This is a genomic window from Halalkalicoccus tibetensis, from assembly GCF_037996645.1.
GTDB lineage: Archaea > Halobacteriota > Halobacteria > Halobacteriales > Halalkalicoccaceae > Halalkalicoccus > Halalkalicoccus tibetensis.
In genome coordinates this window covers 371,561-480,781 of the sequence record NZ_JBBMXV010000001.1, presented here as the reverse complement: position 1 = coordinate 480,781, position 109,221 = coordinate 371,561, and the positions used below count along the sequence as shown (strand labels likewise).

112 protein-coding genes and 1 tRNA gene are annotated in these 109,221 nt (G+C 67.9%); 51 read left to right on the top strand and 62 right to left on the bottom strand.

Annotated features, from left to right (window positions below; genetic code table 11):
* Positions 1-466: 466 nt before the first annotated feature.
* From WOA58_RS02690 to WOA58_RS02670, 5 genes are all read left to right on the top strand, one after another.
* On the top strand, positions 467-2,737 hold the full coding sequence (locus WOA58_RS02690; protein WP_340602618.1) for an amino acid permease: 2,271 nt from the start codon (positions 467-469) through the stop codon (positions 2,735-2,737).
* Between the two features lie 123 nt (positions 2,738-2,860).
* The gene (locus WOA58_RS02685) at positions 2,861-4,552 is read left to right on the top strand and encodes a cation:proton antiporter (RefSeq protein WP_340602617.1); all 1,692 of its coding nucleotides are present in this window, start codon (positions 2,861-2,863) and stop codon (positions 4,550-4,552) included.
* Positions 4,542-6,188 carry a cation:proton antiporter domain-containing protein gene (locus WOA58_RS02680; RefSeq protein WP_340602616.1) on the top strand — a complete coding sequence of 549 codons (1,647 nt, stop codon included), beginning with the start codon at positions 4,542-4,544 and terminating at the stop codon, positions 6,186-6,188. The genes WOA58_RS02685 and WOA58_RS02680 overlap by 11 nt, the downstream gene beginning before the upstream one ends.
* Before the next feature lie 57 nt (positions 6,189-6,245).
* Positions 6,246-6,440, top strand: coding sequence for a hypothetical protein (locus WOA58_RS02675; protein ID WP_340602615.1), 195 nt, complete (start codon positions 6,246-6,248; stop codon positions 6,438-6,440).
* 77 nt (positions 6,441-6,517) lie between these two features.
* Positions 6,518-7,978, top strand: coding sequence for an RtcB family protein (locus WOA58_RS02670; RefSeq protein ID WP_340602614.1), 1,461 nt, complete (start codon positions 6,518-6,520; stop codon positions 7,976-7,978).
* Here the strand turns inward: WOA58_RS02670 and WOA58_RS02665 are convergent.
* Together WOA58_RS02665 and WOA58_RS02660 are read right to left on the bottom strand one after the other, a co-directional pair.
* The gene (locus WOA58_RS02665; RefSeq protein ID WP_340602613.1) at positions 7,975-8,190 is read right to left on the bottom strand and encodes a hypothetical protein; all 216 of its coding nucleotides are present in this window, start codon (positions 8,188-8,190) and stop codon (positions 7,975-7,977) included. The genes WOA58_RS02670 and WOA58_RS02665 overlap by 4 nt on opposite strands.
* Positions 8,191-8,230: 40 nt before the next feature.
* Positions 8,231-8,629 carry a hypothetical protein gene (locus WOA58_RS02660; protein ID WP_340602612.1) on the bottom strand — a complete coding sequence of 133 codons (399 nt, stop codon included), beginning with the start codon at positions 8,627-8,629 and terminating at the stop codon, positions 8,231-8,233.
* 460 nt (positions 8,630-9,089) lie between these two features.
* Between WOA58_RS02660 and WOA58_RS02655 the strand changes: the two genes are divergently transcribed.
* Positions 9,090-9,941 (top strand): translation initiation factor eIF-2B, encoded by an 852-nt coding sequence (locus WOA58_RS02655; protein ID WP_340602611.1) that lies wholly within the window; start codon positions 9,090-9,092, stop codon positions 9,939-9,941.
* Between the two features lie 34 nt (positions 9,942-9,975).
* A complete protein-coding gene (locus WOA58_RS02650; RefSeq protein ID WP_340602610.1) occupies positions 9,976-11,805 on the top strand; it encodes a glycoside hydrolase family 15 protein in 1,830 nt (609 codons plus the stop codon).
* Here WOA58_RS02650 and WOA58_RS02645 read toward each other — a convergent pair.
* Positions 11,786-12,553, bottom strand: a complete 768-nt coding sequence (locus tag WOA58_RS02645; protein WP_340602609.1) for an NAD-dependent epimerase/dehydratase family protein — start codon at positions 12,551-12,553, stop codon at positions 11,786-11,788. The two genes, WOA58_RS02650 and WOA58_RS02645, sit on opposite strands and share 20 nt — an antisense overlap.
* A gap of 87 nt (positions 12,554-12,640) precedes the next feature.
* Between WOA58_RS02645 and WOA58_RS02640 the strand changes: the two genes are divergently transcribed.
* Positions 12,641-13,534 (top strand): alpha/beta fold hydrolase, encoded by an 894-nt coding sequence (locus WOA58_RS02640; RefSeq protein WP_340602608.1) that lies wholly within the window; start codon positions 12,641-12,643, stop codon positions 13,532-13,534.
* On the opposite strand, the gene WOA58_RS02635 is transcribed toward WOA58_RS02640, so the two are convergent.
* Entirely contained in the window at positions 13,521-14,630 is a 1,110-nt protein-coding gene (locus tag WOA58_RS02635; RefSeq protein ID WP_340602607.1) for a Gfo/Idh/MocA family protein, read from the bottom strand. The genes WOA58_RS02640 and WOA58_RS02635 overlap by 14 nt on opposite strands.
* Before the next feature lie 109 nt (positions 14,631-14,739).
* Here WOA58_RS02635 and WOA58_RS02630 point away from each other — a divergent pair, with 109 nt between their 5' ends.
* Positions 14,740-15,885 (top strand): zinc-dependent alcohol dehydrogenase, encoded by a 1,146-nt coding sequence (locus WOA58_RS02630; protein WP_340602606.1) that lies wholly within the window; start codon positions 14,740-14,742, stop codon positions 15,883-15,885.
* Positions 15,886-15,900: 15 nt separating this feature from the next.
* Here WOA58_RS02630 and WOA58_RS02625 read toward each other — a convergent pair whose 3' ends face one another.
* The 13 genes from WOA58_RS02625 to WOA58_RS02565 all read right to left on the bottom strand — a co-directional run bounded on the left by WOA58_RS02625 (position 15,901) and on the right by WOA58_RS02565 (position 28,638).
* On the bottom strand, positions 15,901-16,872 hold the full coding sequence (locus WOA58_RS02625) for a sugar phosphate isomerase/epimerase family protein (protein WP_340602605.1): 972 nt from the start codon (positions 16,870-16,872) through the stop codon (positions 15,901-15,903).
* Positions 16,873-16,910: 38 nt separating this feature from the next.
* Positions 16,911-17,996 carry a Gfo/Idh/MocA family protein gene (locus WOA58_RS02620; protein WP_340602604.1) on the bottom strand — a complete coding sequence of 362 codons (1,086 nt, stop codon included), beginning with the start codon at positions 17,994-17,996 and terminating at the stop codon, positions 16,911-16,913.
* A 127-nt stretch (positions 17,997-18,123) separates the two neighbouring features.
* Positions 18,124-19,320 carry an ABC transporter ATP-binding protein gene (locus WOA58_RS02615; RefSeq protein ID WP_340602603.1) on the bottom strand — a complete coding sequence of 399 codons (1,197 nt, stop codon included), beginning with the start codon at positions 19,318-19,320 and terminating at the stop codon, positions 18,124-18,126.
* 4 nt (positions 19,321-19,324) lie between these two features.
* Positions 19,325-20,278, bottom strand: coding sequence for a carbohydrate ABC transporter permease (locus tag WOA58_RS02610; protein WP_340602602.1), 954 nt, complete (start codon positions 20,276-20,278; stop codon positions 19,325-19,327).
* Positions 20,278-21,279 (bottom strand): carbohydrate ABC transporter permease, encoded by a 1,002-nt coding sequence (locus WOA58_RS02605; RefSeq protein WP_340602601.1) that lies wholly within the window; start codon positions 21,277-21,279, stop codon positions 20,278-20,280. The genes WOA58_RS02610 and WOA58_RS02605 overlap by 1 nt, the downstream gene beginning before the upstream one ends.
* Positions 21,269-22,723, bottom strand: coding sequence for an extracellular solute-binding protein (locus tag WOA58_RS02600; RefSeq protein WP_340602600.1), 1,455 nt, complete (start codon positions 22,721-22,723; stop codon positions 21,269-21,271). The genes WOA58_RS02605 and WOA58_RS02600 overlap by 11 nt, the downstream gene beginning before the upstream one ends.
* Before the next feature lie 82 nt (positions 22,724-22,805).
* Positions 22,806-23,591, bottom strand: a complete 786-nt coding sequence (locus WOA58_RS02595) for a hypothetical protein (RefSeq protein WP_340602599.1) — start codon at positions 23,589-23,591, stop codon at positions 22,806-22,808.
* A gap of 46 nt (positions 23,592-23,637) precedes the next feature.
* Positions 23,638-24,171, bottom strand: a complete 534-nt coding sequence (locus WOA58_RS02590; RefSeq protein WP_340602598.1) for a PH domain-containing protein — start codon at positions 24,169-24,171, stop codon at positions 23,638-23,640.
* Between the two features lie 210 nt (positions 24,172-24,381).
* Positions 24,382-25,359 (bottom strand): aldo/keto reductase, encoded by a 978-nt coding sequence (locus WOA58_RS02585; RefSeq protein WP_390220498.1) that lies wholly within the window; start codon positions 25,357-25,359, stop codon positions 24,382-24,384.
* Positions 25,360-25,427: 68 nt separating this feature from the next.
* Positions 25,428-26,510, bottom strand: a complete 1,083-nt coding sequence (locus WOA58_RS02580) for a hypothetical protein (protein WP_340602596.1) — start codon at positions 26,508-26,510, stop codon at positions 25,428-25,430.
* Positions 26,507-26,713, bottom strand: coding sequence for a DUF4177 domain-containing protein (locus WOA58_RS02575; RefSeq protein ID WP_340602594.1), 207 nt, complete (start codon positions 26,711-26,713; stop codon positions 26,507-26,509). Before WOA58_RS02575 ends, WOA58_RS02580 begins: the two co-directional genes overlap by 4 nt.
* Before the next feature lie 60 nt (positions 26,714-26,773).
* On the bottom strand, positions 26,774-27,826 hold the full coding sequence (trmB, locus tag WOA58_RS02570; RefSeq protein ID WP_340602593.1) for an HTH-type sugar sensing transcriptional regulator TrmB: 1,053 nt from the start codon (positions 27,824-27,826) through the stop codon (positions 26,774-26,776).
* A 68-nt stretch (positions 27,827-27,894) separates the two neighbouring features.
* On the bottom strand, positions 27,895-28,638 hold the full coding sequence (locus WOA58_RS02565) for a proteasome assembly chaperone family protein (RefSeq protein ID WP_340602592.1): 744 nt from the start codon (positions 28,636-28,638) through the stop codon (positions 27,895-27,897).
* Between the two features lie 95 nt (positions 28,639-28,733).
* On the opposite strand from WOA58_RS02565, the gene WOA58_RS02560 reads away from it, so the two are divergent.
* A complete protein-coding gene (locus WOA58_RS02560; RefSeq protein WP_340602590.1) occupies positions 28,734-29,678 on the top strand; it encodes a mechanosensitive ion channel family protein in 945 nt (314 codons plus the stop codon).
* Here WOA58_RS02560 and WOA58_RS02555 read toward each other — a convergent pair.
* From WOA58_RS02555 to WOA58_RS02545, 3 genes are read right to left on the bottom strand one after another with little or no spacing between them, the layout of a single operon-like run.
* Positions 29,662-30,063 carry a universal stress protein gene (locus tag WOA58_RS02555; protein WP_340602588.1) on the bottom strand — a complete coding sequence of 134 codons (402 nt, stop codon included), beginning with the start codon at positions 30,061-30,063 and terminating at the stop codon, positions 29,662-29,664. The two genes, WOA58_RS02560 and WOA58_RS02555, sit on opposite strands and share 17 nt — an antisense overlap.
* 27 nt (positions 30,064-30,090) lie before the next feature.
* Positions 30,091-31,452 carry a bifunctional metallophosphatase/5'-nucleotidase gene (locus tag WOA58_RS02550; protein WP_340602587.1) on the bottom strand — a complete coding sequence of 454 codons (1,362 nt, stop codon included), beginning with the start codon at positions 31,450-31,452 and terminating at the stop codon, positions 30,091-30,093.
* Positions 31,453-31,499: 47 nt separating this feature from the next.
* Positions 31,500-32,579, bottom strand: coding sequence for a polysaccharide deacetylase family protein (locus tag WOA58_RS02545; RefSeq protein WP_340602585.1), 1,080 nt, complete (start codon positions 32,577-32,579; stop codon positions 31,500-31,502).
* A gap of 177 nt (positions 32,580-32,756) precedes the next feature.
* Between WOA58_RS02545 and WOA58_RS02540 the strand changes: the two genes are divergently transcribed.
* From WOA58_RS02540 to WOA58_RS02510, 7 genes are all read left to right on the top strand, one after another.
* Positions 32,757-32,993: a DUF5816 domain-containing protein gene (locus WOA58_RS02540; RefSeq protein WP_340602583.1), complete on the top strand. Its 237-nt coding sequence runs from the start codon at positions 32,757-32,759 to the stop codon at positions 32,991-32,993.
* Between the two features lie 41 nt (positions 32,994-33,034).
* Positions 33,035-33,352, top strand: a complete 318-nt coding sequence (locus tag WOA58_RS02535; RefSeq protein WP_340602581.1) for a DUF7116 family protein — start codon at positions 33,035-33,037, stop codon at positions 33,350-33,352.
* Between the two features lie 50 nt (positions 33,353-33,402).
* Complete coding sequence (locus WOA58_RS02530) at positions 33,403-35,169, top strand: ABC transporter substrate-binding protein (RefSeq protein ID WP_340602580.1); 1,767 nt, start codon at positions 33,403-33,405, stop codon at positions 35,167-35,169.
* A 7-nt stretch (positions 35,170-35,176) separates the two neighbouring features.
* Complete coding sequence (locus tag WOA58_RS02525; protein ID WP_340602579.1) at positions 35,177-36,019, top strand: phosphatase PAP2 family protein; 843 nt, start codon at positions 35,177-35,179, stop codon at positions 36,017-36,019.
* Between the two features lie 244 nt (positions 36,020-36,263).
* The gene (locus WOA58_RS02520) at positions 36,264-36,947 is read left to right on the top strand and encodes a helix-turn-helix domain-containing protein (RefSeq protein ID WP_340602578.1); all 684 of its coding nucleotides are present in this window, start codon (positions 36,264-36,266) and stop codon (positions 36,945-36,947) included.
* A 64-nt stretch (positions 36,948-37,011) separates the two neighbouring features.
* Positions 37,012-37,677, top strand: a complete 666-nt coding sequence (locus WOA58_RS02515) for a helix-turn-helix domain-containing protein (protein ID WP_340602577.1) — start codon at positions 37,012-37,014, stop codon at positions 37,675-37,677.
* A 54-nt stretch (positions 37,678-37,731) separates the two neighbouring features.
* Complete coding sequence (locus WOA58_RS02510) at positions 37,732-37,932, top strand: dodecin (RefSeq protein WP_340603116.1); 201 nt, start codon at positions 37,732-37,734, stop codon at positions 37,930-37,932.
* Positions 37,933-38,242: 310 nt separating this feature from the next.
* Here WOA58_RS02510 and WOA58_RS02505 read toward each other — a convergent pair whose 3' ends face one another.
* The 6 genes from WOA58_RS02505 to WOA58_RS02480 all read right to left on the bottom strand — a co-directional run bounded on the left by WOA58_RS02505 (position 38,243) and on the right by WOA58_RS02480 (position 43,406).
* Positions 38,243-38,605, bottom strand: a complete 363-nt coding sequence (locus tag WOA58_RS02505) for a HesB/IscA family protein (RefSeq protein WP_340602576.1) — start codon at positions 38,603-38,605, stop codon at positions 38,243-38,245.
* 47 nt (positions 38,606-38,652) lie between these two features.
* Positions 38,653-39,030, bottom strand: a complete 378-nt coding sequence (locus WOA58_RS02500) for an SHOCT domain-containing protein (protein ID WP_340602575.1) — start codon at positions 39,028-39,030, stop codon at positions 38,653-38,655.
* A 49-nt stretch (positions 39,031-39,079) separates the two neighbouring features.
* Positions 39,080-40,099 (bottom strand): hypothetical protein, encoded by a 1,020-nt coding sequence (locus tag WOA58_RS02495; protein ID WP_340602573.1) that lies wholly within the window; start codon positions 40,097-40,099, stop codon positions 39,080-39,082.
* Positions 40,100-40,140: 41 nt separating this feature from the next.
* Positions 40,141-41,457, bottom strand: coding sequence for a histidinol dehydrogenase (hisD, locus tag WOA58_RS02490; RefSeq protein ID WP_340602572.1), 1,317 nt, complete (start codon positions 41,455-41,457; stop codon positions 40,141-40,143).
* Positions 41,458-41,499: 42 nt separating this feature from the next.
* Positions 41,500-41,664, bottom strand: a complete 165-nt coding sequence (locus WOA58_RS02485) for a hypothetical protein (protein WP_340602571.1) — start codon at positions 41,662-41,664, stop codon at positions 41,500-41,502.
* A gap of 434 nt (positions 41,665-42,098) precedes the next feature.
* Positions 42,099-43,406 (bottom strand): YncE family protein, encoded by a 1,308-nt coding sequence (locus WOA58_RS02480; protein ID WP_340602570.1) that lies wholly within the window; start codon positions 43,404-43,406, stop codon positions 42,099-42,101.
* A 181-nt stretch (positions 43,407-43,587) separates the two neighbouring features.
* Here WOA58_RS02480 and WOA58_RS02475 point away from each other — a divergent pair, with 181 nt between their 5' ends.
* The gene (locus WOA58_RS02475; protein ID WP_340602569.1) at positions 43,588-44,841 is read left to right on the top strand and encodes a DUF7405 family protein; all 1,254 of its coding nucleotides are present in this window, start codon (positions 43,588-43,590) and stop codon (positions 44,839-44,841) included.
* A gap of 113 nt (positions 44,842-44,954) precedes the next feature.
* On the opposite strand, the gene WOA58_RS02470 is transcribed toward WOA58_RS02475, so the two are convergent.
* A complete protein-coding gene (locus WOA58_RS02470; RefSeq protein ID WP_340602568.1) occupies positions 44,955-46,325 on the bottom strand; it encodes an NAD(P)/FAD-dependent oxidoreductase in 1,371 nt (456 codons plus the stop codon).
* Between the two features lie 158 nt (positions 46,326-46,483).
* Between WOA58_RS02470 and WOA58_RS02465 the strand changes: the two genes are divergently transcribed.
* Positions 46,484-47,437, top strand: coding sequence for a D-2-hydroxyacid dehydrogenase (locus WOA58_RS02465; protein WP_340602567.1), 954 nt, complete (start codon positions 46,484-46,486; stop codon positions 47,435-47,437).
* Between the two features lie 22 nt (positions 47,438-47,459).
* Here the strand turns inward: WOA58_RS02465 and WOA58_RS02460 are convergent, their stop codons facing one another.
* Positions 47,460-47,675, bottom strand: a complete 216-nt coding sequence (locus WOA58_RS02460) for a hypothetical protein (protein ID WP_340602566.1) — start codon at positions 47,673-47,675, stop codon at positions 47,460-47,462.
* A 134-nt stretch (positions 47,676-47,809) separates the two neighbouring features.
* Positions 47,810-48,628 carry a polyprenyl synthetase family protein gene (locus WOA58_RS02455; RefSeq protein WP_340602565.1) on the bottom strand — a complete coding sequence of 273 codons (819 nt, stop codon included), beginning with the start codon at positions 48,626-48,628 and terminating at the stop codon, positions 47,810-47,812.
* A 155-nt stretch (positions 48,629-48,783) separates the two neighbouring features.
* Between WOA58_RS02455 and WOA58_RS02450 the strand changes: the two genes are divergently transcribed.
* From WOA58_RS02450 to htpX, 4 genes are all read left to right on the top strand, one after another.
* A complete protein-coding gene (locus tag WOA58_RS02450; RefSeq protein WP_340602564.1) occupies positions 48,784-49,386 on the top strand; it encodes a TetR/AcrR family transcriptional regulator in 603 nt (200 codons plus the stop codon).
* 88 nt (positions 49,387-49,474) lie between these two features.
* Complete coding sequence (locus WOA58_RS02445) at positions 49,475-49,798, top strand: DUF7344 domain-containing protein (protein WP_340602562.1); 324 nt, start codon at positions 49,475-49,477, stop codon at positions 49,796-49,798.
* A gap of 15 nt (positions 49,799-49,813) precedes the next feature.
* Positions 49,814-50,215 (top strand): DUF7575 domain-containing protein, encoded by a 402-nt coding sequence (locus WOA58_RS02440; protein ID WP_340602561.1) that lies wholly within the window; start codon positions 49,814-49,816, stop codon positions 50,213-50,215.
* Positions 50,216-51,118 (top strand): zinc metalloprotease HtpX, encoded by a 903-nt coding sequence (gene htpX / locus WOA58_RS02435; RefSeq protein WP_340602560.1) that lies wholly within the window; start codon positions 50,216-50,218, stop codon positions 51,116-51,118.
* A 70-nt stretch (positions 51,119-51,188) separates the two neighbouring features.
* Here the strand turns inward: htpX and asd are convergent, their stop codons facing one another.
* From asd to cofD, 6 genes are all read right to left on the bottom strand, one after another.
* Positions 51,189-52,223, bottom strand: coding sequence for an aspartate-semialdehyde dehydrogenase (asd, locus tag WOA58_RS02430; RefSeq protein ID WP_340602559.1), 1,035 nt, complete (start codon positions 52,221-52,223; stop codon positions 51,189-51,191).
* Positions 52,224-52,375: 152 nt separating this feature from the next.
* Positions 52,376-52,567: a 30S ribosomal protein S17e gene (locus WOA58_RS02425; protein ID WP_340602558.1), complete on the bottom strand. Its 192-nt coding sequence runs from the start codon at positions 52,565-52,567 to the stop codon at positions 52,376-52,378.
* A gap of 24 nt (positions 52,568-52,591) precedes the next feature.
* Positions 52,592-53,206: a DUF447 domain-containing protein gene (locus WOA58_RS02420; protein WP_340602557.1), complete on the bottom strand. Its 615-nt coding sequence runs from the start codon at positions 53,204-53,206 to the stop codon at positions 52,592-52,594.
* A complete protein-coding gene (locus WOA58_RS02415) occupies positions 53,203-54,030 on the bottom strand; it encodes a triphosphoribosyl-dephospho-CoA synthase (RefSeq protein WP_340602556.1) in 828 nt (275 codons plus the stop codon). The genes WOA58_RS02420 and WOA58_RS02415 overlap by 4 nt, the downstream gene beginning before the upstream one ends.
* Positions 54,027-54,764: a tRNA-dihydrouridine synthase gene (locus WOA58_RS02410; protein WP_340602555.1), complete on the bottom strand. Its 738-nt coding sequence runs from the start codon at positions 54,762-54,764 to the stop codon at positions 54,027-54,029. The genes WOA58_RS02415 and WOA58_RS02410 overlap by 4 nt, the downstream gene beginning before the upstream one ends.
* 56 nt (positions 54,765-54,820) lie before the next feature.
* Complete coding sequence (gene cofD / locus WOA58_RS02405) at positions 54,821-55,807, bottom strand: 2-phospho-L-lactate transferase (protein WP_340602554.1); 987 nt, start codon at positions 55,805-55,807, stop codon at positions 54,821-54,823.
* A 100-nt stretch (positions 55,808-55,907) separates the two neighbouring features.
* On the opposite strand from cofD, the gene WOA58_RS02400 reads away from it, so the two are divergent.
* The 7 genes from WOA58_RS02400 to WOA58_RS02370 all read left to right on the top strand — a co-directional run bounded on the left by WOA58_RS02400 (position 55,908) and on the right by WOA58_RS02370 (position 62,319).
* Positions 55,908-56,144, top strand: coding sequence for a hypothetical protein (locus tag WOA58_RS02400; protein ID WP_340602553.1), 237 nt, complete (start codon positions 55,908-55,910; stop codon positions 56,142-56,144).
* 98 nt (positions 56,145-56,242) lie between these two features.
* A complete protein-coding gene (locus WOA58_RS02395; RefSeq protein WP_340602552.1) occupies positions 56,243-57,640 on the top strand; it encodes a short-chain fatty acid transporter in 1,398 nt (465 codons plus the stop codon).
* 58 nt (positions 57,641-57,698) lie between these two features.
* Positions 57,699-58,979: an amidase gene (locus WOA58_RS02390; protein ID WP_340602551.1), complete on the top strand. Its 1,281-nt coding sequence runs from the start codon at positions 57,699-57,701 to the stop codon at positions 58,977-58,979.
* A 39-nt stretch (positions 58,980-59,018) separates the two neighbouring features.
* The gene (locus WOA58_RS02385; protein ID WP_340602550.1) at positions 59,019-60,251 is read left to right on the top strand and encodes an HD domain-containing protein; all 1,233 of its coding nucleotides are present in this window, start codon (positions 59,019-59,021) and stop codon (positions 60,249-60,251) included.
* 186 nt (positions 60,252-60,437) lie between these two features.
* Positions 60,438-60,698 (top strand): hypothetical protein, encoded by a 261-nt coding sequence (locus tag WOA58_RS02380; protein WP_340602549.1) that lies wholly within the window; start codon positions 60,438-60,440, stop codon positions 60,696-60,698.
* 121 nt (positions 60,699-60,819) lie between these two features.
* Positions 60,820-61,848 carry an amidohydrolase family protein gene (locus WOA58_RS02375; protein WP_340602547.1) on the top strand — a complete coding sequence of 343 codons (1,029 nt, stop codon included), beginning with the start codon at positions 60,820-60,822 and terminating at the stop codon, positions 61,846-61,848.
* A 24-nt stretch (positions 61,849-61,872) separates the two neighbouring features.
* On the top strand, positions 61,873-62,319 hold the full coding sequence (locus WOA58_RS02370; RefSeq protein ID WP_340602546.1) for a universal stress protein: 447 nt from the start codon (positions 61,873-61,875) through the stop codon (positions 62,317-62,319).
* Positions 62,320-62,332: 13 nt separating this feature from the next.
* Here WOA58_RS02370 and WOA58_RS02365 read toward each other — a convergent pair whose 3' ends face one another.
* From WOA58_RS02365 to WOA58_RS02340, 6 genes are all read right to left on the bottom strand, one after another.
* Positions 62,333-63,256 (bottom strand): biotin--[acetyl-CoA-carboxylase] ligase, encoded by a 924-nt coding sequence (locus tag WOA58_RS02365; RefSeq protein ID WP_340602545.1) that lies wholly within the window; start codon positions 63,254-63,256, stop codon positions 62,333-62,335.
* Positions 63,257-65,092, bottom strand: a complete 1,836-nt coding sequence (locus WOA58_RS02360) for an acetyl-CoA carboxylase biotin carboxylase subunit (protein WP_340602544.1) — start codon at positions 65,090-65,092, stop codon at positions 63,257-63,259. It abuts the gene before it with no gap.
* Between the two features lie 21 nt (positions 65,093-65,113).
* Entirely contained in the window at positions 65,114-65,395 is a 282-nt protein-coding gene (locus WOA58_RS02355) for an acc operon protein (protein WP_340602543.1), read from the bottom strand.
* Positions 65,392-66,936, bottom strand: a complete 1,545-nt coding sequence (locus tag WOA58_RS02350) for an acyl-CoA carboxylase subunit beta (protein WP_390220496.1) — start codon at positions 66,934-66,936, stop codon at positions 65,392-65,394. The genes WOA58_RS02355 and WOA58_RS02350 overlap by 4 nt, the downstream gene beginning before the upstream one ends.
* Before the next feature lie 76 nt (positions 66,937-67,012).
* Positions 67,013-68,353 carry a sodium-dependent transporter gene (locus WOA58_RS02345; protein ID WP_340602541.1) on the bottom strand — a complete coding sequence of 447 codons (1,341 nt, stop codon included), beginning with the start codon at positions 68,351-68,353 and terminating at the stop codon, positions 67,013-67,015.
* Between the two features lie 159 nt (positions 68,354-68,512).
* Positions 68,513-69,214, bottom strand: coding sequence for an SDR family NAD(P)-dependent oxidoreductase (locus WOA58_RS02340; RefSeq protein WP_340602540.1), 702 nt, complete (start codon positions 69,212-69,214; stop codon positions 68,513-68,515).
* Between the two features lie 148 nt (positions 69,215-69,362).
* Between WOA58_RS02340 and WOA58_RS02335 the strand changes: the two genes are divergently transcribed.
* On the top strand, positions 69,363-70,262 hold the full coding sequence (locus WOA58_RS02335) for a DUF7504 family protein (protein ID WP_340602539.1): 900 nt from the start codon (positions 69,363-69,365) through the stop codon (positions 70,260-70,262).
* A gap of 4 nt (positions 70,263-70,266) precedes the next feature.
* A complete protein-coding gene (locus WOA58_RS02330; protein WP_340602538.1) occupies positions 70,267-70,851 on the top strand; it encodes a HalOD1 output domain-containing protein in 585 nt (194 codons plus the stop codon).
* Positions 70,852-70,854: 3 nt separating this feature from the next.
* Here the strand turns inward: WOA58_RS02330 and WOA58_RS02325 are convergent, their stop codons facing one another.
* From WOA58_RS02325 to WOA58_RS02305, 5 genes are all read right to left on the bottom strand, one after another.
* Complete coding sequence (locus WOA58_RS02325) at positions 70,855-71,808, bottom strand: NADPH:quinone reductase (RefSeq protein WP_340602537.1); 954 nt, start codon at positions 71,806-71,808, stop codon at positions 70,855-70,857.
* Positions 71,809-72,030: 222 nt separating this feature from the next.
* Positions 72,031-72,690, bottom strand: coding sequence for a helix-turn-helix domain-containing protein (locus WOA58_RS02320; protein ID WP_340602535.1), 660 nt, complete (start codon positions 72,688-72,690; stop codon positions 72,031-72,033).
* A 162-nt stretch (positions 72,691-72,852) separates the two neighbouring features.
* Positions 72,853-73,620, bottom strand: coding sequence for an ABC transporter permease (locus WOA58_RS02315; protein ID WP_340602534.1), 768 nt, complete (start codon positions 73,618-73,620; stop codon positions 72,853-72,855).
* Positions 73,617-74,612, bottom strand: coding sequence for an ABC transporter ATP-binding protein (locus WOA58_RS02310; RefSeq protein WP_340602533.1), 996 nt, complete (start codon positions 74,610-74,612; stop codon positions 73,617-73,619). Before WOA58_RS02310 ends, WOA58_RS02315 begins: the two co-directional genes overlap by 4 nt.
* Before the next feature lie 51 nt (positions 74,613-74,663).
* Entirely contained in the window at positions 74,664-76,289 is a 1,626-nt protein-coding gene (locus WOA58_RS02305; RefSeq protein ID WP_340602531.1) for an alkaline phosphatase family protein, read from the bottom strand.
* A 494-nt stretch (positions 76,290-76,783) separates the two neighbouring features.
* On the opposite strand from WOA58_RS02305, the gene sucC reads away from it, so the two are divergent.
* A complete protein-coding gene (sucC, locus tag WOA58_RS02300; RefSeq protein WP_340602530.1) occupies positions 76,784-77,929 on the top strand; it encodes an ADP-forming succinate--CoA ligase subunit beta in 1,146 nt (381 codons plus the stop codon).
* Positions 77,926-78,795, top strand: coding sequence for a succinate--CoA ligase subunit alpha (gene sucD, locus WOA58_RS02295; protein WP_340602529.1), 870 nt, complete (start codon positions 77,926-77,928; stop codon positions 78,793-78,795). The genes sucC and sucD overlap by 4 nt, the downstream gene beginning before the upstream one ends.
* A 7-nt stretch (positions 78,796-78,802) precedes the next feature.
* Here the strand turns inward: sucD and WOA58_RS02290 are convergent, their stop codons facing one another.
* Positions 78,803-79,906: a glutamate-cysteine ligase family protein gene (locus WOA58_RS02290; RefSeq protein WP_390220495.1), complete on the bottom strand. Its 1,104-nt coding sequence runs from the start codon at positions 79,904-79,906 to the stop codon at positions 78,803-78,805.
* Positions 79,907-80,251: 345 nt separating this feature from the next.
* On the opposite strand from WOA58_RS02290, the gene WOA58_RS02285 reads away from it, so the two are divergent.
* The gene (locus tag WOA58_RS02285) at positions 80,252-81,757 is read left to right on the top strand and encodes an amidase (RefSeq protein WP_340602527.1); all 1,506 of its coding nucleotides are present in this window, start codon (positions 80,252-80,254) and stop codon (positions 81,755-81,757) included.
* 6 nt (positions 81,758-81,763) lie between these two features.
* Here the strand turns inward: WOA58_RS02285 and WOA58_RS02280 are convergent, their stop codons facing one another.
* From WOA58_RS02280 to WOA58_RS02270, 3 genes are read right to left on the bottom strand one after another with little or no spacing between them, the layout of a single operon-like run.
* Positions 81,764-82,084 carry a hypothetical protein gene (locus WOA58_RS02280; protein ID WP_340602526.1) on the bottom strand — a complete coding sequence of 107 codons (321 nt, stop codon included), beginning with the start codon at positions 82,082-82,084 and terminating at the stop codon, positions 81,764-81,766.
* 48 nt (positions 82,085-82,132) lie between these two features.
* Positions 82,133-83,296: a threonine synthase gene (gene thrC, locus WOA58_RS02275; RefSeq protein ID WP_340602525.1), complete on the bottom strand. Its 1,164-nt coding sequence runs from the start codon at positions 83,294-83,296 to the stop codon at positions 82,133-82,135.
* Between the two features lie 38 nt (positions 83,297-83,334).
* Positions 83,335-84,096, bottom strand: a complete 762-nt coding sequence (locus tag WOA58_RS02270) for a GNAT family N-acetyltransferase (RefSeq protein WP_340602524.1) — start codon at positions 84,094-84,096, stop codon at positions 83,335-83,337.
* A gap of 97 nt (positions 84,097-84,193) precedes the next feature.
* Here WOA58_RS02270 and WOA58_RS02265 point away from each other — a divergent pair, with 97 nt between their 5' ends.
* Positions 84,194-84,319 carry a hypothetical protein gene (locus WOA58_RS02265; protein WP_340602523.1) on the top strand — a complete coding sequence of 42 codons (126 nt, stop codon included), beginning with the start codon at positions 84,194-84,196 and terminating at the stop codon, positions 84,317-84,319.
* Here WOA58_RS02265 and WOA58_RS02260 read toward each other — a convergent pair.
* Positions 84,316-85,791 (bottom strand): methyl-accepting chemotaxis protein, encoded by a 1,476-nt coding sequence (locus WOA58_RS02260; RefSeq protein WP_340602522.1) that lies wholly within the window; start codon positions 85,789-85,791, stop codon positions 84,316-84,318. The genes WOA58_RS02265 and WOA58_RS02260 overlap by 4 nt on opposite strands.
* A 108-nt stretch (positions 85,792-85,899) precedes the next feature.
* Here WOA58_RS02260 and WOA58_RS02255 point away from each other — a divergent pair, with 108 nt between their 5' ends.
* From WOA58_RS02255 to WOA58_RS02240, 4 genes are all read left to right on the top strand, one after another.
* Entirely contained in the window at positions 85,900-86,352 is a 453-nt protein-coding gene (locus WOA58_RS02255; RefSeq protein WP_340602521.1) for a VOC family protein, read from the top strand.
* An 81-nt stretch (positions 86,353-86,433) separates the two neighbouring features.
* Positions 86,434-87,339, top strand: a complete 906-nt coding sequence (locus WOA58_RS02250) for a DUF4129 domain-containing protein (protein WP_340602520.1) — start codon at positions 86,434-86,436, stop codon at positions 87,337-87,339.
* Positions 87,336-89,261, top strand: coding sequence for a DUF58 domain-containing protein (locus tag WOA58_RS02245; protein WP_340602519.1), 1,926 nt, complete (start codon positions 87,336-87,338; stop codon positions 89,259-89,261). The genes WOA58_RS02250 and WOA58_RS02245 overlap by 4 nt, the downstream gene beginning before the upstream one ends.
* Positions 89,258-89,752, top strand: coding sequence for a DUF7519 family protein (locus WOA58_RS02240; protein WP_340602518.1), 495 nt, complete (start codon positions 89,258-89,260; stop codon positions 89,750-89,752). Before WOA58_RS02245 ends, WOA58_RS02240 begins: the two co-directional genes overlap by 4 nt.
* Here WOA58_RS02240 and WOA58_RS02235 read toward each other — a convergent pair.
* The 3 genes from WOA58_RS02235 to WOA58_RS02225 all read right to left on the bottom strand — a co-directional run bounded on the left by WOA58_RS02235 (position 89,749) and on the right by WOA58_RS02225 (position 91,613).
* Positions 89,749-90,699 (bottom strand): AAA family ATPase, encoded by a 951-nt coding sequence (locus WOA58_RS02235; protein WP_340602517.1) that lies wholly within the window; start codon positions 90,697-90,699, stop codon positions 89,749-89,751. The two genes, WOA58_RS02240 and WOA58_RS02235, sit on opposite strands and share 4 nt — an antisense overlap.
* Positions 90,700-90,813: 114 nt before the next feature.
* Positions 90,814-91,317 carry a hypothetical protein gene (locus tag WOA58_RS02230; protein WP_340602516.1) on the bottom strand — a complete coding sequence of 168 codons (504 nt, stop codon included), beginning with the start codon at positions 91,315-91,317 and terminating at the stop codon, positions 90,814-90,816.
* Positions 91,318-91,538: 221 nt separating this feature from the next.
* Positions 91,539-91,613 (bottom strand) — tRNA-Val (locus WOA58_RS02225).
* Positions 91,614-91,738: 125 nt separating this feature from the next.
* On the opposite strand from WOA58_RS02225, the gene WOA58_RS02220 reads away from it, so the two are divergent.
* On the top strand, positions 91,739-93,448 hold the full coding sequence (locus WOA58_RS02220; protein WP_340602514.1) for an adenine deaminase C-terminal domain-containing protein: 1,710 nt from the start codon (positions 91,739-91,741) through the stop codon (positions 93,446-93,448).
* Between the two features lie 8 nt (positions 93,449-93,456).
* Here WOA58_RS02220 and WOA58_RS02215 read toward each other — a convergent pair whose 3' ends face one another.
* The gene (locus WOA58_RS02215; protein ID WP_340602513.1) at positions 93,457-93,990 is read right to left on the bottom strand and encodes a cob(I)yrinic acid a,c-diamide adenosyltransferase; all 534 of its coding nucleotides are present in this window, start codon (positions 93,988-93,990) and stop codon (positions 93,457-93,459) included.
* Positions 93,991-94,142: 152 nt separating this feature from the next.
* Here WOA58_RS02215 and WOA58_RS02210 point away from each other — a divergent pair, with 152 nt between their 5' ends.
* From WOA58_RS02210 to WOA58_RS02195, 4 genes are all read left to right on the top strand, one after another.
* Positions 94,143-95,357, top strand: a complete 1,215-nt coding sequence (locus WOA58_RS02210) for an MFS transporter (protein ID WP_340602512.1) — start codon at positions 94,143-94,145, stop codon at positions 95,355-95,357.
* 75 nt (positions 95,358-95,432) lie between these two features.
* A complete protein-coding gene (locus WOA58_RS02205) occupies positions 95,433-95,711 on the top strand; it encodes a hypothetical protein (protein ID WP_340602511.1) in 279 nt (92 codons plus the stop codon).
* A 143-nt stretch (positions 95,712-95,854) separates the two neighbouring features.
* Positions 95,855-96,022 (top strand): DUF7838 family putative zinc beta-ribbon protein, encoded by a 168-nt coding sequence (locus tag WOA58_RS02200; RefSeq protein WP_340602510.1) that lies wholly within the window; start codon positions 95,855-95,857, stop codon positions 96,020-96,022.
* A gap of 79 nt (positions 96,023-96,101) precedes the next feature.
* The gene (locus WOA58_RS02195) at positions 96,102-96,536 is read left to right on the top strand and encodes an arsenate-mycothiol transferase ArsC (protein ID WP_340602509.1); all 435 of its coding nucleotides are present in this window, start codon (positions 96,102-96,104) and stop codon (positions 96,534-96,536) included.
* Positions 96,537-96,598: 62 nt separating this feature from the next.
* Here the strand turns inward: WOA58_RS02195 and WOA58_RS02190 are convergent, their stop codons facing one another.
* The 5 genes from WOA58_RS02190 to gcvT form a co-directional block, all read right to left on the bottom strand.
* A complete protein-coding gene (locus tag WOA58_RS02190; RefSeq protein WP_340602508.1) occupies positions 96,599-97,027 on the bottom strand; it encodes a CopG family ribbon-helix-helix protein in 429 nt (142 codons plus the stop codon).
* 64 nt (positions 97,028-97,091) lie between these two features.
* The gene (gene gcvPB, locus WOA58_RS02185; RefSeq protein ID WP_340602507.1) at positions 97,092-98,519 is read right to left on the bottom strand and encodes an aminomethyl-transferring glycine dehydrogenase subunit GcvPB; all 1,428 of its coding nucleotides are present in this window, start codon (positions 98,517-98,519) and stop codon (positions 97,092-97,094) included.
* On the bottom strand, positions 98,516-99,853 hold the full coding sequence (gcvPA, locus tag WOA58_RS02180; protein ID WP_340602506.1) for an aminomethyl-transferring glycine dehydrogenase subunit GcvPA: 1,338 nt from the start codon (positions 99,851-99,853) through the stop codon (positions 98,516-98,518). Before gcvPA ends, gcvPB begins: the two co-directional genes overlap by 4 nt.
* Positions 99,854-99,943: 90 nt before the next feature.
* A complete protein-coding gene (gcvH, locus tag WOA58_RS02175) occupies positions 99,944-100,315 on the bottom strand; it encodes a glycine cleavage system protein GcvH (protein ID WP_340602505.1) in 372 nt (123 codons plus the stop codon).
* Entirely contained in the window at positions 100,312-101,397 is a 1,086-nt protein-coding gene (gene gcvT, locus WOA58_RS02170) for a glycine cleavage system aminomethyltransferase GcvT (protein WP_340602504.1), read from the bottom strand. Before gcvT ends, gcvH begins: the two co-directional genes overlap by 4 nt.
* Before the next feature lie 92 nt (positions 101,398-101,489).
* On the opposite strand from gcvT, the gene WOA58_RS02165 reads away from it, so the two are divergent.
* From WOA58_RS02165 to hmgB, 4 genes are all read left to right on the top strand, one after another.
* Positions 101,490-101,969: an NYN domain-containing protein gene (locus WOA58_RS02165; RefSeq protein WP_340602503.1), complete on the top strand. Its 480-nt coding sequence runs from the start codon at positions 101,490-101,492 to the stop codon at positions 101,967-101,969.
* Between the two features lie 30 nt (positions 101,970-101,999).
* Positions 102,000-102,830, top strand: a complete 831-nt coding sequence (locus WOA58_RS02160; protein WP_340602502.1) for a TatD family hydrolase — start codon at positions 102,000-102,002, stop codon at positions 102,828-102,830.
* A gap of 36 nt (positions 102,831-102,866) precedes the next feature.
* Complete coding sequence (locus WOA58_RS02155; RefSeq protein ID WP_340602501.1) at positions 102,867-103,463, top strand: DUF2150 family protein; 597 nt, start codon at positions 102,867-102,869, stop codon at positions 103,461-103,463.
* 130 nt (positions 103,464-103,593) lie between these two features.
* Positions 103,594-104,991 carry a hydroxymethylglutaryl-CoA synthase gene (hmgB, locus tag WOA58_RS02150; RefSeq protein WP_340602500.1) on the top strand — a complete coding sequence of 466 codons (1,398 nt, stop codon included), beginning with the start codon at positions 103,594-103,596 and terminating at the stop codon, positions 104,989-104,991.
* A gap of 64 nt (positions 104,992-105,055) precedes the next feature.
* On the opposite strand, the gene WOA58_RS02145 is transcribed toward hmgB, so the two are convergent.
* Positions 105,056-106,507, bottom strand: coding sequence for a methyl-accepting chemotaxis protein (locus WOA58_RS02145; protein ID WP_340602499.1), 1,452 nt, complete (start codon positions 106,505-106,507; stop codon positions 105,056-105,058).
* A 445-nt stretch (positions 106,508-106,952) separates the two neighbouring features.
* Between WOA58_RS02145 and WOA58_RS02140 the strand changes: the two genes are divergently transcribed.
* Positions 106,953-107,822: an AAC(3) family N-acetyltransferase gene (locus tag WOA58_RS02140; protein WP_340602498.1), complete on the top strand. Its 870-nt coding sequence runs from the start codon at positions 106,953-106,955 to the stop codon at positions 107,820-107,822.
* On the opposite strand, the gene WOA58_RS02135 is transcribed toward WOA58_RS02140, so the two are convergent.
* Entirely contained in the window at positions 107,819-108,529 is a 711-nt protein-coding gene (locus WOA58_RS02135; RefSeq protein WP_340602497.1) for a helix-turn-helix domain-containing protein, read from the bottom strand. The two genes, WOA58_RS02140 and WOA58_RS02135, sit on opposite strands and share 4 nt — an antisense overlap.
* Positions 108,530-108,650: 121 nt before the next feature.
* Here WOA58_RS02135 and WOA58_RS02130 point away from each other — a divergent pair, with 121 nt between their 5' ends.
* The gene (locus tag WOA58_RS02130) at positions 108,651-109,127 is read left to right on the top strand and encodes a GNAT family N-acetyltransferase (RefSeq protein ID WP_340602496.1); all 477 of its coding nucleotides are present in this window, start codon (positions 108,651-108,653) and stop codon (positions 109,125-109,127) included.
* Positions 109,128-109,221 lie beyond the last annotated feature (94 nt).

The following is a 109,221-nucleotide window of genomic DNA, read 5'->3' as shown; positions in this document are numbered from 1 at the left end:
CCCGGTTCGGCTCTGACTCACTTCATTCTACTGTGACCGGGGCCGGCTCGCAGCCCCGTTCGTATCGGATTCGCTCGTTATGAGTGACCCTATCACGATGGCGGTGTTCTCCGTTCCCGAAACTGCTTGGGGGCACACCCGGTACATCCCCACCCGTAACGGCCCCTATAGAACGGTGTTCTCGATCCCCTAAACCGGAGATATCCCGTAGTGATTGTCCGAGGAGCGTGTTTACCGCGATGGCCGATGGTAGCGCCTTTGTCCTCTGAAACCGTCTGAAACATTTAGACGGCGCTTAGCCCTAAAGAGGGGTCATGGCACTTAGGTGGTCCGAGCTTCCCGGGACGGATCCCGCGGAAGCCGGTCGACGAGCCAGGCACGTCTTCGACGGCTCCGAGCGGGTCGTTCCGGTCGATCGGTCTCGGAACAGGATCCGCCTCGGTTCGAGCCAATCGAGTGGTATCGTATGAGCGGCGGCGATGGGGAGCTCGCGCGCAACCTCGGCTTCCTCGAGGCGATGACGATGGGGGGCGGGACGATGATCGGGGCGGGGATCTTCATCCTGCCGGGGATCGCCGCGGAGGGCGCCGGGCCGGCGAGCTCGCTTTCCTTCGCGATCGCCGGGCTCGTCGCGCTGTTCGCGGCGGTCTCGCTCGCCGAGCTCGCGACGGGGATGCCGATCGCCGGCGGGAGCTACCACTACGTCAACCGCGCGCTGGGCAGTTTCTTCGGCTCGATCGTCGGCTGGGGGATGTGGACGGGCCTGATGTTCGCGAGCGCCTTCTACATGATCGGCTTCGGCCAGTACCTCGTCGAGCCGGTGCCGTTCATCGACGGGCGGTTCCTCGTGATCCTGTTCGGCCTCCTCGGACTGTCGTTCCTGATCGGGGTCAACTACTACGGCACCGAGGAGTCGAGCAGCTTCCAGAACATCATGATCGGCGCCGAGACGGTGGTGATCCTCATCTACCTCGCGGTCGGCGTCTTCTTCGTCGAGCCCGCGAACCTCGATCCATTCGCGCCGACCGGCGTGAGCGGGATCATCGCGACGACGGGGCTCGTCTTCGTCACGTTCCTCGGCTTCGAGATCATCGCCACCGTCGCCGAGGAGGTCAAGAACCCCGGTCGGAACATCCCGCTGACGATGATCCTCTCGGTGGTCTCGGTGACGATCCTCTACATGGTCGTGATGGTGATCAGCACCGGGGTCGTTCCGTTCGACGAGCTGGGCGACTCGCTCGTGCCGGTCTCTGACGTCGCGGAGATCTCGATGGGGCTCGCCGGCGTGGTCGCGATCGTCGCCTCCGCGGTGATCGCGGCGATCTCGAGCTCGAACTCCTCGATCCTCGCGGCCGCACGCGTCGTCTTCGCGATGGGGCGCGACGACCTGATGAGCGACTGGCTCAACGAGACCCACAGCAAGTTCTACACGCCCCACCGGGCGGTGATGGCGACCGGCGGGATCACCGCGCTGCTGGTTCTCGCCGGTCTCTGGGTCGAGGGGATCATCGAGATCCTCGCCGAGGTCGCGAGCTTCAGCTTCCTCGTCGCCTACGCGCTCGTTCACGTCTCGCTCGTCGTGATCCGGCGTGCGGATCCCGACGGCTACGAGCCCGACTTCGAGGTCCCCGGCGCGCTGTATCCGGCAGTGCCGGTACTAGGTGTGATCCTGTCGGTCGTCGTCATCACGCAGATGGAGCCGGTCGTGATCGCCATCGGGCTGGGGATCGTCGCGCTCGGCGCCCTCTGGTACCTGCTGTACGTCCGCAAGCAGGACGTCGACGAGAGCCTCATGGGCGACGCGATCGCCGAGCAGCCGGGCGGTCCCGGCGAGCCGACCGACGGCTACCGGGTCGTCGTCCCGGTCGCGAACCCGGGGACACAGGAGGGGCTGTTGGAGCTCGCCGCCGCGAGCGCCAACACCCACTCCGAGGAGGACGAAACCCCGGAAATCGTCGCGATCAACGTGCTGCAGGTCCCCGACCAGACCTCGCTCGACCAGAAGCTCCAGTTCGAGGAGGAGCGCGTCGAGACACAACGCGAGCTCCTCGAGAGCGCCCGGGAGGCCGCCGAGGGGATGGACGTCAGCCTCAGGACGCGCGCGATCGTGGGCCGTGACGTCGGCCGAACGATCCTCGACGTGACCGAGGAGGAGGGGGCCGATCAGGTCCTCATCGGGTCTCATGGGCCCCAGACCCGGCGCCAGGAGGTCTTCGGCTCGAACCTCGATCCCGTCCTCAAGCACGCGCCCTGTGACGTCTCGATCGTGGAGCTCAAGAACGACGTCATCGGCACGCCGGTGGCGCTCGCGGGCCCCGGCCCGCACGCGCCCGTGGCCGCCCGGCGGGCCGCCGAGTTCGCGATGATCGACGGACGCGTTCCGACGCTGTTGAACGTCCAACAGCCAGAAGCGGAGGGCGACGACGAGCCCGACCCCGTCGACCGGGGTGAGGCGATGATCGAGGGAATCGCCGAGGAGGCGGGACTCGAGCCCGAGGAGTACGAGACGGAGGTGCTCGTCGCCGACGACACCGCCGACGCGATCCTCGAGGCGATCGACGACTACGACACGGTCTGTGCCGGCGTCTCGGAGAAGAAGGCCGTCTCGCGCATCATGTTCGGATCGATCGCGAAACAGGTCGGCGAGCAAGCCAGCGCGAACGTCGCGATGATCCGCGGTCCCTACGAGACCCATCGGGGCGTCCGGGAGGCGGTCGCCGAGCGACTCGCGGACTGACCGACGGGCGCCACGGGGCTCCGCTTCGGCCGGTCCGGCAGCTACAAGCGAAAGAACGAGGGGCCTCAGGGAAGGAGATTTCATAGAGTGATCGATGAACGTCGGATTCTGTAGGGCCGATCGATGAGCCTCGGCGGTATCGCCCTCGCGACCGACTTCGCCGCCGTCATCGTCACGGCAGCGGTCCTCGCGATCCTCGCCCGAAAGACCAAACAGCCGACCATCGTCGCGTACATCCTCACCGGGATCGTCATCGGCCCGGTGATGCTCGACCTCGTCGGCGAGGACGAGCTCATCGAGATCATGGCCGAGCTGGGCCTCGGCTTCCTCCTCTTCCTGCTCGGCATCGAGATGAGCTTCGAGAACATCCGCGACATCCTCAAGCCGACCGCCGCGATCGCGGCCGGACAGGCGGTCCTGCAGGCGGTCCTCTCCTTTTCCGTCGCCCTGCTGATCGGGTTCGACCCGTTCCAGTCGGGGATGATCGCGCTCGCGACCACCTTCGGGGCGACGCCGATCATCGTCAAGATCCTCGGCGACAAGGACGAGCTCAAGACCTTATACGGTCGGGTCGACGTCGGCATCCTGATCGTCCAGGACATCTACCTCGTGATCGCGCTCGCGGTGCTCGGCGTCGGTACGGTCGACGACGTCACCGAGGTCGCCCTGAGCATGGGGCGCGTGCTCGGGCTGATGGCGCTGGTCGGGCTGGCAGCGTACCTCTCCTATCGATATCTGCTGCCGACGCTGCTCCGCGCGAGCGCCCAGAACGAGAGCACCCTCTTCACCGTCGGAATCGCGTGGGCGTTCGTCTTCATCTTCGCGGCCGAGACCCTCGAGCTCTCGGTCGAGGTCGGCGCCTTCCTCGCCGGCCTCGCGCTCGCCCAGCTCCCCTACAGCACGGAGCTCAAGGAACGGATGAGTCTCGTCACCGACTTCTTCATCGTGGTCTTCTTCGCCTCGATCGGCCTGCAGATGACCGCCGATCAGCTGCTCGCCTACTGGCAGGAGGCGCTGATCGCCGCCGCGCTGTTGATCATCGGGAACTTCTTCATCGTCTTCGGGCTCTTCCTGAGCCAGAACTTCGACGTCGAGACCTCCTTCATCGGGACGATCAACATGCTGCAGGTCAGCGAGTTCTCGCTCGTTCTCGGGGCCATCGCCGTTACCCAGGGATTCATCGAGGAGGACCTGCTCGGCTTCTTCAGCCTGATGGCGCTAGTAACGATGCCGCTTTCGACATACGTGATCATCAACAACCACGAGATCTACAGGCGTGCCGAACCGTACCTGGAACGCTTCAAGTCGGACGACCGCATCGAGACGGAGCTCGGCGTCCACGAGGACCACGCGGTGATCATCGGCTACGACCGGCTCGTGGTCGAGTCGCTCGACCCCATCCGTGAGCAGTTCGACGACATCGTCCTCGTCGATCGGTCACCCGAGAACGTCTCCGAGCTTCGGGATAGCGGCTTCGACTACAACTACGGCGACTTCCGCCACGGCGAGATCCGCCAGGAGGCGGACCTCGAGAACGCGTCGTTCGTCATGAGCATGGCGACTCAGACGGAGATCAACCGCCAGCTCCTCGAGCAAGCCCCCGAGGACGCGACGACGTTCGTCGCGGCCGGCCACCCCGAGGACGCGGCGACGCTCTACGACGAGGGTGCCGACTACGTGATCATCCGGCAGGTGCTCGCCGGCGAGGTGCTGGCCGAGCACGTGACCGACTACCTGACCGACCGGGAGGCGTTCGACGCGACGGTCGATCGCACCCGCGAGGGGCTCGAGGGGGGTGAGTCCGATGGTCGTTGAGGTGATCGGCTCGCTGACCGCGATCTTCGTGCTGGCCGCCGTGTTGTTGCTGGCCGCGGGCCGCTACGGGCTGCCGGTGATCCCCTTCTATCTCGTCGCCGGGATCGTCGCCGGCTTCGTGATCGCCGAGGAGCAGCTGCTCGATCTGGCCCAGTGGGGGATCGCCTTCCTCGTGTTCCTCTTCGGCGTCGAGTTCGACACGGCCGACATCAGGGAGCTCGGGGCCGACAGCACGGTCATCGCCATCGTCCAGCTGCTGGTCACCGGCGGGGCGTTCTACCTCGTCGGCCTAGGGTTGGGCCTCGACGGGCTGAACGCGCTGTATCTCGCGATCGCGGCGGCGCTCAGCTCCTCGCTCGTCAGCCTGGGCGAGGCGAACGGGCGACCGGACGTCACCTTCGAGCGCCTGCGCGAGTCGATCCACTTCGTCGAGGACTTGCTCGCGATCGTCGTCGTCCTCTGTCTCAGCGCGTTCGTCTACTCGGCCCAGCCCGCCCTCGAGCAGCTCGCGGTCGGGATCGGTCTGGTGCTCGTGGGGCTGTTCGTCCGGCGCTACCTCTTCGATCGGATCGCGTCGCTCGCCGACGACATCGAGATCATGATGCTGGTGGGGGTGTCGTTCATCATCGGCTTCATCGCCCTCTCGGAACTCGCCGGCATCTCGATCGTCGTCGGGGCCTTCGCCGCCGGGCTCGCCGTCTCCCCCGAGTACCCCTACAACATCAAGATGCTCGACGCGATCGAGGACCTCCACGACTTCTTCGCGCCGATCTTCTTCCTCACGCTGGGAGCGTTGATCGCGATCCCGACCCTCGAGACCGCGCTGTACACGCTCGTGCTCGTGGTCGCCGTGCTGGTCGTGAACCCGGCGATCGCCGTGCTCGTCCTGCTCCGACGGGGCTACGATCCCCGGACGTCGACGCTGGCCGCCCTCGGGCTCGATCAGGTCAGCGAGTTCTCGCTGATCGTCGCCATCGGCGCGCTCGGGGCCGGCACGATCGAGGGCGCGCTGTTCGAGGCGATCGTGCTGGCCGGCGTCGTGACGATGATCGTCTCGGCGTACTCGAGCCGGTACGGCGAGGAGATCCACCGCGCACTCGCCGAGCGGGGACTGTTCGGGCCGGTCCAACGGGTCGACGAACGAAGCCGCGTTACGGACGACCTCTCCGATCACGTGATCGTCGTCGGCTACGGGACCGAGGGCAAGGAGGTCGCGCGGGCCTGCGAGGAGGCCGGCCGGGAGTTCGTCGTCATCGAGAACGACCCCGTGCTGGTCGAGGGGTTGGTCGACGACGTCGAGAACTACGTCGTCGGCGACGTGATGGGCGATCGGGTCTGGGAGGCCGCGCGGGCCGACCGGGCCGAGCTGATCGTCTCGACGGTCATCCAGGAGGAACGCTCGGCACGTGCCCTTGAGCTTGACACCGAGGCCGACGTCATCACGCGCGCGACGGACGAAAAGAGCGCGCGCGAGCTGTTCGAGCGCGGCGCGCTGTACGTCGCAGTGCCGGACGTGCTCGCGGCCGGCCGGCTCGCCGCGCGGATCGAGGCCGTCCTCGAGGCCGACGAGGACCGCCGCGAGGAGCTCCGCGAGCGGAGCCGCGAGAAGATCGAGTCCGCCCAGCGCCCCAGCTAGGGTCGCCGCCGGCGCGCGGCACAAAGCCCATTACCCGCTCGGTGGATCCTTCGGGAGATGGAGGGTCTCGTCGTGCTCGCGCTGCTCGTCGCCCTGCCGATCCACATCGTCGCGTGGATCGCCATCGAGATCGACGCGCGGCGGGTCGGGTTGAACCCCCACGGATGGGCCTACGGTGTCCTCATCCCGATCGTCGGCCTCGTCGTCATCCCCGCCTACCTCTACGAGCGAAAGCACGCCACCGAGGAGTGAGCACCTGTCGCTGGTAGCCCGGATTGTGTCGAATCCACTGGCGAAACCTATTCCCCGCCGCCGGGCCGAGTACGGGTATGACCACCTTCGACGCCGACGGGATCACGCTCGAGCGGGTCCGCGAGAACGTCTGGGAGATCACCCGGGACGACGGGATGCGCGTGCCGGCCCGCGTGCTCGCCAGCGAGGCGCTCTTGGAGGAGATCAGCGACGACAAGACGATCCAGCAGCTCAAGAACACCGCCCACCTGCCCGGGATCCAGAAACAGGCGCTGTGCATGCCCGACGGCCACCAGGGCTACGGCTTTCCCGTGGGCGGCGTCGCCGCGCTCGACGCCGAGGAGGGCTGTATCTCGCCCGGCGGCGTCGGCTACGACATCAACTGCGGCGTGCGGATGATGACGACGAACCTCACCTACGACGACGTCGACGGCCGCGAGGAGGAGCTCGTCGACGCGCTGTTCGCGAACATCCCCTCGGGGCTTGGCGGCGGCGGCGTCGTCGAGAGCGGGATCGACACCGTCGAGGCCATTCTGGATCGGGGCATGGAGTGGGCGCTCGAGGAGGGCTATGCCGTGCCCGCGGATCTCGATCACTGCGAGGACGAGGGCGTTCGCACCGACAGCGATCCGAGCGCGGTGAGCCAGAAGGCCAAGGACCGCGGGAAGAACCAGATCGGCTCGCTGGGCTCAGGCAACCACTTCCTCGAGGTCCAGCGCGTCACTGACGTCTTCCGCGGGGACGTCGCCGACGCCTACGGCCTCGCCGAGGAGCAGATCGTCGTCCTGATTCACACCGGCTCCCGTGGCCTGGGCCACCAGGTCTGTACGGACTACCTCCGAAGGATCGAACAGGAACACGGCGACATGCTCGCGGAGCTGCCCGACAAGGAGCTCGCGGCCGCGCCCGCGGGCTCGGAGCTGGCCGAGGAGTACTACGGCGCGATGTGTGCGGCGATCAACTTCGCGTGGGTCAACCGCCAGCTGATCATGCACCGGACGATGGAAGTGTTCGAGCGGGTCTTCGACAGGAGCCACGAGGAGATGGAGATGGAGCTGCTCTACGACGTCGCCCACAACATCGCGAAGAAAGAAGAACACACCGTCGAGGGCGAGGACCGCGAGCTCTACGTCCACCGCAAGGGCGCGACGCGGGCGTTTCCGGCGGGCCACCCCGAGGTGCCCGCGGCGTATCGTGACGTGGGCCAGCCCGTCATCATCCCCGGGAGCATGGGCGCGGGCAGTTTCGTCCTTAGGGGCGGGGAGCACTCGATGGCAGAGACGTTCGGCTCGACGGCCCACGGCGCGGGACGGGTGATGAGCCGGACGCAGGCGAAAAACGAGTTCTGGGGCGGCGACGTACAGGACGGCCTGCGCGATCAGGACCGCATTTACGTGAAGGCCCAGAGCGGCGCGACGGTCGCCGAGGAGGCCCCCGGCGTCTACAAGGACGTCGACGAGGTCGTTCGGGTCAGCGACGAGCTGGGGATCGGCGACAAGGTCGCGCGCACGTTCCCGGTCTGTAACATCAAGGGTTAGGAGATCCGGTACGGGTTGTCGTCCTCATCATCGCCGTCGTCGCCCTCCTCGGGATAGCGCTTGCGGGCGCTGAGCGTGACCGAGGCCTCGGGCGCCTCGTCGTTCTCCCAGGGGCTCTCGTAGACCGACAGCTCCGCGTCGGTGACGTCCCAGCCGGCGGACTCGAGCAGTTCGACGAGCTCGCGCTGATCGGCGAGGATCTCATCGTCCATGACGGGGGGATTCGCGCCAGCGACGTTACCTTTCCGCCTGCTACCGCCCGCCCGGACCGCCGGGCCCGCTCGGTCCGCGCGGCCCCTGCGGCCCGCGGGGGCCGATCCCGGCTCCGATCTCGACGTACTCCTCGGGCGGGCGGGGGTCGACCTCCTCGCCGCCCTCGAACCGGACGTAGCTCAGGTAGAACGGCTCGCCACAGCCGACCGCTTCATCCTCGGTGTCCTCCCCTGCCGGTGGCCGGAAGGACAGCGCCGAGGCCTCCTCGCGCCCGCAGACGAACCGCACGCCGTCGCTCTCCTCGTACTCCTCGTCGGGGCCGGCGTACTCCCAGCCCTCGAGGGGATAGGGCGTCACCGACTTGTCGGCGAGGTAGGCGTCGCGTTCGAGCTCGGCGAGCGCTCCACAGCGGGGGCAGTAGTAGGTGACGGCGACCATATCCTCCGTAGAGGTCGTCGCGGTTTAGGTCTGCTGTGCGGGAGCTGTAGCGGCCGAACGGTGCGTCGGCCGGCGCGAACGGGGTCGCCAATTCGCGACCCCGTTCGCGGGGCGGGGAAGGGCTGGCGTCCTAAGCGAGGGGTTCGGATCCGAACCCCTCGCAATGCGGCCTGGTGGTCCTCAGAAATCTTCGATTTCTGGGATCTCGCGGGAACGCAGTTCCCGCGGACCTCGCGGCGACGTCGTCGCCGCTCAGCCCGAAAAGACTGCGCAGCAGTCTTTTCTTGGACATGAAAAGGGCGAAGCGCGAGCGCCAGCGAGCGCTGAGGGCTTTCGTGGACATGAAACGGGCGAGGCGAAACTGCCAAGGTTTCGCTGGAGAATCTCCGATTCTCCCGATGCCAAAAACGCCGACGGCGTTCGTCGGAAGGTCTTTGCCCCGAGACCGAGAGGATCGGATATGATCGACGAGACGGTCGCGGAGATCGAGGGGATGCAGACCCACAGCTCCTCGGTCGTCGCCGTCAAGGCCGCACGCGCGCTCACGGAGCTGCTCGAACGCGAGTACGCGACGGTCGAGGAGTTCGTCAGGGACCTCGAACGCAACAGCTCGGTGCTCCGACGGGCGAACCCCTCGCATGCCTCGCTGTTCAACGTCCAGCACTCGATAACCCGCGAGGTCGACGAGGACGAGCCCGAGGACGTCGCGTCGGCGAAGGCGGCGCTGGCCGACGCGATCGATCGGGCGGTCGAGCGCGTCGAGGACGGCAAGGATCGGGCCGCCTCCCACACCGCCGAGACCCTCGAGGACGGGATGACGGTCCTGACCCACGACTACTCCTCGACGGTCAACGCGGCGATCGAACGGGCGGTCGAGGAGGGGAACGAACTGTCGGTCTACGTCACCGAGGCCCGCCCCCGGCTCGCGGGGCGAAAGACAGCCCGCCATCTCGCCGGGATCGACGGCGTCGAGCCGACGTTGATCGTCGACAGCGCGGCGGGCAACTACCTCGAGGAGTGTGACTGCGTGCTGATGGGGATGGACTGTCTGGTCGGGGACACGCTGTACAACCGCGTGGGGACCTACCCGATCGCGGCGACCGCCGCGGACCTCGACGTCCCGATGCGGGTCACGGGCTCGGGGGCGAAGCTGATCGACAGCGGGTTCGTCTTCGAGAACGACTACCGGCCGGCCAGCGAGGTGCTGCTCGAGCCCGCCGAGGGGTTCGCCGTCGAGAACCCGCTGTACGACGCGACCCCCATCAGGCTGCTCGACGCGATCATCACTGACGACGGCGCGATGGCGTTCTAAAGACAGTTATACCGGCCACCTGTTAGGTCCCGGTATGGACTTCACCCCGATCTCGCGCCACGGGCTCATCGGCGACGGAAGTACGTGTGCGCTGGTCGCGGAGGACGGGACGATCGACTGGTGGTGCGTCCCGAACCTCGACTCGCCGAGCGTCTTCGGCCGGCTGCTCGACCCCGGGATGGGCGGGTTCTCGATCGAGCCGGTCTCGCCCGCGACGAGCAGCCAGCGCTACGAGCCGGACACGAACGTCCTCCACACCGAGTTCGAGACCGAAAGCGGCGCGATCACCGTCACGGACTTCATTCCGAAGGCCGAGGACGGGCCCTCGCGCGTTCAGTCGATCTACCGGCGGGTGACCTGCGAGGAGGGGCCGGTCACCGTCCAGACCGTCTTCGAACCCCGGTTCGACTACGCTCGCGCGGACACCGTCCTCGAGGAGAACGGAGAAGCGATCATCGCCGACGGCGAGACCGAGCGCCTCCAGTTCGCGAGCGAGTCGCCGCTCCGCGTCGACGACGACCGCGCGATCGGCCACGAGACCCTCGAGGCGGGCGACGTCCGGTGGTCGGTGGCCCAGCACGACGGGGAGACGGCGCCCGACCCGAGCGAGGGCGAGGCGGTCCTCGAGACGACGGTCGACTACTGGACCGACTGGGTCGGGCGCGAGAACGGGATGCTCGCGGACGTCATCGAGGACCGATGGGTGGACGCGGTCGTCCGGTCGGGGCTCGTGCTCAAGCTGCTGATGCAGGAGGAAACGGGCGCGATCTGTGCGGCCCCGACGACCTCGCTGCCCGAAACCCTCGGGGGCGTTCGCAACTGGGACTACCGCTACAACTGGATCCGGGACTCGAAGCTCACCGTTCAGGCGCTCTACGCCCTGGGGAAGAGGGACGAAGCCCACGCCTACTTCGAATGGTTCCTCGACCTCTGTGAGTCCGGCCCCGAGGAGCTCCAGCCGATCTACGGCCTGCGCGGCGAGCTGGACCTCGAGGAGGAGCTGCTCGAGGAACACACGGGCTATCGCTACTCGAAGCCGGTCCGGATCGGTAACGCGGCCGCCGACCAGCACCAGGGCGACATCTACGGCTCGATCGTCCAGGGGATCTACGAGACGCTTCACTACGACGAGGACCTCGACGAGGAGGGTTGGCGGCTGGTCGAGGCGGTCGTCGATTACACCTGCGAGATCTGGGACGAGCCCGGCGAGGGGATCTGGGAGTTCCGCGACGAGCCGCGCCACCACGTCCACTCGAAGCTGATGTGCTGGATCGCGCTCGAGCGCGGGATCGAGATCGCCGAGCTCGACGACCGCGAGGCACCCCTCGAGCGCTGGCGCGAGGTCCGCGAGGAGATCCGCGAGGCGATCCTCGAGCGGGGCTACAGCGAGGAAGCGGGGGCGTTCGTCCAGCACTTCGACACCGACGAACACCTCGACGCCTCGACGCTGCTGATCCCCATCAGCGGCTTCCTGCCCGCCGACGACGAGCGCGTCCAGAACACGATCGACGCGATCCTCGCCGACCTGACCAGCGAGGAGGGGTTCGTCTACCGCTACAAGCGAGACGACGGCCTGCCGGGCGAGGAGGGGGCGTTCGTCCTCTGTTCGTTCTGGCTGGTCGACGCGCTCGCGCTCTCAGGGCGGATCGAGGAGGCCGAGGAGATCTTCGAGACCCTGCTCGATCACGCGAACCCGCTGGGGCTGTTCGCCGAGGAGATCGAGCCCGGGACGGGCACCTTCCTCGGGAACTTCCCGCAGGCGTTCTCGCACATCGGGCTGATCAACAGCGCGATCTACCTCAGCGTCGCGAAGGAGGAGGAGATCGAAGCCGAGGGCGGCGAGTTCAGTACGTACTTCGGCTGAGCGCCTCGCCCGAGTCGTCCCGCGGCCGGTAGCCGATCGTCCGCATCGCGTGGGTCAGGGAGAGATACCGGTCGTCGTTCGCGGAGACGGCGTTCACCGCGACGGAGCCCTCAACGTTGCCCGTCGTCGCGGACTCGATCGCATCCCGACAGTCCCGCGGGCTGAGCCACATCGCGCGGGCGTATCGAGCGTGTTCCTCGCCGTCCTCTTGGGTCTCCTCCAGGTCCTCCTGCTCGAGCAGCCAGCCGATCCGCAGGTTGACGACCTCGAGCCCGTGGCGATCGGCGTAGTAGTCGCCGAGTGCCTCGCCGGCGACCTTGCTGACGCCGTAGTACGAATCGGGCCGGGTCGGGTCGTCGGCGTCGACCACGTCGGGCGCCTCGACCATCGACTCGGGCTCGGCGGGGTCGGCGGCGTTGTACATGTGGCTGACGTGGTTCGAGGAGGCGAAGACCACGCGATCGAGGCCGTTCTCGACGGCGGCCTCGTAGACGTTGTACGCGCCGTCGACGTTGACCTCGCGGACGCCCTCCCAGTCGGCGTCGGGGTCGGGGTTCGCCGCGAGGTGGACGACGGCGTCATGACCCGAGAGGACCTTCGAGACCCGCTCGGCGTCGGTGACGTCGGCGATCTCGCTGTCCATCTCCTCGGTCTCACTGTGGGTGATCGGCGTCACGTCGTGGTCGGAGAGCGCCTCGACGGCCTGGTGGCCCACGTTGCCGTTCGCGCCGGTGATGGCGACCTTCATACCGGACGTTCAGACGGCGAACGGATAGTATCACGGCCGGGAACTGCCGGGCACAAGAGCTTCCCGAGAGCCGTCCTCACGAGCGGTATGGATCAGTCTCACGAGGAGGCGATCGTCAACGGCGTCCGGCTGCACTACGTCGAGGCGGGCGAGGGACCCCTCGTCGTCCTCCTGCACGGGTTTCCCGAACACTGGTACAGCTGGCGCGAACAGCTCCCCGCGCTCGTCGAGGCGGGCTACCGGGTCGTCGCCCCTGACATGCGCGGCTACAACCGCTCGGAGAAACCGCCCGGCGTGAGCGCCTACCGGATCGGCCAGCTCGTCGAGGACGTCCGCGCGCTGATCGAGGGCTGCGGGGCCGAGCACGCCCACCTCGTCGGCCACGACTGGGGCGGGATGGTCGCCTGGGAGGTCGCCGTCCGCCACCCCGAAAGCGTCGAGCGGCTGGTCGTCATGAACGCCCCCCACCCGAGCGCGTATCGCCGCGAGCTTCAGGACCCCGACTCCGACCAGCGGCGCCGCTCGTCGTACGTGCTGTTCTTCCAGCTCCCGTGGCTGCCCGAGCTCCTCTTCCGGGCGGGCGGACGACGCCTGCTGCGGCGGCTGTTCCGCGAGGGCGCGGAGAACCCCGAGGCGTTCGACGACGAGGCGATCCGCCGGTACGAACGGGCCTGCTCGCGCCCGGGCGCGATGACCGCCATGTTGAACTACTATCGCGCGGCGTTTCGGGGGACGGTCCGGTCGGCGATCCCCGGCTGTAGCGCGCCGACGGCGACCGCGAGCGACGGGCTGATCGATCGGCCGACGCTGCTGCTCTGGGGGATGGAGGACGAAGCGCTCTCCCCGCGGCTCACCGAGGGGCTCGAGGAGTGGGTGTCCGAGGTCGAAGTCGAACGGATCGACGACGCGAGCCACTGGGTCCAGATGGACGCCCCCGATCGTGTCAACGACGCCCTGATCGGGTTTCTCAGTCGAGACTGACGCGCTGGCCGTTCTCGTCGCTTTCCTGAATCGCCGCGAGCACGCGCTGGGTCGCGAGCCCGTCCTCGAAGCTCGGCTCGAACTCGTCGTCCTCCTCGACCGCCGAGAGGAACTCGTAGTTCTCGTGGACGAACGTGTGCTCCCAGCCGATGACGTGGCCCGGCGGCCACCAGTGATCGATGTAGGGATCGTCGCCGTCCGTCACGAGGATCGTTTCGAACCCGCGCGAGCCCTCCCGCTTGTACCCGAGCTCGTTGAGCCGTTCGAGCGAGAACGTCAGGCTCCCCTTCGAGCCCTCGATCTCGATGGTGTGGTCGTTCTTCCGGCCGTTGGCGTTCCGGGAAGCCTCGAAGCTGCCCACCGCGCCGCCCTCGAACTCCGCGGTCGCGAGGTAGGCGTCGTCGACGGTCACTTCGCGGGTCTCGCCGTCGCCCGTGGGGCGCTCGTCGGTGAACGTCCGCAGTTGGCCCGTGATCTCGCTGATCTCGCCCGCTTGCTCGCCTACGAGGAAGCGCGCGAGGTCGATCGTGTGCGCGCCGAGATCGCCCAGCGCGCCGCTTCCCGCGAGCTCCTCGTCGTTGCGCCAGCTCCACTCGGCCTCGGGATCGACCAGCCAGTCCTGGAGGTAACGTCCCCGGACGTGGTAGATCTCGCCGAGCTCGCCGTCCTCGATCAGCCCCTTCGCGTAGCGGATCGCGGGCACGAACCGATAGTTGAAGGCACAGCCCGCTGGGACGCCCGCCTCGCGGTAGGCATCGGTCATCTCCTCGGCCTCCTCTACGGTGGGCGCCAGCGGCTTCTCGCAGAAGACCGGCACGCCCGCCTCCAGCGCTTCGATCGAGTACTCGGGGTGGACGAAGTTCGGCCCGAGGTTGTAGAAGGCGTCGACCGATTCGATGGCCTCGCTCGGGTCGGTCGTGGTCCGCGCGAAGCCGAGCCTGTCGGCGGCCTCCGATAGGGCCTCCTCGTCGCGGCCCACGAGGACCTCCCGGTTGATCTCGGGAGCGTCCGGGAAGAACATCGGGAGCCGTGCCATCGCGTTCGAGTGGGCCTTGCCCATGAACCGGTAGCCGAGTACGCCTACGTCGAGTGCCATGCGCGATCGTTCACCACAGATGTAGTTAGGGGTTTCCGTCTCGTCGGCGGGGTCGTTGCAGGGACAAGCCATGCCTTTATCGAAAACGACACCGCAGTATGGGACCGTAATGCAAGCACTCCGATGGCACGGCGAGGGCGACGTCCGCGTTGACGAGGTTCCCAAACCCGAGATCGAGGAGCCGACCGACGCGATCGTCGAGATCACGGCCACGGCGATCTGCGGCTCGGATCTCCATCTCTACAACGATTTCATGCCGGGCATGGAGGAGGGCGACATCCTCGGCCACGAGCCGATGGGCGAGGTCGTCGAGGTCGGCGAGGAGGTAGACGACCTCCGGGAGGGTGACCGCGTCGTCATCCCCTTCACGATCAGCTGTGGGGAGTGCTGGTTCTGTGAGAACGACCTCTACTCGCTGTGTGACGAGACGAACCCGAACGCCGAGATGGCCGCCGAGACGATGGGCCACTCGCCAGCGGGGCTGTTCGGCTTCTCGCACACGCTGGGCGGCTACGACGGCGGGCAGGCCGAGTACCTGCGGGTCCCCCACGCCGACGTCGGGCCGATCAAGATCGAGTCGGACCTCTCGGACGAGGAGGTGCTGTTCCTCTCGGACATCTATCCCACGGGGTATATGGCTGCCGAGAACGCCGAGATCGAGGAGAACGACACGGTCGCCGTCTGGGGCTGTGGCCCGGTCGGCCAGTTCGCCATCCAGAGCGCCTGGATGATGGGCGCCGACCGCGTGATCGCGATCGACCGGATCGAGGAACGCCTCGGGATGGCCGAGGGCCACGCCGACACCGAGGTGATCGACTACTCCGAGGACGACGTCTACGAGTGGCTGATGGACGAGACCGACGGCCGGGGGCCGGATCGGTGTATCGACGCCGTCGGCTCGGAGGCCCACCACACCTGCGTCGACCACGTCCCCGACGAGCCCGACCGCCCGTACGTGCTCCAGGAAGCGATCAAGTCCTGTCGGAAGGGCGGGACGCTCTCGATCCCGGGCGTCTACATCGGCGAGATGGACGGCGTGCCGATGGGGCCGCTGATGAACAAAGCCCTCACGGTCAACGCGGGCCAGACCCACGTCCAGGCCTACCTGAACCCGCTGCTCGAGACGATCGAGAACGGAGAGATCGACCCCGCCGAGATCATCACCCACCGGGGTTCGCTCGAGGACGGGCCGGAGCTCTACGAGACGTTCAACGACAAGGAGGACGACTGCGTCAAGGTCGTCCTTGAGCCGTAACCCGAGTCGAACTCCCTATTCGGCCCAGTAGGCCTCGCCGGGCGTCGTCTCGAAGACGGCGCGGTCGAGCACGTCGACGGCCTTCTCCAGACCTTCGTTCGCGCTGGTCAGCGAGTCCTCGTGTTCGATGCTGAGCACGTCGTCGTAGCCGACCATTCTGAGCGTCGAAACGACGTCCTTCCAGTGGCTCTCGCCGTGGCCGTAGCCGATCGACCGAAAGAGCCACGAGCGGTTCGGCTCGTCGGTGTAGGGCGTGGTGTCGAGCACCCCTTTCTCCCTCGCTTGAGCCTCGTAGACCTTGGTGTCCTTTGCGTGGACGTGGTGGATCGCGTCGCGCTCGCCGAGATACCGGATCGCCTCGGTGACGTCGATCCCCTGCCAGTAGAGGTGCGAGGGGTCGAAGTTCGCGCCGATGCGCTCGTTGGTCGCCTCACGCAGCCGGGCTATCCCGTGGGGCTCGTAGACGAGCATGTTCGGGTGCATCTCGATGCCGACGTTCACGCCGTGGTCGTCGGCGTGCTCGGCGATCTCCCGCCAGTAGGGGATCGCGACCTCCTCCCACTGGTAGTCGTGGGCGTTGGCGTGCTCGGTGGGCCACGGCGCGGTGATCCAGTTGGGCACCTGCGCGCTCGGGCTGCCGCCGGGAAGCCCCGAGAACGTGGTGACCACGCCGACGTCGAGCTCGTCGGCCAGTTCGATCGCCTCGCGGAGCTCGGTGTCGGCCTCGCCGGCGTGGTCCTCGTCGGGGTGGATCGGGTTGTTGTGGGTCGCGAGCGCGCTGATCCGGAGGTCGTACTCCTCGAGCAGGTCGAGCAGCTCCGACTGGGCCGCCTCGTTCCCGAGGTACTCCTCGCGTGGCAGGTGGTCGTCGCCCGGGGCGCCGCCACAGCCCAGTTCGACCGCGCCGACGCCGATGTCGGAGAGATACGAGAACGCCTCCTCCTGTGACTGGCCGCCCAGCGGGACGGTGAGTACGCCGATGTCCATACCGGGGGGTGAACTCGAACGAGAATAAATCCCGGTGATTATTCCGCTGCGACCCACTCCTCCTCGAACCGGATCGAACGGCCCTGTTCGCTCGAACGGTAGATCGCGTCGATCACCCGCTGGACGAGCAGCCCCTGTTCGACGGTGTTTTGGTCGGGTGCCTCGCCGGCGGCGACGGCTTGCAGGAACGTCTCCTGTTCCGCGGCGTGGGCGTCGCGCTCGCGGGTCCTGACCTCCGTGTCGCTGAAGTGAGCCGACCCGTCGGCACTGGTCTCGTAGAGGGTCATCTCGCCGTCCCCCCGGTCGAAGCGGGCGCCGGCGTCGGTGCCGTGGACGACGAACTCGTTGTCCGCCGGGCGGTTGGCCGCCCACGCGACCTCGAGCGAGATCGTCTGACCACCCGCACAGCGGATGAACGCGCTCACCGAGTCCTCGACGTCGAACCGCTCGTGGCCGGCGTCCTCGCCCCACATCTGGAGGTAGGTGTAGTCCTCGCGGGTGCCGAACTCCGAGCGAGCCACGCCGGAAACCTCGGTGATGTCGGGGAAATCGAGCACGTGAAGCGCGAGGTCGAGCGCGTGAACGCCGATGTCGATCATCGCGCCCCCGCCCGCGATCTCCCGGGAGGTGAACCACGAGCCACGGCCCGGGATGCCGCGACGGCGGACGTAGTTGGCCTCGACATGGGTGAGCTCGCCGAACCGCCCGCGGTCGCGCTCGTTGGTGAGCACCTCTATCGACGGGAGATAGCGGTTGTGGAAACCGACCATACAGAACCCCTCGGAGTTTCGTGCGGCCGACGCGATCCGTTCTGCGCTCTCGACGGAGTGGGCGAGGGGTTTCTCGAGCAGGACGCTGAGGTCGGCCTCGAGCGCCGAGACCGCGTACTCCTCGTGGAACTTGTTGGGCGTCGTGATGACGAGTGCGTCGACGCTCGAGTAGAGCTCCTCGTGGTCCTCGTAGGTGGCGACCCCGTAGTCACGCTCGAAGCGCTCGCGGGCCTCGGGCAGGACGTCCATCCCGCCGACGAGCTCCGCGCCGTAGTTCCGGAGCCGATCGGCGTGGTAACGCCCGATGTTTCCGAGGCCGATAACCCCGACCGAAACGTCTCGTGGGTCGTTCATTGGGGAAACTAGAGAAAGTTACCGCATTACGCTTTCGTTCATGGTCGAGTCGACCCCAATACATATCGTTCGTCTCATAGTTCGACTAACCCGTCGGGAGTACGTTATTATAGACCGGATAACGGTCTCAGTCCGAGTCGCCGACGCCGCGTTCGGGGGTCCCCGAGCCGGTCGTGGCGACCTCGACCAGCCCGTGGCGGAGCGCGTCCCCTGTCTCGATGTCGAACAGGTGGATCCGGGAACGGTCGAGAACGACCTTGACCTCCTCGTCGATGTCGATCTCGGTGTCGGGGTCGACGCTCATCAGTAGCTGGTCGTCGGTCGCGGCGCCGCCCTCGACCTCCATGCTCGTCTCGGCGTCGTCGCCGGTGACGAGGTAGACGAACACCTCGTTGCCCATGGGCTCGAGGACGTCCGTCCGGGCGTCGATCAGCCCGGTCGAATGCTCGACCCCGTCGGCGGTGTGATCGAGGTAGACGTCCTCGGGGCGGACACCCACGGTGACCCGGTCGCCGGGCGCGAGCCCGTCGGTCGTCGCGGGGTCGAACTCGATCGAGAAGTTCTCGGTTTCGAGTTCGTCGGTTCCGACCTCGGCCTCGACGAAGTTCATCGAGGGCGAGCCGATGAAGCCCGCGACGAAGAGGTTCGCGGGCTCGTTGTAACAGACCAGCGGCGGGGCGATCTGCTGGAGCGAGCCCGCGTTGATCACCGCGATCCGGTCGGACATCGTCATCGCTTCGGCCTGGTCGTGGGTGACGTAGATGATCGTGGTGTCCAAACGGCGGTGAAGCCGCTGGAGCTCCGTGCGCATGTGGACGCGGAGCTTCGCGTCGAGGTTCGCGAGGGGCTCGTCCATCAGGAACACGTCGGGCTCCCGGACGAGCGCGCGGGCGATCGCGACGCGCTGGCGCTGGCCGCCGGACATCTCCTCGGGCATCCGGTCCATCATCCCCTCGAGCTGGACGATGTCGGCGGCCTCCTCGACCCGTCGATCGACTTCCTCCTTTTCGTAGTTGCGGAGGCGAAGCCCGAAGCTGATGTTCTCGTAGACGTCCATGTGGGGGAACAGCGCGATGTTCTGGAAGACCATCGCGATGTTGCGGTCCTTCGGCGGGAGCCGGGTCACGTCCCGGTCGCCGATGTGGACCGTCCCCTCGGTGGGCTGGGTCAGCCCCGCGATCGTCTCCATCGTCGTCGACTTCCCACAGCCGGAGGGGCCGACGAAGGTGACGAACTCGCCGTCGCCGATCTCCATGTTCATGTCGTCGACCGCCGTTACGTCCTCGTACCGTTTCGTGACTCCGTCGAGTGTGACTCGTGCCATGATCTTACTCCTTGAGGCCGCCCGCCGTCAGTCCGCTGACGATCTTCTCCTGTGCGACGACCACGAGGATCGCCATCGGCAGCACGCCGATGATCGACGCCGCGGCCATCGCGTTGTACAACGTCTGGTACTGTCCCTGGAACCCGAGGATCCCGTCGAGGATCGGCGCCCAGTTCTCGGGTTGGCCGTCGGTCATGAGAAACGAGAAGAAGAACTCGTTGTAGACGCCGATGAAGGTGAGCACGCCCGCGGTCGCGACGCCGGGCGCCGACAGCGGGATGATCACCCGAAAGAGCGCGCCCAGCCGCGTGGTCCCCTCGACCCGGGCGGCGTCCTCGAGCCCGTCGGGGATCTGGCTGTAGAAGGTCGTGAGGATGAATATCGCGAGCGGCATGAAGATCGCCGACAGCGGGATGATCAACGCGTACGGCGTGTTGTAGAGGCTGCCGTCCTGCATGATCGGCTCGAGGATCGCGAACTGCGTGTTGAACAGGTCGTTGATCGGGATGAAGAAGGCTGCCGGCGGGAAGAACGAGACCAGCAGGACCAGAAGCATCAGCGGTCCCTTCCCGGGGAACGAGAGCCGGCCGAAGACGTAGCCCGCGAGGCTCGCCACGACCAGGACGACGAGCGTCGCGACCGTCGCGATCACGAAGCTGTTGAACATGTAGCGGTGGAACGGCAGGATCTCGAACACCTCGATGAACACGCCGGGGTTGAACCCGTTCGGCGTCAGCCAGACGTCCTGGAGCTGACCCTCGGGAGTCAGCGCCACCATGAGCAGCCAGTAGAACGGGAACAGCGTGGTGAACAGGAAGAAGACCGTCACCAGCCAGAACATCGGCCGGTAGGCCCGGTTGGGATCGGAGATCGAGTCGCCGACCCACCGCTCGAGGGGACCCTGTTCGCGCTCCTGGTCGTCGGACTGTGTCTCGGCCGTCTCGGTTTCGGTTGCCATCAGTAGACACCTCCTTCCTGGTCACGGAACTTCACGATGTAGATCGAGATGAACACCCCGATGATCGCCGCCGTCATGAACGCCACGGCGGCCGCGGTGCCGAAGATGCGGGTCCCGCCGAACAGCGCCTCGACGACCATACAGGTCAGCGACGGCACCGTCGTACAGCCCGCCGTCGACTCGATCAGCCCGTAGACGCGCATCGCGTCCATCGTCCGGAACAGCATCGCGACCAGCAGGGCCGGCAGCACGAGCGGGAACGTGATCAGCTTGAAGCGCTGCCAGGCCGAAGCCCCCGACACCTTCGCGACGTTATAGAGGCTGCGGTCGACGCTCTGGAGCCCCGCGAGGATCAACAGCGCCATGAACGCCGAGGTCTTCCAGACGTCGGCGATCAGGATGATGAAAAACGAGTCCTGGCTGCTCGCGAGCGGGTCCGAGCCGAACAGGCCGAGCCAGTTCATCAGGTCCGCCCCGAAGCCGACGGTCGGCTGGAAGATCAGGTAGAAGATCATTCCCTGGATGACGATCGGCACCGCCCATGGGATGATGACCGCGACCCGGACCCAGCGCCGGCCCCGGAAGTCCTTATCGAGGACGATCGCCTGACCGAAGCCGATCAGCGTCGTGAAGAGGACGTTGAGGATCGCGAACGCCAGCGTGACGAACAGCGCCTGCTGGAAGAAGCCGACCCCGAGTTCGACGAACGGGAAGCCGCTCGTGAGCTGGACGTCGAGGAACTGTCTCGCGAGACGGGCGTCGCCGGTGAGGATGTTGACGTAGTTGTCGAAGCCGACGAACCCACCGAGGGGCTCGGCCCCACGGGTCTGGTCCTCGAGAAACGACATCCGAAACGTCGCGGCCAGCGGGTAGAACGCGATCAGCGCGAGCAACGCGAACGCCGGCGTGAGCAACAGATAGGCGTAGGCCGCCTCGCTCAGGTTCTCCATCCAGTCGACGACCGGTGCGAGCCGTCCGCGTTCGGGTGCGTCAGTTGGCATTTACGTCCTCCACGTCCGCCTCGCTGCGTTCGAGTCGGTTTCGAAGGTCCTCCATCGCCTCCTCGGGGCTCTTCTGGCCCGTGTAGGCGTTGTGGACCTCGATCGCGATCACCGCCGCCTGTTCGTTCCAGATGTCGGTTACCGGCCGCGGGACGGCCCTGTCGCCGAGCGCCTGCAGCGTGTCGGTGTAGCGGTTCAGCGGCTCGATCTCCTGGACCTCCTCGGACTCGAGCAGGTCGAGGTTCGGCGGGAACCACGTCCCCTCCTCGAACATCGTGAGCTGGACCTCCTCGGCGGTGAACGCCTCGAGGATCTGGGCACACTCGTCGATCTTGTCGGTCGACGGGTTGATCGTCAGATGCCACCCGCCGAGGGCGACGCGCGAGCCGCCGAGCCCCTCGTACTCCGACTCCTCCTCGGTGACGCCGTAGGGCATCGGCATCGCACCGATCGCCTCGCCGAAGTCGTCCTCGCCGGCCGTCTCGGCGATCCCGAACGCCGGCCAGTTGCGGTGGGCGACCGCGTTACCGTTCTGGAACGGGCCGAGCGACTCGTCCTCGATCCACTGGACGATCGAGGTCGGGGCGATCTGCTCGTAGCCCTCGAGGGCGTGTTCGTCCTCCTGGCCGTGGATGAACGCCCGCATCATGCGGATCGCGTCCAGGACGGGCTCCTCGTCGACCGTGACGGGCCGGTCGCCGGCCTCGAAGAGGTTGTCGACCCCGCCGAAGTACGCCCCGCCCCAACCCGACATCGTCTCGTTGAACGTACAGCAGGCGAGCCCCTCGTAGGCGGCCGCCTGGGTCGTGAAGCCGAAGTCGACGTCGCTCTGGTCGCGGGTGTCGGCGACGACCTCGGAGAACTCCTGCCAGGACATCGGTTCGGTCGCCCATCCCTCGGTGTCGTAGCCCGCCTCCTCGACGAGATCCCGACGATAGAGCATCACCGGGAAATCGGGAAACAGGGGTAGCGCGTGTAGCTCGTCGGTCTCCGGGTGTCTCGCCGTCTCGACCGACGCCTGGAGGTAGTCGTTCTCGATCGTGTCGAGCACCTCGCCGGAGAGCTGTTCCTCCAGGTTCAGCGTCTGTTCGCGCAGGATGAAGGGGATCGTCCACCCCGAGTCCATCATGAACATGTCCGGGGTCGATCGCCCGGCCTGCAGCGCCGACTGGATGTCCTGGCGGCGCTGTTCGGTGTCGTCCGCGGCCGCGCGGACCTCGTAGGAGATGTCCTCGTCGAGGCCGGCTTCCCAGAGGGTCTCCTGAACGGTGTCCCTGATGTCCTGGAAGTCCGTATCGCTGTGAATGATGATCGTGTCGTCGTCCGCGCTGCCCAAACAGCCCGCCAGTCCCAGCGATCCGGCGGCCACGCCGGACGCCCCGGCCGCCTTGACGAACGTTCGGCGGGACAGCCCGGCGCGTCGTCTCGTGTTCCCTCGCCCCATCTCTCACGGAGAGAGGGATCTTTCCTATTTAGTTGTTTTGAATACTGCTACTACGCCCGTTGTAAACCGTCGATAGCGTCGATCACTCGTCGGGGAACCGATAGAGGGCCTCGTCGCAGTCCGGGCATCGAAGGACGGTCCCCCGTCGCGGGCGGTTCCCACAGCAGCGCCGGAGGGACGCCTCCTCGGTCCAACTATCGCAGACCGGACACCGGTCCAGAAACCCCCGGAGTGCCCGGGCCGCGGCGAGCCGTTCCCGGCTTGCCCCGTCGGCGACGTGCGAATCGAGCGCCCGGACCGCGGCCACCTCGGCGATCGCGACAGGCCGGGAGACCCAGGACTCGCCGCCGTCGGGGCCGACGAGGGCGATCATCGGCCGGTCGGCCGCGATCAGCTCGGCGTCCGTCCCCGGGTCGGTCGCCGCCGAAACCGCCTCGACCAGCCCCCCGTCCGAGCGGGTCCGGAGCCGCTCGATCCCGTCGCGCCAGTCGGCCCGGAACCCCTCGTCGAGGTGGAGCCGGTCGCCCTCGGGGACGAGCACGCCGGCCCCGAGGAGGGACTCGACGGCCCGCTCGCCGACCGCCGCGTCGGCCGCGGCCAGCGACGCGGCGGGTGTCGGGTCCGGCTCCCGCGAGCGTCCCGTCAGCTCCCGGACCCGGCTCAGTAACTGTGGGGTGTAGGGGACGAGGTAGCCCCGCAGCCAGATCGTTCCCGACCCCGCCAGCAACGCGACGACCGCGATCGGAATCCGGACGAGTGCGAGGACGAGACAGCAGCCGATCAGGATCGCCCCGTTGGCGACGGTACAGGGCAGACAGCGGTTCGCCCCGGTATGTTCCGGTCGACGGAGGGCGGCGATCGGACCCATCGAATCCCCGTTATCGGGGAGGGGGTATGAGGGTTCCGTCAGCGGCCTACAGCTCCGATCGGGTCGGCGTGGCACCGGTATCGGAGGCGTAGACCTCGTCGAGCTGTTGGCTCAACAGTCGCTTCAGATCGGCGGGGTCCGGGACGTTCTTCAGGACGATCTCGACCTCGCCGGTGCCCGCGCTGGTGATGACCACGTCGCCGTACGACAGCGCGCGTTCGAACACCGACTGACTGAAGGAGGTGTTCTGGATCCGCTCGTAGCGGATCTGTGTCACGTCGCGCGCGACGATCCCCTCCTTGTGGTAGACCTCCGCGGTCGTGATCACGTAGCCCGTCGAGATCCGCCGGTAGTAGGCCCATCCCGCCGTCGCGAGGCCGGCCACGATCCCCGCGACCCCCACGATCGCGTACTCCCCGAGCAGCGCCATCCCGATCGCGCCGGCGACGATCAGCGCCGCCCCCAGGACGAACGCGCCCAGGTAGGGGACGACGCTCGGATGGCCCGCCCAGAGCAGCTCCTCGTCGGGGCCCAGATCGAGCCAGTCCGCGCCGCCGAACCGCCTCGGTAGCTCGCTCATACTTGACAGGACGGCGGGCGCGGCCAAGAGCGTTCCGCACTACTCCACCGACTCGACGGCGATTCGGGCCGCCTCGCAGTCCTCGCCGGTGGCGGTCCAGCGTCCCTCGACGCTCACGAGCACCGTCCGGCCGGCCTCGGGGTCGTCGCTCGACATCCCCTGAGAACCAATACCACGGGGGATAGACGCATTGTTCGCTCCGAGCCCGTCTCAGAGGTCGCCGGTCGCCCGCGACCAGACCGGCGTCTTCGGTTCCTCCAGGCGCTCGATCTCCTCATCGGTGAGCGAGACCGACACCGCCCCGGCGTTCTCCTCGAGGTGCTCGAGCGAGCGGGGCCCGATGATCGGGGAATCGACGACCTCCTTCTCGAGGAGCCACGCGAGGCTGACTTGGGCGGGCGAGGCGTCCTTCTCGTCGGCGAGCTCGCGGACGGCGTCGAGCACCGCCCAGTTCTCCTCGGTGAACCGCTCGTGGGTGTGCTCGTCGGTGGCCGCCCGCCCCTCCTCGGGCTCGTCGTCGGGGTCGTACTTCCCGGTGAGAAAGCCCCCGCCAAGCGGGCTCCAGGGGATCACGCCGACCCCCTGGTCCCGACAGACGGGAAGCAGGTTCTCCTCCTCGTGGCGGTCGACGAGGCTGTACTCGGGCTGCATCGAGACGAACCGCTCGTGATCGTTGAGATCGCTCGCCCCGAGCGCCTTCATGAACTGCCAGCCCATCATCGTGGAGGCGCCGATATACCGCACGAGGCCCTCGTCGACGAGGTAGCTGAGCGCCGAGAGCGTCTCCTCGATGGGCGTGTCGTCGTCCCAGCGGTGGATCTGATAGAGATCGATGTAGTCGGTTCCCAATCGATCGAGGCTCGCCTCACACTGGTCGATGACGTGTTTCCGCGAGAGCCCCTGCTGGTTCGGGCCCTCGCCCATCGGCCCGTAGACCTTCGTGGCGAGCACGAGCTCCGAACGATCGCGGCCCTCGATCGCTCGGCCGACGATCTCCTCGCTTTCCCCCCGTGAGTAGACGTTCGCGGTGTCGAGGAAGTTGATCCCCAGGTCGATCGCCCGGTCGATGATCTCGACGCTCCTCTCCTCGTCGTCGATCATCCAGGGCTGGGCGCTCCCGAAGTTCATACAGCCCAGACAGAGCCGTGAGACCTCCATCCCCGTCGAGCCGAGGGTGGTGTACTCCATGTCGTTGTCGTCGGTGTCCATGAGCCGTCCACGTCCGGGCCGCGCAAAAAGGGTGGTGGCGGCCGGTCTCAGCGCGCCGACTCCCGCAGGATGAGCGGGCCGATGGCGAGGGTCCGCTTGGCGACGGTCGCGACACGCAGGATATACGAGATGAGCAGGAAGAAGGGCAGCAGCGTCACCGTGAACGCCGCGCCGACGATCAGGATCGAGTCGTTGATGCCGAACGTCGTGTTCGGGAACGAGAGCCCGCTGTAGAACCCGAGCATGGTGCCCGAGACGAGCAGCGCGGGGACCGAGACGTAGAGGATCAGCTGCGAGAGGTCGATCAGCGCCCACTCGAAGTAGAGCGTCTTGACGTGCTCGCGTGCGGGCCCGAACATCGACAGCGACGACTTCAGGTCGTCGAGATGCCCCATGTTCTCGTCTGTGAGGCTGTCGGCGTGGTCGTTCGCGATCCGCTCGAGGTGGAAGATCTTGATGCCGTAGTTGTAGTTGAGCGCGGCGTTGAGGACGCCGAACGAGCCGAAGCTCGCCCCCTCGAGCTGGTCGCGGACCTCCTCCGCGTTGCCGATGAGGCTCTCGGTGTACTCGTCGACCTCGGCCTTGAGCTGCTCGTCGTCGTTGTCGGCGATCGACGCGCGCAGCAGCTTGGCCCGCCGTTCGGTCAGGCTGACGGTCTCGCGCAGGAACGCCGACGGGTCGGCGGGGCTCGGCGAGCCGATCATCTCCTCGGTGTACTCCCGGAAGTCCATCGTGTTGCTCATGCGCTCGCGCTGCTCGCCGAGCGGGCCATTCTCCTGGGAGATCACGAGCTGGCTGATCGTGACGACCAGCGTCGTCCCGGTGATGATCGCGCTGATCATCGTCGAGAACATGTAGTTGATCATCTCGTCGGTCCGGAGCGTCGACTCGAAGTTGGGGACGAACAGCTCCCCGATGACGACGAACGAGAGAAAGAAGACGAGCGCCAGCAGCCCCGTTATCAGCAGCCGCTCGGCCTTCAGGACCGCCCAGAGCTTGATCCGGCTCTCGCTCGAGCGCGCCTGCATCGTGTTCGCGGTCCCGATGTCGGCCTCGGCGTCGGCGTCGATCTCCGTGTCGACGTCCGGGTCCGCGTCGACGTCCGCACCCTGATCGGGGTTCTCGCTCATGGGTCGTCGTCCCCGTTCCCCCTGGGCCGTTTGAACACCAGGTACTTCGTGCCGCCGCCGGTGTACTCGACCGTCCCGACGAGCTCCCAGCCGTCGGCGCCCAGCTCGTTCAGCTCCGATTTCGGGTCGCTCGCCTCCTTCCTCGTGGCCTCCCGCGGGGGTCGAAGCGTCTCGTACTCCCAGCGAACCGTGTCGTCACTCATCGCTCTCCCGTATCGAGACCCTCGACGGTGAAGTATCCGGCCCTTGCACGACGGGCGCGCCTACATCGACGGGACGCCGTCGCGTCCGATATGGATCTCGTGGGCCTCGATCCGTTCGAGCGCGGCGACCCGCCCGCCGACGCTCACCTCGCCGTCGTCGGTCTCGACGGTCATCGTCGCGACCTCCTCGGTGTCCTCGAAGTCGACGTTCGCGACCCGTCCGCGCACCACCCGCGCCTCGCCGGTCTCGACGTCGCGGCCGTCGACGCTGGCGTAGAACTCCCCGCCGAGCTCGCGGATGTCCTTCACACAGCGGCGGATCGAGGCGTACTTCCGGGGGAACGGGCGGCCGTCGCCGTTCGCCGAGAGCGTCTCGGCGGTCGTCCAGAGCACGGTCCCGAAGAAGCCCGAGACCAGGAAGCCGAGCGCCGAACGGTTGAAGATCACGCCGTAGCGGTCCCGATCGTCGCGGATCGCGTCCTGGGTGGCGTAGACCGAGTACTCCCCGTCGGCGACCGCGAGCACGGGCGTGGTGATCCCGCGGCGGGCCTTCGCGACGGTCGAGACCTCGCCGTAGTCGAACTCCTCGGGCGAGGGCGCGCCGCTCGCGGGGGTCACGAGCAGCTCGATGCTGACCCCCGAGGCGTGGACCTCCCGGAGCGTCCCCTCGAAGCGCTCGAGCAGCTCCGGCGTGAGCGAGAGGATCAGCTCGAACTCGGCGGCCTCGATCACCTCCGTGAGGTGCCGGAGGATCGTTGAGCGCGATTTCACTAGCGAGACCGCCTCCGTCTCGCGGGCCGGGGCGGTGTAGCGCGCCTCGAGCTCGTCGACCATCTCGTCGAGCGAGCCCCGGACCCGCGTGAACGCCTCCTCGGGGTCGACCGCGATGATCTGCATCGGGCGGGTCTCGCGGAGCTCGACGAGCCCGCGATCCGAGAGGCTGCGGACGGTGTCGTAGACCCGGGGCTGGGGGATGTCGGTTCGATCCGCGATCTCGCTCGCGGTGAGCTGGCCGTGTTCGAGGACCGTGAGATACGCCTCGATCTCGTATTCGCCGAGGTTGAACTGCTCGCCGACGGCTTCGAGCGTCGAGCGGAGATCGTCGCTGACCATACGGGTCACAGATCCGCAATGATGAATTATGTATCGGAATCCGAGTAGCACCCGGTTTCGGAACCGCGTTACATGAACATCCGGTCGTCGGGGCGCTCGTGGGCCTCGGCGGCCTCGAGGCGTTCGGAGAGCTGGGCGTAGTGCTGGCGGACCTCGCTCGCGAACTGCTCGAGGGGGCCGGTGTCGAACTCGAGGTCGTGGACCCGCCGGATCGTCGAGAGCAGGCGCAACGCGGCCTCCGCGTCCGGCGTCTGGCCGTGAGCCGGCGTGACGAACACCCCGACGCCGAGGTCGGTGTCGAGCCCGCGCTCGACGAGGCTGGCGTTGACGCCGTCGAGAAAGCCCATCCCCATCGGGTCGACGTCGGCCCCGTCGAGGCGCGCCTCGCGGTAGTCCTCGGTCGCAACGTAGAAGGTGCGGTGGTCCGCGGGGCCGTGGGCCATCGGGATCCCCGCGAGGACGGCGATCTCGTCGACCGCGTTCCCCTCGGCCCACTCGAGGATCGCCCGGCTGAACGGGTCGGCGGCCCCCACCGGAACGAACAGCTCGCCGACCAGCACGGTGATATCGAGGTCCGCGCGCGAGTACAGCCGGGTGTGATGCCGGGGCACCCCGTTGGTAAACGGCGTGATCGAGGGGAGCGCTTCCGCGGTGATGTGACCGGTCTCCTCGAGGTCGAGCTGCGTGGTCAGGTAGTCGACGGCCGTCAGCCCCGCGAGGCCGAACTGCGAGAGCCCCACCAGGAGCGTATCGCCGGTCTCGCCGGTCTCGTGAGTGACGTGAAACGAGGTGTCGGTGTGGTCGGCGGCCATGGTCGGGGCTACGGGGGACGCGCCCTTAGCCGTTGGTGGCGTCGGACCCGTGTCAGACGACAGCCCTTTGATCACGCCTCGTGCAACTACACGTAATGCAGGTCGGGCAGACGATCGTCGAGACGGTCGAGAACTCCCTCCAGTGGCTGGGGAACTCGGCCACGGGACGGCTGTTGCTCGCGACCGCCGTGATCGTCGTCGGCTGGTACGTCTCGGGGCTCGTCGTCAGGATGCTCGGCCGGCCGGTCGCACAGCGATTCGAGCGCCAGAGCCTCTCGCGGACGATCCTCCGGATCGTCAAGATCTCGGTCATCCTGATGGCGTTCGCCGTCGCCGCCGGGATCCTCGGGGTGGGTATCGGCAACATCTTCCTCTCGGTCACGGTCATCTCGGCGGTGATCGGCGTCGTCCTCGCGCCGGTGATCGGCAACTACGTCGGCGGGCTGTTCGTGCTCGCCGACCAGCCCTACGAGATCGGCGACATGATCGAGATCGTCGACACCGAACAGCGGGGGTTCATCGAGGACATCACGCTCCGGTATACGAAGGTGCTCACGGAGGACAACTCCGTGCTCGTGATCCCGAACGCCACCATCCGCGAGCGGGACGTGATCAACTACTCCGCCGAGGACGAGCGTACCCGACTGGCCCTCGACATGACCGTCACCTACGAGGGCGACCTCGCGGAGGCCCGCCGGCTGATCGTCCGGGCCGCCCGGGGGACCGACGGCGTCATCGGCGGCGGCCCGACCATCCGCGTGGGCAGCGCCCGGTATCCCGCCCGGCCGACCTGTAACATCGTCGAGTACGGCGATAACGGGGTGGCACTCAGGCTCCGGTACTGGGTCAGGTCGCCCTACTACGCCCCGGCGGTTCGCTCGGAGATCCAGAGCCGGATCTGGGAGGAGCTCGCCGACGCCGACGTCGACATCCCCTACCCCCACACGCACGTCGTCTTCGACGACGTGGAAGGGGAGACGGGCGGGACGACGGGATCGACGGACGACGACGCGGACCCCGACGTCAGCCGCCGACCGTGATGACGGTACACTCGAGGCGGGTCTTGAGGAACGTCTCGATGTCCGGATCCCGGGTGAGCCGTCCGATCAGGCGCTTCCACCGGGAGGCCTGTCTGTGGCCGATGACGACGACGTCCGCGTCCTCGGCGGCGATCTCGTCGAGGATGGTCTCCTCGACGAGGAACCCCGATCGGACGACGTACCGCACGCGTCTGAGGCGTCCGAACGCGCCTTCGACCTCGCGTTTGAGTTCCGCGCGCGTGATCGGGTGGCCGTTCTGATAGAGGTTGACGTGCAGGACGGTCAGGGCAGCGTCGTCCTCGTCGGCGACCTCGAGCGCCCGCTCGACGGTGCGCTTCGAGCGGTTCGAGAGGGGGTATCGAACGGGGACGACGACGCGAGTCACGGGTGGGAGTAGGTGTACCGACCGGTGTCAACCTTTCCTTTCGGCCCGCCCGAGGCGCCCGTCGATGGTCGGCGCTATCCCCTCCTCGCGGGCGTACTCGGCGAGTACCTCGTACTGGACCTCGACGGTCCCGACCCGGTGGGCCGTCGTGAGCGCCGGGAACTCGTGGTCGGTCTCGAAGAGATACCGGCTCGCTGCGATCGAGTACTCGGCGTCGGGCTCGAGGGGAGCGCCGCCGACCCGGACCGACTCGACGCGGGTCCCGTCGAAGGTCGCCCGGAGCCCGCTGACGTGGGCGTGCCACCAGTCGGACTCGCCGAAGCTCGCGTCGCCGTTGCTCGCCTGCGAGAGCAGCCGCCGGAGCTCCCGGCCAGTCACCGTCCCGACCGTCACGGGCCCGTCGAACGGGACCACGCTGATGCAGTCGGCGAGCGTCACCTCGCCCGCGAGCGGCGGGCCCGACCGGATCCCGCCGGCGTTGTGGATCGCGACGTCGGTTCCCGCGGCCCACCGGTAGGCGTCGGCGACCCAGTTGCCGATCCGACACTCCCCGCTGACGGTGAGCTCCTCGGAGCGCTCGATGGGCTCCTCGACGCGGCCGACGACCTCGTCGAGTCCCGCCCTGGCCATGCGCTCGCGAAGCGCGTCCGCCACCCGCTCGTCGCACGGCCCCGTCTCGACGTGGTGGCGCGTTCCCCGCACTTCCTCGCCGAGCTCGACCTCGAGCAGCGCCGTTCCGTTGGCCCCGGGGCGCGTACAGAGGGTCCCCTCGACCCGTTCGAGACGATCGGAGTGGACGTGCCCGCCGAGGATCGCGTCGACGTCGACCGCGCGGGCCAGCGCGTCGTCGCCGGCCCCGAGATGCGAGAGCGCGACCACGCGATCGACGCCCTCCGAACGCAGGGCCGCGACCGCCCGCTCGGCGGCCTCGATCGGGTCCTCGACGGTCAGGTCGCTCGCCTTCGGATTGATCGAGGGCGTCGCCGGGTCGAGCACGCCGAAGAAGCCCACCCGAACCCCATCGCGCTCGACGACCGCCGTGGGGACGACCCCCTCCTCGCGTCCGAAGCGCTCGCCCTCGCGAAAGACGTTCGCGCTCACCCAGGTCTGGGGCGACTCCCGGAGCACCTCGCGGGTCGCCCCGTAGCCGTGATCGAAGTCGTGGTTGCCGAACGTCCCGAGGTCGGGCTCGACCCGCTCGAAGAAATCGAGGGCCTGGCGACCCTCCATGACGAGCGAGAGCACCCCCGGCGCGGTGTTGTCGCCGGTCCCGACGACGATCGTGTCCTCGTCGCGCAGCGCCCCGATCAGGCCCGCGAGCCGGCCGATCCGCTCGGGGTCGTCGTAGGCGTTCTCGACGTCGGAGTACTGCAGCAGCCGGGGACCCATTCGACGACCCTACCGAGGCCGCCCGCATAACCGCTGCGGTCGCGGCGCTACCGGGCGTAGCGCTCGATCGCCTCGCGCAGCGTCAGCACCTCGATCCCGCGCTCGTCGACCCATCCGAGGGTCTCGTGGATCCGCTCCTCGGTGACCTCCTCCTTGAACGTGTGGGCGCCGATCACGCCCAGCGCGCCCCGGTCGCCGATCTCGTCGAGGTCGGCCCGCACGCTGTCGGGGCTCGTGAACTCGATGAAGTAGTCGCGTTTGGTGTGGAAGGGGTCGAACCCCTCCCGGGGGTTGATCCGCGAGCCGTGGTCGGCGTTGGCGATCCCGTCGTAATGCTCCGTGGCGAACCCGCGCGAGTAGTCGTCGAAGTTGTCGTAGGGCGCGAGAAAGGTATCGATCTCGAAGCCGAGCGCCTCCAGGTCGCGTTTGGACTTCCCGAGCGCCTCCTCGACCTGCTCCTCGGGATAGCGGACGATCGTGTCGCCGGCGGCACACGCCTCGCCGAGCGGCTCGTCGAGGTCGATGTAGCGTCCGGTTCCGTCGCTTCCGTAGTCGGCGACGGTCCTGTGGAGTGTCCGCTCGCCGTCGGTGATCTCGAGGGTCTTGCCGCGGTGGTAGCCGTGGCGGATCTCCTCGGGGTAGATCCGTTCGTCGCTCGGGGCCGCGTCCTCGACGAGGGGCAACGTCCCCACTGCGGTGTGCTCGGTCGTGTGCGAGCAGATCTCCCAGCCCGCGTCGACGAGCTCCTCGAGGTGTTCGACGTCCATGCAGCCGCTGTTCTGGAAGTCCTCGCGGCCGATCCACTCGCTGACGATGCCGGTCGTCGCGGGCGCGTCGAACGCCCGATGAGCCGGCAGTGCCTGGGTATAGTCCTCCATCGGGCCGTCGTCGTAGACGAAGACGACCGCACCGCCCTCCGGGGGATCGGGGGGTTCCTCCTCCTCCTCCGCTTCGTCGTCGCGGACCTCGGGTTCCTTCCCGTCGCCGGCGTCAGTCCCGTCGGTAGCTCTGTCATCGTCCTCCTCGTCCGCCGTCCCGTCCAGCCTGCCGAGACAGCCGGCCAGCCCGACGACGGCGACCGCGCCCCCTCCAAGGAACTGGCGCCGCGACGGTGATGCTCCGTTCATACTTCCCGATTATCGACACGTCCTTATTATTGTCATCTGATTAATTAGTATGCTATGACAGCTAAAACCGAAGCAGAAGACGGTATTTCAATCCGACTGATGGATGGATTCAGGACGAAATGCCGCCCGCAGCCGGACGGGGACAACCCTCAAGCCGTCGGCGGCCGGACCGCAGGTATGGATCAGCTGTCGATCGACGGGGAGGAGGCGTACGTCGCGCGCGACGAGGCCGAGCGGGGTTCGGACGGCCCCTTCTACGTCGTCTATCGGACGAGGGATCGCCAGGAGCGCTGGGGCTACCTCTGTGGGAACTGCGAGGGCGCGAACACGGCGATGGACACGATGGGGCGGATCGTCTGTAACGACTGTCCCAACCAGCGAAAGCCCACCGAGTGGGACGCGGCCCACGAATGAGGGTGAAGCTTTATCAACCGGGACGGTGTAGTGACTAGTGGATGGGACCTGTTAGCATACCACCCGTCGAGCAGGCCCGGTCGATCTTCAGTGAACTCGGCTACACCCTCTCGGGTGACGGCACCGAGTTCCGCGCCGAGCGCGAGTGGAAGGTCGTGCATGTGACCGCAACCGCGGACGAGGAGGAGGGAGCGATCCCCGACTCCGGCTCGCTTCGCTGTTTCGTCACCTATCGCGAGACGGCGGAGTCGCTCGTCCGTCGCCTCTCCGATCTCGGCCCCGACTACGAGTGGGCCGTCATCTCGGTCGACGACGACGCCGACTACGACGTGATCCACGCCCCCTCGATGAGCGCGTAGCCGTCCACTGACGGAACGTTGATACTCGCGGGTCTCGTATCGCCCCCACAGTGACCGTACGGAGGGGACCGACCGATCGGCGAGCGTTTCTCGCAGCCACAGCCGGCGTACTCGCGTCGAGCGCCGGCTGTCTGAACCGGTTTCAGGCCTCCGTCGACCGCGAGACGCCCGAACAGGTCTCTCTCTCGATCACGACAGTTCCCAACGACGAGGACTCCGTTCCCGTACGGATCGCGCGCCACCTCGCGGAGAACCTGGAGACGGCCGGGATCGACGTCGGCCTCCAGCCGGTGACGACCGAGCAGCTCTGGCGCGACGTCCTCCTCAACCACGACTTCGACATCTACATCGGACAGCACCCCGGCTACGCCGACCCCGACTACCTCTACGGGCTGTTGCACTCGCAGTTCAGCGAGGAAGCCGGCTGGCAGAACCCCTTCGGCTACGTGAACGTCCCCGGCGTGGACGAGCCCCTCGAAACCCAACGCGAGACGAGCGACGGAACCCGGGAGGGTGCCCTTTCGAGCCTCGTCGAGGGCCTCCGCGAGGAGGCCCCCTTCTCGGTCGTTGCCTACCCCGAGGAGCCCAGGGCGCTCCGGACGGACCGATACAGGGGGTGGGGCGATCGCTCGCTCGAATCGCCGCTCGGCCTTCTCGACCTCGAGGAGGTCGACGGGCGCGCACGGGACGACCGGGCCGAGAACACGCTCCAGCTCGGGATCAGCGACGGACGGATCACGAACAACCTGAACCCGCTCGCCGTCGAGTACCGCCGGCGCTGGATCGTCACGGGGCTGCTCTACGATCCGCTCGGTCGCCACGTCGACGGCGGGATCGTCCCCTGGCTCGCGGCCGACTGGTCGTGGGACGAGGACCGCCTGCGGATCCGGCTGCGCGAGGACCTCGCGTGGCACGACGGCGAGGCGCTCACCGCCGCGGACGTCGCCTTCACCTACCGTCTGTTGTGGGACACCACCTACAGCGAGGACCCCCCGATCGTCCCGGCCCCGTGTTTCCGCTCCCGGAGCACGCTCGTCGATGCGGTCGAGGTGATCGGCGAACGGACCCTCGATCTGACGATCGACGCCCACCCCGACGTCGGGCTGCGGGCGCTCACGGTCCCGGTCCTCCCGATGCACGTCTGGGAGGAGCGGACCGATCCCGCATCGATCGCGGGCTTCGACTTCGACAGCGTCACCGAGGCGCTGGTCGCCGACAACATGGAGCCGGTCGGCTCAGGCCCCCTCCGGTTCGAGGACGTCACCACCGACGAACGCCTCGAACTCGTCCGCAACGAGGACCACTTCCTCACCCGGCTGACCGAGGGCCCCCTCGAGGCGTTCGCGGGCGGGCCCGCCTACGAACGGCTGGTCTTCGACTACTCGCCGTCGCCGGCGAACGTCATCGAGGCGGTCGGGGCGGGACAGATCGACGCCAGCGCCGCCGCGTTGCCCCCGACCGAGATCGACCGGATCCGGGGGACGAGCGGGGTCGAGCTCGTCAGCGACGAGACGAGCGCACACTACCACGTCGGGTTCAACGCCCGGAACGCGCCGCTGTCGAACCCCCGGTTCAGGCGCGCGGCCGCGAGGCTGTTCGACAGGGAGTACCTGCGGACGGAGGTGTTCGCGGGCGACGCGACCCCGGCGTTCAGCCCCATCGCCGCCGCCGGCCCCAGCGACGACTGGCACTCGGGCCACGAGGCGGGCTTCGTCGGCGAGAGCGGGACCGGGGAGGTCGACGCCGAGACGGCGCGCGACCTCTTCTACGAGGCAGGGTATATATACAACGAGGACGGAGAAATGGTGATACGTTGAGGTCACAATGGCTCTGATAACGGTGTTGCTGTCGGTCGTCGTGGTCGTGAGCCTCCTGCTCGTGATCGGGACGCTCGTCTGTATCGAGCGCAGCCAGCTGCGCGAGCTGGCGGGTGACCTCCGACCGCGGCTGCGGGTCGCGGCGCCCGCGATCGGGTTGCTCGGCGCCGTGCTCGTGCTCAACAGCCTCACGCGGCGGACGGCCCAGCAGCTGTCGTGGCTGGTCGGTTTCAACATCACCGACCCGATCTACCGGGTCGAGGGCGAGTTCGTCGCCTGGATCCAGACGTTCCAGACGACCGAGCTGACGCTGTACTTCTCGGCGATCTACATCTACGGCTACGTCTTCCTGCTGGTCTTCCCGCTGCTTGCCTATCTGGCGCTCTCCGAGCAACGGACGTTTCAGGAGCTCACGATCGCCTACACCGCGAACTACGGCATCGGGCTGGTCTGCTATCTCTTCTTCATCGCCTACGGCCCGCGCAACCTCGACATCGCCCAGGAGCTCATGTACACCCTCTACCCGTCCTCGCAGTTCCTCACGAGCGCGGTCAACACGAACACGAACGTCTTCCCGTCGCTTCACACCTCGCTCTCGGTGACGGTGCTGCTGTTCGCGTGGCGCACCCGGGAGGCCTACCCCCGCTGGCTCGCCATCGCGGCGGTCCTCGCGATCAGCGTCGTGATCGCGACGATGTATCTGGGGATCCACTGGGGGATCGACGTCATCGCGGGGACGGTGCTCGCGGTCATCAGCGTTCGGATCGGCGTCCGCGGGGCGGATCGCTGGCGCGAGATCGCGACGAGCGCGACGCCGAGGATCGCCGGCGCCTTTCGCTCGCGCTTCTGAGGCGTGCTCCCGGTCGTCACGACGGCGTGCCCTCCTTCGAGCCCCCGGTTCGGGGGCCGACGCATGAGCATAAACGGATTGTTATGACAACCGCCACTCGGATCAACGACGGTACTCTGGTGTAGGACATGCTCGAGCAGACGCGACGATGGGGGCAGCGTACGGGCGAACACGCGAGAGCTGGAACGGGGACGGCAACAGGGGCTACGGCACACAGCCCGCAGCCGTGGCGTGACTGATCCCGATGGCCGCGATCATACAGCTTCGGGTCCCGGCGACGAACGCGACGCTGGGGGCGACGGTCGCGTCGGTCCCCGAGATCTCGATGGAGGTCGAACAGTTCGCAAACGGCGCCAACGAGGCCAAACGGCCGCTCGTCTGGATCCGGGCCGAGGCGTTCGGCGACGTCGACGACGCCCTCGCCGGCGACCCGACCGTCGCCGAGCATTCGATCGTCAGCGAGGTCGGCGAGCGCCGGCTCTACGAGCTGGCGTGGGCCGACCCGGAAGGGTCGATCTTCGCCACCCTGGAGGAGTTCGGCGGCCATCTCCGTAGCGCGGCGCTGAACGGCGACGAGTGGGCCATCGAGGTCCTCTTCCCGACGCGCGAGCGGCTCTCGCGGATGTACGACTCGCGGGCGGACGACGGGATCGAAATGACGGTCGACTCGATCTACGAGCTGAGCGACAGCACCCCGGTCCAGTCGCTGACGGACAACCAGCGCCGGACGCTCGAGACGGCCCTCTCGGGGGGCTACTACGACATCCCGCGCGAGACGTCGCTCACCGACCTCTCGGACGAACTCGAGGTCTCACACCAGGCGCTCTCAGAGCGCCTCCGGCGGGCGCACAAACACCTCGTTTCGACGGCCCTCCGCGGGCACTCGATGGGCGACGCTGAGTCCGAGCCCGAGGTCACGAGGCCGTGACCGACAGGGAAAACGGGGAGCGCCGGCTGAGGTCTTATAGGGTTCGGTAAGCACATCGGTAACAATGAGTACGATCATCGAGTTCACCGTCCCGGCCGAGGAGTTCGCCCTCTACGAGACGCTCTGTGTCGTCCCCGAAACGACCGTCGCGGTCGAGCGCGTCGTCGCCCACGCCGACGACCGTATCGTCCCGTACTTCTGGACATCGGGCGGCGATCAGGAGGCGTTCGAACGGGCGGCCCGTGACGACCACTCGGTCGCGGAGCTCACGAAGCTCGACCAGCGCGACGGGGCCGCCCTGTATCGTGCCGAGTGGGTCGAGGACGTCGAGACCGTCGCCTACGCCTACACGCAGGCGGGAGCGACCCTTCTCAACGCCTCCGGGAAGGACGGCCGCTGGGAGCTCCAGCTGCGCTTCGACGACGAGGACGCCTCCTCGTCGTTCCAGCACTATCTCGAGGAGAGCAACCGGAGCGCCGAGATCCACCGGCTCTATAAGCCGACCCAGCCCCAGATGGAGGGGCAGCCGGGGCTGACCGACCTCCAGCACGATACCCTGGTGACGGCGCTCCGGGCCGGCTACTACGAAGTCCCCCGCGGGCTCTCGATGGACGAGCTGGCCGGCGAGCTCGGCGTCTCCCAGCAGGCGCTCTCGAACCGGCTCCGGCGGGGTCACCGGACGCTGGTCGAGAACGCGCTCACAGTCAACCTGTCCCACGACGACGTGTAGCGCGTCGCGCCGGCCCCGGAGTTAAGTGGATACCGAGGGAACTCACGGATGCATATGGTCTTCAAGAAGGTCACGCTGATCGGGACGAGCACCGAGAGCTTCGACGACGCCGCCGACCAGGCGATCGAGCGCGCCCAGAACACCCTCGAGAACGTCTACTGGGCGGAGGTCGAGGAGTTCGGCGTCGAACTCAAGAACGTCGACGAGCCCGAGTACCAGGCGACCCTCGAGGTCGCCTTCGAAGTCGAGGACTGAGAACGGACTCGGGTAGCGATTTTATTTTCTACCTACCACGGCGGTGGCCTCGCGTGGCAGTCGCTCCGGAGCGACTGCCACGCGAACGGGGAAGGGCTGGCGTCCTCGGAAGCGGCGCGTGATCACGCGCCGCGACTCGGCGGCACCTGGCGGTCCTCAGAAATCGAAAATTTCTGGGATCTCGCGGGAATTGCGTTCCCGCGGACCTCGCGGCGACGTCGTCGCCGCTCAGCCCGAAAAGACCGCTCTGCGGCCTTTCTTAGGGAAATGAAAAGGGCGAGCGAGACGCGCCAGCGTCGAGCGAGGGCTTTCAGGTGCGAAAGGACTCCCCGCAGCCACACTCGGAAACGACATTGGGGTTCTCGACGTGGAAGCCCGCGCCCTGGAGGCCGCCCTCGAAGTCGAGCTGGCTGCCCTCGATGTAGCGCATGCTCGCGGGGTCGACGAACACCCGCAGGTCGTGGTGCTCGTAGACGGTGTCGTCGTCCTCGGGCTCGTCGTCGAAGCGCATGCCATACGAGAGGCCCGCACAGCCGCCCTGTTGGACGAACAGGCGCAGGCCCGCGACGTCGGTGTCAAGCCCCTCGCCCTCCAGCAGGTCGATCGCCTGCTCGGCGGCCGTCGGGGAGACCTGGATCTCCGGGTCCGTGCCGGCGGCGGTCTCTGTGCTCATGTCCCACCATCGGTCGCCGAGGCGGTTAACTGTGACGGCAACCCGCGCTACCGCTCGTACGATCGGTCACGCTCACGGTCCAGCTCGTCGGGCTCGGTCGCGAGCAGCCGGTCGAGCCGGCGTTCGAACTCCTCCTCGGTGATCTCCCCGCGGGCGTACCGGTCGCGCAGCACCACGAGCGGGTCGTCGTCCGCGGTTCGCGCGCCAGCCGGCGGCTCGCGGGAGGCCGGCGGCTCCTCGTCGCCCCGAACCGCGTCGAGGGTCGCCGAGACCGGGTTCCGGCCCGTCTGCCACCAGTAGCCCGCACCCAGCAGCATCGCGAGCGCGAGCAGCCAGGGGGCCTCGAGGATCAACAGCGGGAGGACGATCACGAGGGTGAGAACCAGCGCGACCATCAGCCATTCGTCCCGTTCCTCGCCGTCCATGGGTAGCCGGTGTCAGTCCGGTACTAAAAGCGTTCCCGCTCCCGCGGGGTCACGAACCCGGGTGGCCGTCCTCCGATCCGTTCGAACGGTCCTCGGACTCCTGTTGGGCCATCGTAAACGGCGTGATCGCGATCGTCTCCTGGGAGACCGACGCGACCCGGAGGACGAACGCGAACAGCACGGCCAGCGGCAGCAGGCCGACGACGATCGACGCGACGACCAGCGCCGGGAGGAAGGGGTTCGTCGACCCGATCCCCGGCGCGGTGGTGAAGCCGGCCAGCACGCAGATCGGGACGAACATCGCCGGGATCCCGACGTACAGCAGGAGCCGCGAGAAGCGCGCGAGCTCGTCCTGGATGTAGAGGGTCTTCAGGTACTGGCGGGCCACGTCGACGTGCTCGAGCGAATCGATGAGGTCGTCGATCCGTTCCCGGAGCTCCTCGGACAGCTCCGCCTCGTGGTGGCGCTTGATCCGCCGGGCGTCGCGGATCTGCATCGCGTAGTTGGTCTCCAGCGCGACCACGAGCACCTCGACGGTGCCCGCCTCCGACTGCCCGTAGAGCTCGCGGCTTCGGTCGATCTGTGCGGTCACGGTCTCGACGAGTTCGTCGACGTCCTCGCGCAGCGGATCGGGGCTCCGGCCCGCGACCAGCCCGCCGAGCTCCTGGGCCTGTCGCCGGGCGCCCTCCAGGACCCGCAGGAAGAACTCCGGGGGGAGAACGGGGGCGACCCCCTCGGTGTGGCTCTCGACCTCGTCGCGGTAGTCGTGGACGGACCCGATCCGATCGCGGACCTCGCCGGGGGACTCGAGCTGGCGCGAGAGCACGAGCTGGTTGACCGAGAGCACGACCGTAAGCAGGGTGAAGTTCCCGCCGACGATCGCGCTGAAGAGGAACAACAGCGGCTCGGTGTCGTCGAGCACCAGCAGGTCCGTCCCGGCCATCAGACCCAACAGGACGACGATCGGCAGGAGCGACCCGCCGGCGACGGCCCACCGCGAGCCGTCGAACAGCACCCAGTCGACCGCCCGGTTCACGACACCTTCGTCGTTCCGCTCGACGCCGCTCATCGGCTGTCAGTACGCGCCTGCGGGCCAGAAAGCCTGACGGATCAGCGCTCGCGCAGCCGTTCGCCGTCGTCCTCGCGCCCGGCCCGCTCCCGAAGCCGAACCGCGACGCTCTCGGCGTGGGCCTCGAGGCCCTCGGCGCGCGTGAGGGTGTCGATCGTATCGGACAGCGAGTCGAGCCCCTCGGGGGAGAGCCGCTGGACCGTGCTCGCGCGCATGAAATGCTCGACCGAGAGACCGCCGGTCAGTTTGGCGAGCCCGTTCGTGGGAAGGACGTGGTTGGTGCCGCTGGCGTAGTCGCCCGCGGCGACGGGGGTATGGGGACCCAGAAAGACGCTTCCTGCGCTACTGACCCGGTCGAGTATCGCCTCGTCGTCCTCGGCCTGGATCGAGAGGTGTTCGGCGGCGTACTCCTCGGCGAGGGCGATCGCCTCGCTCATCGAGCGCGCCGTGAAGACGCCGCTGGCGTCGCTCTCGAGCGCCGCGCGGATCGTCCCCTCGCGCTCGCGCTCCGTGGCCCCTTCCTCGACCGCCTCGGCGATCGCCTCCGCTACTCCTTCGTCGGTCGCGACCGCGACGACCGACGCGTTCTCGTCGTGTTCGGCCTGTGCGAGGAGGTCGCTCGCGACGAACTCCGGGTCGGCCGTCCCGTCGGCGAGCACGAGGATCTCGCTCGGGCCGGCGAGGAAGTCGATCTCGCAGTCGCCCCGGACCTCGGCCTTCGCGGCCGTGACCCAACGGTTTCCGGGTCCAACGACCTTCTGGACGCCGGTGACCGACTCGGTGCCGTAGGCCAGCGCCCCGATCGCCTGGGCGCCCCCGACGCTGTAGACCTCGTCGGCGCCGGCGGCGTGGATCGCCGCGAGCGTCACGGGGTTGATCTCGTCGGCGGGCGGGGTCGCGACGCAGACGGTCTCGACGCCCGCGACCGTCGCGGGGATCACGCCCATCAGCGCGCTGGAGGGATAGGCCGCCGCGCCGCCGGGGACGTAGACGCCGACGCGTTCGATGGGGCGAAAGCGCCGGCCGAGCTCCCGCCCGTCATCGAACTCCTCGCGCCAGTCGGTCGGGAGCTGGCGCTCGTGGAACTCGCGAACGTTGTCGGCGGCGGTCTCGATCGCCTCGCGCGTCCCCGCGTCGATCGACTCGTAGGCGCGCTCGGCGGCGTCGGTGACCTCGAGGTTGCCGACGTCGACGCCGTCGAACTCCTTCGAGAACTCCCGGACGGCGACGTCGCCCTCCTCGCGCACGCGCTCGACGATCCCGCGGACGTCGCTACGGACCGCCTCGATGCCGGCGTCGCGCTCGAACAGCGCGCGGCGGCGCTCGGGCCCCAGATCGGACACGGACTCGACGTTCATGGGCGTGCTTCGGCCGTGGGTCGAAAAGTCGTTTCCATCGCTTCACGCGAGCAGGCCGGCGACGAGGAAGATCAGGAGCACCGCGAGCGCCGCCCCACCGAAGACGAGCATGAAGGCGAGCACCGTCCCGAGCATGCCGTCGTCGTAGAGGAACTCCTCGGCGATCCCCCAGAGGTCGCCAACGAAGGTGGAGAGTCGGTCGTTCATTGTCGCGTATCGGGGATAGGCACCCCCGGCCCATCAGTCATCCGATGGACCGCCGGCTGGCGAGGTGGTGTCGGGGATGTCGCCCGGAACACTAACGGCCGGTCTCATCCCGAGGCGGCGTGCCGCGTCGACCGGGAAACCCTCGTGCCGGGCATAGCGAGGTTCCATCGGAACCTCGTGAACCGCAACCGCAGCCGCATCGCAAACCGTACAGCGCGCTCGGCGGCGAGGCCGCCTCGCGTTTCGCGGTCCCTTCGGGACCGCGCGAACCGCGCGATTGACGGCTACACCGTCAATCGTTTCGTGATTCCTTCGGAATCACGCTGTCGCACACCCGGGTTCGCCGTGCGATCATCGCTCCCGAATGGGAAGACTCCGCCGGGGACTAGAGGTGTGCACTCCCCGTAGCCGCTCGGGCGGATTAAGCCCTCGGTCTACGCGCCGAAGCCGTCCTCGTTCTCGTCGTGGCCCTCGAGGGGGCGCACGCCGACGGCGTGGAAGTCGCTCTCAGGATTGCCCTCGTCGGGCTGGAGGACCGTGACGACCTCGCGGCTCTCGCCGTCCTGCACGCCGAGACCGGGGGTCGAGCCGGTCGAGGCGTGCGGGTCGCCCGAGAGCGGCTCGGGCCCGCGCTGTGTGACGAAGACGTACTCGTCGTCGGGCGAACCCCACATGATGTCGGGCGCCTCGGCGGTTTCGAACTCGTTGGTCACCTCGTCGGCCTCGGGGTCGATCACGAGCCCGTCGCTGGTCTCGCGGTTGACGATCCACAGATCGTCGCCGACGAACCAGAAGCCGTGGGCGTCGTAGCCACCCGAGTCGCGCGCGACGTCCTCGTGGGTGTACTCGCCCTCGACGACCTCGCCCGTCTCGGGGTCGATCGGGCGGTGCTCGTTCGTATCGAAGACGTACCACTCGCCGACGCCGCCGGTGGCCTCGTGGTTCGAGGGTGCGCCCGCGGTGAAGTAGAACTTGTCCTCGTCGGGGTGGGCGATCGTCCCGCAGTTCGCCCGGACCTGCTCGGGGGCGATGACCTCGGTGACCTCGAAGGCGTCCCAGTCGACGACCACGACGCCCGCGTGGTTGACGCTCGGCCCGAGGGTGTGATACGAGTAGCCCGTGTCGGTGTAGTCGTGACAGATCGGGCGCAGCTCGTCCTCGTCAAGCTCGAACTCATCGAGCCGGTCGGCGACCGGGCCGGCGTCCCTGACGCGGATCTCCTCGTCGATCGAGAACTCCTCGTTCTCGAGGTCGGCGCCGATCCGAGCGATCGTCCCCTCGCCGATCACGTCGACCTGTAGGGCCTCGTCGTCGGGGGTGAAGCCCGCGAAGTGGGTACCGGGCCCGGTCGGACAGGAGCCGACGAGCTCGCGGTCCTCGGTGCGGAAGACGAGCGCCTGGCCCGCGTTCGTACACGCGACGGCGGCGTACTCGTAGTCCGAGCTAAAGGAGACCATGTGCGGGGTGATCGCGCCCTCCTCGTTGGGGGTGACGTCCTCAAGCGCGTGGAAGTCGATCTCGTCGACCAGCTCGAACCCATCACCGTCGCCGCGTGGCTCGTAGATGTAGCCCGTGTCGGTGCCCTGGTCGAGCCCCCAGATTTCGTACTGCTCCTGGGCGTCGTCCGAGTCGTCGGAGCCCTCCGCGTCCTCGTCGGCGCGTCCGATACAGCCCGCCAGCGCGAAGCCACCCGCGATCGCGCTCGTGGTCAGGAACCGTCGTCGTGATGTTCGCCGTGACATGCCCGAGTATCGGTCATCCAATAGATAAAAGATCGACGGTCGAGCGCTCCGAACCCGGCAAATACCGGCGATGGACCGTGAACGATGCAAGTGTTATGAGGTGTTCCCGATAGCGGCAACATACACCTCATAATCGGCGAAGACAGGTATTTGCTCGTCGGGTCCCTAGAACCGACCCCGAATGACCCTCCCCGACCGAGCCGCGCTCTCGCGTCGCGAGTACTTGAAGGGGCTCGTCGCCGCCGGCGGGACGGCCGCGCTCGCCGCCTGTCTTGAGGAGGAATCGAACGTCGAGATCCCGGCCGGCGACCCCGAGGGCCTCCCCGACCGACAGCACGCCTGGAACGACGTCCTTTCGGGCAACGACAACGAGAACATCGTCCCCGCGCGCCACCACGTCCTGCTATCGCTCTCGCTCGCGCGCGACCCGACCGACGAGGACCGGGAGCGGTTCGAACGCGCGCTCGAGACCCTCGAACGCGCCTACGAGTGGAGCCACGAGGGGCTGCTCTTCACCGTCGGCTACACCCCCACCTACTTCGACCGCGTCGGCTGGAACGGGCTGGCCGAACCCGAGGCCCTCACCGACTTCGAGGAGCCGGCCTTCGAGGGCGGCGACCTCCTGATCCACTTCACGAGCGACCACTCCCAAGCAGTGGTCGCCGCCGAGGAGGCGCTGCTGGGCGAACTCGAGGAGGTCAACGGCATCGAGGTCGAGGCCGACATCGCGGAGCTCGTCGACTCGCGCGAGCGGCTCACGGGCTTCGTCGGCGCCGGCCTCCCCGCCGACGCGGACGTCTCGGGCGTGCCCGACTCCGAACCGATCCCCGAGGAGGCACCCTTCTTCATGGGCTTTCGCTCGGGCTTCGACCGCAGCCAGGCCACCGAGGACCGCGTGACGATCGAGGAGGGACCGTTCGCCGGCGGCACCACCCAGCACGTCGAGTCGCTCGCGATCGACCTCCATCAGTGGTACGAGCAGGACTCGCAGTTCCAGCGCGTCGCGAAGACCTTCAGCCACGAACACGCCGAGGAGGACATGGTGGGCGAGTACGGCGAGAAGCTGGAGGACTCGAACGCCCTCACCGACGAGCGGATCGCCGAGACGACCGAGGACGCCCGTCGCCACGGCGTCGTCGGCCACGCCCAGAAGACCGCCCGCGCCCGCGAGGACGGCGAACCCCTCCTGCTTCGGCGGGACTTCAACACCACCGACGACGACCGCCCCGGCCTGCATTTCCTCTCGCTGCAGCGCGACATCGGGGAGTTCGTCCGGGTTCGCGACGCGATGACGGGCGACGACGTCGCCGCCGACACCGGAATCGGCTCGATCACCAACAACGGCATCCTCCAGTACATCACGGTTCGCCGCCGGGGCAACTACCTCGTCCCGCCACGGGAGCTGCGGGCGTTTCCCGACCCGAACAACGAGTAATAATTGCCGCTATTTCTGTCAGCGACTACATCCGTCTGGAAGGGAAGTAACTTAATACAACGATTAAACCCCACGGATCGCCCGGTCCGATCGGCGTCGAGGGCTCGCGCGCGCTACAGCGTGTAGTCGGATTCGTGGAACTGGACGTAGCGGTCGCCGCGGAACCCGAAGCGGGCCTTCCGATATTCGAGGAGGAGGCGGGTCGCGCCGAGTCCGGCGCCGAACTTCCGGCTGAACATGCCGATCCCCTCGCTGTCGGCGAGCATCCGCCGGGCGACCCGGAAGGTCCGGTCCCAGTTGGCGGGCGTGTACCCCTCGACCATGTCGGCCATCGAGACGTTGCGCCGGAGCTCCTCGTCGAGGCGCCCCTTCCAGGTGTCGTTGTAGCTTCCCAAGTCGCCGATGGCCGCGAGCCGGCCCGCGATCTTCCCCGAACGGACGGCGAGGTGGTAGCCACCCTCGTGGAACGCCGAGGTCGTGCCCATCGCCCCGCCGACGACGGCGATCCCGGCCTTCGTTGGCGACTCGATCGGCCGCGTCGAGGAGATCGGGTAGGCCTCGGTGCCGCCGCTCTTCCCGCGGTCCTCGACGAGGGGAAAGTCCTCCTCGATGTCGTAGCGGTCGCCGTACTCGCGTTCGAGCAGCCGCCGGAGGTACTCCCGTCCGGAGGGCAGGCGGTCGTCGTCGGGTTCGAGCAGGGGGTACTCCTCGGGGTTCTCGACGTCCTCCAGGTTCATCCCGATCGGCATCGTCAGCCCGACGCGGGCGACGGTGCCGTCGTTCGGGAACACCCACGGGTAGGCCGTCTTCCCCGGGATGTGGCCCCACCAGAACTTCAGAAGCCCCTCGTCGAAGACCTCCTCGGGGAACCGGCGGTGTTCCTGATAGGCGATGTGGTTGGCGTGCGTTCCGAGGTGATCGCCCATCGACTCGCCCTCCGGCAGGAACTGGTCGAGGACGGGGATGGTGACGTTGCGCTGGGGGCCGTCGGCGAGCACGAGATGCTCGGCCTCGACCTCGCTGCCGTCGCCGAGCGTCAGGCGGTGGGTGTGGCCGTTCGAGAGGTCGGTCTCGACGCCCTTGACCGCGGTGCCCACCCGGTATTCGGCGCCCGCGTCCTCCGCGCGCTCGCGCAGCCAGTCGTCCATCCGGGGCCGGTCGAAGGTGAACCCGAACTTCGGGTACGAGGAGTCGATCCCCGTCGAGTACATCGTACAGCCCTCGGTGGGGCCGGCGAACTCCGTCCCCTCGAGCTCCCGGAGGACGATCTCGTCGGGGATCTCCTCGAAGGGGATGTCCATGAGGTCGACCCAGTAATCGAGCATCCCGGCGGCGTCGGTCGAGTCCGGCCCGAGCTCCGCCCGATCGGCCCGCGGGACCCCCTTCTCGACGACGAGGGCCTTCGCCCCTCGCTTGGCGGCCTCCTCGGCGGCCGACATCCCGCCGGGGCCGCCGCCGACTATCGCGACGTCAACGCGCTCCATACACCGAACGTCTCTCGCACTCTCTTAAACCTCCTGAACCGACGGTGCACGGAAGCGGGTTTCTAGCCGAAACAGCGGTCGCGACCTCCCCGACCGGGTGTTCGTCGACGGCGAGCCCATCGGGGAGAACTAAGTCCCGTCGGTGGGACCAACCACCCATGTCGAGCGAACCCATCCTCGTCCTCCGACGGGGCACCCACGGAATGCCGGTCACCGACCTCGCGGCGGAGATCCGGGAACGACTGTCCGATCACGAGATCCGGGTCGCGGAAACCCCCGACGAGGAGCGCGAACTGATCGCCGACGCGCGGATCGCCGTCGGCATGGGGATCGGCGAGGAGCTGCTCTCGCACGCCGAAAACCTCGAGCTGTTCGCGTGTGCCTATGCCGGAACGGGCCATCTACCGATGGACGCCCTGGAAGAAGCGGGCGTGGCCGTGACCAACGCCGCGGGGGTCCACGGCCCGAACATCGCCGAACAGGTGATCGGCTCGATCCTCGCCTTCCACCGGGACTTCTTCGAGGGCCGCGAGCGCCAGGAGAACCACGAATGGCGCCACTACCAGGCCGACGAGTTCATGGGCGCGACCGTGACCGTGGTGGGTCTGGGCGCGATCGGGCAGGCCATCGTCGAGCGCCTCGCAGGCTTCGGCGTCGACACCATCGGCGTGCGCTACACCCCCGAGAAGGGCGGGCCGACCGACGAGGTGATCGGCTTCGAGGACGGGCTCCACGAGGCCTTGGCGCGCACGGACGTCCTAGTGCTCGCCTGCCCGCTGACCGACACCACGGAGGGCCTGATCGGCGAGGAGGAGTTCGTCACGCTGCCCGAGGACGCGCTACTGGTGAACATCGCCCGCGGACCCGTCGTCGAGACCGACGCGCTGGTCTCGGCGCTCCGGCGCAACAAGCTCCGGGGGGCCGCGCTCGACGTGACCGACCCCGAGCCCCTCCCCGAAGAGCATCCGCTGTGGGACTTCGGCAACGTCCAGATCACGCCGCACAACGCCGGCCACACGCCCCGCTACTACGAGCGGTTGGCCGACATCGTCGCAGAGAACGTCAAACGGATCGACGCCGGAGAGAAGGAACTGGAGAACCGGGTGATCTGACGGCCGGCCAAGCGGGGGGCCCTCAGAGCGCGAGGAGGAACGCGATCCAGAGCAGGAACCCGACCGCACCGAAGCCGGCGATCAACGCGGCACTGACGGTCCTGTCCTCCCCGTCGTACAGCTTGTACCCACAGTAGACGGCGATCAGCCCGAACACTGGGACGACGAACCACGCTACGACCGCCGAGAGGGCCCCGCCCCAGAGGTAGAGACGTCCCTCCTCGTTCCACTCGCTCATTCTCCGCCGTAGCGACCCTCGTGATCCGTTCGTTTCCATCGCTCTCTACGTTACTAACCGGTTAGTCAGACTTATATCGTACGATCGTCCCGGCGATCGAGGCGGGCAAGCGCGTCCGGGCGCTCGGCGGTCGATCAGTCGGCGGAATCGTTCGAGACCCGGATCGGGGTCACGGACCCGAGCAGCGTGCGAAGCGGATCGGTGTCGACGCCGACGGGCAGCCGTTCGAGCGCTTCCTCCGCGTCCCCGAAGCGCCCTATCGCGTGTCGGTGCAGGCGATCGTCCGGAGTATCGGCGAACGGGTAGGCGGTCCCATCGTCCGACGCGAGGGCGAGCCGTATCCGATAAGCCGTGGCGAAGCCGCGCCCGTAGTCCGCGAACCGGCTCCGGGGGGCGTCGTCGGCCCCGGTGAGCGTCGCCCCGATGACGGCTGCACCCCGGCCGAGGGCTCCCGCCGTCCCGTCGACGTATGCGACGTGATCGATCGCCGGCGAGGGGCGCGCGTAAGCCGCGTCGAACGTCTCGACGATCGTGCTCAGAGCGTCGGTGAACACTCCCATGCAGACGGTGAGGCCGTCGTCATCGACTCCGACGAGCGACGAGTACGCCGCCGTGTAGAGGTAGTCCGCCGCCAACAGGTCTGCCATCGGGGCCCGATCCGAAGGGGAGACGCCGTCGACCCGGCTCAACAACCGTTCCCGCAGCCGACAGTACCCCCGGAGCAGCTCGACCGCTGCGGCCGCGCTCGGGATCGGTTCGGGAACGCGGGCGCCGGGAAGCGAGCCGTACGACCCGTAGGAAGCGACCAGTAGCCGCCCGTATCGACGGTCCTCGGCCTGTAGCACTACCTCGCGCGCCGGCGCCAGGGGGGAGCCGCCCGCCGGCGGCAGAGCGGCTTCGAGGCGGTCGTCGATCGCTTCGCGTCGCTCGGCCGACGGCCATTCCTCTCCCATCAATCTCGCTCACCGGTGATCGAAGCACCCATCATCACGGTTTCTCGTCCGTATCGCGGGATGACTGACTGGTCAGTTAAATCCATCGGCGAACCGGATCCCGGTCGGCCGCCGGGACAAAACAGTTATCCGGGACACCGGGGTCTCTGTAGGTAATGGAGGACGTGTCGGACGGACACGTCGGTTCGGAACCGGACGAGGAGATCATGCGGGCCACGTACCGAGCGCTCTGTGAGCACGGGTACGCGAACCTCACGATCAAACGGATCGCCGAGGAGTACGGCAAGTCGACCGCCGCGATCCACTACCACTACGACACGAAGGACGAGCTACTGGTCGCGTTCCTCGATTACGTCCTCGATCGGTTCGCCGACGCGGTCCACGACGTCGACACGATCGATCCCGAGCAGCGTCTCCAGCTGTTGCTCGATAAGCTTCTCGTCCCCCAGGAGGAACACCACGACCTCCTGATCGCGCTGGTCGAGATGCAGAGCCAGGCGCCGTACAAGGAGACGTTCCGACAGCAGTTCCGGCAGAACGATGAGTACATCCGGTACATGCTCAGGACGGTGGTGTCCCACGGGATCGAGGAAGGGGTGTTCGCCGACGCCGACGCCGAGCGCGTCGCGCGGTCGCTGATGACGATCGTCCACGGCGCACGGACCCGCGCGGTCGTGCTGGACGACCCCAGCGCGCTCGACACCGCGCGACGGACCGCCGACCAGTACGTTGCGGCCGTACTGCTGGAGCGGGAGTGACCGGCCGTCGCGTCCCGCGTCGCTCGGCCGACGGGTGCCGGATCCGCGCTGCGAAAGACTTAGTGCTGACTGACCAGTTAGTCATCATGTGAATCGACAGTCGACGGAAGGGTCGGACGGGCGGCGGTCGATCCCCTTCGAGCATCCACGCCGGCGCTACGTCGTCCGCTACGGCCGGGACGCTCACGAGACGACGGTCGGGATCGAGGAACTCGCGGCGGCCATTCGGCGACACGAATCCATCGGGGACGAGGGGAAAAGGAGCGATAGACGACTCGTAGAGGTCGATCTCCACCACGCACACCTTCCGAAGTTGGCTGCCGAGGGAACGATCGAGTACGACCCGGCCGAGCGGAGGGTCCGTTTCCGGGGAAACGAGGGAGCGGTGACCGCAACCCTTAGTACTAACTAACTATTCAGTTAGGGTATGGACCGAGCTACATCGTCCAAGCGTCCGTGGCTCGCCGCCGGCCTCGCGTTCGTCCTCACCGGGCTCGGACACGTGTACCTGCGGCGGTGGGCACGCGCGCTCGGATGGATCGGCGCGATCGCCATGACTACGTGGCTGTTCGTCCCCTCGTCCGGGGAACTGACGATCTGGGCCGTGGCTCCTATCGTCTTCGTCGGCACGCTCAGCGTCGTCGACGCCTACCTGCTGGCCTACTATCGGAACGCTCGATCGCAGATCGAGGTCGGCGAGCGCTGCCCGTCGTGTCACCGTGACCTCGACGGCGAGCTGTCCTTCTGTCGATGGTGTGGTGCCGACGCGTCGGCGTCGCCCGGTCGGCGGCACACACACGAGGGGACGGGGACGACGGAGGGCCAGTAGATGCAGTGGCAAACGGACTGGGGTCTGCGCGGCCGAATGGTCTTCACCGGCTTCCTGCTGTTCGCCCTCTACATCGTGTTCGCGGGGCTGTTGGTCGCGTACTTCGGCAATATCGTCCCCATGCTCGTCATGCTGGGCGGGTTCTCGCTGGTGCAGTACTACTTCAGCGACACCCTCGCGCTCAAGAGCATGGGCGCGCGAACGGTGGACGAGAACGAGTATCCCGAGCTCCACGACACGATCACGCGCCTCTCGCGGCAGGCCGACCTGCCCAAGCCGACGGTTGCAGTGACGGACTCGCGGGTGCCAAACGCCTTCGCGGCCGGACGCAACCAGAAGAACGCCACCGTCTGCGTTACTACCGGTATCCTGCAGGCGCTTTCCGAGGAGGAGCTGGAGGGCGTGCTCGCCCACGAGCTGGCCCACATCAAGAACCGCGACGTAATGGTCATGACCATCGCCTCGTTCCTCTCGACGCTCGCCTTCATCGTCGTGCGCTGGGGCTGGCTGTTCAGCGGCGGCGGCGACGCGCGCAACCAGGCGCCCGTCTGGGTGGCGATCCTCGTCTCGCTGGTGGTCTGGGTGATCAGCTTCCTGCTCATCCGTGCGCTCTCGCGCTACCGTGAGTACAGCGCGGATCGGGGCGCAGCGATGATCACCGGCAAACCGAGCGCCCTCGCGAGCGCCCTGATGACCATCTCCGGGCGCATGGACAAGGTGCCAAAGGAGGACATGCGCGAGCAGGCCGAGATGAACGCGTTCTTCATCATCCCGATCCGCTCGGGCTTCATCGGCAAGATCGCGAGCACCCACCCATCGACCGAGAACCGCATCGAGAAACTCCGCGACCTCGAACGCGAGCTCGAGACCGGCTCGCCGAGCGGGCGGTCCGTCCCGGCTTGAGGCCGGGCGCTCGGCGACTATCGGCCACCTCGAAACGTCTTTACGATGCGCCGGTGGGCTGTCCTACGGGTTACAGGTAGCCCTGTTCGGCGAGCAGTTCGCCGTTGAGCACGCTCGCGCCCGCCGCGCCCCGCAGGGTGTTGTGGGCCAGGCAGTTGTACTGCAGGCCGGTCCCGCTCTCGCGCAGCCCGCCCGCGGAGATCTGCATCCCGTCCTCGCGCTCGCGGTCGAGGCGGGGCTGGGGGCGGTCGGGCTCCTCGAAGACCTTGATGAGCGGATCGGGCGAACTGGGGAGATCAATCCCCTCGTAGGACTCCATCGCCTCGCGGGCCTCCTCGACGGTCGCCTCTTCCTCGAACTCGGCCCAGACGTTCTCGAGGTGGCCGTCCAGCGTCGGGATCCGGTTGCAGGAGGCCGAGACCGTGGCGTCGTGTATCGAGAGCTCCGCGCCGTCGAACCCGCCCAGCAGCTTTCGCGACTCGCTCTCCATCTTCTCCTCCTCGCCACCGATATGGGGGATGGCGTTGTCGATGATCTCCATCGAAGTGACGCCGTCGTAGCCCGCCCCCGAGACCGCCTGCAGGGTGGCGACGTGAATCCGCGAGAGGCCGAACTCGTCAAGCGCGGCGAGCGTGGGCACCATCGTGATCGTCGAGCAGTTGGGGTTCTTCACCATCGCGCCGTCCCATCCGCGTTCGTCGCGCTGGACCTCGAGCAGCCCGAGGTGGTCGGCGTTGACCTCCGGGATCACGAGGGGGACGTCCTCGGCCATGCGCTGGTTCGAGGAGTTCGAGGAGACGACGTAGCCCGCCTCACAGAAGTCCGATTCGACGCGTTCGCCCACGGAGGAAGGGAGCGACGAGAACAGCAGGTCGATATCGTCGTCGATCGCGCCAGGGTCGGTCTCGGCGACGGTGATCTCCGCGATGTCCTCGGGGATGGGCGTGCTGATGCGCCACTTCGCGGCCTTCCGGTAGGGCTTGCCCGCGCTGTCGGAGCTGGCGGTGAGCGCGCGGATCTCGAACTCGGGATGAGGGTCGAGCAGCTGGATGAGCCGCTGTCCGACCGCGCCGGTCGCGCCGAGAACGCCTACAGTGTGAGTCATTAGCGAAGGTAGGGAACAGCGTATTCAAAACGGTTTGGATCGGGGAGTTCGGATGGGGGTTGCGATCCGGGCAAATGCTGCATCGGCCCGGTGAGTTCGTCGGATGGGTGGAGTCGAGGCTAGGAGGGCATGGACGGACGCGAGAATCGGCGTTACTGGGCTTCCGCCTGGTCGTGCTTGCGGGTGACGTAGCCCGCGATGCGGTTGCGGACGCCCTTGGACTCGATGTTGGTGAGTTCGCGGACGCTGGTCTTGTTGTGCTCGAAGTCGTCGCCGAACGCTTCCGGATAGCGCTCCATCAGGAGCGTCCCCGTCTTCTTGACGTAGGCCGGTTTGATCGCCATGCCTGGCTCTACTTGGGTGCCGGCCTAAAAGGATTCGTTTCGGCGATCCAGCCCGGCGTGCTCGGCGAGGCGCTCGAAGGCCTCGCGCTCGCGTCCGTCGCCACACTGTTCGACGACCTCCTCGAAGTACGCCAGCCGGTCGAGCAGCTCGTCGGTGTCGTAGCTCGGAACGTCGAGCCGGGAGGCGGCGACCGTCGCCTCGATCACCGCCCCGAAGCCGCGGTTGATCGTCGGCACGGTGCGGTTCTCGACCCCCGATTCCACGGGCACGAGTTCCCACTCCTCCCAGCGCGTCCCGCCCGACTCCCCGCCGTCGACCTGCTCGACCTCGACGCGAATCCAGGCGTCCGCCGAGGGGAGGACGGGCTCGTCGCGTTCGTGGATCGAACAGGCCGCCTCGACGAAGTCGACGGGGTCGCGGGTGAACTGGACGTAGCCCTCGCCTCGGCGGTGGAAGTTCCGTCGGGTCCGGGTGTTGCCCCACGTTCTAGCTGTAATGGGCTCGCCGGAGAAGAGCCCCAGCGCCGCGAGGTTCCACCTGTCGTTCGGTTCCAGGGTGGCGACGATCGACTCGGTGACCCCGTCGAGATCGACGGGCCAATCGGCGGCCGCGTCATCTCTCGCACCCTCGCCGCTCACGCCTCGACACCCCGTTCAAGGGCGATGAACAGCCCCGCGGCGACGATGTCCGCCGTGGTCCCGGGGTTGACCCCGCGCTCGACGAACGCGGTCGCGAGCGCGTCGAGCATCTCGACGTCGCCGAGGTGGTCGGCGATCTCCTGGCGGGCCCACTCGGCCACGTCGGTACCGTGTTTCTTCGCGACGAGCGTGTCCCGACGCTCGGCCAGCTGCTCGCAGAAGGCCGCCGCCGCCCGGTCCGAGAGCGGCCCCGAGAGCTCCTCGATCCGGTCCGCGACCCGGAAGGAGCGCTCGAACCCGCCGGTCCACTCGCGGGCGACGTCGTCCTCGCCCTCGCCGAGCGCCATGACGTCGTGGAGGGTGAGCCCCCGCTCCTCGACTGCGGGGATCGCAGCCGACCCGCGCCGGACGTCGAGGTCGTCCCACTCGGCGGGCGGGTCCGAGACGAACACCGAGCAGTGCTCGAACGCCCGGTAGAACGCCGCGGCGTCCGCGACGGTGGTCTCTCTCACGACGCGGTCGACGCCGGCGGGGGTGAGCTCGCCCTCGCTCGCGGCCCGGACGAGCGGGGTGAGGAGGAGCAGCGCGCCGAACTGGGTGTTCTCGCCGTGTCGGCCGGCCATCCCCTCGACGGCTCGCTCGAAGGCGATCCCTATGGAGTCGGATTCGGCCGCGCGCAGCCCGCTTCCCGCGCCGACCGCGCCCGCGAGGAACTGTTCGTAGCGCAGGTCGGGGAGGTCCCGGTCGCGGTCGACGTTGCCCGGTTTGGGCGTGCCCGATACTTCGAGCAGCAGGGCCAACTGGGCGTGCTCGGCGGGCCTCATACGCTCGCCTCCCGCGTCTCCCACTCCTCGATTGCCTCGCGGACCCGCGCGAGCACCCGCGGATCGTCGCTGGGCCGCCCCACGCTCACCGCGTCCGCGCCGAACGCGAGGTACTCGTGGACGCTCTCGCGATCCCGTACCTCGTTGTTCGCGATCACGAACAGGTCACACGCCCCCCGGACTTCCCGGATGACGGGCTCGGAGTCCATCGCGTCGACGTGGATCACGTCGGCCCCGGCGTCCTCGATCGCCCGGGCGGTCCTGGCGAGATCCACCCCGGAGACCTCCGCGCGGGCCTTCACGCTCACCGCCGCGCCCGTCCCGGCCGCCGCCCGGACCTGTTCACACAGCCGGTCGGTGTCCCGCAGCAGCGCCTCCCCGCAGCCGACCCGACACAGCTCCGCCTGTCGGCAGTGGGCGTTGATCTCACAGATCGAGTCGTGCTCCCGACAGACCGCCGCGGCCTCCCGGACCGGCTCGACCGAGGTGCTCCGGACGTTGAACCCCGTCTCGATACCGAGATCCGACAGCACTGATAGCTGCTCGTCGACGAACGCGAGCGGGTCGTCGGGCAGGAACTCCTCGCGGTCCCGAGCGACCAGCTGCCGGGCAGCCCCTCGCGAGGGTTCGTCGAGCGCGATCCCCCCGAGGATCGCGCGGTCGACGTGCTCGCTCGCCGCCCGCGCCCACGCGGCATCGGACTGCCCGCTCAGGCTCGCGGCGACGAGCCTCACGCGACCGCCTCCGGAGCATGGCTCCGGCGTGGTCGCGTTCGCTCGCTCGCGTTCTCTCATGCGACCGCCTCCAGCGCCTCTCGGACCGCCCGCGCGACGCGGGCCGCGTCCTCGGGCGTCTCCATCGCCGTGTCGGTACGGACGACGGGGCGATCCAGCTCGGTTTCGTCGGCCGAATCGAGCACGAACGCGTCGGCGAACGGGTAGGCCTCGGCGATCCCCGCCGTGCTCGGTTCGTGGCCGGTTGCGGCCATCAGCTCCCCGGCCGGACCGGAGAACACCCGGTCCCCGACGAAGGGTGAGACCGCGACCACGGGGGTCTCGGCGAGCGCCCGCTCGACCCCCTCGACCGCGCGGATCGGCCCGACGCTGGTGATCGGGTTTGAGGGCCCGATCACCACGGGGTCGGAGAGCGCCTCCCGGACCGCCGTCGTCGAGCGCGCCTCGCCGCGGAACTCCACGTCCGTGACCTCGGGCTCGCCCCGACGGCCGACCCAGAACTCCTGGAAGTGCAGTTCGCCCTCGAGCGTGTGGATCATCGTCGCGAGCGGGTCGTCGCTCATCGGCAGGAGGTCGATCTCCAGCCCGAAGGCGTCGGCGAGCGTTCGCGTGACCTCTGTGAGCGAACGCCCCTCGTCGAGCAGGCTCGTCCGGGTGATGTGGACCGCGCGGTCCCTGTCGCCGATCGTCATGAACTCCGCGATCCCCGAAAAGCGCCGCCAGCGCGCGACCTCCCGGCCGCTCGTCTGCTTCTCGTCGGGGAGGTAGCGCGGGCCGCCCGCCAGCCCCGCGTTCTCGGCCAGTTCGAAGAGAAAGTCGTTCGTCCCGTGGCTGTCGCCCTCGATCCCCCACCAGGTGTCGCGGTCGAGGACGCCGCCGCGCTCGAAGAGAACGGTGTCGACGTCCGGCGAGACGAACAGCCCGCCGAGCTCGACGTCGTCGCCGGTGTTGGCGATCACCGTCGTCCCCTCGGGGGAAAAGACGTCACCGGCACCCGAGAGGAGCTTCGGCGTCCCGGTCCCCCCGGAGAGAAACGTGACCATACGCGGGGTAGGCGGGCGGGCGGCCTTAAGCGCTCGTCTCCGACCCGAGCCGAGGCTGGGGATCGAAGCGGTTTAGACGCCGTTCGCGAGTAGCCGTTGTATGGCCGAGGACAGCGTTCCCTCCGAGACGCGGCCCGGGACCGTCGGCGCGCTCGTCCGCGCGGGGGTTGCGGCGTTCGCGCTCGCCATCGGGGTGGTCTGGATCGCCCGCCTCGCCGCCGTCGGGTCGAGCGTGGGCGGCGGGCTGCTGTTCGAGCTTCTGCCGCCGCTCGTTCTGCTGTACTTCGGCGCGATCTACCTGCGAAAACAGTATCACACCCTCTCCCGAACGGGGTAGGCACCACGGGACCGGGTGCCGACCCATGCCCGGCCGCCGAAATCGGGTGAGGGCGGAAACGCAACGAATATACGTGCCGGTTCTATCCTCTCGGACGGATGTCTGCTAGCAATTCACAAGGATGGCTGCAACGGATCGGGCAGGCGGTGGCCGACTGGTCGGAGCGGTGGGTTCCGAGCCCGTTCATCTTCGCCATCGTCCTGACGGTGATCGCGTACGGGGCGGCGATCGTGTTGACGCCGGACGGGCCGTTGGCCAACGTCGTCAACTGGTACGACGGGTTCTGGGAGCTGCTCGAGTTCGCGATGCAGATGGTGCTCGTGCTCGTCACCGGCTACGCGGTCGCCGACTCGAAGCAGGTCAGCGGCCTGCTGAACCGGATTGCCGCGCTCCCGGACACCGGCGCGCAGGCCGCGGCGCTGGTCGCGGCGGTCGCGATGCTCGCGGGCTACTTCCACTGGGGGGTCGGCCTCATCATCGGCGCGATCTTCGCCGTCTTCGTCGCCCGGGCGGGCTATCGCCGGGGGAAGACGTTCCACTACCCGCTGCTGTGTGCGGCGGGCTATACGAGCCAGGTCATCTGGCACGTCGGCCCCTCGACCAGCGCCGGCCTGCTCTCGGCGACCGAGGGCCACGTCTTCGAGGACGTCATCGGCGTCGTCCCGCTCTCCGAGAGCGTCTTCACCGTCTACGCGTTCGGCCTCGCGATCCTCGTTTTCATTACGGTCGTCCCGCTGCTGTACTACCTCGCGCCGGAGGAAGAGCACGCGGTAGGGATCGAGGAGTACGCCCCGTCGATGCTCGACGAGGAGTCCGAGGACGGAGAGGAGAAACGCGAGGTCGCCACCGACGGAGGCGAGAAACCACCCGCAGAGCGGCTCAACGACAGCCGGCTGGTCGCCTACGTCGTCGCGACGGGGATGGCGGTCTATCTGATCCAGCACTTCGCGACCGCGGGCATCGGCGAGGCGCTCGACCTCAACGTCTTCAACTTCCTCTTTATCGCGCTCGGGCTGTTCCTCTACGGGACGCCGACGGCCTACATGGGCGCGATCCGGAACGCGACAGAGAGCTCCGCGGGCATCATCCTGCAGTTCCCCTTCTACGCGGGGATCCTGGGGATCGTCGACAACTCCGGGCTCTCGGACCTGGTCTCGGAGCTCCTGTTGGACCTAGCGACCCCGGCGACGTTCCCGGTGTTCGCGTGGCTGCTCGGCGGGATCATGAACTTCTTCGCGCCCAGCGGCGGCGGCGAGTGGGCGATCATCGGCGGGATCATCGGCGAGACGTCGAACGAGCTCGGCGTGCCGGCCGGCCAGGCGATCATCGCCTACGGCACCGGCGACATGTGGACGAACATGTTCCAGCCGTTCTGGGCGATCCCGCTCCTGGGAATCACGAAGGTGCGCGCGCGGGACATCCTCGGCTACACGCTGATCATCATGATCGTGCTCACGCCGGTGTTCGCGCTCGGGCTCTACTTCCTGCCGTACTGAGACCGTCTCGTGGTACCGATCATCAACCGTTAAGGGGGCCCGTTCCCTCGGTTCGCGAATGATCGAGGACGAACCCCTCTCCGCGGTCGCCGCGTCGCTACGGGCCGGACGGATGGATCCCGACGAGCATCTCGCCACCCTCGAGGACCGGGCCGACCGCGTCGAACCCCGGATCGAGGCGCTGCTCGACGAACCGGACAGGTGGGACCGACTGAACCGGGAGGTGCGGGCGCTCGAAGCCCAGTTCGACGACCCGGCGACCAGACCGCCGCTGTACGGCGTTTCGGTGGGGGTGAAGGACATCTTCCACGCCGAGGGGTTCCTCACGAGGGCGGGCGCCGACGTCCCGCCCGGGTCCGTGACCGGAGCCGAGGCCGACAGCGTGCGCGCGCTGCGGGAGGCCGGCGCGCTGGTGCTCGGAAAGACCGTGACGACGGAGTTCGCCTACTTCGAGCCCGGCCCGACTCGCAACCCCCACGACACCGACCACACGCCCGGCGGCTCCTCGAGCGGCTCCGCCGCGGCCGTCGCCGCCGGGCTCTGCCCGCTGGCACTCGGCTCCCAGACGATCGGCTCGGTGATTCGTCCGGCCGCCTTCTGCGGGGTCGTCGGCCTCAAGCCGACCTACGGTCGGATCCCCATCGGTGGCGTCCTGCCGGTCGCGCCCTCCGTGGACCACGTCGGCTTCTTCACACAGGACGTCGCGGGGGCGAAGCTGGCCGCGATCGTCCTCTACGACCACTGGCGACCCGAGCAGGTGGACGTCCCGACCCTCGGCGTTCCCGAGGGACCGTACCTCGAGCAGGCCGACGCGGAGGCCCTCGATGCGTTTCGCGAACAGGTCGCTCGGCTGGAGGAGGCCGGCTACGAGGTCCGACGCGTCGACCTCCTCGGGGACGTCGAGGACGTGAACGACCGCCACCAGAGTCTGGTCGCCGCCGAGACCGCCCTCTCGCACAGCGAACGCTTCGCCGAGTACGGCGACCTGTACGCCGAGGCGACCGCCGAGCTGATTCGCGAGGGCCACAGGGTGAACGTCGGCGAGCTCTGCGAGGCCCGAACCGGCCGGGGGGAGCTCCGCGGGGCCGTGGAGCGAACGATGGACGCGGAGGGGGTCGACGTCTGGCTCTGTCCGGGTGCGCCCGGGCCCGCCCCGGAGGGGATCGACAACACGGGTGACCCGGTGATGAACCTCCCGTGGACCCACAGCGGACAGCCCGCGATGGCGCTTCCCGCGGGCGAGCTCGACGGGCTTCCGTTGGGGCTGCAGTGTGTCGCCCGCTACGGCGACGACGAGCGCCTGGTCGGATGGGCCGAGGGGATCGCCGAGGCCCTCTAGGGCCGTCGGTTTAAGCCCGAGGGCGGCCCAGATGGGGGTATGAAGACGATCAAGGACAGCGTCCACGACCATATCGAGGTCGGGGGCGTTGCCCGCGCGCTGCTGGACACCCCCGAGGTCCAGCGCCTCCGCCACATCAAGCAGCTGGGCACCGTCTCGCTGGTCTATCCCTCCGCGAACCACACCCGTTTCGAGCATTCCTTGGGGGTCTACCACCTCGCCCGCCAGGCGCTCTCGCACATGGGGATCGAGGGCCGGGCCGCCGAACGGGTGCGGGCCGCGGCGATCCTCCACGACGTCGGCCACGGCCCCTACAGCCACAACGTCGAGGACGTGATCGAGCGCCACACCGGAAAATATCACGAGGACGTCGAGGACGTCATCGAGGGCGGGCCCGTCGAGTCGGTCCTCGAGGACCACGACCTCGACCCCGACCGGGTGGCCGGCCTCATCCACGGCGAGGGCCAATACGGCGGGCTCGTCTCGGGCGAGCTCGACGTCGACCGGATGGACTATTTAGTGCGCGACGCCCACCACACCGGCGTTCCCTACGGCACCATCGACCACGGCCGGCTGGTCCGGGAGCTGCGCTTCGTCGACGGCGAGCTCGTCCTGGGCGAGGGCAACGTCCAATCGGCCGAGAGCCTGCTGGTCGCCCGCGCGCTGATGAACCCGACGGTGTACAGCCACCACGTCGCCCGGATCAGCAAGTCGATGCTCCGCCGGGGTGCCGAGCGGCTGATCGCGTCGGGGATCGATCCCGAGGAGCTCCGTCGGATGGACGACCACGACCTGCTCGTGGCGCTGCGCACCAGCGAGAGCACCGAGGGGATCGCCCGGCGGTTCGCCCACCGCGACCTGTTCAAGCGAGCCGTCTGGGCGGAGTACCGCGACGTCCCGGGCGACTTGCTCGACATGGACCACGAAACGACCGTCGAGTGCGAGGAGACGATCGCCGACCGGGCCGGCGTCGAGGACGACGCGGTGATCCTCGACGTGCCGGCGTACCCGAAGATGACGGAATCCAGTACTCGCGTCGTGGTCGGCGGCGAGACCCGGCAACTCGACGAGCAGTCGCCGCTGGTGCGGACCCTCCAACACTCACAGCTCAACCAGTGGCGCCTCGGGGTCTACGCGCCCGCCGACGCCGCCGAACGGGTCGGCCACGCGACGGAGGCCGTCCTCGGGCTCGACACCGACGGCACGCTGATCAGCGACGTCCGGCCCGGGCTGCACACCACGCTGGATCGGTTCGGCGCGGGCAATCAATAGCATTGTATTTCTGGCTATAGTCTCCAGCCTATTCGACAAACCAGGTGTAATATGTTATGCATGTAACCAGCCACCGTACGGATCTCGAAGCATCAGAACAGTTTTTTTAGACAGAGGTCATAGTAGAGATATGAATAAAAATAGTTATAAATATGTATTTAATAAATAAGTGATTTTTTATTTATTATGCTGGCCATTTCACCGCTAGTATGGGCGTTCTATTACCCGGTTTCTGATACACTCCCCGGGCTGTTGTTGTATCCAGTGTTCGGACCATATTATGTAATCGGATATCAAATACCGACCGAGATCTACTCCGAGATCGTTCTCAACACAGGTGTAAGGATCCCAGTTGAAATAATATCATACGCCATTGCAGCCGTAATTAGCATCGTATACGAGGCCGTAACCGGGGATTTAGAGTTACGACGACCGACGGCTGAGTAGGTAATCCAGTAAACAGTTTTAATACCTGTCCGGCCCGGGCTGCACACCACGCTGGATCGGTTCGGCGCCGGCGCGCGCTGAGAATCCCGGGGTTCAAATCCCGCGGCCGTCAGGATCGGGTATGATCGTCGAGGGGACCGTCCTCCGGGGTCCCGGGTACGAACCCGTCGAGGGCCGGGTCGTCTGTGAGGACGGGCGGATCGAAGCGGTCGAAGAGGCTTCCACTACTAGCGACCGGATCATCGCGCCCGCGTTCGTCAACGCCCACACCCACATCGGGGACTCGATCGCCAAGGAGGCCGGACGAGGACTGACCCTCGAAGAACTCGTCGCCCCGCCCGACGGCCTGAAACACCGCTTGCTGCGCGAGAGCGACCGCGAGGAGATGGTCGCAGCTATCAGGAAGTCGATCCGGTTCATGCGCTCGGGCGGCGTGACGGGCTTTCTGGACTTCCGCGAGGGCGGGGCCGACGGCGTCTCGGTCCTCAGGGAAGCGGCAGAGGGGCTCCCGGTCGACGCCTTCGCGATGGGGCGCGACGAGCTCGCGGCGCTGGAGGCGGGCGACGGCTACGGCGCCAGCGGCGCCGCGGACGCCGATTTCACGGAGGAGCGCGAGGCGGCCCGCGAGGCCGGCAAGCCCTTCGGGATCCACGCCGGCGAGAACCGCACCGACGACATCGTGCCCGCGCTCGACCTCGAACCCGACTATCTGGTCCACATGGTCAACGCCGGTCCCGACCATCTGGACCGGGTCGAACGCGAGGAAATTCCGGTCGTCGTCTGCCCGCGAGCGAACCTCGTGACCGACGTCGGCCTGCCGCCCATCGAGGAGTTAGCGGAGCGAACGACCGTCGCGCTGGGCACCGACAACGTGATGCTCAACAGCCCCTCGATGTTCCGCGAGATGGAGTTCGCCGCGAAGCTCACGGGTCTCGAGGCCCCGACGATCCTCGAGATGGCGACCCGCGCGGGCGCCGAGCTGATGGGGCTCGACGCCGGCACGATAGAGGAGGGCCGCGAGGCACGCCTGCTCGTCCTCGACGGCGACTCGGACAACCTCTCGGGAGTACGTGACCCGATCCGGGCGGTCGTCAGGCGCGCGGGAACCGACGACGTGCTCGACGTGGTCCATCCGGCGCAACACAATTAAGCTAGTATGTGAATAGCGTACACGATGTACGAGCGCATTCTCGTTCCGACGGACGGGTCGGCGGGCGTCGAGCGCGCCATCGAACAGGCCGTCTCGCTCGCGAGCGTCCACGGGGCGTCGGTCCACGCGGTGTTCGTCGTCAACACCGCGAGCTTCGCCAGCCTCCCCATGGAGACCTCCTGGGAGGGGGTCAGCGACATGCTCCGGGAGGACGGCGAGGAGGCGCTCGAGCGAGTCCGGGCGATCGCGGCGCGTCACGACGTCGAGGTCGAGACCGCCCTCATCGAGGGCACCCCCTCGAAGGAGGTCGTCCGCTACGCGACCGAGGAGGGCTGTGACCTGATCGTCATGGGGACCCACGGCCGGGGCGGGATCGACCGCCTTCTCCTAGGGAGCGTCGCCGAGCGCGTCGTTCGGGGCTCGCCGGTGCCTGTCCTCACGGTTCGGGTTCGGGAGGAGGACCTCGAGTAGTATCCAAGCGGCCTCAGACCGGCCGCAGGTGCTCGCAGTCGCCCGCATGCACCCTGGCGGTACCCTCCTCGGTCTCGACCACGAGCCGACCCGGCGATTCGACGTCGACAGCCTCGCCGACGACGTCCCCGTCTCGCGTCTCGACGCGCACCCGCCGGCCGAGCGTGATCGCGAGCTCGCGCCAAGCCCCCAGTATCGCGTCCGGGTCCGTTTGCAGGGAGTCGAACCCCTCGATGACCCGCTGGGCGAAGACGCGCCGGTCGACGTCCCCCACCTGCTCGCGCACGCTCGTCGCGCCCTCGGGGAGCGTGTCGGGATCGACGTTCGCGTTCACGCCGATCCCACAGATCACCCACGAGACCCGGTCGGCCTCGCCCTCCATCTCGGTGAGGATCCCGACGAGCTTCTCGCCGGTCGTTCGGAGCAGAACGTCGTTGGGCCATTTGATCCCCGCGTCGACGCCCGCCTCCCGGAGCGCGCGGGTCGTCGCGACCGCGGCCGCGAGCGTCAGCAGGGGTGCCTCCATCGGCGCCACGTCGGGTCGGAGCACGAAGCTCATGTAGACCCCGCCGGACGGCGCGTTCCAGGCCCGTTCGAGCCGACCCCGGCCCGCGGTCTGTTCGTCCGCGAGCACGACGACGTCGGAGTCGCCGGCTTTCGCCAGCTCCCGGCCGCGGGCGTTCGTGCTGTCGATCGCGTCGTGGTACTCCACGGAGTAGGGCGCCTCGAGCCCGTACTCGACGGCCGCGCCGCCGAACTCGGGCACCGACTCGACCCGGTAGCCCGACCCGTCGCTCTCGATCCCGAAGCCCGCCTCGCGGAGCTCCTCGATCCGCTTCCAGACGGCGTTGCGCGAGACGCCGAGCTCCTCGGCCAGTTCGGGCCCCGAGACGGGTCCCGAGGCGAGCGCATCGAGGAGCGCCTTCCGGGTTTTCATTCAGTCGATGACGACGAGCGTATCGCCCATGTCGACGCTCTCGCCCTCGCCGACGAGCACCTGCTCGACGGTCCCGCCCGAGGAGGCGATCACGTCGTTCTCCATCTTCATCGCCTCGAGCACGCAGAGCACGTCGCCGCTCTCGACCTCGTCGCCCTCGCTCACCTCGACCGAGAGGATCGTCCCCTGCATCTCGGCGGTCACCTCCTCGCCCTCGGCCGCGACCTCCGTCGACCCGGCGTCGCTTCCGCCGGCGGGCTGGGGCGGCTGGGCGCCGCCGCCTCCGCCGCCCCCGCCGGCCGCGGCGGCAGCCTGGGCGCCGTGTTCCTCGAGGTCGACCTCGAAGCGCTTGCCGTTGACCTCGACGGTGAACTCCCGGCGGACGACGTCCTCCTCCTCGCTTTCGCCGTCGGTCTCGCTCCCCCACTGGGCCTGGGCCTCCTCGATCCGACTCCGGTCGAGCTCGTTATCGAGGTATTTCGTGGTGTGGGTGCCCGCGACGAACCGCTCGTCGGTGAGCATCAGCCGGTGGAACGGGATCACCGTCACGACGCCCTCGATCCCGTACTCCCGGAGCGCGCGGAGGCTCCGAGTGATGCACTCCTCGCGGTCCGACCCGTGAACGATCAGCTTCGCGATCATCGAGTCGTAGTCGGTGACGATCGAGTCGCCCTGTCTGAGCGCGTCGTCGAGCCGGACGCCGATCCCGCCCGGCGGGTCGTAGGTCGAGAGTGTGCCGCCCGTGGAGGGGGCGAACTCCTTGGCGGCGTTCTCGGCGTTGATGCGGAACTCCATGGCGTGGCCGTCGATCCCCACGTCGTCCTGTGCGAAGGCGATCTCCTCGCCGGCGGCCACCCGGATCTGCCACTTGACGATGTCGATGCCCGTGATCTCCTCGGTGACGGTGTGCTCGACCTGGATCCTCGTGTTGACCTCGAGGAAGTAGAAGTTCGTCTCGGGGCCCAACAGCTCGCCTGCTCCGCGGTCGGGGTCCTCCTCGACGAGGAACTCGACGGTGCCGGCGTTGGTGTACTCGGCGGCGCTCACGCCCTGACGGGCGGCCTCACCGATCTCCTCGCGCAGGTCGTCGGTCAGCGCCGGGCTCGGGCCCTCCTCGATCACCTTCTGGTGGCGCCGCTGGAGCGAGCAGTCCCGTTCGCCGAGATGGCGGACGTTGCCCGCGTGGTCCGCGAGGATCTGGACCTCGATGTGCCGTGGGTTCTCGAGGAACCGCTCGAGATACACCGAGTCGTTGTCGAAGTAGGCCTCGCCCTCGCGGCGCGCGCTCTCGAGCTGTTCGTCGGCCTCCTCGGGCCCGTGGACGATCTTCATCCCGCGCCCGCCGCCGCCGCCCTCGGCCTTGATCGCGACGGGGTAGCCGTGCTCCTCGCCGAACGCCCGAACCTCCTCGGGCTCGGTAACCGGGTCGGTCGTCCCGGGAACGATCGGCACGCCCGCCTTCTGCATGGTCTTTCGGGCCTTGGTCTTCTCGCCCAGTCCCTCCATCGCATCGCTCTTCGGACCGATCCAGGTGATGCCGTCGGCCTCCTCGACCTTCGCGGCGAAGGTGGCGTTCTCCGCGAGGAAGCCGTACCCCGGATGGATCGCGTCGGCGTCGGCCTTCCTCGCCGCTTCGATCACCGCCTCGTGATCCAGATACGAGTCGGCGGCCCGTGCGGGCCCGACGTTGTACGCCTCGTCGGCGTAGCGGACGTGGCCGCTCTCCTTGTCGGCCTCGCTGTAGACGGCGACCGTGCCGACGTTCAACTCCTCACACGCGCGCATGACGCGCACGGCGATCTCACCTCGGTTCGCGACTAAGACTTTCCTGAACATTGTTGATGGTCTCGGCGTGAGTTACCTCATTCTGTCGGTTCGACCCGCTGCCGTCCAGCGGTCGGTCGGTGCCGTGGTCGGGACGCGGACGGCCCGTCCCCCGGTGCCCTCGACCCGGCCCGCGAAGGTCCAGCGCTCGCCCTCCCAGGTCGGCCCCTCGTCATCGCCCGCGGCGGCCGCCTCCTGGGATCGCAGGTGCGAGCCGATGGCCGCGGCGATCGCCGCGGCCTCCGCCTCGTCGGCGCTGTCGGGGATCGCGAGCGTTCGGGATCCGGAGCCCGGATCGGACTGCTCCCCGTTCATAGCGGGATGTTGCCGTGCTTCCTGTCCGGTTGGGACTCGCGTTTCGAGCGCAGCATCTCGAGGTCGTCGACGAGCCGCGAGCGGGTGTCGGCGGGCTCGATCACGTCGTCGACGAACCCCCGGTCGGCGGCGGTGTAGGGGTTCGCGAACTCCTCGCGGTACTCGTCGATCAGCTCCTGGCGGCGCTTCTCGGTGTCCTCGGCGGCCTCCAGCTCCTTGCGGTAGAGGATGTTCACCGCGCCCTGCGGGCCCATGACGGCGATCTCGCTGGTGGGCCAGGCGTAGTTGACGTCCGCGCCCAGATGCTTCGAGGCCATCACGCAGTAGGCTCCCCCATACGCTTTCCGGGTGATCACCGTCAGCAGCGGCACGGTCGCCTCCGAATAGGCGTACAGCAGCTTCGCCCCGTGACGGATGATCCCGCGGTGTTCCTGGTCGGTGCCGGGCATGTAGCCGGGCACGTCGACGAACGTCAGGATCGGGATGTTGAACGCGTCACAGAAGCGCACGAACCGCGAGGCTTTCATGCTCGAGTCGACGGTCAGAGTGCCGGCGTTCGCCCGGGGTTGGTTGGCGACCACCCCTACGGAATGGCCGTCGAGCCGGGAGAAGCCGACGACGATGTTCTTCGCGAACTCGGGGGCGACCTCGAAGAACGCCCCCTCGTCGGTGACGCCGTCGATCACGTCGACCATGTCGTAGGGTTTCTGGGGGCTCTCGGGGACGATCCCGTTGAGCTCCTCGTCCCGACGATCGGGGTCGTCCCAGGGTTCGACCCGCGGGGGGTCCTCGACGTTGTTCTGGGGGACGTAGGAGAGCAGCCGTTTGATGTCGTCGAGGGCGGCCTTCTCCGACTCGGCGGCGAACTGGGCAACGCCGGTCTCGTTGGCATGGGTGCGCGCGCCGCCCAGCTCCTCCTGGGTGACCTGCTCGCCGGTGACGGTCTCGATCACGCCGGGGCCGGTGATGTACATGTGGCTCGTGTCCTTCACCATGAAGATGAAGTCCGTGATGGACGGCGAGTAGACCGCCCCGCCCGCACACGGCCCCATGATCCCGGAGATCTGGGGAACGACGCCGCTCGCCTTCTGGTTGCGGTGGAAGATCTCGGTGAAGCCCGCGAGCGAGACGACCCCCTCCTGGATGCGCGCACCCGCCGAGTCGTTCAGCCCGACGATCGGCGCGCCGACCTCCATCGCGGTGTCCATCACCTTGCAGATCTTCTCGGCGAACACCTCGCCCAGCGAGCCCCCGAAGACGGTGAAGTCGTGGGCGAAGACGAACGTCTTCCTCCCGTTGACGTCGCCGTAGCCGGTGACGACGCCGTCGCCGAGGACCTTGCGTTCCTCCATCCCGAAGTTGTGGCTCCGGTGGGTGCGAAGCTGGTCGAACTCGTGGAAGGTGCCGTCGTCGAGGAAGTAGTCGATCCGCTCGCGGGCGGTCATCTTCCCCTTCTCGTGTTGGGACTCGATGCGGTCCTCCCCGCCGCCCAGCTCGGCCTCCGCCTTCAGCTCGCGCAGCTCCTCGATGTCGTCGTCGATGGTCACGGTAACCACCATCCCTCACGGTTCAGCATACGCCAACCCATTACGGACGCCGACAAAAGGGTTCCGCAGGTCAGCCCAGCCAGTCGGCGAAATCGGTCGTCAGGAACTCGATGTAGCCGACGATTCCCAGGTACAGCGAGAACGCCAGCACGAGCACGACCGGGATCCGGACCGCCCACACCCAGGCGGTGCCGATCGATCCCAGCTCGCCGATCCCCTTCTGGAGCTCGTCGAGCGCCTCGTCGGGGACGATCCAGCTGACGAAGATCGACACCAGCAGGCCTCCGAGCACCAGCAGGATCGCGTCGGCGAACAGGTCGAAGAGGTCGAGGAAGATCAGGTCGAGCGCGGGCGCGAGCCCGAGGACGAACACGAGCCCGCCGACCCCGAGGGTCGCGGTCATCCGGTCGACGCCGAACTCGTCGATCACGTAGGAGACCGGCACCTCGAGCAGGCTGATCGCCGAGGAGAGCGCCGCGATGGCGACGGTGCCGAAGAAGACCGCCCCCAGTATGTTGCCGGCCGGGAGCTCGGCGAAGGCGGCGGCGAGGCTGATGAACAGCGTGCCGGGACCGCCCTCGCCCGGGTCGACGCCCGCGGTGAAGAGGAACGGGAAGAGGATCAGGCCCATCAGGAACGCGATCGCGGTGTCGAAGCCGATGATGATCGCGCCGTCGGAGGCCAGGTTACGGTCCTCCGCGAGATACGAGGAGTAGGTGATCATCACGCCCATCCCCAACGAGAGGGTGAAGAAGGCCTGACCGGCCGCCGCGGGCAGGATCGACTGCCACTCGGCGGCCAGCACGTCGAGGTCCGGCGAGAGGTAGAACTGGTAGGCCGCTCCCGCCCCGTCGAGGGTGAAGGCGTAGGCCGCGAGGCCGATCCCCAGCGCGATGATCGCGGGCACCATGAACTTCACCGCGAGCTCGATGCCCGAACGGACGCCGAGCGCGATGACGCCGATCACGAGCACCATGAACAGCGCGTGGAAGGCGACGGCGTCGAATCCGACGGAGACCGCGCCGAAGTACGCCTCGGGGTCGGCGGTGTAGGCGCCGGTGAGGCTCGCGAACGTATATCTGATCGTCCAGCCGGCGATGACGCTGTAGTAGGAGAGGATCGTGAAGCCGGTGACGACGAACACCAGCCCGACGAGCTTCCAGGTGCGCCCGCCCATCTGGGCGAGCGCCCCGACCGGGTTCTTCTGCGTCCGGCGGCCGAGCGTGAACTCGACGAGCATTGCCGGGAAGCCTATCAGGACGACGAACAGGAGGTAGACCAAGAGGAACGCCGCACCCCCCTCCTGGCCGACCGCGAAGGGGAACCGCCAGATGTTCCCCAGGCCGACCGCGCTGCCGACGGCGGCCAGGATGAACCCCGTCCTGGTCGCCCATGTCTCTCGTTGTGGCATGGAGCCAACATTCGCACCCCTGGTTATAAACCCACCGATACATGGAATCATATGACATGATTCTTTACCGGCCGGATCGGGATCGAATCGGGGGCGAACGGCCAGTTGTCGTCGAGATCGTCCGGCAGCGATGGCGAACACCCCGGGAAACCGGAGTGGTCAGGCCTCGCCGTAGACCGGGACCGCCGCGCCGCTCGTGGGGCTCGTCGCGTCGCTACAGAGAACCAGGAAGACCTCGGCGATGTCGGCTGGGTCGACCCACTCCCCGCTGGGGTCCATGGTCTCCCGGTTTGCGGGCGTGTCGATCACGCTCGGCATGACGCAGTTCGCACGCACGGTCCCGCGGTTCTCCTCGGCGAGCGTCTCCGTCAGCAGCCGGATCCCGGCCTTCGACGCCCGGTAGGGGCCGTCGCCCTCGCCACCCTCGAGGGAGGCGCGGGCCGAAACCGAGACGATCGCCCCCTCGGTCTCTCGGAGGTGGGGAAGGGCGTGTTTCGAGGCGAGGAAGGCGGTTTTCAGGTTGACGTCGAGGACGGTCTCGAACTCCGAGAGCTCCGTCTCGTCGATGGGCTGGCCGCCGGCCCAAGTGCCGGCGACGTTCGCCAGGTAGTCGAGACGATCCTCCCCGTTGACGACCTCGCCGACCACGCGCTCGACGTCGTCCTCGTCGGTGAAGTCGCCCCGGTGGAACGCGACCGACTCGGAGTCGAGCAGCGAGCCCTCGTCCTCGACGTCGATCACGTCGGTCGCGTGGACGGTCGCGCCCGTCCGTTCGAACGCCGCACAGACCGCGCTGCCGAGCGCGCCACAGGCGCCGGTCACCAACACCACCCGCCCGTCGAAGTCGAAGCTCGCGGACATGGGCGCAGCTACGGGGGCTACCCGGATAAAGACGAACGATCGGGCCGAACCCGACGCCGCCTCGAGAGGTCCGAAAACGGATCTATCCGGCGCGTGATACCGGGTATCGAAAGACAAGCTACTTGCCGGTCGCCGTGCATTCGCAGGTATGACGCGAACCTCCCAGTCCGTCACGCCGGACGGGGTCGGGCAGGACTCCGAGGGGCCGGCGACGGTGCTGCTCCGCGGGCCCTCCGAGGAGACCTGGGGACCGATCTGGGACCAACGGGACCCCCGGACGATGAACGTCCTCGCGATCACGACCCGCCTCGATCCCCTCGAATGGATCGACGCCTGCGAGACCCAGCTCGGCGAGCTCCCGGTCAAGACCGGCGCGATCAGGATCGGCACGCGGATCGATCCGGCGGTGCCCTCCGAGCGCCGGAGCCACGAGGGCGTCGACCTTCCGCTGACGGCGGTCGAACGACCGAGCGACCTCGACGAGCTCTACACCGCGATCAACCTCTACATCACCGAGTGGCTCCACACCGACCAGCAGACGGTGATCTGGCTCGAGTCGCTGACGCCCGTGATCGAACACGTCGGGGCCAAGCGGACGATCTCGTTCGTCGAGTCGCTGGCCGAGCGCCTGCGAATGACCGGCGCGATCGCCTACGTCAGGGTCGATCCCCGCGACCACGACGATCACACCCTCTCGCTGGTCGGCGACGCGTTCGACCGCGTCGTCGAGGTCGAGTCCTCGGGCCCCTCGGTCGCGACCGACACGCGCGAGGAATCCGTGCTCCGGACCCTCCGGACGGCCGAGGGCCCGGTCTCCGTCGAGACGATCGCGGGTCGGGTCGCCGCGAGCGAGAACGCACGCCACCCCGAGGGGCGCGAGCCCGCCAACGCCCGTCTCGTCGAGATCGACCTCTATCACGCCTGCCTCCCGAAGCTCGCCGACAGGGGGATCGTCTCCGTCGAATGGGACCGACGGCTCGTCAAACTCGCGCTCGAGCCGGCACGGGTCGACGCGCTGCTCGAGCGACGGGACGGTTCGGAGAGATAGGACCATGTCACGGGACGACTCCCGCGGTCGATCGGAGAACGGTGGACGTGAGACCCACCACCCGCCCACCGCCGACACGTCGCCGATCGTCTCCGTCGCGAGCGCGATCGCCGCCGCCAGGGACGAAGCCCCCACGGATCTGGTCCCGCCGCTGGAATCCGTCGTCGACACCGACTCGATCCGCTCGCTCATCGAGGAGGGCGAGGACGACGAGGTCCGCTCCTTCCGGTATCGGGACTGCTCGGTCGAGGTTTACGGCAGCGGCCGGATCGTCGTCGACGCCGACCGTCCCCGGCTACCGAGGTGCGACGTTCCGGACCGGATCCGACAGCTCGTCGAGGACCGTTACGTCCCGGGGACGGGGGCCGAGCAGGCCGAGCGCCGGCGGGCGATCCTCGCGGCCTACTCCTATCTCAGGGGCCAGGGCAGCGCCCGCCGGAGCGACTTCATCCGCGAGGTCTACCCCTGCTACCCGGGCGAGTACTCGATCCCCGACGGCGGCTGGTGGGAGACCGTCGTCAAGCCCGGGCTCGGGGCCTGCCCCGACGTCGCGAAGGGCAACGCGATGTGGTACTACGTCGGCGATTAGGGTTCAGGGCTCGATCACCAGTTTTCCGAGGAAGCTGTCCTCCATCACCGCCCGCTGGGCCTCGTCGGCCCTATCGAGCGAGTAGCTCTCGGCGACGTGGATCCCGAGGTCGCCCCGTCCCATGAGCCGTGCGAGCTGTTCGAGGCGAGCCGAGAGGTCGGGCGTGTTGAACATGCTCATGAGCTGGACGCGCAGCTCCTTCGCCCGCGCGGCGGGCACGTTCTCCCAGCCCGCTTCCGGGACCGTGTTCCCGATCCCGACGACCCGGGCGCCCTGTGCGGCGACCGCCGCGTCGAAGTCGAGGTACTCGTCGAGCCGGTGATCGAGGATCACCGACGGCTCGTACTCCGCGATGCTTTCCTCGAGGTCATCGTCGGCGTAGTCGAGGACGACGTCGGCGCCGAGCCCCTCCAACTCATCGTGGTACTCCGGCGAGGCGGTCGTCACCACCTCCGCGCCGGCCGCCGCAGCTAGCTGGACGGCGGCGTGGCCCACCCCGCCCGACCCGCCGTGGATCAGGCAGGTCTCGGCGGGCTCGAGGCCCGCGTGGTCGATCAACGCGCGCCAGGCGGTGACCGCGGGGATCCCCGCCCCGCCGCCGACGGCGAAGCCGACCCCGTCGGGGAGGCGAGCGACCCGATCGGTCGGGACGAGCGCGTACTCGGCGTAGGTGCCCTGATGGTCCTTCCCGAGTCCGGTGCCGAACACCCGATCGCCCGCCTCGAACCCCGGGGTCCAGTCGCCGGCCTCCTCGACGACGCCCGCGAAGTCCGACCCGGGCGCCAGCGGCAGCTCGTAGGGCTCGTACGACCCCTCGCGGAAGTAGGTGTCCACGGGGTTGATCCCGGCGGCCTCGACCCGGACCAGCAGCTCGTGGCCGCCGGGCTCGGGCCGGTCGACTTCCTCGACGCTCAGTACCTCGGGTCCGCCGTGTTCGTGGTATCGTACCGCACGCATACTGGTCGGTCGCGCTCGACGGACAAAGAGCTACCCGTTAGTCGGCTCGGAGAACGCCGGGGGGCCGGCGTCCCCATCAGAGGCACCTCCGGACCCGGGCGAGGTCCGGAGGGTGTCTGCCGTCAAGCAGACGATATCACATACAGTCACCGTTCGTATAGTGATATCCTTGATTGACCATGATTTAGTGGTTTCCTCTATAATATTATTATACTGTCATTACTAGCGAGGGAGGCTTTCGGCCATCACGGTGTTCCTCGTGAGCGTGGCGATCGCCCGGCGGAGGCGTTCGGTCACTGCCTGATCGGAGATCGAGAGCAGCTCCGCGATGTCGGCCGTGTTACAGCCCCGGGGGATGTCGTAGTACCCCTCCCGGACGGCCAACACGAGCGCCTCGCGCTGTGGTCTCGAGAGGCCGAACGGCTGGTCCGGCTGGGCCTCCGGCATGTTGTAGATCCGCGCGACGTCCAACCCGATGCGGGCGTCCGTACAGTAGTCCCGGAACCGCGAGAGGGACCGATGGGTGAGAAATCGGAGCGTGAACCGCCACCCGGTCCCGACGCGCTTCGCGCTGAGCACCTGCACCGCGTACTCCCGCAGCGCCCGGAAGAGGTGGTCGTACTCGATCGCCCAGTCGAGGGCATAGAGCGACTGCCCGCGGAGGCTCTCGACGCGCTCGACCGCGTGAATCGTCGGATGGGCGGCGATCTCCGCCACCAGAGCGTCGTGGTCCGGCCCACAGATCCAGACGAACGGCGTCGAGCTGCCCGGGACCGGGACCAGCGACTCGAGCTCGACCGTCGTCTCCGTACCGATCGCGGAGAACACCCGTCCGAACTCGAAGTCCGCCGCGGGCACCTGTAGTTTCACGATGACGCTCATGGTTCGATGTTCCGATCGCCCCTATAGGGACAGTCCGCCCTCTCTGGCTCATCATTGATTCGGAACGGTATTATATATTACATGTATAATTCATCTTTCGAGCGGTGGCACACGAGTTCGGGCGGGTTTGCTTGGTGTATAATGGCCGGTATCGAACCCGCCTCAGTCGGTCAGGCCGTAGCCCCGCGCGAACAGGACGACGTCGACCAGGCAGACGACGAGCGTCATCGCCACGAGGACGGCCAGCGCGGCGTTGGGATCGACGTCCGAGTAGCCGAGGAAGCCGTATCGGACGCCGTTTACCATGTAGACCATCGGGTTGAGCAGCGAGACGGTTCGCCACAGCGGCGGGAGGATCTCCAGCGAGTAGAAGACGCCGCCGAAGAAGACCAACGGTCGGAGGATGAACTGGTTCATCACCGTCAGGTGATCGAAGTCCTCAGCGACCAGCCCGCCGACGACGCCGAGGGCGGCAAAGAGCAGGGTGACGACGAGCATGAACGCGACGAGGTAGAACGGCCGCTCGATCCCGACGGGGGTGAAGAAGGCGCCGATGACGGCGATGATGGCCCCGACGATCATCCCGCGGGCCGCGCTCGAGACGACGTAGGCGATCACCATCTCGGTGTAGGACAGCGGCGAGGTGAGCGTCTCGTGGATGTACTCGTTCCAGCGCCCGTGGAAGATCGAGAAGGAGGCGTTCTCGAAGGCGTTCGAGATCGCTCCGAGCACGACGAGCCCCGGGAGGAGGAAGAGGATGTAGGAGAACCCCTGGATCTCGTCGATCCGCGCCCCGAGGATCACCCCGAAGACGGAGAAGTAGAGCACGTTCGTGATCATCGGCGGGAGGAAGGTGTTCCAGGGCCGGCGGACGTAGCGCTGGACCTCCCGTTCGAGCAGCGTATAGAAGCGCGCCGAGATCGGGTTCATCGGGACGTCTCCCCCGCGATTCGGGCCTCGTCGTCGGGTCCTTCGTCCGTCCCGGACTGGTTGCCCCCGCGCTGGCCCTCGGTGAGCTCGACGAAGATCTCCTCGAGGGAGGTCCGCGAGATCTCGAGGTCGAGGGCCTCGTGACCCCGTTTCTCGAGGGCGCTGAGTAGTCCGGGTGCGACCCGCCCGCCCGCGTTCGCGCGGGCGACGAGCCGGCTCCCGTCGATCGTGACCTCCTCGAGTCCCTCGACCTCGCGTTCGATCGCGGGCGCGGTCGCTGGCGGGTCGCGAAGCTCGACGGTGATCGTGTCGGTGCCCCGTTCCATCAGCTCCTCGGGGGTCGCGACGGTGACCTTCCGACCCGAATCCATGATCGCGACCCGGTCACAGAGCCGTTCGGCCTCCTCGATGTAGTGAGTAGTGAGAAGGATCGTCGTCCCCTCGTCGTTCAGCCGGTTGATGATCCCCCAGAGGTCGTGGCGCAGCTGGACGTCGACGCCCGCGGTCGGCTCGTCGAGGATCAGCAGGTCGGGCTCGGTCACGATCGCGCGCGCGAGGAGCAGCCGCCGTTTCATCCCGCCCGAGAGCCAGTCGAAGCGGGTGTTTCGCTTGTCGTAGATCCCCACCAGCTCGAGGGCCTCGTCGGCGCGGCGCTTTCGCTCCTCGTCGCTCACGCCGTGATAGCCCGCCTTGTGCATCAACACCTCGCGGATCGAGAAGAAACGGTCGACGTTGAACTCCTGGGGCGCGAGCCCGATGCTGTCCCGGACCGCGCGGTAGTCGTCCTCAACGTCGTCCCCGAAGACCCGCACCTCGCCGCCGGTCTTGCGGACCAGGCCGACGAGTATGTTGATGAACGTCGTCTTGCCCGCGCCGTTCGGACCGAGCAGGCCGAAGAACTCCCCCGACTCGACCGAGAGGTCCAACCCGTCGAGCGCCCTGACGTCGTCGTACTCCTTTACCAACCCGGTCGCGTCGATCGCCAGCGTCATTACCGGATCGAGGCGCTCGGACGGATAAAGCCCGGCGGATGCGGAAGCCGTCTACTCCAGATAGCCCAGGTCGGCGAGCCGATCCTCGACGTCCGCGTCGTCGGTCGCCCGGCGATTCATCTCCGCGTGGTCGGGGTAGGACATCTCCTCGCTCGGCTCGACCACGCCCAGCGGATCGCCGTCCATCCGGTCGCTCCGAGGGACGCCGAGCGCCGAGAGCACCGTCGGCGCGACGTCGAGCAGATGTGCGCCCTCGAAGTCGGCGTCGTCACCCTCGACGCCCGGTCCGGTCGCCATGGCGATCCCCTCGAGCTTGTGGTTCCACGGCTCGGCGGGCGGGGCGAACAGCTCCTCGCGCAGCTGGGCCGAGAGGAAGTAGTTCCAGTCGTTGGGGACCGTCATGACGTCGACCGCGCGATCGACGTTCGGCCCCTCGAAGTACTCCTCGACGCGCGCGACGTCCTCGAAGACCGGTTCGCCGTCGGGCGCCTCGACGCCCGAGAGCAGCTCGATCAGCTCGTCGCGGACGTCCTCGTACTCGTCCTGGGAGACCACTCCCTCGGGATCCCGGCCCTCGAGATTGATCCGGACGCCGGTCTCGACGCGCGAGCGCATATACGCTTTCGAACGAGCGAAGTCGACCTGTTCGTCGGAGGCCTTGACGATCCCGGCGGGCGCGTGGCGCTTCGCGAGCTCGTCGAGCCCGACGGTCTCGAGCGCGCGGCTGATCCGGCGGGTGGTGATCCCCATGCTCGCGGCGGTCGCGACCCCGCGTTCGAGCAGCGTCGGCTCGCGCTCGGTCGTCTCCTCGCCCTTCCGCAGCGACTGCTCCCGAACCGTCTGCCAGGAGGGCATGCCGGCGCCGCTGTGGGTGGTCTCGATGTAGCCGTGTTCCTGCAGGAAGGTGTTGAGCCGGAACTCCTCGCCCTCGTACTCCCCGAGCCCGTGGTCGCTCACGAGCAGGGCGACGTCCGGGTCGGTCCCCTCGAGGATCCGCTCGACCTCCCGGTCGACGGCCTCGTAGATCTCCGCGACGAGCTCCTCCTCGTAGCCGTACTGGTGGAAGACCGTGTCCGTGACCTGGAACTGGACGAAGCCGAAGTCCGGTTCGAATTCCTCCGTGAGATAGAGGAACGCGTCGCTCCGCATCGAAACCGAGTCGACGTACTCCTCGAAGGCGTCAGTCTCGCCGCCCGGCGTCGGATACACCTGATACTCGCCGATCGCGTCGCGGACCTCCTCGAGGATCCCCTCGGGGTGCGAGGGCGGGCTCTCGGGGGCGGTGAAGCCGGGGATGATCGCCCCGTCGACCTCGCTCGGCGGGTAGGTCATCGGGACGTTGACGACGACGCTTCGCTTGTCGTGGTAGTCGAGCAGCTCCCACAGCGCGTGTTCGTCGACCGAGCTCGCGTTCGCGACCCCCCAGTCGTAGCCGTCGTAGGTCAGGAAGTCGAAGATGCCGTGCTTTCCGGGGTTCGTCCCCGTATAGAGGGAGGGCCATGCGCTCGCCGTCCAGGGCGGGACCTGCGACTCGAGGTCGCCGCTCGGGTCGGCCTCCCAGATCGACTGGAGGGTCGGCACGCGATCCTCCTCGAACAGCGTCTCGAGTATCCCCCGACTGCAGGCGTCGATCCCGATCAACAGCACCTCGACATCCCCGCTACGTTCCGATGACATTGATACCACCTATGAGGACGAGGAGTTTGTCCCTTATTATAGATCGGCTAACACGTAGACGCGAACCGTGAACGATCGGTTAGTCATGTCATAATCCGGGGTTCGTCAGTTCACGCGCGTCGATCTCTGACACGGTAACACATATCGTGGGAGATGCCGACGGCTGTAGATGGTCGCCGAGGCAGAAGCACGCCGGACGCGTCACCGAACCCGAGACACCGCTCGAGGCACACTCGGAACGTGGTTCCTCCGCTCCTCCACCTATATTTATAATCTATCATGATCAGGATCGACCCTGGTACATCGCCATCAGTGTCCGTCGTGCCGTTCGTTGTCGAGCATCACTCGCCATGCGACCCCTCGACCCGACTTCCCGTAGCTCCGAGGATGGATACCGTCCGTTCTTCGGCCCCGTAGCCGAGGCGTCCAAGGGAATCTCGGCCGGATCCGGTACTACTAACTCCGCGCCGGCAGGAGTTCCGTTCGAGCCAACGATGAAGCTACACGAATACCAAGCGAAGTCGGTGTTCGCCGACGCGGGGATCCCGACGCCCGACTCGCAGCTCGCTGAAAGCGCCGACGAGGTGCTCTCGGCCGCGGAGTCGATCGGGTACCCGGTCGCGGTCAAGGCACAGGTACAGGTGGGTGGTCGCGGAAAGGCCGGCGGGATCGAGCTCGTCGAGGACGACGAGGAGGCCCGCGAGGCCGCCGACTCGATCCTGGGAATGGACCTCAAGGGCTACACCGTCGAGCGCGTGCTCGTCGAGGAGGCCGTCGACTTCGTCGACGAGCTCTACGTCGGCGTGACGATGGACCGCGGCGAGGGCAAGCCCGTCGCGATGGTCTCGCGCAAGGGCGGCGTGAACATCGAGGAGGTCGCCGAGGAGGACCCCGACGCGATCGCGCGCGAGCACGTCGACCCCTCCTTCGGCCTCCAGCCGTATCAGGCCCGCCGCGTCGTCTACGACGCCGGGATCGACCGCGAGGTCGCGGGCGACGTCTCGAGCGTCCTGACGACGCTCTTTTCGCTGTGGGACGACCGCGACGCCAGCGACACGGAGATCAACCCGCTGATGGTCACGAGCGACGACGAGGTCATCGCGGCCGACGCCGTGATGAACATCGACGAGGACGCCCTCTTTCGCCAGTCCGAGCTGGCCGAGATGGAGGAGGAGTCCTACACCGACGACCTCGAGCGCAAGGCCGGCGAGTACGGCTTCGACTACGTTCGACTGGAGGGCGACGTCGGCATCATCGGCAACGGCGCCGGCCTCGTGATGACGACCCTCGATCTGGTCGACTACTACGGCGGCGAGCCCGCGAACTTCCTCGACGTCGGCGGCGGCGCGAAGGCCGATCGGATCGCGAACGCGCTCGACATGGTGTTCTCCGACGAGAACGTCGAGTCGGTCGTGTTCAACATCTTCGGCGGCATCACTCGAGGAGACGAGGTCGCGAAGGGGATCAACAACGCTCTGGAGCAGTTCGACGAGATCCCGAAGCCGGTCGTCGTCCGACTGGCGGGGACCAACGCCGAGGAGGGGATGGAGATCCTGAACGCCGACCTCGTGCAGGTCGAACAGACGCTGGAGGAAGCGGTACAGCGTGCGGTCGAGAACGCACAGGAGGTCCAAGCATGAGCATTCTAGTCGACGACGACACCCGCGTGGTCGTACAGGGCATCACCGGCGGCGAGGGCAAGTTCCATGCCGAGCAGATGATGGAGTACGGCACGAACGTCGTCGCGGGCGCGGTGCCCGGACGCGGCGGTCAGGAAGTGGCCGGCGTGCCGGTTTACGACACGGTCAACCAAGCAGTCAGGGAGGAGAACGCGGACGCATCCGTCATCTTCGTCCCGCCCGCGTTCGCCGCGGACGCCATCTTCGAGTCGCTCGACTCCGAGCTCGACCTCGCGGTCGCCATCACCGAGGGGATCCCGACCCAGGACATGAGCAAGGTCTACAAGCGCCTCTCGGAGGTCGACACCCACCTCGTCGGCCCGAACTGTCCCGGCCTCATCACCCCCGGCGAGGCAAAACTCGGCATCCTGCCGGGCAACATCTTCTCGTCGGGCAACGTCGGGCTGGTCTCACGCTCGGGCACCCTGACCTACCAGGTCGTCGACAACCTCACGAACCGCGGGCTGGGTCAGACCACCGCGGTCGGGATCGGCGGCGACCCGATCATCGGCACCTCGTTCGTCGACGCGCTCTCGCTGTTCGAAGAGGACCCCGAGACCGAGGCCGTCGTGATGTGCGGCGAGATCGGCGGCGAGGACGAGGAGCAGGCGGCGGCGTTCATCGACGAGAACATGGAGACGCCCGTCGCGGGCTTCATCGCCGGCCGGACCGCCCCGCCCGGAAAGCGGATGGGCCACGCCGGCGCCATCGTCTCGGGTTCGGGAACCGGCACCGCGGAATCGAAGATCGACGCGCTCAACGACGCGGGCGTCCCCGTCGGCGACACTCCCGAGGAGGTCGCCGATAACGTCGAGGAGCTGCTGTAGCCCAGCGTCAGGCGTTCTGTTTTCGGTGTGCGTACTGCTCGGGTTCGGACAGCCGGGCGACGTCGCGTTCGAGGGCGGCCGCATACTCGAGCCGGAGCTCGCGGGCCTGGGCTTCGTCGAGCGACGGCCCGCGATCCAACTGCTCCGTGAGCGGGTCGTACGCGTCGACGTCGAACCCCATCCGACCGAGGTACTCGCGGACCTCCCCCGAGCCGAGCCCCTCGTGGATCGCGGCGTCGGTGTACTCGCGAACGGCCCCGAACTCCGGGAGGGTGATCCCGTCGTCGGTGACGAGCCCGAGGTCGCCCTCGACACGGACCTCCGCCCGGCTCGCCTCGTCCATCAGGGGGTACATCTCGCCCGCGAGGCGGAGGATCTGGCTCGGAAGGGTGGCGTCGGGCGAGCGCCACTCGACGGTCGGGAAACACTTGCGCAGCCGCACCGGCGTCCAGATCGCGTCGTCGGGCGTGAAGTTCGCCTCGAACTCCGCCTCGTCGACGCCGGCGTCGATCGCCTCCCGCTTGAACTCGGCGTACCGGCGTTCGAGCCGGTCGTTCCACTCGGCGACGCTCTCGGCATACTCCCAGAGCTGGCCGTGGGCCGGGAACTGCGCGTACCCTTTCTCCCGGTAGATGTAGGGGCGTGCGCCCGCGGCGATCCGCTGACCCTTGTAGTACGGCGAGGAGTTCAACAGCGCGAGCGCGGGGTCGAGCGCGATCAGCGTGTTCAGCTGGTCGACGACGCGGCGTTTCTCGAAATGGAGGTGGGTGCCCGCACAGTGTTTTGCGTACTCGAAGTCCTCGCCGAGGACCTGCTCCTGGATCCGGGCTCGGTCGCCGGGCAGCTGCTCGATCGAGTCACAGTCGAGCGGCGTCGCCAGCGGGACGAGACCTTTCCCGCGTTCTTTCGCCTCGCGCAGCGTCTCGCCCAACAGTTCGACGAACTGCGCCGCGAGGTCCTCGACCGACTCACACGGGGTCGTCTTGATCTCGAGGAGGCAGTCGACGAACTCCTCCTCGACCTGTGGCGATATTCCCGTCAGCCCCTCGGGCGCACATAGCTCTCCCTTCCGGTCGATAACCCAGTACTCGACTTCGACGCTCGTTTTCATTGTGTAGTTCGAATCCGCGACCGCGCCGCCCGCGTTCGTCCCTCGGTAGCGATACACCACCGTGGCGCCGTCGAGGACGGACCGATCCCAGTGTCGGAGACCTTTTCCGGTAGTTGGGCCGCCAAGTGCATGAGACACCCCCACGCTCCTGCAAGTACGTTATAAGTATTCGTCGATGCGAATGGTTCAAGCATACAGTTTCAACGTACGATTCACTAATAACCATGAGTGCAGTGGGCATATACGTACGAGTGTCTAGTACACACGGGCTTCAGACGACGTAAGTCAATACCCGAAGCCGCGGTTAGGGGGCAACCGTTTACTCCCTCGACCCGATGGGTGCGTATGCCGATCCGACAGCCGACGAAGGAGGAGCTCCGGGAGCTGGCTTCGGAGCTGTATCTCACGCTGACCGACGAGGAGGTCGAGTTCTTCCGCGAGATGGCCGCCGAGCGCATCGAATCCTACGAAACGGTCCGGTCGTACAACCCCGAGCCACAGTTCGGCTCGCCGAGCGTCCGCGAACGAAGCGGCGGCACGCGACCGCCCGCGGACGAGAACCCGCTCAACGCCTGGGTCACCCGATGCGAGGTCCGGGGCGACGAGGGCGGGCCGCTCGAGGGCTGGGACGTCGCGCTGAAGGACAACGTCTCGGTCGCGGGCGTCGAGATGACCTGTGGCTCGCACGTCGTCGAGGGCTACGTCCCGAACGTCGACGCGACGCTGGTGGCGCGGCTGCTCGAGGCGGGCGCCGACGTCGTCGGGAAGACGAACATGGACGACATGGGGATGGGAACGAGCGGCCACAGCGCCTTCGGACCGATCCACAATCCCCACGACGACGCGTTCCTCGCGGGCGGCTCGTCGGGCGGAAGTGCGGTCGTCGTCGCCGAGGGCGAGGCCGACGTCGCGATCGGGACCGACCAGGGCGGCAGCGTCCGCATCCCCGCGGCGTTCTGTGGCGTCGTCGGCCACAAGCCGACCTACGACCTCGTGCCCTACACCGGCTGTGTCGGGCTCGAACACCTGATCGATCACCCGGGCCCGATGGCCCGCGAGGTAGAGACGGTCGCGCGGACGCTCTCGGTCATCGCGGGCAGCGACCGGAAGGACGTCCGTCGGCCGTCCGACGTCCCCGTCGAGGAGTACGAGGAGGCGCTCGACGGCGACGTCTCGGGGCTCTCGATCGGGGTCGTCCGGGAGGGCTTCGAACGCGAGGAGGCGGACCCCCGTGTCGTCGAGGAGGTCCACGGGGCGATCGGGACCTTGGGGGACCTCGGCGCGTCGATCGAGGAGGTCTCGGTGCCGCCCCACGCCGACGCCGGGGCGGTCCACTCGATCTGCCAGTCCGAGGCGATCGCCGCGGCGATGCGCAGCGAGGGCGTCGGCCGGGGCTGGCAGGGCTGGTACAACCCCTCCTGGATCGAGTCCTTCGGCAAGTTCCGCCAGGCCCAGAGCGACGACTTCCCCGCGACGGTCAAGCTCTCGTTGCTGATGGGGACCTACGCCGGCAAGAAGTACCACTCGCGGTACTACGCCAGCGGGATGAACCTCTACCTCGAGCTGATCGAGGAGTACGACGCCCTACTCGACGAGTACGACCTGCTCGCGATGCCGACGGTCGTCGAGACCGCTCCGAAGTACGACCCCGAACGCGACCAGTTCGACCGCGCCCGCGAGCTCGGGACCGCCGATAACGCCTCGCCGTTCAACCGCACCGGCCACCCCGCGACGAGCGTCCCGGCGGGCGAGGTCGATGGGCTTCCCGTCGGGTTGCAGCTCGTCGGCGCGCGCTTCGACGACGCGACCCCGCTCAACGCCGCCTACGCGCTCGAAGGGGAACGGGACTGAATCCGCCTATCGCTCGTGGTGCTCCATCGTCTCCTCCGCCTGCCGCTGGACCTCCTCGATGGATCGCTCCTGTTCCTCGCGGGTCAGCCCGCCCGATTCGACGTGTCGTCCGCCGTACTGCCGGTCGGGGATCGCGTTCCAGACGGACCCGTCGGATCCGTCGGCGGATCTCGCCGACAGGGCGACGAACGTCCCGAGGACGATCGCCGACGCGAGGACGGCGTACCGCGCGCCGAAGTACGTCGAGAGGGGCGGCAGGACTAGTAGACAAACGGCGAAGGCGATGAGAACCCGTTTTCCGGCGGGACGAAAGTCGATCCCGACCATACCGACACGACGGACCGGGACTAGAAAACACTGCTGGCGGGGCGAGGTTCAGGCTGATCGACCGAAACGATCCGCGAGCTCGTCCAGTGGGATCGTCCGTGCGTCCACTGCGGCCCCGTCCGATTCCGTGAACCCGCTCCCGGTGAGGACCGTCACGACCCGCTCGTCCGAGGCGATCTCGTCGCGCTCGACCAGCCGTTCGAGGCCCGCGTACGCGACCGCCGAGGAGGCCTCGACGCGGAACCCTCCCTCGCGGGCGAGTCGCTTCCGGGCGGCACGGGTCTCCTCGTCGGGGACCGCCACCGCCCCGCCGTCGGTGTCCCGCAGCGCCCCGAGCGCCCGGTTCCCGCTCGGGGGATCGGCGTTGGCGATCGAGTAGGCGATCGTCTCGCCGCCCTCGACCGCGCTCACCGACTCCTCGCCGGCCTCGAACGCCCGGACGATCGGGGCGCAGGCGGCCGCCTGACAGGCGTACAGCCGGGGGACTGACTCGATCAGGTCCGCCTCCCGAAGCTCCGAGAGAGCCCGCCAAATCCCGCTCAGCTGGCCGCCGCTGGAGACGGGAAGCACGATCGCGTCGGGAATCTCGGGCGAGAAGGCCTCGCAGATCTCGAGGGCGACCGTTTTCTGGCCCGCAACCCGGAGGGGTGTATCGGAGTTCACGAACTCGATCCCCTCGAGCTCCAAGGAGGCCTCGTAGAGGCGTCCGTAGTCGCCCTCGATTCGGAGGATCTCGGGACCGTAGCGCGCGATGTGCGAGAGGCGCTCCTCGGGAATATCGGATGGAACGCAGACCGTGCAGTCGAGCCCGGCGCCGGCGGCGTTCGCGGCGGTGCTCATCGCCATGTTCCCGTGGGACACCGTTCCGAGCCGGTCGATCCCGTTCTCGGCGGCGTAGGCAGCCGCGACGGCGCTGCCGCGGTCCTTGAAGCTCCCCGTCGGGTTCCGACCCTCGTCCTTCAGGAAGAGCCGGACGCCGCCGACGTCGAGCCGTGGCGTCCGCACCATCGGGGTCCCGCCGGCGGCCGCCCCGATCCCGGAGGGGGCGTCGACGGGCAGCAGGTCGGCGTAGCGCCACATTCCGGGATTCGACGAGTCCGGCCACCTCGGCAGCTCGCGGGGTTCGAACCGGAGGGGCTCGCCACACGCACAGCGCTTTCGCTCGCGAAACGGAAAGGAACGACCACAGTCGTGACACCGGACCGATGGCATGCGCGGACCGAGGGAGGGCGGCGAAAAGAGCCTGCCGATCAGAGGTAGGCGGCGTCCCAGCGGGTGGCCTTGCGGGTGTTCCCGCAGTCGTTGCAGACGATCCGGCCCGAGGCGTCCATCGCGTTGTCGAAGCTCTCGCAGGACGAGCAGAACCAGCCGTAGCGCTTCTCCAGGTCATCGTCCATGTACGAGACGTGGAAGGCGCCGCGCGAGCCGACCGAGGCCTCCCGGTAGGCGACGTAGAGCGTGGTTCCGTCCTCGTCCTCGTGGGGCTCGACCGCGCGGCGGTACTCCTCGCCCTCGGGGATGTCGACCCAGACGTTCTCGGTGTACTCCTCGCCGGCGATCTCCTGGACGTGGGTGTAGGCGTCGTCGTAGCCCCGGCGCTCGTAGAACTCGTTGCCGGGCTCGTTCTCCGCGAAGACGAACCCCTTGAACCGGTCGACACCCTTCTCCTCGTAGTACTCATGGACGTAGTCGTAGAGCTGCGAGCCGTAGCCCTCGCCGCGGTGGTCGGGATCGACGTGGAGCCAGTGGATCTCGCCGACGCGCTCGGGGAACTCGACGAGCTGGCACTGCGCGTAGGCGACGATCTCGCCGTCGACCTCGATGACGGGGATGTAGACGTCGTCGGACTCGTCGGAGATCAGCTCCTCGAGGCGTCCGTCGCCGTACCACTGCTCGACGGCGTCCTCGATCGTCCCCTCGTTCAGGAAGTGTTCGTAGGACGTCTCCAGTGAAGCGAGCGCGACCTCGCGGACGGCCTCGGTGTCCGATCGTTCGGCCTCTCTGATTTCCATACCCCCGACTGCGGCGGCTCCCTACTAAACTGTTGTTCCACCTCCCGGCCGCCCGATCGAGGGAAGGTTTATCCTTCCCCGACCGTTTCCCGCGAGCATGCTCGAAGCGGACCCCGGCGTCGAGCCCGGTATGCTCTCGCCGATCGTCCCCGTCGTGACGACCCTGTTGATCGCGCTGTTCGCCATCGGGATCCTCTACCGGATCGTCGGCCTCGCCTTTTAGTCGGCCCGCGCGTCGGCCTCGAGGTGGACCGTGAGCGACTCGAGGACGTTTCGCTGGTCGTCCGTCCGATCGACGATGTCGCCGCTCAGATCCGTGATCTCGCCCGACTGGTCGGTCACGTCCTCGATCGTCGCGGTGACCTCCTCGATGGTCGCGGCCTGCTGGTCGTTGGCCGCGGCGACCTCCTCGATCCCGTGCTCGGTCTCCTCGCCAGCCTCGGCGATGCGCTCGAGCGCCTCGAAGACGTCGTCGAGCTCCTCGGCGGTCTCGTCAACCAGCTGATCCGACTCCGCCGCGGCCTCGACGGTCAGGTCGGCCTGCTCCTGAACGCCGTCGAGCAACGACGTGATCTCGGTGGTGTGGGTCTTGGTCTCGTCGGCGAGCGACTTGATCTCGTTCGCGACGACCGAGAAGCCGTTGCCGGCCTCGCCCGCCCGCGCGGCCTCGATCGAGGCGTTGAGCGCGAGCAGGTTGGTTTCGTCGGCGACCCGTTCGATGACCTCGACGACCTCCTCGATCGCGGACATCCGGTCGTCGAGCTCGTGGACCGTCTCAGTGAGCTCGGTGCTCGTCTCGACGAGCTCCTCGGTGGTCTCTTGGGCGTTCTCGCTCGCGTCGATCCCCTCGCGCACGGCCTCGTTCGCGCCCTTCGAGGCGTTCGAGACCTGCGCGGCGGTGGCGGCGACCTCCTGCATGTTCGCGCTGAAGTCCTCCATCCCCTGTGAGACCGTCGTCAGCGACTGGTTCTGCTCCTCGGTCAGCGCGTCGATGTCGGTGGCCGCCACGTTGGCGTTCTCGATCGTCGTCGAGAGGGTCGTCGCCTCCGATCGCAGGTCGTTCATCACCGCCTCGAACTGATCGGCGAGGTGGTTCGTCGCGTCGATCACCTCGACCAGGTCGCCGCGGACCGCGCTCTTCTCCTCCGCCTCGACCGACGCACGCGCCCCGAAGTCCCCGTCGCGGAGCGCCGTCATCGTCTCGACGGCCTCCTCGACGAGGTGTTCCATCGCCTCCTGGCGACGGTTTTCCTCGGTGACGTCCCGGACGGTCTCGACGGAGCCGACCAGCCGATCGCCGTCGTACAGCGGTGCCGCCCTGAACCGGATGTCGCGCTCCTCGCCGCGGGCGTTCAACATTGTGCTGTGGTCCTCATAGCCCGTCTCATCGCCATCGACTCGGGCCACGCCGAAGGCCTGATCGGCCGATTCGGGCGCCTCGAGCACCTTGTCCGCGAGCGTCTTCGCCCGGCGTCCGTCCTGATAGAACGCGGTGCTCGCGTCGGCCTCGCCGAGGATTTCGTCGCGAGGCGTCCCCGTGAACGCCGCGAGTGCCTCGTTCCAGACGACGACCCGTCGGTCGGCGTCGAGGACGAACATCGGATACTGGATCCCGTCGGTCAGTGCGTTGTAGTCGAGTCCGAGCGCGGCCGTCACGTCGGCCTCGTCGGCGGAGGAGTGGCTCTCGGTTGCCATTTCTACCCGTATCCAGTCCGCCGACGTACATATATTTATTCTTATATTTATCAGATGAGATAGCGCTTGACGGGAGGGGTTATGGCCCGCGGCGATCAAGGGGCCGACATGAGCGACGCTGACCCCGCACGCGCACGTCCCGTCGGCATCAACCACGTCGCCCTCGAGGTCGGGGACCTCGACGAGGCCGTCGAGTTCTACGGCGAGCTGTTCGCGTTCGAGCTGCGCGGGCGCTCGGAGTCGCACGCCTTCCTCGACATGGGCGATCAGTTCCTCGCGCTGGGCGAGGCGGACGGGGAGGGAGTCGACGAGGGGCGCCATTTCGGGCTGGTGGTCGACGACCCAGGCCTCCTCGAGAACCGCCTCGACGAGCAGGGAATCGGCCGCCTCGATACCTCCGGCCTCGATTTCCGGGACCCGTGGGGCAATCGGATCCAGATCGTCGCCTACGAGGAGGTCCAGTTCACCAAGAGCGAGGCGGTCCTCGAGGGGATGGGGCTCGACCTCGGAAAGTCCGAGTCCGCCCGCGAGGAGCTGGCGGAGAAGGGCATGGATCCCTGATCCCGGACGGGCAGAAAGCTTCTTAGTTTCGACCCGATATTCGGCGTGTAACGCGATGCGGTCGCCGCCGAACCCCCGCTAATGAACGACGCCATCCGTTCCGGCCTGATCGCCGCCCTCGCCCTGTTCGCGGTCGCGCTCTCCGCGGCGACCCTCGGATCCACGGTGACGACCGACGGGGACGGCCCGAGCGGGACGGGCGACGGCGGCGGTGGGGGGGACGGGGAGGGCGGCCCGCTCCCCGAGCCGGAGTCGGGATCGCCGGCCGAGACCGTCGTCGCCCCGTATCTCGCGGAGCTCCTGACCGTTCTGGTCGTTCTGATCGCCCTCGTGGTCGTCGTCTACGCCCTCGTCTACCGCCGCGAGGCCGCCAAAGTGATCATAGGGATGGCGCTCCTGATCGGGCTCGCGTACCTCCTCTTCCGGTTCGTCGCCGGTGTGGGCGGGGAGATGGCACCCCCACTCGAACCCGGCGAGGGGACTCCGTTCGGCGGCGACGGCGAGGGTGAGGCGACCGACGGCGACGACCCGACGGGGCCGTCCCTGCCGGCTGCTCTCGCCGTTCTCGTCCTCGTCCTCACGCTCGTCGGGGGTGTGATCGCGCTGCTCGGCCGCTCGGACGCGAGCGAGGAGGCGGGCTCCGAGGACGCCGAGGCCGGGCCCGACACTGCCGATGCGGCGGCCGTCGGCCGGGCGGCGGGGCGGGCGGCCGACCGGGTGGAGAACAGGGGGACGGAAAACGAGGTGTACCGCGCCTGGCGGGAGATGACCGGGCTGCTCGACGCCCCGGATCCCGAGGCACGGACGCCCGGCGAGTTCGCCGACCGGGCGGTGGCGGCCGGGATCAGCGAGGAGGACGTCGACGAGTTGACCCGGCTGTTCGAGGACGTTCGCTACGGCGAGCGAACAGTGTCGGAGGAGTACGAGCGCCGCGCGGTCGAGACGTTTCGGCGAATCGAACGCCGGTACGCGGAGGGCGGGTCGTGAACGCCGGCCGGCTCCTGCTGGTCCTCGGCCTCGCCGCGCTGGGGCTCGGCCTCGCGTCGATCGTCGCCCCCGACGCCGTCGGGCTCGACCTCGGCACGGCGGTCGTCACGCTGGTCGGGCTGCTGACAGTGGTCGAGGCGCTTCGTTCCGTCCAGTCCCGTCGACGTGCCGACCTCGACGAGGCGACGACCCCCGACCCTGAACTCACCGTCACGGCCGACGCGCCCGGCGAGGAGCTCGAATCCGCCGTCGAGGCGTTCCTCGGGGACCGTCGGAACTACTACCGCGGGACCCGGGCCCAGGAGGGGCTCCGGGCGGCGGCGATCGGCGTCCTCCGGGAGTACGAGGGACTCCCCGAGCCGGAGGCCGAGGAACGGATCGAGGACGGCTCCTGGACCGACGACCCCTACGCGGCCGCCTTCCTCGGCGAGGACGTGGCGGGACTTTCCCGTCGGGCCCGGCTTCGGGACCTGGTGCGCCGAGAGTCCTCACGCGACCGGCGGATCCGACGGACCGTCGACGCGATCGCCGCGGTGGCCGGAATCAGGAGGGAGGGCTCGGAGGGCGATCATGGTCCGCCCTCCGATCGGGACCGCCCGACCCGGTTCTCGACGGGAACGAACCGCGAGTTCGAGGACTGGGTGATCGCCCGCGGGGCACACCCGACGGGACGCTGGCAGGGGATCGGGGCGCTCGCGTTCGCCGGGATCGGGCTGGGCATCCTCGTCGAGCAGCCGGCGGTGTTGCTCGCCGGGGCCGTCGGCGTCGGCTACGCCGCCTACGCTCGCTCGTCGGCGTTCCCGCCCGGGCAGGTCTCGGCTGAGCGGGTCGTCGAGGCTTCTCGGCCGGCGCCCGGCGACGAGGTCGAAGTACGGGTGACCCTCACCAACGAGAGCGGCCGGTTCCTGTCGGATCTCCGTGTCGTCGACGGCGTTCCCGAGGCGCTGTCGGTCGCCGAGGGCTCGCCGCGGTTCGGGACGGCGCTGCGTGCCGGCGAGAGCGCGACGTTCTCCTACGGCGTGATCGCCCGCCGCGGGGTCCACGAGTTCGGGCCGACCCTCCTCGTCGCCCGTGATCTCGCGGGCTCGACCGAGGAGGAACGGCTGCTCGAGGCGGGGACGACGCTGACCTGCGTGCCCCCGCTTCGGGAGACGGCCGAGCCCCTCGCGCTCCGCCCGCAGGCCACGCGATACGCCGGCCGGGTCGAGACCGACCGGGGCGGGGAGGGGACCCAGTTCCACGCGACCCGGGAGTACCGCCCGGGCGACCCCCTGCGACGGATCGACTGGAACCGCCGAGCCCGGACGGGCGAGCTGACCACCGTCGAGTTTCACGAGGAGCGCGCCGCGACGGTCGTCGTCCTGATCGACGCCCGCAAACCCGCCTATCGCTCGCCCGGCCCCGAGAAACCCCACGCGGTCGATCGGTCGGTCGACGCCGCCGGCAGTCTGTTCGCCACGCTCTCGGCGGCCGGCGACCGGGTCGGGATCGCCGCCCTCGGCGACGAGCCCTGCTGGCTCGCCCCGGGAACCGGACGTGACCACCGGACGGCGGCGCGCGAGCTGCTCGCGACCCATCCCGTCCTCTCGCCCGTCCCGCCGGCGACCCCCTCGGGCTGGTTTCGATCGCAGCGACGGCTCCGCCGGCGGCTGTCGCCGGGCACGCAGGTCGTCTTCTGTACCCCGCTGGTCGACGATTCCGCGGGCCGGTTCGCCCGCCGGTTCGAGGAGCACGGCCACCCCGTCACGGTCCTCAGCCCCGATCCGACGGCCGACCAAACCCCCGGCCACCGGCTGGCGGCCGTCTCGCGAACGCTCCGGACGAGCGCGCTCCGGCGGGCCGGGATCCCGGTGATCGACTGGCGGGCGGACGAGCCCCTCGACGCCGCGCTCGCGCGCCACGGCGAGCGGGGGCGGGGATGAGCCGGATCGACCGCTCGCCGGCCCCGCTCGGCCGGCGGCTCTCGCTCGCGGCGGCGCTCGTCGCCCTGCTGTCGAGCGGCCTCTACTCGTGGCTCGCGCTCGCGCTCGGTGCGATCGGCTTCCTGACCCTCAGCGTCGGGCTCGTACGCGGTACGGACCGCCCGGTGACCCTGGGGGCGGCCGGGCTCGCAAGCGGGACGCTCGCGGCCGGGGTCGAGGGCGCGCCGGCTCCCGTGGTACTCGTCTCGGTCGTCGCCGCAATCGTGGCGTGGGACGTCGCGGGCAACGCGCTCGGCGTCGGCCGCCAGCTCGGGCGGGAAGCCGAAACGAGGAGGGCGGAAGCGGTCCACGCGGCCGCGAGCGCCGCCGTCGGGCTGGCCACGGCGGGTGCGGGCTACGGGCTCTACCGGGCGGGGACCGGAGAGCAGCCCGTCGCCGCGCTGGTCTTCCTGCTGGTGGCGGCGGTGTTGCTGCTCGAGACGCTCGACTAATCGACCGTCGGGACGGGGACCGACTCGAGGACCCGCTCGATCACGGCTCCCTTGCTCACGTCGTCGACCCGGGCGTCCGGCGTCAGTACGAGCCGGTGGGCCAAGACGGGCCGGGCGACCGTCTTCACCGCGTCGGGGGTGACGTACTCGCGGCCCGCGAGGACCGCCCGGGCGCGCGCGGCCTCGAACAGCCGCTGGGTGCCCCGCGGCGAGACCCCGACCGACACCCGACGGTCCTCGCGGGTCGCCCGACAGAGTTCGACCATGTAGGTCAGCAGGTCCTCCTCGACCCGGACGGTCTCGGGAACCCCCTGGAGGGCCTCGACCCGGTCGGTCGAGAGGACGGGTTCGATGGTGGGACTGCGGCGGGTGCGGTCGGCCCGCCGGGCCAGCAGCTCGCGCTCGCCCGCGGCGTCGGGGTAGCCGAGCGAGGTCTTCGCGAGGAAGCGGTCGACCTGGGCCTCGGGCAGCGGGAAGGTGCCGTCCTGCTCGACGGGGTTCTGGGTCGCGATCACGAGGAAGGGCTCGGGCAGCGCGCGGGTCTCGCCGTCGGCGGTCACCTGGCGCTCCTCCATCGCCTCCAGCAGCGCGCTCTGGGTCTTCGGCGGCGCGCGGTTGATCTCGTCGGCCAGCACGACGTTCGCGAAGATGGGCCCCTCGTTGAACTCGAAGCCCCGATCGCGCTCGTCGAAGACGTGGGTGCCCGTGATGTCCGACGGGAGGAGGTCCGGCGTGAACTGGATCCGCGAAAAGGAGAGCCCCAGCGCCCGAGCGAGGCTCCGCGCGGTGAGGGTCTTTCCCGTCCCCGGGACGTCCTCGAGCAGTACGTGCCCGCGCGCGAGGGTGCCGAGCAGAACGGTTTCCAATACGGCTCGATCGGCGATCACCGCCCCCTCGACGGCCTCGAGGACGCGCTCGCACTCGGCGGTGGCGTCGGCGATGTCCATTTCGTTTCGCTGATCGCAGGCCGTGGGAATAGGTCTCCCGGTCGGGGCGGATTTAAACCTCGGTCGTTCCGTTCGCAATAGTTGTTCTCAGACCCAAGAGGCTGACAAATCAGTTCAGAGCACCTTATTCCTTTCGTAGATATCGTCAATTAGGTCGGAATTGGTGAACGCTTCTTCAAATGCATTTAGAACCTCAAATGCTGCATCCATCTTCTCTTGTATATTATCTCGGTACCAATCCAATTTCATAAACGTCCCATGAGCCACGTCGTTCCTCAGTCCTTTGAAATCGCTAAGCTTACCTCGCGTTTCGTTTGAAAGGATCCCACAATTCGCTAGCAACTGTTCTCTATGTGATTGGCTCATTCCTGAATAGACATATTCGAAGGCACCTTCGGAAAACTTCCTCTTTATTACAAATGTGATGATTAGATGCGCTGTGAGATCCTCTATCGCTGCATGAGTAGAGATAATAAGTGGAATCAGATCATCCTCTATTGATCGTATATTTCCCCGATCATCCCAACTATCGCACATTTCTGACCATTCTTTCTCTAAATGACCAATCTTTAGTCTTAGCCTTGATAGATCGTCTTCTGACTCGAAGTAATGATCCATACTGCTAGACAGTCACTACTATACTGAAAGCACTTCCATATATAATTTGTAACTTCCAGAGCAATTAGATTGGGGCGGATTTGAACCACGGTCGTTCCGCTCGCTTCGCTCGCTACACTCCCTGGTTCAAACCGCCCGACGCTTCGGTTCTCCGGCACGGGGTTGCTCACACACGCTCGCTGTCGCTCGCGGTGTTCGCGGAGGTGCCGGAGAACGCTCAGTGGGTCGGGGCGGATTTGAACCGCCGACTTCCTCCGTGTGAAGGAGGTATCATAACCGGACTAGATCACCGACCCGCAGCGGGTAGTTCCCGCGCGCCGGTCTTAAGGATTCTGTCTCGCCACGCTGTGCAGACACAACTGGTTTGGGGGATGCTACGGTATCACGAGGCAATGACGTGCCACGAGGCAGTGATGAACGGATGAACGACCTCCAGCCGGTCGCGCTCGGCGACGAGCCCGCGGACCTCGTCGTCGCGGACGGCCGGGTGTTGCTCCCCGAGCTCGGCGAGTTCCAGTCCCGGGACGTCGCCGTCGTGAACAACCGCGTCGCGGCACTGCCCGAGGACGCCGAACCCGTGATCGGCCCCGACACCGAGGTGATCCACGCCGACGGCGGGGCCGTCGTCCCGGGCTTCATCGACGCCCACACCCACCTCGACGTCTACCAGTGCTACGAGCTCGCCTACCACCGCTCGCTGGAGGGCGGGACGACGACGGTGGTCTCCGAGTGCTCCTCGTTCGGCGCCTTCGGCCCCCGCGGGATCGAGGAGTTCCTCGCGGCCACCGCCTACCTGCCCGTCACCGTGCGGGCCGCGCTGCCGCCGACCCCGCTGTTCGACACGTTCGAGCCCCCGCAGGCGACCGACGAGGAGGCCGCGCAGTTGGTCGACCTGCTCGGGGACGACCGGGTCGTCGGCGTCGGCGAGACCGACTGGATCCACGCGGTCGGGCGCGATACGCCGGCCGAGGCGCTCTACGAGCGCGCACGCGAGCTCGGAAAACCGGTGACGGGCCACGCCGCGGGCTGTCGCGGCGAGAAGCTCGCCGCCTTCTCCTCGATCGTCGATAACGACCACGAGGCGATCACCCGCGAGGAGGTCATCGAACGCGCCGAGAACGGGATCCACGTCGTCGGGCGCTGCGGGTCGATCCGCGACGACGTCGACGCGCTCGCCGCGGCAATCGACCGGGTCGACCCCGCGGAGTGCTCGCTGTCGACGGATGGCGTCTGGCCCCGCGATCTGGCGGATGGCCACATGGACCGCGTGGTCCGCCGGGCGATCGAGGCGGGGATCGACCCGACCGACGCGCTCCGGATGGCGACGCTCTCGCCCGCCCGCCACTTCGGGTTCGACGACCGGGGCTCGCTCGCGCCGGGCAACGTCGCCGACGTGGTCGTCCTCTCCGATCTCGAGAGCGTTCGGGTGGAAACCGTCGTCAGCGGCGGCGAAGTCGTCGTCAGGAACGGATCCGCCACGGTCGGCCCGCGCAACCGCGAGTACCCCGAGGAGTTCTACGAGTCGGTCTCGCTCTCGATCGGCCCCGATACGTTCTCGGTGCCCGTACCGGGAGACGACGACGAAATTCGCGCGATCAGCCTCGAAGGAGGACTGCTGACCGGCGAGGAGCGCGTCTCCCCGCCCGTCGAGGGGGGCGAGCTCCGCGCCGACCCCGGAAACGACCTGTTCAAGGCCGCGCTCCTTGACCGGCGACCGGGTCACGACGACAGCTTCACTGGCTTTCTCACCGGCTTCGGCCTGGAGTCGGGTGCCGCGGCCACCTCGCTGACGTGGGAACGGCCCGGCGTGGCGGTGGTCGGCGCCGACGAGGCCTCGATGGCGCTCGCGGCCGAGCGCGTCGCGGAGATGGGCGGGGGCTGGGCGGTCGCCGACGGCGAGGTCGTCGCCGAGGCGCCCTTCCGGGTCGCCGGGACCTGTTCAGACCTCGACGTCGAGGAGACCGCGACCCTGCTGGGGGCGATCGAGAGCGCGCTTCGGAGTCGAAGTGTGGGCGTCGAGAGGCCGCTGCTCGCTGTCCAGACGCTGTCGTTCCCCGGAGTCCCGGCGCTCAAGCTGTCCTTTTCGGGCTACGCGGACGTGCTGAACCGCGAGGTCGTCGGCCTCCGATAGTTCGGAACTCAGTACGTCGGGTTCTCCTCGCGGACCCCCTCCCGTTTGTTCACCGCCCGCGCGACGACGAACAGGGCGTCGGAGAGCCGATTGAGGTAGACGACGGCCTCCTCGTTGATCGGCTCCTCGCCCGCCAGCGCGACCGCGCGCCGTTCGGCCCGCCGGACCACCGCCCGGGCGTGGTGGAGCGTCGCGCCCACGTCGCTCCCGCCGGGGAGGATGAACTGCTGGAGGGGGTCGAGCTCGTCGTCGTAGGCGTCGATCCACTCCTCGAGCTGCTCCGTGTGCTCCTCGCGCACGCGGGTGTCGTCCTCGTCGGGCTCGGGGTTCGCGAAGTCCGCCTGGACGACGTGGAGGTGGTTCTGCATCCCCTCCAGCTGGGCGTCGACGTCGTCGTAGCCGGTCGGGCGGGCCGTCCCCAGCAGGGCGTTGGCCTCGTCGACGGTGCCGTAGGCCTCGATGCGCTCGTTCGTCTTCGAGACACGGTCCATGTTCTGGAGGTCCGTCATCCCCTCGTCGCCGCGGCCGGTGTAGATCTTCACACCCCGTAGAGGACGGGCGGTCACTTATACTGCCGGCCGGGCGCGGTCGTTGCGGCAGTCGGTGCCGGAGCGCCAACCACTAAACGATCGAGTGGGGTAGACGAAGCCGATGCGTACTGCACTCGAAACACACGAGCGGGGGCCGTCGGCGCGTGCGGCGTGAACGGACGGTCATCCTCGCCGTCATCCTCAGCACGTTCTTCGTCGGTTTCGGCGGCGGCGTGGTCTTCCCGATCCTCCCCAATCTGGGAGCGGTGCTCGGGATCTCGCCCTTTCTCGTCGGGCTGATCCTGAGCGCGAACCGCTTCACGCGGACGATCGCCAACACGCCCGCCGGCGCGCTGGTCGACCGGATCGGCACCCGGACGCCCTTCATCGCGGGGCTGTTCATCGAGGCCGTCGCCACGCTCGGCTACATCGTCGCGATGCTGTCGGCCTACCCCGAGGCGTGGTTCCTGCTCGCCCGGGTGATCTGGGGGATCGGCAGCGCGCTGGTGTTCGCCACCGCCTACACCATCGCCGCCGACGTCAGCACCGGGAAATCGAGGGGAACGAACATGGGCGTCGTCCGTGGCGGGATGACGCTTGGCTTCCCGGCCGGCCTCGTGCTGGGCGGGGTCGTCAGCGAGCTGTTCACGATCCCGACCGCCTTCGCGCTGGCGGCCGCCTTCGCCTTCGTCGCGGGGATCCTCGCGTACCTTACCATCCCCGAAACACACGTCAGCGAGTCGAAGACCGCGGTCAAGCCCTGGGAGATCGAGACGACGATCCCCGCGCTGACCGTCGGGTTCGTCAACTTCGGGCTCTACTTCGCGTATCTGGGCGCGCTGTTCTCGACGCTCGTGCTCTTTCTGGGCGCCAACGACTTCTCGGTGCTCGGCTACGGCCCGCAGGCCTCCTCGGGCGTGCTGATGGCCGTGACCGTCCTCTCAGCGGCCGGGCTGATGCTCGGCGGCGGGGTCATGAGCGACCGGCTCGGGATGCGCGTTCCCATCCTCCTCGCCTTCCTCATCGTCTCGTTTGTTGGGTTCGTCCTGCTCACGACGGCCGACTCGGTCGCCTCGCTCGTCGTCGCCTGCGTGTTCATCGGCGCGGGCCAGGGCGGGACCAGCGGCCCGATGATCGCCCTGCTCGCGGACCTGACCCCCGACGAGCGCATGGGGCGGGCGATGGGGACGAACAACGTGCTCGGCGATATCGGCGGCGGGATCGGCCCGATGATCTCGCTGCCGCTGGTCGAGTCGATCGGCTTCGCCCCCGTCTACGCCGCCTGCGCGGTCGTCCCCCTCGTGGCGGGTGCGGTCCTCGTCTACGGCGTCCACCGCCAGACCGGCAGCGTCAGCCCGCGTACCTCATTGGGTAGCTAACCGATAGCACGCGCCGCGTGTCACGCGACGCCGTCTCGGATTACGTTTATGTTCCCGATCGACGTATGATTATCCATGACGAACCGATCCGGGGTCGTCGAGATCGAGAAGCGCGACGGGGACTATCGGGTCGAGCTCCGCGACCTGGAGACGGACGCGCGGATCGACGAGGCGCTCGTCGACGGGGACTCCACCGCCGAAACCACCTACAAGCACGTCTGTAAGGTCCGGCTCCCCGACGACGAACCGCGGATCGACCTCGAGTCCGGGAACGACCGGGCCCGAGTCGTCCTCCGGGCGGCGGGCCGGACCTGCTATCGCCACGAACTCCCGACGCGGCTGGCCGCGAACTGATCCCCGATCCGAAACCGAGCAAGGGGCCGTCGACCCGTCCGGATCTTCCTATGAGGATCGCCTCCGACGACGGAATGCCCCCGCATCGGGTCACGGGCCCGAGGAATCATCACGGTTAAGCGCCATCGCGTCCGAAGGCCGGTATGCAGGAACTCGACCACGACTGTCCGGACTGTGGGGACGAGCGGACGTTCTACCGGGCGGCGAGCACGACGCTCCACCTCGGCGAGAAGGTCAAGTGGCACTGTCCCGACTGTGACTACGGGTTCGTGAGGATCAACGGCATCGATTCGAGCCAGGGCCAGGCGTAGGCGGCCCGCTTTCGCGCTTCTATAGCGATATATAGCCCTCATAGCAGCAGTGAAGCCCCGGTCACCCATCGGATGGGACATGGACACCGAGCGCCCCGTCCGGTTCGGGTTCGTCTGCGTGCAGAACGCCGGCCGTAGCCAGATGTCCGCCGCGTTCGCCGAACGCGAGCGCGAGCGGCGCGGGCTCGACGACCTCGAGATCCTCACCGGCGGCACCCATCCCGCCGAGTCGGTCCACGAAGAGGTGATCGAGGCGATGGCCGAACTCGATATCGACCTCTCGGATCGCGAACCCCGGGAGGTTTCGACCGAGGAGCTCGACTCGTGTGACGTCGTCGCGACGATGGGCTGTTCGACGCTCGAACTCGACGCCGACGTCGACGTGCGCGACTGGGACCTCGAGGACCCGCACGGGAGGAGCGTCGACGAGGTGCGCGAGATCCGCGACGAGATCGAAGAACGGGTCACTGCGCTCTTCGACGAGCGCTTCGCGGAGGTCGAACCCGAACAGTAGCCGGGCCGATGGAACCACGCGGAGCGGTGCCGATAACGGGGGTCAGGCTTTGGCGTGCCGGACTACGACTGCGAGAGCGTCGCGGCGAAGTCGTCGACCGGGATCACCGAGTAGTCGACGGTGAGGATGTCGCCCGTCGCACGGACCTTCCCGACGAACTCCGAGATCCCCTCGAGGTTCCCCTCGAGGATGAACAGCTCCATGCAGTAGCGGTCCCCGACGTGGCTGTGGAAGTTCGAGGTGACCAGCGACTCGTGTTCGTGGCGCAGGCGCATCATCCGTTCCTCGACGCTCGTGGTCTCGTAGTCGAACAGCACGGTGATCACGCCCATCAGCTCGTGGTCCTCGAGCTCGCGGTCCTGGAACTCCCCCAGCAGGTTGCGCGAGGCCTCCCGGACGACCTCGCTGCGGCCGGTGTAGCCGTGATCGTCCGCGAACTCGTCGATCCGGTTCAGCAGTTCCTCGGGCATCGAGACGCTGACGACTGTCATGTATTAATCGAAGGGTGGGCAGATAGTAAGAGTTGCTAAAACCGGCCGGATTATCCCGGCTCGGTTATGAATCCTCGTCGAGTGCCCGCCACGAGAGCCGGAGGTTCCGTGCCGCTTCGGTCTGGTCGATCCGTCCCGCGGCCGTCCGTTCGGGCGCCGCCTCGATCGCCTCGCGGTCCTCGCCCGCGACGGCGTTGAACGCTTGTGCGAGCCGATCGAGCGAGCTCCGGTTCTCGACCTCGGTGGGCTCGGTCATCAGCGCCTCGCTCACGAGCTCGGGCCACTTGGTCGTCGGCGGGTGGACGCCGTAGTCGAGCATCCGCTTTGCGACGTCGGCGGCGTCCTGCTCGCCCGCGCTCGCGACGAACTCGTGGTGGAACGGCTCATAGGGGGTGTCGTACTCGACCTGGCTCGCCAGGTAGTTCGCGTTGAGCACCGCCTTCGCGCTGGCGTCCGACAGCCCGGAATCGCCGAGCCGGGCGATGTAGGCGTAGGCCTTGATCAGCACGAGCCAGTTGCCCATGAAGCCGTGCACCTTGCCGATCGAGCTCTCGGGCTCGTACAGCTCGTAACCGCCGTCCCCCTCACGGACGTGCGGGTTCGGCAGGAACTCCGCGAGCTCCTCGCTGACGCCGACGGGTCCGGCACCGGGTCCGCCGCCGCCGTGGGGTGTCGCGAACGTCTTGTGGACGTTGTAGTGCATGACGTCGAAGCCCATGTCGCCGGGGCGCGCTCTCCCGAGGAGGGCGTTCAGGTTCGCGCCGTCGTAGTAGAGCAGCCCGCCGACGTCGTGGACCATCCCCGCGATCTCCTCGATGTCGCGCTCGAACAGCCCCAGCGTGTTGGGGTTGGTCAGCATCAGCGCCGCGGTCTCCTCGGAGAGTGCCGCTTCGAGGGCGTCGAGGTCGACCCGACCGTCCTCGCCCGAAGGCAGCTCGACGACATCGTAGCCCCCCATCGCGGCGCTCGCGAAGTTCGTCCCGTGGGCCGCGTCGGGGATCACGACCTCGCTTCGCTCGTCGTTTCGGGACTCGTGGTAGGCCTTCGCGATCAGAATGCCGACGAACTCGCCGGCCGCGCCCGCGGGCGGCTGGAGGGTCACCGCGTCCATCCCGCCGATCCGTGCGAGCTGGTCCTCGAGACGGTGGAGCAGCTCGAGGGTTCCCTGGATGCTCTCGGGCGAGCGATCCGGGTGCACCCCCGCGGAGGGCAGCGCCGCGACGTCCTCGGTGAACTTCGGGTTGTACTTCATCGTACAGCTCCCCAGCGGGTAGGGTCCCGACTCGACCCCGTAGTTCATCTGGCTGAGTCGGGTGTAGTGGCGCGCGAGCTCGGGCTCGGAGAGTTCGGGCAGCGTCAGCTCGTCGCGCTTCAGGTCGTCGGGAAGCGGGACGTCGTCGGTCTCGACGGTCTCCTCGTTCTTCTCCGAGAGCAGCGCTTCGTAGCCGTCCTCGTCCGTGTTCCAGCGTGCTTGCGTGTATTCGAGCGTCATTTGGCGGCCTCCCTGAACGCGGTGACCAGCGCGTCCGTCCTCTCCGTGTTCGTTTCGGTCACACAGACCTGTACCAGGTGGTCGTCGATCGCGTGGACCGCGAAGCCCTTCCCCTCTAACGTCTCGCGGACGGCTTCCGCGGGCTGGTCGGTTCGGGCGACGAACTCCCGGAACTGGTGGCGGTCGTGGACCGGCGCCTTCACCCCCGTGAGGTCGTCGAGGCGTTCGGCGAGCTCGGCGGGCGCCTCGAGACACTCGGTGGCGAGATCCACCAATCCGCTAGGTCCGAGCCACGCAGCGTGGATCGCCGTCCGAAGCGCGACCCACGCCTGGTTCGTGCAGATGTTCGAGGTCGCGCGCTCGCGGCGGATGTGCTGTTCGCGGGTCTGGAGGGTGAGGGTGTAGGTACGCTCGCCCCCCGAGTCGGTGCTCGCGCCGACCAGCCGCCCGGGCACCTGCCGGACGAACTCCTCGCGGGTCGCGAACAGACCCAGTCCCATTCCGTAGCTCGTTCCCAGTCCCAGCGTCGCGGCGTCGCCGATCACGACGTCCGCGCCGACCGCCGCGGGCTCCTCGAGCACCGACAGCGCGACCGGGTCGGAGCCGAGAACGAACAGCGCGTCGTTCGCGTCGGTCAGGTCGCCGATCTCTCCCAGCCGTTCTTCGATGGCCCCGCGGACCGTCGGGCTCTCGGCGTAGATCATCACCGTCTCCTCGCTCGCGATCTCCGTGAGCGCGTCGAGGTCCGCGTTCGCGTCGTCGTGCGGGTACGTCTCGACGCTCAGCCCCGCCCCTTCGGTGTAGTTCTCGAGGACCGAACGGCGCTCTTCACGCATCAGCTCGGGGACCAGAACGGTCGACCCGCTCGTCTCCCTCACTCGATCAGCGAGCGTCGCGGCTTCGCCCAACGCCGTCGCGGCGTCGTACATCGAGCAGTTCGCGACTTCTAAACCAGTCAGCTCGACGAGCATCGACTGGTACTCGAAGAGCACCTGGAGGAAGCCCTGGGTGATCTCGGGCTGATACTGGGTGTAGCTGGTGAGGAACTCCGACCGGTCGGCGAGGTGGTCGACGAGCGACGGGACGTAGTGGTCGTAGTGGCCGCGCCCGAGGAACTCCGTCAGGTCGTCGTTGCGCCCAAGGAGCGCCCGGGTCTCGGCGCGGAGCTCGCGCTCGCCCCGGGGCTCGATCCCGAACTCGCCGTCGAAGCGCACCGGGTCGGGGATGTCGAACAGCTCCTCGACGCTCTCGGCGCCGACCGCCGCGAGCATCGCCGCGGTCTCCTCGTCGGTGTGCGGTGCGAAGGGGCTACCGCGGCTGTGTTGTGTCGTCATCTGTCACGAAAAGCGTGGTAGCTGTCGGCCGGTTCATGGCGGCTCTTACGCCCGCCAGTACATGAAGAGCGGGGTTCCGGCCGCTCGCGGCTACTCGATCTGCTCGCGGTACTCCTCCGCCGAGAGCAGCCCGTCGAGCTCGCCCGCGACGTCGAGTTCGAGCATCCAGCCCTCGCCGAAGGGGTCCTCGTTGAGCAGTTCGGGCCGGTCGAACAGCGCCTCGTTGACCGCCCTGACCTCGCCGTCGGCCGGCGAGTAGAGGTCCGAGACGGCCTTGATGGACTCGACGACGCCGAACTCCCCCTCCTGAGAGAGCTCCTCGCCCTCCTCGGGAAGTTCGACGAACACCACGTCGCCGAGCTCGTCCTGTGCGAACTCGGTGATTCCGACCCTCCCGCTGTCGGGGTCGATCCACTCGTGGGACTCCAGGTAGTACAGCTCCTCGGGTACGTCGAAGCTCATTGCCTATCACCGAGGAAGCCGGGGGCTTCAATCCTTGCCCTTTTGTCCGACCCGCGGATCCGTACCGCGACCTCGCGACCCTCCTCGGCGTACTCCGTCGGCACGTAGCCCAATCCGATCGGCTCCCCGAGGGTGGGGCTCATCGTCCCGCTGGTGACCTCGCCGATCGCCCCGTCGTCCGCGCGGATCTCGTAGCCGTTGCGGGGGACCCCGCGTTCGAGGAGGCGCAGGCCGATGAACAGCTCCTCGGGCCCGTCCTCGTTGACGCGCGCGAGGGCGTCCCGGCCGACGAACTCGGTGTCGAGGTCGACCGCGAAGCCGATCCGGGCCTCGTAGGGGGTCCGGGGGTTCTCCTCGGGGTCGAAGTCCTGGCCCGAGAGCAGGAAGCCCGCCTCGATGCGGAGGGTGTCCCGGGCGCCGAGCCCGCAGGGCTGGCAGTCGAACTCCTTCCAGACCTCCTCGGCCGCGTCCCACGGCACGAGCGCCTCGAAGCCGTCCTCGCCGGTGTAGCCCGTCCGGGCCAGCAGGCAGTCCGCGCCCGCGATCCTGGCCTCCGTGATCGCGAATCGCCCGAGGTCGCGCAGCTCCTCGCCCGCCGCCTCGGCGACGAGGTCCTCCGCCTCGGGCCCCTGGATCGCGAACATCGCCCAGTCCTCGGTGGCGTTCTCGACTTCGCAGTCGAGGTCCCACTCCTCGCGGTGGCTCTCCCATCGCTCCTCCATCCGTTCGTCGTGACCCGCGTTGGGGATGAAGAGGAACTCCTCCTCGTCGAGCCGATAAACGACTGTGTCGTCGAGGATGGTGCCCTCCTCGTCGGTGATCGCCGAATACTGTGCGCGCCCTACGGAGAGGGATTCGACGTCGTTGGTGGTCAGCCCCTGGAGCAGCGCGGCGGCGTCGGGGCCCGAGAGCTCGATCTCGCCCATGTGGGAGACGTCGAAGATCCCGGCCGATTCGCGGACGGCCTCGTGTTCGGTTCGGATGGAGTCGAACTCGACGGGCATCGCCCAGCCCCCGAAGGGGGTGAATTTCGCGTCAGCGCCGTCATGGGTGGCGTACAGCGGCGGCCTGCGATCTGACATACCTCGGCTGTCGCGCGGGAGGGTCTAAGGGTTTCCGTCGATCGCCCCGGGAATCCGACACGGTTTTTATCCGACCCCCGAGTGACGATGGCATGGGAGTTCGAGCGGGTCTGCGGGAGCTACTGGATCGGGTTCGGCCCGGGGGATCGAACCGCCGGCGGGTCGGGCTGCTCGTCGACGGGCCGAACGTGCTGCGCGACGAGTTCGACGTGGATCTCGACGACGTGCGGGCCGTGGGCCTCGACTCGGGAACGCTCGTCGCGACCCGGCTGTATCTCGACGAACACGCCACGCCGGGGCTGATCCAGGCCGCGGAAGCCCGCGGGTACGAGGTGGTCATCACCAGCGGCGACGTCGACGTGAAGCTCGCGATCGACGCCACCGAGCTCGTCTACACCGACGCGATCGACACCCTGATGGTCGTCTCGCGGGACACCGACTTCAAGCCGGTCCTCGAGAAGGCCGCCAAACGGGGGATCCACACGGTGGCGGTCGCACCCGGTACCTACGGCCGCTCCGACGCGCTTCGCAACGCCGCCCAGGAGGCGGTGCTGCTCGACGGCGATACGTAGCCCTTTCGGACCCGCACGAGAAGCCCCGGTATGGAGCCGATCCTCGATGACCACCTGCATCTCGACCCCGACCACGGTCGGGGGATCGAGGCCGTCAAGGACTTCGCGCGCTCGGGGGGCACCCATCTGCTCGTCGTCAACAAACCCTCCTGGCATCTCGGGGAACTCCCCGAGTCGGGCGCGGACTTCCGCCACGTCTTCGAGACCACCCTCGGGGCGGTCGCCGAGGCGAACGACGTCCTCGACGGGCGCGCGTGGCCCGTCCTCGGGGTGCATCCGGGGCTGATCTCCCAGCTCGTCGATGCGGGCCATGATCCCGAGGGAGCCGGGGAGATCATGCGCGCCGGGCTCGACCTCGCGAGAGAGTACCTCGACGGGCGGGCGCTGGCGCTCAAGTCCGGGCGACCCCATTACGAGGTGAGCAACGAAGTATGGAAGGCCTCGAACGAGACCCTACGACACGCGCTGGCGCTCGGCGCGGAGCACGGCTGTGCGGTCCAGCTGCATACGGAGGGCAGCGAGGACCTCACGGAGATCGCCGAGTGGGCCGGGGAGCGGGGGTTACCGGCCCAGCGGGTGGTAAAACACTACGCGGGCGGCCGGCTCGCGGGCCCGACGCCGAGCGTCATCTGCGATAAGGACGAGCTGCGCCGTGCCGCCGAATCGGGCGAGCCGTTCATGATGGAGACGGACTTCATCGACGATCCCGACCGGCCGGGGGCGGTGATGGGTCCCAAGACGGTGCCGAGACGGGTAGGCTGGCTGCGCGAGGAGGGCTACGACGACGCGATCCGGACGGCACACGTCGAGACGCCCGAGCGGGTCTACGGGATCGATACGATCGACACTTTAGACGAGTAGAGAAAGGGCTTTGAACGCGGGTCGACACCCTTCGGTATGAGCACCCCGCCCGAAGCGTTCTACTCCGAGGAACGGTGGCAGAACTGGATCGACCGACTGAAAGCCGAGGAGATCGACCCCGAGGACGAGGACTCGGCGCGCCTGCTGCTCAACCTGCAGGACGACACCGCCATCGCCGTCGCGAAGATCGTCAACGCCCACGAGGAGGGCGAACTGGAGGAGGAGGAGGAGGCCATCGAGGAGCTCGCGGACGTCCGCGAGATCGTCCTCTCGGACGTCGAGGTCGAGGACGAGGAGACCGCCTTCCTGATCGACGGCGTCCAGACGAGCTTGGTCTGCGTGTTCGCCGCCGCCGAGGAGTACATCCTGAGCGGGGCCAGCGAGGAGGCCTCGATCGAGGAATACGTCCGCACGGCGGCCGACGCGGAGGCCGAGGAGGACTTCGACGCGGCGCTCGGCTACTGTGCGCAGGCCGGCACCCGGATCGTCGACGGCGAGAACCTCGACGTGAGCATCGGCGAGGAGATCGAGTACGGCTTCGTCGCGGAGTGGGTCAACGGCCTCGACAGCCTCCAGAACGCGATGCGCGACCCCGAAGTCATCGAGGAGGAAGACGCCGACGAGGAGAGCTAAGCGCGCTCGGGTCCGAAGCGAGGCTTGCTGAAGACACTGCTTCGACCAGCGCCCGCTCCGACCCTGCCGTACGTCGATCGTCGAACCGATAGTCGACAGGCCCATATAACTGCCACGATAGTTAGGACGTATGACCGAGGTCGGCATCGACGCCATCGAGATCTGGACCGGGAAGCTCAAGCTCGACCTGCCCAACACCTTCGCGCCGGCGAAGGGCGAGGACCCCGAGAAGTACACGAAAGGCCTCGGGCTGAACGCGAGCTCCTTCCCCGACACCTACGAGGACATCGTGACGATGGGCGCGAACGCCGCCCACCGGCTGATGGAACACGAGGGCCTCGAACCCGAGGACATCGGCCGGATCGACGTCGCGACCGAGAGCTCCTTCGACAACTCGAAACCCGTCTCGACGTATATCGCGGGCTGTCTGGAGGGAGTCTACGACGGGAAGTTCAGCCACGCCAACAAGGGCGAGCGGAAGTTCGCCTGCGTCGCGGGCACCCAATCGATCGACGACGCCTACAACTGGATCAAAGCAGGGAGAAACAGGGGCCGCTCGGCGCTCGTGATCGCGACCGACACCGCGCTGTACGCGCGGAACGACCCCGGCGAGGCGACCCAGGGCGCCGGCGCGGTCGCGATGCTCATCTCCGAGGACCCCGAGCTGGTGAGCCTCTCGACCGAACAGGGCTACGGGAGCGCCGACGAGACGGACTTTTTGAAGCCCAACCAGCAGTTCCCGTCGGTCGACGGCAAGCGGAGCGTGCAGGTGTATCTCGCTCGCATGCGCGAGGCCCTCGAGGACTTCGAGGGCGTCGCGGGGCGCGCACGCACCGAGGACTTCGCGTACATCCCCTTTCACACGCCGTTCCCGGGCATGGTCCGGAAGGCCGCGCTGTTCGGCTACCGGCGGATGATCCGTGACACCCAGCAGGAGGAGGAGCTGGCCGATGAGATCGGCCGCCAGCCCCGCGAGGAGGCGTTCGGCGTCTCCGGGCAAGGCCCGGAATCCAGTGGGACGGAGTCCCACGCTGACGAGGAGGCCTACGAGGAGGCGCTCAACGAGTACATGGACGGGCTGAAACGCACCGACGCCTACCAGGAGTGGTACGGCCGCGTGATCGACCCGACGCTCACGATCTCGCGGGAGGTCGGCAACTGGTACACCGGTTCGGTCCACCTCGCGCGGACGAGCGCGCTCAGGACCGCCTTCGAGGAGGACCGGGACCTGGCGGGCGAGCGCCTGCTCGTCGGTTCGTACGGCAGCGGCGCGCAGGCGGAGATCCACGCCGAGACCGTCCAGGACACCTGGGAGAGGAAGATCGCCGACCTGACGATCGACCAGCAGATCGAGGACCGCTACGACCTCTCCTACGAGGAGTACGAGCGCGTCCACGACGTGCACAACCACGACATCGAGAGCGACCTCGATCAGGGGGAAATCGAACAGTTCACCGACCCGCACGGGGAGTTCGTCTTCGACGGCTGGGGTCGGATGGGCGAACGGAAGTACCGGTTCGTCGAGTAGCGACCCTCACACGACGGGACTCGCCGGCTCGCGCTCTCGACCGTACCGCGACCGGTTGCCCGCCTTAGGGGACCGTGCTCCCCGCTTCTGCTCCGCCGGTCTCTATCCGGTCGACGGTCGCTTCGAGCCGGTCGATCGCGGCTGCGATCTCACGGACGAGCCCGGTCTGCTCCTCGTTGGACGCGACGGCGGTATCGACCACCCTGGCCACCCGGCGCGACCGGTCGGCGGCGGTGTCGACCATGCTCGAGACCTCCTCGGCCCGCCCCGCCTGATCGTCGGTCGCTTCGGCGATCTCCTCCATTCCGGCGGAGATCCCGCTCACCGAGTCGACGATCTCGGCCTGGTTGTCGACGACCTCCCGGACCGCCTCCGCGCTGGTACGGATCTCGTCGGTGACCGATTCGATGCTCTCGACGGTATCGGTGGCGTCCTCGCGCGTCTCCTCGATCACGTCTTCGATGCGGTCTGACTCCTCGCTTACCTGCGTGGCGAGCGACTTCACCTCGTTCGCGACGACGGCGAAGCCGTTGCCCGCCGCGCCGGCCCGCGCGGCCTCGATGTTCGCGTTGAGCGCGAGGATGTTGGTCCGATCCGCGATCTCGTTGATGATCCCCACCATCTCGTCGACCTGTGAGATCTGCTCGGCGAGCTCGCGCGTTCGTTCGGCCGCCTCGTCGCCGCTCTCGGCGACGCGCTCCATCCGATCGGCCGCATACTCGCCCGCGTCGGTGCTCTCGATCGCGAGTCGCGTCGCGGCCTCCGACTGTTCGCTGATCCCCTCGACCGACGCCGCGATCTCCTCGACGGTCGCCGACACCGACGACACCTCGCCGGACACCTCGTTCATGTCTTCCGACTGCTCGGCGGCGAGTTCGCCCGCCTCGCCGATCGCGTCGGCGACGCGCTCCGTCGCCTCCTCCGCGCGGGTGGCGCTCGTCGACACCTCGTCGGCCACCTGCTCCTGGGCCCGCGCGATCGCCTTTCGTTGTTCGACGAGCCCGGTCACGTTCGATGCGGTCTCGAGGCCGGCGACGACCTCCCCCTCGGGGTTTCTGAGCGGAACGCCGCTCGAGCGGATCCAGATGTCGCCCTCCGCCTTGGGGATGTGGCGGGGCTCGGGATCACACCGCGCCTCGCCCTCGTGCATGACCGTCTGTGCGAACGTCTCCATCCCCTCCGACCCCTGGGCGGCGAGGAACTCGTCCACGCTCTCGCCGACGATCTCCGCCTTCTCCACCCGGTTCATCGCCGCGATCCCGTCGTTGCAGTACGCGAACTCGTCCGCGCCGTCGACGACCCATGCCGCCTCCGGGTTCTCCTCGATCAGCTGTTCGAACAGCCCGCGCCAGTAGTCGCGCTCGTAGCGGAGCCGTTCGGTTTCGTCGGCCGCGTCAATCGTCGGACGGAGACCCCCAGAACTCGCCCCCTTCGGTCCCGGTTCGCCGCCACTCTCGTCGGTCACCGTGCCGCCGTCCGTTCGCCTCGGTCCGCTGGGTTCCGATCGTTCGCTCATAATACCAAAATACTGACATCGTCGATAAACGTTACGCAGAAAGTATCAACACTGATACCAATGGAGGAAATCGGTAACGTCGACGTCCGTACCGTCGGGATCGTCGATCCACGATGGCCGGATCGCCGATCGATTCCGTCGCCCGTCCCGACTGGGGAGGGCCGCGAACTCAACGCCTTCCTCTACTGCCTACGCCCGACGCCGACGGATCTGTATCGTACTATACGATGTATCGGGTCTCGTGGCTGACTCTAGGGTCACCCCGAGCGGAAGTGCGGGAAGCCGATGCGGGGGCCGTGCATGAGGGGGTCGAACGACGTCGAGCGTCAGGCCGTCCCGGCGGGTCCTCGTCGCCGATCGCAACCCTGTCTCCCCATATCGATGTGGTGACATACGCCAGATTGAATAGTTGTCTGAAATACATTATCAGTGGAGAGGAACCGGAATGGAACTTCCGAACGCGAGCCACCGGGGGAAATCGCGCATCGCAACGGCGATACGGATCGCCGAGGGGAGGTACCAGCGGGGCCGAACGCTCCGTAACCGCGCGGCGATGGTCGTCCGCCGCAAGCGGCGCAATCCGACGGTCGGCGAGGTGTCCGAACGGGCGTTCGACGACGTGCTCGACGTTTACGCCGACGCCGATACCGTGTTCGTCCACGTCGGTCTGCGGGACCTACGGCGCGCGTTCGATCGCGACCCATACGCGTTTCTCCTGGGGCGGCTCGACGATCGGTTCGAGTCGGTCCTCAACCCGGGGTTCACGCCCTCTTTCCGCTCGGTCGACGGAAGGGTCTACCACAAGCGCTACTCGGTGCCGAAGTTCGGGGCGTTCTCGCGGCTGTTCCTCGAGGACTGTGAATACCGCACCGACGACCCCACCAACTCGATCCTCGTCAAGGGACCGTATCGGTTCCCGGGCTGTGATCACACCGACACGTGGGCCGAGGACGGCTGTTTCGCCCGGCTCGATCGAGAGAACGCCCGCTATCTGAACGTCGGCACCGACTGGCTGCGCTCCTCGCAGATCCATTACCTCGAGAGCCGGCTCGACGTTCCCTATCTCGAGACCGCCGCCTACGAGGGCGTGATCTGCCGTGAGGATGGGGTGCACGAGGAGATCACACACCCTTCACACGAGTACACCATGCCGGTCACCTGGAACCGGCCGAAGATCCGGAACGACCTCGAGCAAGCGGGCGTCCTCGAGGAGTACGACCTGAACGGCCTTCGAGTGCTCGCGTTCCGTGCGCGCGACCTCCGGGAGGCCCTGACCCCGCTGATCCTCGAGGACCCGTACTACCTCGTGACCTAAGGCAGTTCCCGGAGCCGATCCAGCGTCTCCTCGAGGTCCGCGTTACAGACCGCAAGCGAGAAGCCGTCCATCCGAGCCAGGTCCGGGGCGTGTTCCCAGAGGTCCTCGCGGCCCAGCCCGTGGAGGACGACCGCGTTGGGCGTCGGGTTGACGACCCGCATCGCGACCAGCGGGGACTCCCCGCGGGTGACGCCGGTGAACACCAGCGCGCGGTTCGTGCTCTGGCCGTAGAGGCGGTAGAACTCCTCGCTCGAGAGCCGGGTGATCGCCTGGATGCTGTCGATCACGGTGTGGCCGCTGATCCGGTCCGAGGTTCCCGAGACGATCTCGTCGGCGCCAATGGCGCCGTAGAACCGGTTCAGGGGGATCGTCGTGGGGTACTCCCGGAGGTCCTGAACGATGTCGCTCTCGAAGCCCGCGGAGACCACGCGCGCGTACTGGCGGATCCGGTCGCCCCCGCGGCGCTCGTCGATATCCAACAGCGCGACGACGACCCGCCTGATGACACCGATCCCCGGGCTGGCACGCCGCCCGCTCTCATAGTCGCTGATCACCGACGAGGAGATCGACAGCTCCTCGGCGAGCTCGGTCTGGGAGACGTCGAAGTCGGTGCGCCATTTCCTGAGCGTGGCACCCGGCTCGTCGCTGAGGGTGATCTCGCCGGCGACCTTCTCGGCGAGCTCCGCCCGGGCCGGACGACCGCTCATCCGTCCCTCGCCCCGTTCGGAGCCGTACACGTCTCGGTCATTCGTTCGACGATCGTCGAGGGCCGTACTCATAGCTGTCGGTCAACGACAGCCCGAAGCCCGTTCCCGACGGAGCGGGGGTATGGATCACCGACCGTACGACCCCGAAACGGACCGGGAGGACCTCTGGAAGCTCAAGGCGGCCTTCGAACGCGGGCTCGGGACCGGGACCGGCGGCGAGGCCAAGGAGGCCCGCTACGAGGCGAAGCTCACGGACGGCTACCGCGAGCGGTATCTCGATTGGGTCGAACGCTGCGTCGAAAGCGACCCCCGCTGTGTAACCCTCGCTGGCGACGCGGGCTACGTCTTCGTCCTGCCCGAGGAGATGGCGATGATCTGGGACGCCGCGGTGGTAAACGAGCTCTACGTCGCCCCCGCCCACCGCGGCACCGGGCTCGCCGACGACCTGATCGGGGCCGCCTGCGAGCTCGCGCGCGATCAGGACCTTCCCCTCGATCGGCTCGTCCTCGACGTTGACCCCGAGAACGCCCGGGCACGGGCCTTCTACGACCGCCACGGCTTCGAGCCCTGGGGCGAGATGATCGCGCGCGAGCTGTAGATAAACCATTCGTGGCGATATGGAATCAGCGATCAGCCCCGAAGACGACCGGTGCCTGCAGGGACCCGCCGATAGAACTGCCGAGCGAGCGGCC

What these genes read in the sequence shown, in the direction of transcription:
- WOA58_RS02585 (WP_390220498.1), bottom strand. Translation starts at nt 25,359, where the DNA reads ATGGAGTACACCACCCTCGGCTCGACGGGGATGGAGGTCTCACGGCTC.
- WOA58_RS02670 (WP_340602614.1), top strand. Translation starts at nt 6,518, where the DNA reads ATGACCACCTTCGACGCCGACGGGATCACGCTCGAGCGGGTCCGCGAG.
- WOA58_RS02665 (WP_340602613.1), bottom strand. Translation starts at nt 8,190, where the DNA reads ATGGACGATGAGATCCTCGCCGATCAGCGCGAGCTCGTCGAACTGCTC.
- WOA58_RS02355 (WP_340602543.1), bottom strand. Translation starts at nt 65,395, where the DNA reads ATGAACGGGGAGCAGTCCGATCCGGGCTCCGGATCCCGAACGCTCGCG.
- WOA58_RS02565 (WP_340602592.1), bottom strand. Translation starts at nt 28,638, where the DNA reads ATGGCCGCCGACCACACCGACACCTCGTTTCACGTCACTCACGAGACC.
- WOA58_RS02270 (WP_340602524.1), bottom strand. Translation starts at nt 84,096, where the DNA reads ATGGAAATCAGAGAGGCCGAACGATCGGACACCGAGGCCGTCCGCGAG.
- WOA58_RS02545 (WP_340602585.1), bottom strand. Translation starts at nt 32,579, where the DNA reads ATGAACGGAGCATCACCGTCGCGGCGCCAGTTCCTTGGAGGGGGCGCG.
- WOA58_RS02250 (WP_340602520.1), top strand. Translation starts at nt 86,434, where the DNA reads ATGAACGACGCCATCCGTTCCGGCCTGATCGCCGCCCTCGCCCTGTTC.
- WOA58_RS02260 (WP_340602522.1), bottom strand. Translation starts at nt 85,791, where the DNA reads ATGGCAACCGAGAGCCACTCCTCCGCCGACGAGGCCGACGTGACGGCC.
- WOA58_RS02505 (WP_340602576.1), bottom strand. Translation starts at nt 38,605, where the DNA reads ATGAGCACAGAGACCGCCGCCGGCACGGACCCGGAGATCCAGGTCTCC.
- WOA58_RS02500 (WP_340602575.1), bottom strand. Translation starts at nt 39,030, where the DNA reads ATGGACGGCGAGGAACGGGACGAATGGCTGATGGTCGCGCTGGTTCTC.
- WOA58_RS02475 (WP_340602569.1), top strand. Translation starts at nt 43,588, where the DNA reads ATGACCCTCCCCGACCGAGCCGCGCTCTCGCGTCGCGAGTACTTGAAG.
- WOA58_RS02400 (WP_340602553.1), top strand. Translation starts at nt 55,908, where the DNA reads ATGGCCGAGGACAGCGTTCCCTCCGAGACGCGGCCCGGGACCGTCGGC.
- WOA58_RS02595 (WP_340602599.1), bottom strand. Translation starts at nt 23,591, where the DNA reads ATGGGTCCGATCGCCGCCCTCCGTCGACCGGAACATACCGGGGCGAAC.
- WOA58_RS02345 (WP_340602541.1), bottom strand. Translation starts at nt 68,353, where the DNA reads ATGCCACAACGAGAGACATGGGCGACCAGGACGGGGTTCATCCTGGCC.
- gcvT (WP_340602504.1), bottom strand. Translation starts at nt 101,397, where the DNA reads ATGTCAGATCGCAGGCCGCCGCTGTACGCCACCCATGACGGCGCTGAC.
- WOA58_RS02660 (WP_340602612.1), bottom strand. Translation starts at nt 8,629, where the DNA reads ATGGTCGCCGTCACCTACTACTGCCCCCGCTGTGGAGCGCTCGCCGAG.
- WOA58_RS02560 (WP_340602590.1), top strand. Translation starts at nt 28,734, where the DNA reads ATGCAGGTCGGGCAGACGATCGTCGAGACGGTCGAGAACTCCCTCCAG.
- WOA58_RS02525 (WP_340602579.1), top strand. Translation starts at nt 35,177, where the DNA reads ATGGCTCTGATAACGGTGTTGCTGTCGGTCGTCGTGGTCGTGAGCCTC.
- WOA58_RS02495 (WP_340602573.1), bottom strand. Translation starts at nt 40,099, where the DNA reads ATGAGCGGCGTCGAGCGGAACGACGAAGGTGTCGTGAACCGGGCGGTC.
- hisD (WP_340602572.1), bottom strand. Translation starts at nt 41,457, where the DNA reads ATGAACGTCGAGTCCGTGTCCGATCTGGGGCCCGAGCGCCGCCGCGCG.
- WOA58_RS02370 (WP_340602546.1), top strand. Translation starts at nt 61,873, where the DNA reads ATGTACGAGCGCATTCTCGTTCCGACGGACGGGTCGGCGGGCGTCGAG.
- WOA58_RS02615 (WP_340602603.1), bottom strand. Translation starts at nt 19,320, where the DNA reads ATGGCACGAGTCACACTCGACGGAGTCACGAAACGGTACGAGGACGTA.
- WOA58_RS02375 (WP_340602547.1), top strand. Translation starts at nt 60,820, where the DNA reads ATGATCGTCGAGGGGACCGTCCTCCGGGGTCCCGGGTACGAACCCGTC.
- gcvPB (WP_340602507.1), bottom strand. Translation starts at nt 98,519, where the DNA reads ATGACGCTCGAATACACGCAAGCACGCTGGAACACGGACGAGGACGGC.
- WOA58_RS02480 (WP_340602570.1), bottom strand. Translation starts at nt 43,406, where the DNA reads ATGTCACGGCGAACATCACGACGACGGTTCCTGACCACGAGCGCGATC.
- WOA58_RS02610 (WP_340602602.1), bottom strand. Translation starts at nt 20,278, where the DNA reads ATGGCAACCGAAACCGAGACGGCCGAGACACAGTCCGACGACCAGGAG.
- thrC (WP_340602525.1), bottom strand. Translation starts at nt 83,296, where the DNA reads ATGCCATCGGTCCGGTGTCACGACTGTGGTCGTTCCTTTCCGTTTCGC.
- WOA58_RS02465 (WP_340602567.1), top strand. Translation starts at nt 46,484, where the DNA reads ATGTCGAGCGAACCCATCCTCGTCCTCCGACGGGGCACCCACGGAATG.
- WOA58_RS02280 (WP_340602526.1), bottom strand. Translation starts at nt 82,084, where the DNA reads ATGGTCGGGATCGACTTTCGTCCCGCCGGAAAACGGGTTCTCATCGCC.
- WOA58_RS02335 (WP_340602539.1), top strand. Translation starts at nt 69,363, where the DNA reads ATGACGCGAACCTCCCAGTCCGTCACGCCGGACGGGGTCGGGCAGGAC.
- WOA58_RS02390 (WP_340602551.1), top strand. Translation starts at nt 57,699, where the DNA reads ATGATCGAGGACGAACCCCTCTCCGCGGTCGCCGCGTCGCTACGGGCC.
- WOA58_RS02360 (WP_340602544.1), bottom strand. Translation starts at nt 65,092, where the DNA reads ATGTTCAGGAAAGTCTTAGTCGCGAACCGAGGTGAGATCGCCGTGCGC.
- gcvPA (WP_340602506.1), bottom strand. Translation starts at nt 99,853, where the DNA reads ATGACGACACAACACAGCCGCGGTAGCCCCTTCGCACCGCACACCGAC.
- WOA58_RS02470 (WP_340602568.1), bottom strand. Translation starts at nt 46,325, where the DNA reads ATGGAGCGCGTTGACGTCGCGATAGTCGGCGGCGGCCCCGGCGGGATG.
- WOA58_RS02385 (WP_340602550.1), top strand. Translation starts at nt 59,019, where the DNA reads ATGAAGACGATCAAGGACAGCGTCCACGACCATATCGAGGTCGGGGGC.
- WOA58_RS02195 (WP_340602509.1), top strand. Translation starts at nt 96,102, where the DNA reads ATGGACACCGAGCGCCCCGTCCGGTTCGGGTTCGTCTGCGTGCAGAAC.
- WOA58_RS02650 (WP_340602610.1), top strand. Translation starts at nt 9,976, where the DNA reads ATGGACTTCACCCCGATCTCGCGCCACGGGCTCATCGGCGACGGAAGT.
- WOA58_RS02285 (WP_340602527.1), top strand. Translation starts at nt 80,252, where the DNA reads ATGCCGATCCGACAGCCGACGAAGGAGGAGCTCCGGGAGCTGGCTTCG.
- WOA58_RS02395 (WP_340602552.1), top strand. Translation starts at nt 56,243, where the DNA reads ATGTCTGCTAGCAATTCACAAGGATGGCTGCAACGGATCGGGCAGGCG.
- WOA58_RS02550 (WP_340602587.1), bottom strand. Translation starts at nt 31,452, where the DNA reads ATGGGTCCCCGGCTGCTGCAGTACTCCGACGTCGAGAACGCCTACGAC.
- WOA58_RS02380 (WP_340602549.1), top strand. Translation starts at nt 60,438, where the DNA reads ATGCTGGCCATTTCACCGCTAGTATGGGCGTTCTATTACCCGGTTTCT.
- WOA58_RS02680 (WP_340602616.1), top strand. Translation starts at nt 4,542, where the DNA reads ATGGTCGTTGAGGTGATCGGCTCGCTGACCGCGATCTTCGTGCTGGCC.
- gcvH (WP_340602505.1), bottom strand. Translation starts at nt 100,315, where the DNA reads ATGAGCTTCGACGTACCCGAGGAGCTGTACTACCTGGAGTCCCACGAG.
- WOA58_RS02320 (WP_340602535.1), bottom strand. Translation starts at nt 72,690, where the DNA reads ATGAGCGTCATCGTGAAACTACAGGTGCCCGCGGCGGACTTCGAGTTC.
- WOA58_RS02510 (WP_340603116.1), top strand. Translation starts at nt 37,732, where the DNA reads ATGGTCTTCAAGAAGGTCACGCTGATCGGGACGAGCACCGAGAGCTTC.
- WOA58_RS02535 (WP_340602581.1), top strand. Translation starts at nt 33,035, where the DNA reads ATGGGACCTGTTAGCATACCACCCGTCGAGCAGGCCCGGTCGATCTTC.
- trmB (WP_340602593.1), bottom strand. Translation starts at nt 27,826, where the DNA reads ATGGTCAGCGACGATCTCCGCTCGACGCTCGAAGCCGTCGGCGAGCAG.
- WOA58_RS02220 (WP_340602514.1), top strand. Translation starts at nt 91,739, where the DNA reads ATGAACGACCTCCAGCCGGTCGCGCTCGGCGACGAGCCCGCGGACCTC.
- hmgB (WP_340602500.1), top strand. Translation starts at nt 103,594, where the DNA reads ATGACCGAGGTCGGCATCGACGCCATCGAGATCTGGACCGGGAAGCTC.
- WOA58_RS02485 (WP_340602571.1), bottom strand. Translation starts at nt 41,664, where the DNA reads ATGAACGACCGACTCTCCACCTTCGTTGGCGACCTCTGGGGGATCGCC.
- WOA58_RS02155 (WP_340602501.1), top strand. Translation starts at nt 102,867, where the DNA reads ATGAGCACCCCGCCCGAAGCGTTCTACTCCGAGGAACGGTGGCAGAAC.
- WOA58_RS02230 (WP_340602516.1), bottom strand. Translation starts at nt 91,317, where the DNA reads ATGGATCATTACTTCGAGTCAGAAGACGATCTATCAAGGCTAAGACTA.
- WOA58_RS02690 (WP_340602618.1), top strand. Translation starts at nt 467, where the DNA reads ATGAGCGGCGGCGATGGGGAGCTCGCGCGCAACCTCGGCTTCCTCGAG.
- WOA58_RS02675 (WP_340602615.1), top strand. Translation starts at nt 6,246, where the DNA reads ATGGAGGGTCTCGTCGTGCTCGCGCTGCTCGTCGCCCTGCCGATCCAC.
- WOA58_RS02540 (WP_340602583.1), top strand. Translation starts at nt 32,757, where the DNA reads ATGGATCAGCTGTCGATCGACGGGGAGGAGGCGTACGTCGCGCGCGAC.
- WOA58_RS02365 (WP_340602545.1), bottom strand. Translation starts at nt 63,256, where the DNA reads ATGAAAACCCGGAAGGCGCTCCTCGATGCGCTCGCCTCGGGACCCGTC.
- WOA58_RS02310 (WP_340602533.1), bottom strand. Translation starts at nt 74,612, where the DNA reads ATGACGCTGGCGATCGACGCGACCGGGTTGGTAAAGGAGTACGACGAC.
- WOA58_RS02315 (WP_340602534.1), bottom strand. Translation starts at nt 73,620, where the DNA reads ATGAACCCGATCTCGGCGCGCTTCTATACGCTGCTCGAACGGGAGGTC.
- WOA58_RS02265 (WP_340602523.1), top strand. Translation starts at nt 84,194, where the DNA reads ATGCTCGAAGCGGACCCCGGCGTCGAGCCCGGTATGCTCTCGCCGATC.
- WOA58_RS02620 (WP_340602604.1), bottom strand. Translation starts at nt 17,996, where the DNA reads ATGAACGACCCACGAGACGTTTCGGTCGGGGTTATCGGCCTCGGAAAC.
- WOA58_RS02135 (WP_340602497.1), bottom strand. Translation starts at nt 108,529, where the DNA reads ATGAGCGGTCGTCCGGCCCGGGCGGAGCTCGCCGAGAAGGTCGCCGGC.
- WOA58_RS02455 (WP_340602565.1), bottom strand. Translation starts at nt 48,628, where the DNA reads ATGGGAGAGGAATGGCCGTCGGCCGAGCGACGCGAAGCGATCGACGAC.
- WOA58_RS02130 (WP_340602496.1), top strand. Translation starts at nt 108,651, where the DNA reads ATGGATCACCGACCGTACGACCCCGAAACGGACCGGGAGGACCTCTGG.
- WOA58_RS02640 (WP_340602608.1), top strand. Translation starts at nt 12,641, where the DNA reads ATGGATCAGTCTCACGAGGAGGCGATCGTCAACGGCGTCCGGCTGCAC.
- WOA58_RS02165 (WP_340602503.1), top strand. Translation starts at nt 101,490, where the DNA reads ATGGGAGTTCGAGCGGGTCTGCGGGAGCTACTGGATCGGGTTCGGCCC.
- WOA58_RS02200 (WP_340602510.1), top strand. Translation starts at nt 95,855, where the DNA reads ATGCAGGAACTCGACCACGACTGTCCGGACTGTGGGGACGAGCGGACG.
- WOA58_RS02580 (WP_340602596.1), bottom strand. Translation starts at nt 26,510, where the DNA reads ATGAGCGAGAACCCCGATCAGGGTGCGGACGTCGACGCGGACCCGGAC.
- WOA58_RS02600 (WP_340602600.1), bottom strand. Translation starts at nt 22,723, where the DNA reads ATGGGGCGAGGGAACACGAGACGACGCGCCGGGCTGTCCCGCCGAACG.
- sucD (WP_340602529.1), top strand. Translation starts at nt 77,926, where the DNA reads ATGAGCATTCTAGTCGACGACGACACCCGCGTGGTCGTACAGGGCATC.
- WOA58_RS02145 (WP_340602499.1), bottom strand. Translation starts at nt 106,507, where the DNA reads ATGAGCGAACGATCGGAACCCAGCGGACCGAGGCGAACGGACGGCGGC.
- WOA58_RS02415 (WP_340602556.1), bottom strand. Translation starts at nt 54,030, where the DNA reads ATGAGGCCCGCCGAGCACGCCCAGTTGGCCCTGCTGCTCGAAGTATCG.
- WOA58_RS02625 (WP_340602605.1), bottom strand. Translation starts at nt 16,872, where the DNA reads ATGGACATCGGCGTACTCACCGTCCCGCTGGGCGGCCAGTCACAGGAG.
- WOA58_RS02290 (WP_390220495.1), bottom strand. Translation starts at nt 79,906, where the DNA reads ATGAAAACGAGCGTCGAAGTCGAGTACTGGGTTATCGACCGGAAGGGA.
- WOA58_RS02190 (WP_340602508.1), bottom strand. Translation starts at nt 97,027, where the DNA reads ATGACAGTCGTCAGCGTCTCGATGCCCGAGGAACTGCTGAACCGGATC.
- WOA58_RS02140 (WP_340602498.1), top strand. Translation starts at nt 106,953, where the DNA reads ATGGAACTTCCGAACGCGAGCCACCGGGGGAAATCGCGCATCGCAACG.
- WOA58_RS02575 (WP_340602594.1), bottom strand. Translation starts at nt 26,713, where the DNA reads ATGAGTGACGACACGGTTCGCTGGGAGTACGAGACGCTTCGACCCCCG.
- WOA58_RS02515 (WP_340602577.1), top strand. Translation starts at nt 37,012, where the DNA reads ATGAGTACGATCATCGAGTTCACCGTCCCGGCCGAGGAGTTCGCCCTC.
- WOA58_RS02160 (WP_340602502.1), top strand. Translation starts at nt 102,000, where the DNA reads ATGGAGCCGATCCTCGATGACCACCTGCATCTCGACCCCGACCACGGT.
- WOA58_RS02235 (WP_340602517.1), bottom strand. Translation starts at nt 90,699, where the DNA reads ATGGACATCGCCGACGCCACCGCCGAGTGCGAGCGCGTCCTCGAGGCC.
- WOA58_RS02520 (WP_340602578.1), top strand. Translation starts at nt 36,264, where the DNA reads ATGGCCGCGATCATACAGCTTCGGGTCCCGGCGACGAACGCGACGCTG.
- sucC (WP_340602530.1), top strand. Translation starts at nt 76,784, where the DNA reads ATGAAGCTACACGAATACCAAGCGAAGTCGGTGTTCGCCGACGCGGGG.
- WOA58_RS02630 (WP_340602606.1), top strand. Translation starts at nt 14,740, where the DNA reads ATGCAAGCACTCCGATGGCACGGCGAGGGCGACGTCCGCGTTGACGAG.
- WOA58_RS02425 (WP_340602558.1), bottom strand. Translation starts at nt 52,567, where the DNA reads ATGGCGATCAAACCGGCCTACGTCAAGAAGACGGGGACGCTCCTGATG.
- WOA58_RS02685 (WP_340602617.1), top strand. Translation starts at nt 2,861, where the DNA reads ATGAGCCTCGGCGGTATCGCCCTCGCGACCGACTTCGCCGCCGTCATC.
- WOA58_RS02635 (WP_340602607.1), bottom strand. Translation starts at nt 14,630, where the DNA reads ATGGCACTCGACGTAGGCGTACTCGGCTACCGGTTCATGGGCAAGGCC.
- WOA58_RS02645 (WP_340602609.1), bottom strand. Translation starts at nt 12,553, where the DNA reads ATGAAGGTCGCCATCACCGGCGCGAACGGCAACGTGGGCCACCAGGCC.
- WOA58_RS02305 (WP_340602531.1), bottom strand. Translation starts at nt 76,289, where the DNA reads ATGTCATCGGAACGTAGCGGGGATGTCGAGGTGCTGTTGATCGGGATC.
- WOA58_RS02330 (WP_340602538.1), top strand. Translation starts at nt 70,267, where the DNA reads ATGTCACGGGACGACTCCCGCGGTCGATCGGAGAACGGTGGACGTGAG.
- WOA58_RS02460 (WP_340602566.1), bottom strand. Translation starts at nt 47,675, where the DNA reads ATGAGCGAGTGGAACGAGGAGGGACGTCTCTACCTCTGGGGCGGGGCC.
- WOA58_RS02340 (WP_340602540.1), bottom strand. Translation starts at nt 69,214, where the DNA reads ATGTCCGCGAGCTTCGACTTCGACGGGCGGGTGGTGTTGGTGACCGGC.
- WOA58_RS02655 (WP_340602611.1), top strand. Translation starts at nt 9,090, where the DNA reads ATGATCGACGAGACGGTCGCGGAGATCGAGGGGATGCAGACCCACAGC.
- WOA58_RS02590 (WP_340602598.1), bottom strand. Translation starts at nt 24,171, where the DNA reads ATGAGCGAGCTACCGAGGCGGTTCGGCGGCGCGGACTGGCTCGATCTG.
- WOA58_RS02440 (WP_340602561.1), top strand. Translation starts at nt 49,814, where the DNA reads ATGGACCGAGCTACATCGTCCAAGCGTCCGTGGCTCGCCGCCGGCCTC.
- WOA58_RS02240 (WP_340602518.1), top strand. Translation starts at nt 89,258, where the DNA reads ATGAGCCGGATCGACCGCTCGCCGGCCCCGCTCGGCCGGCGGCTCTCG.
- WOA58_RS02255 (WP_340602521.1), top strand. Translation starts at nt 85,900, where the DNA reads ATGAGCGACGCTGACCCCGCACGCGCACGTCCCGTCGGCATCAACCAC.
- WOA58_RS02205 (WP_340602511.1), top strand. Translation starts at nt 95,433, where the DNA reads ATGACGAACCGATCCGGGGTCGTCGAGATCGAGAAGCGCGACGGGGAC.
- WOA58_RS02325 (WP_340602537.1), bottom strand. Translation starts at nt 71,808, where the DNA reads ATGCGTGCGGTACGATACCACGAACACGGCGGACCCGAGGTACTGAGC.
- WOA58_RS02450 (WP_340602564.1), top strand. Translation starts at nt 48,784, where the DNA reads ATGGAGGACGTGTCGGACGGACACGTCGGTTCGGAACCGGACGAGGAG.
- asd (WP_340602559.1), bottom strand. Translation starts at nt 52,223, where the DNA reads ATGACTCACACTGTAGGCGTTCTCGGCGCGACCGGCGCGGTCGGACAG.
- cofD (WP_340602554.1), bottom strand. Translation starts at nt 55,807, where the DNA reads ATGGTCACGTTTCTCTCCGGGGGGACCGGGACGCCGAAGCTCCTCTCG.
- htpX (WP_340602560.1), top strand. Translation starts at nt 50,216, where the DNA reads ATGCAGTGGCAAACGGACTGGGGTCTGCGCGGCCGAATGGTCTTCACC.
- WOA58_RS02605 (WP_340602601.1), bottom strand. Translation starts at nt 21,279, where the DNA reads ATGCCAACTGACGCACCCGAACGCGGACGGCTCGCACCGGTCGTCGAC.